The 104,780-nt window shown below is 71.8% G+C and carries 87 protein-coding genes (1 of these 87 running past the window's edge); 59 read left to right on the top strand and 28 right to left on the bottom strand.

Features of this window, described 5'->3' with window-relative positions; genetic code table 11:
• Positions 1-111: 111 nt before the first annotated feature.
• Positions 112-1,422 (bottom strand): 3-phosphoshikimate 1-carboxyvinyltransferase, encoded by a 1,311-nt coding sequence (aroA, locus tag AB0H62_RS18615; RefSeq protein WP_360587078.1) that lies wholly within the window; start codon positions 1,420-1,422, stop codon positions 112-114.
• 96 nt (positions 1,423-1,518) lie between these two features.
• Here aroA and AB0H62_RS18610 point away from each other — a divergent pair, with 96 nt between their 5' ends.
• From AB0H62_RS18610 to AB0H62_RS18555, 12 genes are all read left to right on the top strand, one after another.
• A complete protein-coding gene (locus AB0H62_RS18610) occupies positions 1,519-3,219 on the top strand; it encodes a CTP synthase (RefSeq protein WP_220241927.1) in 1,701 nt (566 codons plus the stop codon).
• A complete protein-coding gene (locus tag AB0H62_RS18605; RefSeq protein ID WP_360587075.1) occupies positions 3,216-3,857 on the top strand; it encodes an NUDIX hydrolase in 642 nt (213 codons plus the stop codon). The genes AB0H62_RS18610 and AB0H62_RS18605 overlap by 4 nt, the downstream gene beginning before the upstream one ends.
• 99 nt (positions 3,858-3,956) lie before the next feature.
• On the top strand, positions 3,957-4,859 hold the full coding sequence (gene xerD, locus AB0H62_RS18600) for a site-specific tyrosine recombinase XerD (protein ID WP_360587093.1): 903 nt from the start codon (positions 3,957-3,959) through the stop codon (positions 4,857-4,859).
• 123 nt (positions 4,860-4,982) lie between these two features.
• Complete coding sequence (locus tag AB0H62_RS18595; RefSeq protein WP_220241925.1) at positions 4,983-5,987, top strand: AAA family ATPase; 1,005 nt, start codon at positions 4,983-4,985, stop codon at positions 5,985-5,987.
• Entirely contained in the window at positions 5,984-6,385 is a 402-nt protein-coding gene (locus AB0H62_RS18590; protein ID WP_220241924.1) for a cobyrinic acid a,c-diamide synthase, read from the top strand. The genes AB0H62_RS18595 and AB0H62_RS18590 overlap by 4 nt, the downstream gene beginning before the upstream one ends.
• On the top strand, positions 6,385-7,419 hold the full coding sequence (locus AB0H62_RS18585) for a segregation/condensation protein A (RefSeq protein ID WP_220241923.1): 1,035 nt from the start codon (positions 6,385-6,387) through the stop codon (positions 7,417-7,419). Before AB0H62_RS18590 ends, AB0H62_RS18585 begins: the two co-directional genes overlap by 1 nt.
• A gap of 263 nt (positions 7,420-7,682) precedes the next feature.
• A complete protein-coding gene (gene scpB / locus AB0H62_RS18580; RefSeq protein ID WP_255638865.1) occupies positions 7,683-8,507 on the top strand; it encodes an SMC-Scp complex subunit ScpB in 825 nt (274 codons plus the stop codon).
• On the top strand, positions 8,497-9,249 hold the full coding sequence (locus AB0H62_RS18575; RefSeq protein ID WP_220241922.1) for a pseudouridine synthase: 753 nt from the start codon (positions 8,497-8,499) through the stop codon (positions 9,247-9,249). Before scpB ends, AB0H62_RS18575 begins: the two co-directional genes overlap by 11 nt.
• 848 nt (positions 9,250-10,097) lie before the next feature.
• Positions 10,098-11,294, top strand: a complete 1,197-nt coding sequence (locus AB0H62_RS18570) for a CoA transferase (RefSeq protein WP_360587072.1) — start codon at positions 10,098-10,100, stop codon at positions 11,292-11,294.
• Positions 11,291-12,103, top strand: coding sequence for a cyclase family protein (locus AB0H62_RS18565; protein ID WP_220241920.1), 813 nt, complete (start codon positions 11,291-11,293; stop codon positions 12,101-12,103). Before AB0H62_RS18570 ends, AB0H62_RS18565 begins: the two co-directional genes overlap by 4 nt.
• A complete protein-coding gene (locus AB0H62_RS18560; protein ID WP_220241919.1) occupies positions 12,100-13,527 on the top strand; it encodes an MmgE/PrpD family protein in 1,428 nt (475 codons plus the stop codon). The genes AB0H62_RS18565 and AB0H62_RS18560 overlap by 4 nt, the downstream gene beginning before the upstream one ends.
• A gap of 26 nt (positions 13,528-13,553) precedes the next feature.
• Positions 13,554-15,023, top strand: coding sequence for a dihydroorotase family protein (locus AB0H62_RS18555; RefSeq protein ID WP_220241918.1), 1,470 nt, complete (start codon positions 13,554-13,556; stop codon positions 15,021-15,023).
• 62 nt (positions 15,024-15,085) lie between these two features.
• On the opposite strand, the gene AB0H62_RS18550 is transcribed toward AB0H62_RS18555, so the two are convergent.
• The 3 genes from AB0H62_RS18550 to AB0H62_RS18540 all read right to left on the bottom strand — a co-directional run bounded on the left by AB0H62_RS18550 (position 15,086) and on the right by AB0H62_RS18540 (position 18,296).
• On the bottom strand, positions 15,086-15,940 hold the full coding sequence (locus tag AB0H62_RS18550; RefSeq protein ID WP_220241917.1) for an aldolase/citrate lyase family protein: 855 nt from the start codon (positions 15,938-15,940) through the stop codon (positions 15,086-15,088).
• A 36-nt stretch (positions 15,941-15,976) separates the two neighbouring features.
• Complete coding sequence (locus AB0H62_RS18545) at positions 15,977-16,744, bottom strand: IclR family transcriptional regulator (RefSeq protein ID WP_220241916.1); 768 nt, start codon at positions 16,742-16,744, stop codon at positions 15,977-15,979.
• Between the two features lie 148 nt (positions 16,745-16,892).
• The gene (locus tag AB0H62_RS18540) at positions 16,893-18,296 is read right to left on the bottom strand and encodes an MmgE/PrpD family protein (protein ID WP_220241915.1); all 1,404 of its coding nucleotides are present in this window, start codon (positions 18,294-18,296) and stop codon (positions 16,893-16,895) included.
• Positions 18,297-18,631: 335 nt separating this feature from the next.
• Here AB0H62_RS18540 and AB0H62_RS18535 point away from each other — a divergent pair, with 335 nt between their 5' ends.
• The 15 genes from AB0H62_RS18535 to AB0H62_RS18465 all read left to right on the top strand — a co-directional run bounded on the left by AB0H62_RS18535 (position 18,632) and on the right by AB0H62_RS18465 (position 33,691).
• The gene (locus AB0H62_RS18535) at positions 18,632-19,870 is read left to right on the top strand and encodes an ABC transporter substrate-binding protein (protein ID WP_220241914.1); all 1,239 of its coding nucleotides are present in this window, start codon (positions 18,632-18,634) and stop codon (positions 19,868-19,870) included.
• Positions 19,867-20,901: a branched-chain amino acid ABC transporter permease gene (locus AB0H62_RS18530; protein ID WP_220241913.1), complete on the top strand. Its 1,035-nt coding sequence runs from the start codon at positions 19,867-19,869 to the stop codon at positions 20,899-20,901. Before AB0H62_RS18535 ends, AB0H62_RS18530 begins: the two co-directional genes overlap by 4 nt.
• Complete coding sequence (locus tag AB0H62_RS18525; RefSeq protein WP_220241912.1) at positions 20,898-21,941, top strand: branched-chain amino acid ABC transporter permease; 1,044 nt, start codon at positions 20,898-20,900, stop codon at positions 21,939-21,941. Before AB0H62_RS18530 ends, AB0H62_RS18525 begins: the two co-directional genes overlap by 4 nt.
• A complete protein-coding gene (locus tag AB0H62_RS18520) occupies positions 21,938-22,669 on the top strand; it encodes an ABC transporter ATP-binding protein (RefSeq protein WP_220241911.1) in 732 nt (243 codons plus the stop codon). The genes AB0H62_RS18525 and AB0H62_RS18520 overlap by 4 nt, the downstream gene beginning before the upstream one ends.
• Positions 22,662-23,363 (top strand): ABC transporter ATP-binding protein, encoded by a 702-nt coding sequence (locus AB0H62_RS18515; RefSeq protein ID WP_360587066.1) that lies wholly within the window; start codon positions 22,662-22,664, stop codon positions 23,361-23,363. The genes AB0H62_RS18520 and AB0H62_RS18515 overlap by 8 nt, the downstream gene beginning before the upstream one ends.
• Positions 23,364-23,380: 17 nt before the next feature.
• The gene (locus tag AB0H62_RS18510; RefSeq protein ID WP_220241909.1) at positions 23,381-24,790 is read left to right on the top strand and encodes an MmgE/PrpD family protein; all 1,410 of its coding nucleotides are present in this window, start codon (positions 23,381-23,383) and stop codon (positions 24,788-24,790) included.
• Positions 24,791-24,837: 47 nt separating this feature from the next.
• Positions 24,838-25,476, top strand: a complete 639-nt coding sequence (locus tag AB0H62_RS18505; RefSeq protein WP_360587063.1) for an aspartate/glutamate racemase family protein — start codon at positions 24,838-24,840, stop codon at positions 25,474-25,476.
• Positions 25,473-26,864 carry an FAD-binding protein gene (locus AB0H62_RS18500; RefSeq protein WP_220241907.1) on the top strand — a complete coding sequence of 464 codons (1,392 nt, stop codon included), beginning with the start codon at positions 25,473-25,475 and terminating at the stop codon, positions 26,862-26,864. The genes AB0H62_RS18505 and AB0H62_RS18500 overlap by 4 nt, the downstream gene beginning before the upstream one ends.
• Entirely contained in the window at positions 26,861-27,391 is a 531-nt protein-coding gene (locus tag AB0H62_RS18495) for a hypothetical protein (protein WP_220241906.1), read from the top strand. The genes AB0H62_RS18500 and AB0H62_RS18495 overlap by 4 nt, the downstream gene beginning before the upstream one ends.
• Positions 27,388-27,747 carry an EthD domain-containing protein gene (locus AB0H62_RS18490; RefSeq protein ID WP_220241905.1) on the top strand — a complete coding sequence of 120 codons (360 nt, stop codon included), beginning with the start codon at positions 27,388-27,390 and terminating at the stop codon, positions 27,745-27,747. Before AB0H62_RS18495 ends, AB0H62_RS18490 begins: the two co-directional genes overlap by 4 nt.
• Complete coding sequence (locus tag AB0H62_RS18485; RefSeq protein WP_220241904.1) at positions 27,744-28,484, top strand: hypothetical protein; 741 nt, start codon at positions 27,744-27,746, stop codon at positions 28,482-28,484. The genes AB0H62_RS18490 and AB0H62_RS18485 overlap by 4 nt, the downstream gene beginning before the upstream one ends.
• Entirely contained in the window at positions 28,481-29,464 is a 984-nt protein-coding gene (locus AB0H62_RS18480; RefSeq protein WP_220241903.1) for an LLM class flavin-dependent oxidoreductase, read from the top strand. Before AB0H62_RS18485 ends, AB0H62_RS18480 begins: the two co-directional genes overlap by 4 nt.
• Before the next feature lie 69 nt (positions 29,465-29,533).
• Positions 29,534-30,898 (top strand): MmgE/PrpD family protein, encoded by a 1,365-nt coding sequence (locus AB0H62_RS18475; RefSeq protein ID WP_220241902.1) that lies wholly within the window; start codon positions 29,534-29,536, stop codon positions 30,896-30,898.
• A gap of 41 nt (positions 30,899-30,939) precedes the next feature.
• Positions 30,940-32,304, top strand: a complete 1,365-nt coding sequence (locus AB0H62_RS18470; protein WP_220241901.1) for an MmgE/PrpD family protein — start codon at positions 30,940-30,942, stop codon at positions 32,302-32,304.
• Positions 32,294-33,691, top strand: a complete 1,398-nt coding sequence (locus tag AB0H62_RS18465) for an MmgE/PrpD family protein (protein WP_360587060.1) — start codon at positions 32,294-32,296, stop codon at positions 33,689-33,691. Before AB0H62_RS18470 ends, AB0H62_RS18465 begins: the two co-directional genes overlap by 11 nt.
• 24 nt (positions 33,692-33,715) lie before the next feature.
• On the opposite strand, the gene AB0H62_RS18460 is transcribed toward AB0H62_RS18465, so the two are convergent.
• Positions 33,716-34,906 (bottom strand): cation:proton antiporter, encoded by a 1,191-nt coding sequence (locus tag AB0H62_RS18460; RefSeq protein ID WP_360587058.1) that lies wholly within the window; start codon positions 34,904-34,906, stop codon positions 33,716-33,718.
• Positions 34,906-35,388: a cation:proton antiporter regulatory subunit gene (locus tag AB0H62_RS18455; protein ID WP_220241898.1), complete on the bottom strand. Its 483-nt coding sequence runs from the start codon at positions 35,386-35,388 to the stop codon at positions 34,906-34,908. Before AB0H62_RS18455 ends, AB0H62_RS18460 begins: the two co-directional genes overlap by 1 nt.
• A 180-nt stretch (positions 35,389-35,568) precedes the next feature.
• Here AB0H62_RS18455 and AB0H62_RS18450 point away from each other — a divergent pair, with 180 nt between their 5' ends.
• A complete protein-coding gene (locus AB0H62_RS18450) occupies positions 35,569-36,465 on the top strand; it encodes an alpha/beta hydrolase (protein WP_220241897.1) in 897 nt (298 codons plus the stop codon).
• A 44-nt stretch (positions 36,466-36,509) separates the two neighbouring features.
• Here the strand turns inward: AB0H62_RS18450 and AB0H62_RS18445 are convergent, their stop codons facing one another.
• A complete protein-coding gene (locus AB0H62_RS18445; protein WP_220241896.1) occupies positions 36,510-36,878 on the bottom strand; it encodes a DUF4267 domain-containing protein in 369 nt (122 codons plus the stop codon).
• A 162-nt stretch (positions 36,879-37,040) separates the two neighbouring features.
• On the opposite strand from AB0H62_RS18445, the gene AB0H62_RS18440 reads away from it, so the two are divergent.
• The 9 genes from AB0H62_RS18440 to AB0H62_RS18400 all read left to right on the top strand — a co-directional run bounded on the left by AB0H62_RS18440 (position 37,041) and on the right by AB0H62_RS18400 (position 48,581).
• The gene (locus AB0H62_RS18440) at positions 37,041-37,199 is read left to right on the top strand and encodes a hypothetical protein (protein WP_360587055.1); all 159 of its coding nucleotides are present in this window, start codon (positions 37,041-37,043) and stop codon (positions 37,197-37,199) included.
• A 172-nt stretch (positions 37,200-37,371) separates the two neighbouring features.
• Entirely contained in the window at positions 37,372-38,088 is a 717-nt protein-coding gene (cmk, locus tag AB0H62_RS18435; protein ID WP_354868412.1) for a (d)CMP kinase, read from the top strand.
• Entirely contained in the window at positions 38,085-38,744 is a 660-nt protein-coding gene (locus AB0H62_RS18430; protein WP_360587054.1) for a lysophospholipid acyltransferase family protein, read from the top strand. Before cmk ends, AB0H62_RS18430 begins: the two co-directional genes overlap by 4 nt.
• A gap of 16 nt (positions 38,745-38,760) precedes the next feature.
• Positions 38,761-40,245, top strand: coding sequence for a ribosome biogenesis GTPase Der (gene der, locus AB0H62_RS18425; RefSeq protein WP_220241894.1), 1,485 nt, complete (start codon positions 38,761-38,763; stop codon positions 40,243-40,245).
• A gap of 355 nt (positions 40,246-40,600) precedes the next feature.
• Positions 40,601-44,482, top strand: coding sequence for a Pls/PosA family non-ribosomal peptide synthetase (locus AB0H62_RS18420; protein ID WP_360587091.1), 3,882 nt, complete (start codon positions 40,601-40,603; stop codon positions 44,480-44,482).
• Between the two features lie 82 nt (positions 44,483-44,564).
• Positions 44,565-45,983, top strand: coding sequence for a M1 family metallopeptidase (locus tag AB0H62_RS18415; protein ID WP_360587052.1), 1,419 nt, complete (start codon positions 44,565-44,567; stop codon positions 45,981-45,983).
• 58 nt (positions 45,984-46,041) lie between these two features.
• Positions 46,042-46,917: a peptidylprolyl isomerase gene (locus AB0H62_RS18410; protein ID WP_360587050.1), complete on the top strand. Its 876-nt coding sequence runs from the start codon at positions 46,042-46,044 to the stop codon at positions 46,915-46,917.
• Between the two features lie 102 nt (positions 46,918-47,019).
• Positions 47,020-47,907, top strand: a complete 888-nt coding sequence (locus AB0H62_RS18405) for a hypothetical protein (protein WP_255638173.1) — start codon at positions 47,020-47,022, stop codon at positions 47,905-47,907.
• Positions 47,826-48,581 carry a hypothetical protein gene (locus AB0H62_RS18400; protein ID WP_360587048.1) on the top strand — a complete coding sequence of 252 codons (756 nt, stop codon included), beginning with the start codon at positions 47,826-47,828 and terminating at the stop codon, positions 48,579-48,581. The genes AB0H62_RS18405 and AB0H62_RS18400 overlap by 82 nt, the downstream gene beginning before the upstream one ends.
• A gap of 58 nt (positions 48,582-48,639) precedes the next feature.
• Here the strand turns inward: AB0H62_RS18400 and AB0H62_RS18395 are convergent, their stop codons facing one another.
• From AB0H62_RS18395 to AB0H62_RS18375, 5 genes are all read right to left on the bottom strand, one after another.
• Positions 48,640-50,400 carry an FAD-dependent monooxygenase gene (locus tag AB0H62_RS18395; RefSeq protein ID WP_360587046.1) on the bottom strand — a complete coding sequence of 587 codons (1,761 nt, stop codon included), beginning with the start codon at positions 50,398-50,400 and terminating at the stop codon, positions 48,640-48,642.
• Between the two features lie 14 nt (positions 50,401-50,414).
• Entirely contained in the window at positions 50,415-52,340 is a 1,926-nt protein-coding gene (locus AB0H62_RS18390; RefSeq protein ID WP_360587044.1) for a maleylacetate reductase and hydroxyquinol 1,2-dioxygenase domain-containing protein, read from the bottom strand.
• Between the two features lie 109 nt (positions 52,341-52,449).
• Positions 52,450-53,334 (bottom strand): AraC family transcriptional regulator, encoded by an 885-nt coding sequence (locus AB0H62_RS18385; protein ID WP_220241889.1) that lies wholly within the window; start codon positions 53,332-53,334, stop codon positions 52,450-52,452.
• 290 nt (positions 53,335-53,624) lie between these two features.
• Entirely contained in the window at positions 53,625-54,449 is an 825-nt protein-coding gene (locus AB0H62_RS18380; protein ID WP_360587042.1) for an NAD(P)-dependent oxidoreductase, read from the bottom strand.
• 43 nt (positions 54,450-54,492) lie between these two features.
• On the bottom strand, positions 54,493-55,302 hold the full coding sequence (locus tag AB0H62_RS18375) for an IclR family transcriptional regulator (RefSeq protein WP_220241887.1): 810 nt from the start codon (positions 55,300-55,302) through the stop codon (positions 54,493-54,495).
• Between the two features lie 217 nt (positions 55,303-55,519).
• On the opposite strand from AB0H62_RS18375, the gene AB0H62_RS18370 reads away from it, so the two are divergent.
• From AB0H62_RS18370 to AB0H62_RS18345, 6 genes are all read left to right on the top strand, one after another.
• Positions 55,520-56,461 carry a 5-dehydro-4-deoxyglucarate dehydratase gene (locus tag AB0H62_RS18370; protein WP_220241886.1) on the top strand — a complete coding sequence of 314 codons (942 nt, stop codon included), beginning with the start codon at positions 55,520-55,522 and terminating at the stop codon, positions 56,459-56,461.
• Entirely contained in the window at positions 56,458-57,714 is a 1,257-nt protein-coding gene (locus AB0H62_RS18365) for a glucarate dehydratase family protein (protein WP_360587039.1), read from the top strand. The genes AB0H62_RS18370 and AB0H62_RS18365 overlap by 4 nt, the downstream gene beginning before the upstream one ends.
• A 4-nt stretch (positions 57,715-57,718) precedes the next feature.
• Positions 57,719-58,867 carry a hypothetical protein gene (locus AB0H62_RS18360; RefSeq protein ID WP_360587037.1) on the top strand — a complete coding sequence of 383 codons (1,149 nt, stop codon included), beginning with the start codon at positions 57,719-57,721 and terminating at the stop codon, positions 58,865-58,867.
• A gap of 3 nt (positions 58,868-58,870) precedes the next feature.
• Positions 58,871-60,367 carry an aldehyde dehydrogenase (NADP(+)) gene (locus tag AB0H62_RS18355; protein WP_360587035.1) on the top strand — a complete coding sequence of 499 codons (1,497 nt, stop codon included), beginning with the start codon at positions 58,871-58,873 and terminating at the stop codon, positions 60,365-60,367.
• Positions 60,368-60,537: 170 nt separating this feature from the next.
• Positions 60,538-62,919 (top strand): polysaccharide lyase 8 family protein, encoded by a 2,382-nt coding sequence (locus AB0H62_RS18350; RefSeq protein WP_360587033.1) that lies wholly within the window; start codon positions 60,538-60,540, stop codon positions 62,917-62,919.
• A 145-nt stretch (positions 62,920-63,064) separates the two neighbouring features.
• Positions 63,065-64,540 carry an NAD(P)/FAD-dependent oxidoreductase gene (locus tag AB0H62_RS18345; protein WP_360587089.1) on the top strand — a complete coding sequence of 492 codons (1,476 nt, stop codon included), beginning with the start codon at positions 63,065-63,067 and terminating at the stop codon, positions 64,538-64,540.
• 68 nt (positions 64,541-64,608) lie between these two features.
• Here the strand turns inward: AB0H62_RS18345 and rpmJ are convergent, their stop codons facing one another.
• The 7 genes from rpmJ to AB0H62_RS18310 all read right to left on the bottom strand — a co-directional run bounded on the left by rpmJ (position 64,609) and on the right by AB0H62_RS18310 (position 74,020).
• Positions 64,609-64,731, bottom strand: a complete 123-nt coding sequence (gene rpmJ / locus AB0H62_RS18340) for a 50S ribosomal protein L36 (RefSeq protein ID WP_220241881.1) — start codon at positions 64,729-64,731, stop codon at positions 64,609-64,611.
• A gap of 73 nt (positions 64,732-64,804) precedes the next feature.
• A complete protein-coding gene (locus tag AB0H62_RS18335) occupies positions 64,805-65,974 on the bottom strand; it encodes a VWA domain-containing protein (RefSeq protein ID WP_354867765.1) in 1,170 nt (389 codons plus the stop codon).
• Positions 65,971-68,151 (bottom strand): DUF5682 family protein, encoded by a 2,181-nt coding sequence (locus AB0H62_RS18330; protein ID WP_220241879.1) that lies wholly within the window; start codon positions 68,149-68,151, stop codon positions 65,971-65,973. Before AB0H62_RS18330 ends, AB0H62_RS18335 begins: the two co-directional genes overlap by 4 nt.
• Positions 68,148-69,233: an AAA family ATPase gene (locus tag AB0H62_RS18325; RefSeq protein ID WP_360587030.1), complete on the bottom strand. Its 1,086-nt coding sequence runs from the start codon at positions 69,231-69,233 to the stop codon at positions 68,148-68,150. Before AB0H62_RS18325 ends, AB0H62_RS18330 begins: the two co-directional genes overlap by 4 nt.
• On the bottom strand, positions 69,230-70,672 hold the full coding sequence (locus AB0H62_RS18320) for a DUF5691 domain-containing protein (RefSeq protein WP_220241877.1): 1,443 nt from the start codon (positions 70,670-70,672) through the stop codon (positions 69,230-69,232). The genes AB0H62_RS18325 and AB0H62_RS18320 overlap by 4 nt, the downstream gene beginning before the upstream one ends.
• Before the next feature lie 676 nt (positions 70,673-71,348).
• Positions 71,349-72,704 carry an SWIM zinc finger family protein gene (locus tag AB0H62_RS18315; protein ID WP_255638170.1) on the bottom strand — a complete coding sequence of 452 codons (1,356 nt, stop codon included), beginning with the start codon at positions 72,702-72,704 and terminating at the stop codon, positions 71,349-71,351.
• Positions 72,705-72,865: 161 nt separating this feature from the next.
• Positions 72,866-74,020 (bottom strand): NAD-dependent epimerase/dehydratase family protein, encoded by a 1,155-nt coding sequence (locus tag AB0H62_RS18310; protein WP_220241876.1) that lies wholly within the window; start codon positions 74,018-74,020, stop codon positions 72,866-72,868.
• A gap of 182 nt (positions 74,021-74,202) precedes the next feature.
• Here AB0H62_RS18310 and AB0H62_RS18305 point away from each other — a divergent pair, with 182 nt between their 5' ends.
• Entirely contained in the window at positions 74,203-74,709 is a 507-nt protein-coding gene (locus tag AB0H62_RS18305; RefSeq protein ID WP_220241875.1) for a GtrA family protein, read from the top strand.
• Here the strand turns inward: AB0H62_RS18305 and AB0H62_RS18300 are convergent.
• Positions 74,639-76,813 carry a glycosyltransferase gene (locus AB0H62_RS18300; RefSeq protein ID WP_220241874.1) on the bottom strand — a complete coding sequence of 725 codons (2,175 nt, stop codon included), beginning with the start codon at positions 76,811-76,813 and terminating at the stop codon, positions 74,639-74,641. The two genes, AB0H62_RS18305 and AB0H62_RS18300, sit on opposite strands and share 71 nt — an antisense overlap.
• Positions 76,810-77,754, bottom strand: a complete 945-nt coding sequence (locus AB0H62_RS18295) for an NAD-dependent epimerase/dehydratase family protein (RefSeq protein WP_360587027.1) — start codon at positions 77,752-77,754, stop codon at positions 76,810-76,812. The genes AB0H62_RS18300 and AB0H62_RS18295 overlap by 4 nt, the downstream gene beginning before the upstream one ends.
• A 257-nt stretch (positions 77,755-78,011) precedes the next feature.
• Here AB0H62_RS18295 and AB0H62_RS18290 point away from each other — a divergent pair, with 257 nt between their 5' ends.
• Genes AB0H62_RS18290 through AB0H62_RS18280 form a run of 3 tightly spaced genes read left to right on the top strand, consistent with a single transcriptional unit; the run spans position 78,012 to position 80,159 of the window.
• Positions 78,012-78,485: a helix-turn-helix transcriptional regulator gene (locus AB0H62_RS18290; protein ID WP_360587025.1), complete on the top strand. Its 474-nt coding sequence runs from the start codon at positions 78,012-78,014 to the stop codon at positions 78,483-78,485.
• Positions 78,486-78,487: 2 nt separating this feature from the next.
• Entirely contained in the window at positions 78,488-79,072 is a 585-nt protein-coding gene (locus AB0H62_RS18285; RefSeq protein WP_220241871.1) for a hypothetical protein, read from the top strand.
• A 7-nt stretch (positions 79,073-79,079) separates the two neighbouring features.
• Complete coding sequence (locus tag AB0H62_RS18280) at positions 79,080-80,159, top strand: hypothetical protein (protein WP_360587024.1); 1,080 nt, start codon at positions 79,080-79,082, stop codon at positions 80,157-80,159.
• On the opposite strand, the gene AB0H62_RS18275 is transcribed toward AB0H62_RS18280, so the two are convergent.
• A complete protein-coding gene (locus AB0H62_RS18275) occupies positions 80,101-80,622 on the bottom strand; it encodes a 2'-5' RNA ligase family protein (RefSeq protein ID WP_360587022.1) in 522 nt (173 codons plus the stop codon). The genes AB0H62_RS18280 and AB0H62_RS18275 overlap by 59 nt on opposite strands.
• 133 nt (positions 80,623-80,755) lie before the next feature.
• Here AB0H62_RS18275 and AB0H62_RS18270 point away from each other — a divergent pair, with 133 nt between their 5' ends.
• Complete coding sequence (locus AB0H62_RS18270) at positions 80,756-80,917, top strand: hypothetical protein (RefSeq protein WP_220241868.1); 162 nt, start codon at positions 80,756-80,758, stop codon at positions 80,915-80,917.
• A gap of 29 nt (positions 80,918-80,946) precedes the next feature.
• Here AB0H62_RS18270 and AB0H62_RS18265 read toward each other — a convergent pair whose 3' ends face one another.
• Both AB0H62_RS18265 and AB0H62_RS18260 read right to left on the bottom strand, forming a co-directional pair.
• Complete coding sequence (locus AB0H62_RS18265) at positions 80,947-81,363, bottom strand: nucleoside deaminase (protein ID WP_220241867.1); 417 nt, start codon at positions 81,361-81,363, stop codon at positions 80,947-80,949.
• On the bottom strand, positions 81,360-82,217 hold the full coding sequence (locus AB0H62_RS18260) for an LLM class flavin-dependent oxidoreductase (RefSeq protein WP_220241866.1): 858 nt from the start codon (positions 82,215-82,217) through the stop codon (positions 81,360-81,362). Before AB0H62_RS18260 ends, AB0H62_RS18265 begins: the two co-directional genes overlap by 4 nt.
• A 93-nt stretch (positions 82,218-82,310) precedes the next feature.
• Here AB0H62_RS18260 and AB0H62_RS18255 point away from each other — a divergent pair, with 93 nt between their 5' ends.
• From AB0H62_RS18255 to AB0H62_RS18215, 9 genes are all read left to right on the top strand, one after another.
• A complete protein-coding gene (locus AB0H62_RS18255) occupies positions 82,311-82,760 on the top strand; it encodes an Lrp/AsnC family transcriptional regulator (protein WP_220241865.1) in 450 nt (149 codons plus the stop codon).
• Between the two features lie 95 nt (positions 82,761-82,855).
• The gene (locus tag AB0H62_RS18250; RefSeq protein WP_220241864.1) at positions 82,856-83,575 is read left to right on the top strand and encodes an SRPBCC domain-containing protein; all 720 of its coding nucleotides are present in this window, start codon (positions 82,856-82,858) and stop codon (positions 83,573-83,575) included.
• Between the two features lie 92 nt (positions 83,576-83,667).
• Entirely contained in the window at positions 83,668-85,191 is a 1,524-nt protein-coding gene (locus tag AB0H62_RS18245; protein WP_360587018.1) for a CehA/McbA family metallohydrolase, read from the top strand.
• Between the two features lie 94 nt (positions 85,192-85,285).
• Positions 85,286-86,116 (top strand): hypothetical protein, encoded by an 831-nt coding sequence (locus tag AB0H62_RS18240; protein ID WP_220241862.1) that lies wholly within the window; start codon positions 85,286-85,288, stop codon positions 86,114-86,116.
• A gap of 90 nt (positions 86,117-86,206) precedes the next feature.
• Positions 86,207-86,341 (top strand): hypothetical protein, encoded by a 135-nt coding sequence (locus AB0H62_RS18235; protein ID WP_360587016.1) that lies wholly within the window; start codon positions 86,207-86,209, stop codon positions 86,339-86,341.
• Between the two features lie 703 nt (positions 86,342-87,044).
• Positions 87,045-90,326, top strand: a complete 3,282-nt coding sequence (locus AB0H62_RS18230; RefSeq protein WP_360587014.1) for a family 78 glycoside hydrolase catalytic domain — start codon at positions 87,045-87,047, stop codon at positions 90,324-90,326.
• A 13-nt stretch (positions 90,327-90,339) separates the two neighbouring features.
• Positions 90,340-93,690: a glycosylhydrolase-like jelly roll fold domain-containing protein gene (locus tag AB0H62_RS18225; protein ID WP_360587012.1), complete on the top strand. Its 3,351-nt coding sequence runs from the start codon at positions 90,340-90,342 to the stop codon at positions 93,688-93,690.
• The gene (locus AB0H62_RS18220) at positions 93,687-96,599 is read left to right on the top strand and encodes a glycosyl hydrolase (protein ID WP_360587010.1); all 2,913 of its coding nucleotides are present in this window, start codon (positions 93,687-93,689) and stop codon (positions 96,597-96,599) included. Before AB0H62_RS18225 ends, AB0H62_RS18220 begins: the two co-directional genes overlap by 4 nt.
• Positions 96,596-99,043 carry a beta-L-arabinofuranosidase domain-containing protein gene (locus tag AB0H62_RS18215; RefSeq protein ID WP_360587008.1) on the top strand — a complete coding sequence of 816 codons (2,448 nt, stop codon included), beginning with the start codon at positions 96,596-96,598 and terminating at the stop codon, positions 99,041-99,043. Before AB0H62_RS18220 ends, AB0H62_RS18215 begins: the two co-directional genes overlap by 4 nt.
• A gap of 55 nt (positions 99,044-99,098) precedes the next feature.
• On the opposite strand, the gene AB0H62_RS18210 is transcribed toward AB0H62_RS18215, so the two are convergent.
• The 4 genes from AB0H62_RS18210 to AB0H62_RS18195 form a co-directional block, all read right to left on the bottom strand.
• On the bottom strand, positions 99,099-100,505 hold the full coding sequence (locus AB0H62_RS18210; protein WP_360587006.1) for an MFS transporter: 1,407 nt from the start codon (positions 100,503-100,505) through the stop codon (positions 99,099-99,101).
• Positions 100,506-100,598: 93 nt separating this feature from the next.
• Positions 100,599-101,387: a trypsin-like peptidase domain-containing protein gene (locus tag AB0H62_RS18205; RefSeq protein ID WP_360587004.1), complete on the bottom strand. Its 789-nt coding sequence runs from the start codon at positions 101,385-101,387 to the stop codon at positions 100,599-100,601.
• 127 nt (positions 101,388-101,514) lie between these two features.
• Positions 101,515-101,901 carry a hypothetical protein gene (locus tag AB0H62_RS18200; RefSeq protein WP_360587002.1) on the bottom strand — a complete coding sequence of 129 codons (387 nt, stop codon included), beginning with the start codon at positions 101,899-101,901 and terminating at the stop codon, positions 101,515-101,517.
• Between the two features lie 114 nt (positions 101,902-102,015).
• The gene (locus tag AB0H62_RS18195) at positions 102,016-102,825 is read right to left on the bottom strand and encodes an alpha/beta hydrolase (RefSeq protein WP_360587000.1); all 810 of its coding nucleotides are present in this window, start codon (positions 102,823-102,825) and stop codon (positions 102,016-102,018) included.
• Between the two features lie 109 nt (positions 102,826-102,934).
• Between AB0H62_RS18195 and AB0H62_RS18190 the strand changes: the two genes are divergently transcribed.
• Both AB0H62_RS18190 and AB0H62_RS18185 read left to right on the top strand, forming a co-directional pair.
• Complete coding sequence (locus AB0H62_RS18190) at positions 102,935-103,615, top strand: GntR family transcriptional regulator (protein ID WP_360586998.1); 681 nt, start codon at positions 102,935-102,937, stop codon at positions 103,613-103,615.
• A gap of 77 nt (positions 103,616-103,692) precedes the next feature.
• Positions 103,693-104,780, top strand: the 5' portion of a protein-coding gene (locus tag AB0H62_RS18185) for an aldehyde dehydrogenase family protein (protein WP_220241850.1). Its footprint extends 331 nt past the window's final position; 1,088 of the gene's 1,419 nt are visible here — the first part of the coding sequence; the start codon lies at positions 103,693-103,695; its stop codon lies beyond the right edge, outside the window.

The raw sequence follows: 104,780 nt of genomic DNA, 5'->3' as shown, positions 1-104,780 counted from the left end.
CTTCCGGATGGGGCGGTGCGATCGGCCCCCGGCCGATCCGACCGCCCCATCCGGAAGCCGGCTCAAAGGCGATCTCGCACGCCCCGGCGGAGCCGGGGCCAACAACACAAGCTACTGGCCCGAGCCGAGCATCCCGGTCCACGTCTCGACGAACGCCGGGAACGTTTTCCCCACCGTGGCGGGGTTTTCGACGCGGATGCCGGGCACGCGCAGGCCCAGCACGGCCGCGGCCATGACGAGGCGGTGGTCGTCGTAGGTGTGGAAGACGCCGCCGTGCAGCGGGGCCGGCGTGATGCGCAGGCCGTCGTCCGTTTCGGACACGTCGCCGCCCAGTGCCGACAGCTCCGTGGCCAGTGCTGTGATCCGGTCGGTCTCGTGGCCACGCAGGTGCGCGACGCCGCTGATCACCGACGGGCCGTCGGCGAAGCACAGCAGCGCGGCGACCACCGGGGTCAGCTCGCCGACCTCGTGCAGGTCGAGCTCGACCCCCGGGATGTGCGAGCCGCCGGTGACGGCGAGGCCGCCGTCCTCGAGCCGGACCGACGCGCCGAGCGCCGGCAGGAAGCTGCGCAGCCAGTCGCCGGGCTGGGTCGTGGTGCTCGGCCAGCCCGCGACGAGCACGGTGCCGCCCGCGGCCACGGCGGCGGCCACGAACGGCGCGGCCGTGGACAGGTCCGGTTCCACGACGTACTCGGGGCACGACAGCTTCGCCGGCGCGACGTGGAACTCCGCGCCTTCGCGCTCCACGGTGGCGCCGAAGCGGTGCAGCATGTCGAGCGTCATCGCGATGTGCGGCTCGCTCGGCGGCGCGTCGCCGACCAGGCGCACGGTCACGCCGCGGTCGAAGGACGGGCCGGCCAGCAGCAGCGCGGAGAGGAACTGGCTCGAGGCCGACGAGTCGAGGTCGACCGTGCCACCACGGACCCCGCCGTCGCCGTGGACCGTGAAGGGCGGGGCGCCGCGGCCGTCGTCGTCGATGCGCACCCCGAGGCGGCGCAGCGCGGCCAGCAGCGGGCCGATCGGGCGACGGCGGATGGCCTCGTCGCCGTCGAAGAGCACGGGGGAGTCGCCGAGCGCGGCGAGCGCGGGCGTGAAGCGGGCGACGGTGCCGGCGTTGCCGAGCGTGACCTCGACCGGCTCGCCGTGGCTGCTGCCGCCTGCGCCGAGGGGGTGGACGAGGAAGCCGTCGGCCGTCTCCTCCGACCGGGCGCCCAGCGAGGCCAGCGCGCCGAGCATGAGCCGCGTGTCGCGCGAGTCGAGCGGCACGCGCACCCGCGTCGGCGCGCCCGCGAGGGCAGCCAGCACGTAGGCGCGGTTCGTGATCGACTTCGAGCCCGGGACGCGCACCCGCGCGTCGGGTGCCGCCGCCGCGACCGGTGCGGCCCAGTGGTCGGCGTGGTCGTCCTTGTGCGCATCCGTCACGCAACGAAGCCTAGCGTGGCGGTCTCCGTCAACGCCGCCGCGCCGGGAACGGGCGCGAACGAGCGGATCGGCGTGCGTGCGATATGCTGGCGGCCCGTGGGACATCAGTCGCGGGCTACCAAGTTTGTCTTTGTCACCGGAGGCGTCGCCTCCTCTCTGGGTAAGGGATTGACGGCCTCGAGCCTCGGCCAGCTCCTTACCGCACGCGGGCTTCGCGTCACGATGCAGAAGCTCGACCCCTATCTCAACGTCGACCCTGGGACGATGAACCCGTTCCAGCACGGTGAGGTGTTCGTCACCGACGATGGTGCGGAGACGGATCTCGACATCGGGCACTACGAGCGGTTCCTCGACCGGGACCTCGACGGCAAGGCCAACGTCACGACCGGCCAGGTCTACTCGGAGGTCATCGCCAAGGAACGCCGCGGCGAGTACCTCGGCGACACGGTGCAGGTCATCCCGCACATCACGGACGAGATCAAGTCGCGCATCACCGCCGCGGCCGGTCCGGATGAGCACGGGAACACCCCGGACGTGGTCATCACCGAGGTCGGCGGCACGGTAGGCGACATCGAGTCTCTGCCGTTCCTCGAGGCGTGCCGTCAGGTGCGTCACGACGTCGGGCGGGATCACTGCTTCTTCCTGCACGTGTCGCTCGTGCCCTACCTCGCGCCGTCGGGTGAGCTCAAGACCAAGCCGACCCAGCACTCCGTTGCCGCGCTGCGCAACATCGGCATCCAGCCCGACGCGCTGGTCTGCCGGGCCGACCGGGAGATCCCCGAGGACCTCAAGCGCAAGATCGGCCTGATGTGCGACGTCGACTCGGAGGCGGTCATCGCCTGCCCGGACGCGCGCTCGATCTACGACATCCCCAAGGTGCTGCACGGCGAGGCGCTCGACGCCTACGTGGTGCGCCGCCTGGGGCTGCCGTTCCGCGATGTCGACTGGACGGTGTGGGGCGACCTGCTCAACCGGGTGCACAACCCGAGCGAGACGGTGCGGATCGCCGTGGTCGGCAAGTACATCGACCTGCCCGACGCGTACCTGTCGGTCACCGAGGCCCTGCGCGCGGGCGGGTTCGCCCACCGCGCCAAGGTCGAGATCGTGTGGGTCGCCTCGGACGACGCGCAGACCGCGTCGGGCGCCGCTTCGGTGCTGTCCGATGTGGACGGCGTGCTGATCCCCGGTGGGTTCGGCATCCGCGGCATCGAGGGCAAGGTCGGCGCCATCGAGTACGCGCGCACGCGCGGCGTGCCGCTGCTCGGGCTGTGCCTCGGCCTGCAGTGCATGGTCATCGAAGGCGCGCGGCACCTGGCGGGCATCGCGGACGCCAACTCGGCGGAGTTCGACGAGGACACCGAGCACGCGGTGATCTCGACGATGGCCGACCAGCGTGACGTGGTCGCGGGCGAGCGGGACATGGGCGGCACGATGCGCCTGGGCGCGTACCCGGCGAAACTCAAGCCGGGCTCGCAGGTCGCGAAGGCGTACGGCAGCACCGAGGTCTCCGAGCGCCACCGTCACCGCTACGAGGTCAACAACGCCTACCGCAAGCAGCTCTCCGACGCCGGGCTCGTGTTCTCCGGCACCTCGCCCGACGACCACCTGGTCGAGTTCGTGGAGCTGCCGGCCGACGTGCACCCGTTCTTCGTCGGCACGCAGGCGCACCCGGAGCTCAAGAGCCGCCCGACGCGGCCGCACCCGCTCTTCAGTGCGTTCGTGAAGGCCGTGGTGGACCGCAAGGTCGCCGAGCGGCTGCCGGTGGAGCTCGCCGAGGCGCCCGTGGCGGCCCGGTGACCGAGCCCGGCACGCACGAGTTCACGGTCGCCGGCACCCGGGTCGTCCACATCGGACGCGTCGTCGGCCTGCGGGTCGACGAGGTGGTGATGCCCGGCGGCGGGACGGCGAATCGCGAGGTCGTGGAGCACCTCGGTGCCGTCGCGATCCTCACGCTCGACGGCAGCGGTGTCGATGCCGCGGTGACGATGGTCCACCAGTACCGGCACCCGCTCGGGCGCCGGCTGTGGGAGCTGCCGGCGGGTCTGATCGACAAGCCGGGGGAGAACCCCGTCGACGCGGCGAAGCGCGAGCTCGTGGAAGAGGTCGGGCTGGCGGCGGACGAGTGGTCGACGCTGGTGGACGTGGCCGCCTCGCCAGGGTTCACCGACGAGGTGGTGCGGGTGTTCCTCGCCCGCGGCCTGTCCGAAGTGGACCGTGAGGTGCTCGGCGAGGAGGAGGCCGACCTCGTGGTGAAGAAGTTCCCGCTCGCCGAAGCCGTCGCCATGGTGCTCTCGGGTGAGGTGGTGAACGGCGCGACCGTCTCGGGTGTGCTGGCCGCCCACGCGGTGGTCACCGGCGCGGCGAAGGCCCGCCCGGCCGACGCGCCGTGGCGGGACCGGCCCACCCGCTTCGCCCGGCGCCGAGCGGAAGGCTGATCTACCCGTCCGTGCCCGCCGCGCGTCGGCGGGCACGGACGGCCCGGCGGCCTAGAGTGTGACCCCGTGACGGGCACGGGCAGGACGGCGGTGGGCGACGTGATCGCCGCGTACCTGGACCACCTCGTGGTCGAGCGCGGCACCGCCCGCAACACGCTCGACAGCTACGCCCGCGACCTGCGGCGGTACGCCGCGCACCTCGCCGCCGCGGACGTCACGCGGTTCCCGGACGTGACGGCGGCGCACGTCACGTCGTTCGGCGCGGCCCTGCGCGAAGGCGACGAGGAGCACCGGCCGCTCGCCGCGTCCTCGGCCGCGCGGGCGCTGGTCGCCGTGCGCGGGCTGCACAAGTTCGCCCACGCCGACGGCATCACCGAGCACGACCCCGCGCGCGAGGTCCGCCCGCCTGCCGCGGCGAAGAGGCTGCCCAAGGCGCTGCCCGTGACCGATGTCCTCAAGTTGCTCGAGACCCCGCCGCCCGACGGCGAGCGCGCGCTGCGCGACCGGGCGCTGCTCGAAATGCTCTACTCCACCGGCGCCCGGATCTCCGAAGCCGTCGGGCTCGACGTGGACGACGTCGACGACGTCGACCGCACCGTGCTGCTCGACGGCAAGGGCGGCAAACAGCGGCTCGTCCCGATCGGCCGGCCCGCGGTCGAGGCGCTGCACGCGTACCTCGTGCGGGCGCGCCCGGTGCTCGCGGCGCACGGGCGCGGCACGTCCGCGATGTTCCTCAACGCCCGCGGCAGCAGGCTGTCCCGCCAGAGCGCGTGGCAGGTCCTCAAGGACACCGCCGAACGCGCGGGGATCACCGCCGACGTCTCGCCGCACACCCTGCGCCACTCGTTCGCCACGCACCTGCTCGAAGGCGGTGCCGACGTGCGCGTCGTGCAGGAGCTGCTGGGCCACGCCTCGGTGACGACGACGCAGGTCTACACGCTCGTCACGGTCAACACGCTGCGCGAGGTCTACGCCACGGCGCACCCGCGCGCGCTGGGCTGAACCGGCCTCAGGGCATCAGCCACCAGTGGTGACTTCGCGCGCCCGGCCCGGCGCGGCGCTTTGCCGGGGCTCCGACTCCGCGCATAGGCTGCCGGGGACGCCGAAACAAGGAGCTTTCCCGCCATGTCGACACCGAACCAGCCGGAGCGCCCGGCCGCGTCCGCCGGTTCGGCCGCGGCTAGCCTCTCCCAGGCGCGAATCGCCACCCCCGCCAACCACGACGGGGACGAGCCGTCCGACGGCCCGCGCCTGAGCCGCGCCGAGAGAGCCCGGCTGCGCGCGAAGGAGCGCGAAGAGAGCGGCATCGGTCCCACGGGCCGGCCGCTGCGCGAGATCCCCGAACCCGCGCCGCTCGACCACCACGGTCCGGCCAAGGTGCTCGCGATGTGCAACCAGAAGGGCGGCGTCGGCAAGACCACGTCGACCATCAACCTGGGTGCGGCGCTCGCCGAGTGCGGGCGCCGCGTGCTGCTCGTGGACTTCGATCCGCAGGGCGCCCTGTCGGTGGGTCTCGGCATCCAGCCGCACGAGCTGGACCAGACGGTCTACAACGTCATCATGGAGCGCTCCGTCGGCATCGAGGACGTGCTCCGCAAAACCCGCGTCGACGGCGTTGACCTGCTGCCGAGCAATATCGACCTGTCCGCGGCCGAGGTCCAGCTCGTCGCAGAGGTAGGGCGCGAACACACGTTGTTACGGGTCCTTCGTCCGGTCATGAACGACTACGACTATGTTCTTGTCGACTGCCAGCCCTCGCTCGGCCTGTTGACGGTGAACGCATTGACCGCTGCGGACGGTGTGATCATCCCCCTGGAGTGCGAGTTCTTCAGTCTGCGAGGCGTCGCGCTCCTGATCGACACGATCGAGAAGGTGCAGGAACGCCTCAACCCCAAACTGGACATCACGGGGATTCTCGCCACGATGTACGACCCGAGAACCCTGCACTCGAAGGAGGTCATGGCTCGCGTGGTGGAGGCATTCGGCGACATCGTGTTCGACACGGTGATCAACCGCACCGTGCGGTTCCCCGAGACGACAGTCGCGGGTGAGCCGATCACGACCTGGGCCCCCAAGTCGGCCGGCGCGGCAGCCTATCGCGCGCTGGCTCGCGAGGTGATCGCTCGGTGAGCAGGCGCGCTTCCCTGCCCGGAGCGTCGGAACTCTTCCGCCTCACCTCCAGCCCTGTCAGCCCGGCACTCGACCGCCCGGCGGCGCCCGCACCGGCCGAACCGCTCCCGAGGAAGAGCGAGGACGCCGACCAGCTCAGCCGCGCCGCGGCGCGCAGCGGCTCCGGCCGCACGAAGCACGACGCGAAGATCACGGTGTACGTCGCGGGCGACGAGCTGCTCGCGATGGAGCAGACCCGGCTGAACCTGCGGGCCAAGCACAACCTCGTGGTCGACCGCGGCCGCCTGGTGCGCGAGGCCGTGGCCGTGCTGATCGCGGACTTCGACCAGCGCGGCGAAGATTCGGTGCTGGTCCAGCGATTGCAGGCGATGGAAGAAGAAGGCGGAACCGAGGGCTGATGGACGAACCGGCATCGGCCGAGCAGCCGGAGCCGGACGCCGCGGCCCCGGGTACCGAGACGCCGATCCAGCAGGAAACCCCCAGCCCGGACGAGACTCCGAGCCAGGACGAGACGGCGGGCCAGGGCGAAACTGCGACGGCGGAGGAAACGCCGGGCCAGGAGGAGAAGCCCGTCGAGCACGAGACCGTGCACGGCGGGACGATCCCGGAGGGCTACGCCGAGGAGCTCAGCACCTCGAAGTTCAAGGTGCGCCTGAAGAACTTCGAGGGGCCGTTCGACCTGCTGCTGCAGCTGATCTCGCAGCACCAGCTCGACGTCACCGAGGTCGCGCTGCACACGGTCACCGACGACTTCATCGCCTACACGCGCGCACTCGGGTCCGACTGGAACCTCGACGAGACCACGGAGTTCCTGGTCATCGCCGCGACCCTGCTGGACCTCAAGGCCGCGCGGCTGCTGCCCTCGGCGGAAGTGGAGAACGAGGACGACCTCGCGCTCCTGGAGGCCCGCGACCTGCTCTTCGCGCGCGTGCTGCAGTACCGCGCGTACAAGCAGGTGGCGGCGCTGTTCGGCGAGCTGGAGCAAGGCGCGCTGCGGCGCTACCCGCGCTCGGTGGCGCTGGAGGAGCGTTATGTCGGGCTGCTGCCCGAGGTGATGCTCGGCGTGACGCCGCCGAAGTTCGCGGACATCGCCGTCACGGTCTTCAAACCGAAGCCGCCGCCGACGGTGTCGCTCGCGCACCTGCACATGGGCCACGTGTCCGTGCGCGAGCACGCGGCGCTGCTGCGGCTGAAGCTCGCGGAGGTGGGGCAGGCCACGTTCAAGGAGCTCGTGGAGGACTGCGAGTACACCGTGGAGATCGTCGCGCGGTTCCTCGCGCTGCTGGAGCTGTACCGCGAGTCGACGGTGCAGTTCGAGCAGCTCGAGGCGCTCGCCGAGCTCCACGTGCGCTGGACCGGCGGCAGCGTCGCGGAGGCCTCGGCCGCCGCGGCCCACGACCGCACGGCGGCCGACGAAGAGGAGTACGGGTGAGCACCGAAGACGACCGCGCCGCGACGCCTGCCGTGGAAGCGATCGACCTCGATGAGGTCGTGACGCCGAACGCGTCGGTGTCCGAGCCGCCCGAACCCGGTGTCGCGCCGGAAGGTTCTCCGCAGGAGGACGTTGCCGCGGCTTCGCCCGGCACGACCGGCGAAGGGGTCGAAAGCGACAGGGCGCCGGAGGAAGCCGAGTCGAGCGCGGACGAGGCGAGCGCGGACGAGGCGAGCGCGGACGAGGCCGAGCCGGAGCCCGGGGTGACCGAGGCCCCGGCGGAACCCGAGCCGGAACCCGAGGCCGTCGAGGCGAGCGAGGTTCGGGCCGACACCGAGGCCGAAGCCGCGGAGGCGGGCGAGGCACACCCGAAGCCCGAGTCCGCCGAGCCGAGCGCCCAGCCGGAAACCGAGTCCGACGCCGAGCGCGCCGAAGCCGAGCGCCCCGAAGCCGAATCGGGCGAGGGCGAGCCGGGGGAGGCGGCCGCCGGAGCCGAGCAGCCGGACTCGGAGGAGGGTGTCGAGCCGGTCAGCGACCTGCCCGACGTGACGTCCGACGAGGCGCTGGAGGCCGCTCTCGAGGCGCTGCTGCTCGTCGTCGACTCACCGGCGGGCGAGCAGATGCTGGCCGAGACCGTGGCGCAGCCGGTGGCGCGGGTCACCGTCGCGCTGCGGACGATGGCGCAGCGGCTCACCGAGCGGGGCAGCGGGATCGACCTGCGGCGCGTCGGCGAAGGGTGGCGGTTCTACACTAGAGACACGTACGCCCCGTTCGTGGAGAAGCTCCTGCTCGACGGCCAGCGGTCGAAGCTGACCCGGGCCGCGCTGGAGAGCCTCGCCGTGATCGCGTACCGGCAGCCGGTGACCAGGGCCAGGGTCGCCGCGGTGCGCGGGGTCAACGTCGACGGCGTGATCCGCACCCTGCTGGCCCGCGGCCTCATCGAAGAGATGGGCACCGACCCCGAGACGACGGGCACGCTGTACGTGACGACCGAGCTGTTCCTGGAGCGACTGGGGCTGTCGTCGCTGAACGACCTGCCCCCGATCGCTCCGCTGCTACCCGAAGTGGACACCATCGATGACATCTGACCAGCACCCCGACGGCGTCCGGCTGCAGAAGGTCCTCTCCCAGGCCGGCATCGCGTCGCGGCGCGCGGCCGAGGACCTGATCGTGGAGGGCCGGGTGGAGGTGGACGGCCAGATCGTCACCGAGCTGGGCCGCCGCGTCGACCCGGTCGAGGCCGTGATCCACGTCGACGGCACGCGCGTGAACCTGCGCGACGACCTCGTGTACCTCGCCTTCAACAAGCCCAAGGGCGTGCACTCGACGATGTCGGACGACCGCGGCCGCCCGTGCGTCGGCGACTACCTGCGCGGCCGCTGGGAGGAGACCCCCGGCGTCGTGCACGTGGGCCGGCTCGACGAGAACACCGAGGGCCTGCTGCTGCTCACCAACGACGGCGACCTCGGCCACCGGCTGATGCACCCGTCGTACAACGTGCTCAAGACCTACTTCGCCGAGGTCGAGGGTCTCGTGCCGCGCGGGCTCGGCAAGGAGCTGCGCGCCGGCTGGGAGCTGCCCGACGGGATCGTGAAGGTCGACCAGTTCCGCGTGAAGGACATGCACTCCGGCCGGAGCATGATTGAGCTCGTGATCCACGAGGGTCGCAAGCACATCGTGCGCCGGCTCATGGCCTCGACCGGCCACCCCGTGCGCAAGCTCGTGCGCACGGCAATCGGCGACGTGCAGCTGGGTGCCCAGCGCCCCGGCACGATCCGCCGGCTCAACCGCGGTGAGGTCGGCTCGCTGTACCGAAACGTGGACCTGTAAACACCGGCTTTCCACCCTGGCGACCTGATCGACGCCCCGGGTTCGCCGGCGGCGTCGAGCCGGTCGGGTCGAAGTTGCGGCGACCGGCCGCATCGGTGGATGGCCGTGGCCTAACGGCGGGCTGAACCGAGGTCGGCACGGACGAGGTCACGCCGCGGCTCGACAGCGGGCTTCGTTCAGGAGCCGCCCGTCCCCGCACCTGCCGCGGCACTCAAGCCCCGGACGGGGGAAGGGTGACTCCCGAGCCCGGCCCCGTCCCGCGAGTGCGGCACACCTTCCGATCGTTTCGCGCGACTCCGGCCGTCGCCGGCGACCAGACGCTGGAGCCCGATCACGTAGCCGGCCTCGCTGCGACACGCGCGAGGCTCGGCGTCGCGCTGCGATCGCCCCGTCATCAGCTCTGCCGGGAGCCATGATCCCGTTGTGAGACAAGGCCGCGCCGACGATTTCGTCCCGTTGGGACACCGGATCGCCGAGGCCCCGGCGCGGCCGTCCTTCTCCTTCCCTCCGGACACCGCCGGACCAGTACGGCTCCGTGGCGCGCCGGCCAGACGAGGCCGGCGCCGTCGAGCCGCCGCACCTCCCGGTCGCCGGCCGCGCAAGTGGTGGGCCTGCCGCTCGATCACCTACCGGCGCCGGGGTGCTCGCCCATCGCCGTTCCGGCAAGCGGAACGTGATCGACAGGGAAGTCATTGATCCGACCACGGGTGATCACAGCGGTCTGGTCGGGCTTGCATGTGGGGATAGCCTCAATGTCCGCAGATTCGACTCGACCTCTTCAGGTGGACGCCCGTTCCGGCTACAGTCGTCGCCAGATGGAGTGTTTCTTCTGACGGAACGAGGTTCGAGTGGCTTCAGCGGCAGCTCTCGACGGACTACGCGTGCTCGACGTGTCCACGATCCTGGCGGGCCCGTTCTGCTGTCAGATCCTCGGTGACTTCGGTGCCGACGTGATCAAGATCGAGCACCCGCGCAACGGCGACAACATGCGCGGCCACGGCCGGAGCAAGAACGGCGTCCCGCTGTGGTGGAAGGAGATCAGCCGCAACAAGCGGACCATCGCCCTCGACCTCAAGGACGAGCGCGGCGGCGAGGTGTTCCGTGCTCTGGCGAAGACGGCGGACGTCGTCGTCGAGAACTTCCGTCCGGGGACCCTCGAGCGGTGGGGCATCGGCCCCGACGCGCTGTTCGCCGAGAACCCCGGGCTGGTGCTCGTGCGGCTCACCGGCTTCGGCCAGACCGGTCCCTACGCCGGCCGGGCCGGCTTCGGCACGCTCGTCGAAGCCATGAGCGGCTTCGCTTCGCTGACCGGGCAGCCCGACGGCCCGCCGACTTTGCCGGCCTTCGGCCTGGCTGACAGCATCTGCGGGATCGCCGCTTCGTCGGCCGTGATGATGGCGCTCCGCCACCGCGACCGGACCGGCGAGGGACAGGTCGTCGACATGAGCCTGCTCGAGCCGATCATGGCAGCCGTCGGGCCCGGTCCGACGATCTACCAGCAGCTCGGCGAGGTCGAGCAGCGCCATGGCAACCGGTCGACCAACAACGCGCCGCGCAACACCTACCGGACCTCGGACGGCGGGTGGGTGGCCGTTTCCACCAGCGCCCAGCGGATCGCCGAACGGGTGCTGGAGCTGGTCGGCCATCCCGAGGTGATCAGCGAACCGTGGTTCGCCACCGGCGGCGGCCGGGCGGCGCACGTCGACCTGCTCGACGACTACGTCGGCAGCTGGATCGCGCAGCGCAGCCGTGACGAGGTCATCAGCGCCTTCACCGAGGCCGGTGCCGCCATCGCCGCCGTCTACGACGCCCGCGACCTGGTCGAGGATCCCCACGTGCGGGAGACGCAGATGCTGCTGGAGGTCGACGACGCCGACTTCGGGCCGCTGCTGCAGCACAACGTGATGTGGCGGATGAGCGCTTCGCCGGGGGCGATCAGGTTCACCGGCCGCGGGCTGGGCGAGAACACCGACGAAGTCTTGACCGAGGCCGGCCTCGAGGCCGGCCGGATCGCCGAGCTCAAGGAGAGTGGGATCATCCGATGACCGATGCATTGCTCAGCGCGGTTCAGGGCGGGCTGGACGTGGTCGACCTGGGACGACAGCTGCGGGTCGGCATGCCCCAGTCCCCGAACCACCCCCAGTTCTGGCACACCCTGCCGCGCCGCCACGGCGACATGACGCGTGCCGACGGGGGCAGCGCCGCCAATGACATGATCACGATGGGCTGCCACGTGGGCACGCACATCGACGCGCTGGCGCACGTCTCGCACGACGGGCTCATGTTCGGCGGCGTCGACGCGATGCAGGCCGGGGTCGGTGGCAAGTACGACGCGCTCGGCGTTCACTCCATCGCGCCGATGATCCGCCGTGGTGTGCTCCTCGACATCGCGGGACTGCACGGAGTCGGCTGCCTCGACGGCGGCTACGAGATCACCGTCGGCGACCTGGAAGCGGCCGCCAAGAACGCGGACGGCGGTGTCGGTGAGGGAGACGTGGTGCTCATCCGCAGCGGCTGGGGCACGAAGTTCGCCGAGGGCGGCGCCTACGTGGGCGGGCCGTCCGGGGTCCCGGGGGTCGGCGAGGCCGGCGCTCAGTGGCTCGCCGAGCGGCGCATCCACGCCGCCGGCGCCGACACCATCGCGTTCGAGCGGCTCGCGCCCGGCGGTGGGCACGCGCTGCTGCCGGCACACCGTGTCCTGCTCGTCGAGAGCGGGATCTACCTCATCGAGGCGCTCGACCTCGAGGAGCTGGCCGGCCGCGGGTGGGCGGAGTTCACGCTCGTGCTGGTGCCGCTCAACATCTACGGCGCGACCGGGTCGCCGGTGCGCCCGCTGGCGGTGCGTACCGCGTGAGCGAGCAGACCCTGGCCCAGCAGCTCGGCGCCTTCGCGGCCGGCACGTCCTACGACGACCTCCCGGCCGAGGTCGTGGAGAGCGTGAAGATGCGGGTGCTCGACATCCTCGGCATCGCCGCCGCCGCCAGCACGCTCGAAACCAGCCGCTCCGCGCGGGAGTGGGCCGGCAGCCAGGGCGGGACGGGCGCCGCCTCGGCCGTCGGTGTGCCCGGCCGGCTGCCCGCCAACATGGCCGCCTTCGTCAACGGGGTCCTCGCTCACTCCCTCGACTATGACGACACCCATCTGCCGTCGGTCCTTCATCCGAGCGCCTCGGTCGTCCCTGCGGCACTGGCCGCCGCCGAGCGTGCCGGCGCGGACGGTCGTGAGCTCATCCGGGCGGTCGCGATCGGGATCGAGATCTGCGTCCGGCTCGGCATGGCCGGTTACGACCAGGCGAGCAACAACTCCGTCTTCTTCGAGCACGGCCAGCACGCCACGTCGATCTGCGGCGCGATGGGTGCCTCGGTCGCGGCGACGCTGCTCGCCGGTGGCGATGAGCAAGCCGTCGTCGATGCGCTCGGCGTCACGGCCTCGCTGGCCTCGGGCATCATCGAGGCCAACCGCACCGGCGGCACGGTCAAGCGGATCCACTGCGGGTGGGCGGCGCACGCGGCTGTCTCCGCGGCGGAGCTGGTCAAGCTCGGCCTGACCGGTCCGCCCACGGTGCTCGAGGGCCGGTTCGGCTTCTTCCAGGCCTGGCTGCACGGCATCTTCGACCCGGCGGCCATCGTCGACGGGCTGGGGACCGAGTGGTCGGTCCCGGGCATCTTCTTCAAGCCCTACCCGGCGAACCATTTCACGCACGCGGCCGTCGACGCCGCCGCGCAGCTGCGCGCGGACGGCGTACGGGTCGAGGACATAGTCTCGCTCCAGCTCGGCGTACCGGCGCAGAACCTGCGCACGGTGGGGGAGCCGATCGAGGTGAAGCGGACGCCGCAGACCGGCTACATGGCCCAGTTCAGCGGTCCCTACGCGGTCGTGCTCGGCCTGCTGGGCGGCTCCGGTCTCGGTGCCGGGCTCGACGACTACACCGACGAACTCGCGCAGGACCCCGAGCGAAGAGCGTTGATGGCGAAGGTGGACGTGACGGCCGACGAGCGGTGCACGGAGATCTTCCCGCACCAGTTCCCCGCGGTGCTCACGGCGCGGCTCAAGGACGGCCGCGAGGTGGTGGCCGAGGTGTTCACGAACCGCGGTGGCCCGCAGCGACCGCTCTCGTTCGAAGAGCTGGCCGCCAAGTTCCACGACAACGCCCGGCGGGTGCTGCCTCCCGATCGGGCCGACGAACTCGCGGCGGCCTGCCGCACGCTCGAGGACTGCACCGACCTCATGGAGCTGCTCGCTTCCCTGACGAAGGTCGACGACCCCGCTCGCACGTAGGACGAACAACCGAAGGATGAGGGAAAATGGCTGAATTCGACTTGGTGATCCGTAACGCCCAGGTGGTGCGCCCCGCGAGCGATGCCCCCGAGCGCCTCGACGTCGCCGTCAAGGACGGCAAGTTCGCCGCCTTCGAGCCGAGCATCGACTCCGAGCGCGCAGCCGAGACGGTCGACGCCGCCGGCAAGCACCTCTTCCCCGGTGTGGTGGACGTCCACCAGCACTGGGGCATCTACAACGAACTCGGCGAGGACACCAGCTCGGAGAGCCAGGCCTCGGCGCAGGGCGGTGTCACGACCGGCATCACCTACATCCGCACCGGTGCCTACTACATGAACCGGACCGGGCCGTACCGCGAAGTGTTCCCCGACGTGCTGGCAGCCGCCGAGGGCCGCTCCTTCATCGACTACGCGTTCCACGTGGCGCCGATCCTCAAGGAGCACATCGACGAGATCCCCGACCTGATCGGGGAGTTCGGGGTGCCCTCGTTCAAGATCTTCATGTTCTACGGCAGCCACGGGCTGCACGGCCGCTCGAGCGACCAGAGCTCGTTCCTCATGATCCCCGAGGACGAGTCCTACGACCTGGCCCACTTCGAGTTCGTGATGCGGGGCATCGAGAAGGCGCGTCGCGACCCCCGGTTCGCTGCCGACCGCGAGAACATCTCGCTGTCGCTGCACTGCGAGACGGCGGAGATCATGCGGGCCTACACCAAGCTGGTCGAGCAGGAGGGCAAGCTGACCGGCCTCGAGGCGTACAGCGCCTCGCGGCCGCCGCACTCGGAGGGCCTGGCGATCACCATCGCTTCCTACCTGGCCCACGAGACCGAGCTGCCCAAGATCAACCTGCTGCACCTGACCTCGCGCAAGGCGATCGAGGCCGCCATGATGATGCAGGAGACCTTCCCGCACATCGACTTCCGCCGCGAGGTGACGGTCGGCCACCTGCTCGCCGACTTCACGACCGCCAACCTCGGCGGCAAGGTCAACCCGCCGCTTCGCTCCCGCGAAGACGTCGAGTCGTTGTGGGAACACCTGCTGGCCGGCCACTTCTCGTGGGTCACCTCGGATCACGCGTGCTGCCGCGACGAGACCAAGTTCGGCGAGCCCCGCGAGGACGTTTTCGTGGCCAAATCCGGCTTCGGCGGCACCGAGTACCTGCTGGCGGGCATGGTCAGTGAAGGCCGCAAGCGTGGTCTGTCCTACCCGCGCATCGCCGAACTCGTCGCCAAGAGCCCGGCCGAGCGGTTCGGGCTGCGCGGCAAGGGTGATCTCGCCGTCGGGTACGACGCCGACTTCTGCCTGCTCGACGACACGGTCGACTACACCGTGCACGCGCAGGACTCGCTCTCCACGCAGGAGTACACCCCGTTCGAGGGCTTCGAGCTGACGGCCAAGGTGACCGACACCTGGGTCCGCGGCACCGAGGTCTTGCGTGCGGAGAAGATCGTCGGCACCCCGACGGGCCGGTTCGTGAAGCGCTCGGGTCAGGCCTGACGCACCGATATCCAAGATCTCCCAGGGGGACCGGTCGGCGCCGTCAGGCGCCGGCCGGACCCTCAGTCATCCCGACGGCGTCCGAGCGTCTCCCGGGCCGATCTGATCACGGCTGCGTCGATCAACCGTCCCGCGGCATCCAGCGTCACTCCGCCCTGGGCCGCGGAGAACCGATCGAGGACGTCACGCGCCGCGGCCACCGCCTCGGCGGTGGGGGCCAGCACCTCGTGAATCACGGGGACCTGGGCGGGATGGATGGCGGTTCGTGAGCGGAAGCCGAGGTCGGCCAGCTCCCGGGTCGTTCGCCGGAAGGCGTCGAGGTCGCGAAAGTCGACCGACGTGGGCGCCACCGGTGCGGCGAGGCCCGCGGCGGCGCAGTGGAGCACGACCTGGAGTCTGAGCTGGGTGATCGCGTCGGCGGTCGCGGTGGTGCGGGCGATCCGGAGGGCGGCGAGCAGGTCCACCTCGCCCAGGCCGAGTGTCGTGAGGCGGGGATGGGCGGCGAGCTCGCCGAGGGCGAGCACCGAAGCCGCGTCCTCGACCAGCCCGACGACGGGCACCGGGGGCAGGTCCTGCTCGGCTTCGGCTCCGTCGAGCCGCGCGGCGAGCTCGCTCATGGACTTGGGGGAGCACTTGGCCAGCACGATGCCGTCGAGGCCAGGACGGACGACGGCTTCGAGATCATCGGCGAGCCGATCCGCGTCGACCCGGACCCAGGTCTGGGCGCCGGCCTCGGCTCCCGGGGCCTGGCGGTCCCGGCCCAGCCAGGCGGCGACCGCGCCGCGGGCCGCGCTCTTCTCGGCGACCGGCACCGCGTCCTCGAGGTCGAGGATGACGGCGTCGGCCGCCCCGGTCGAGGCCTTGGCGAACAGCGACGGGCGTGAGGCGGGAACGTAGAGGAACGAGCGGGGCAGCACGGTGTCTCCTGCTGGGCTGTCGGGTCGGGGGCTGGGTCAGCCGCGCAGACGCTGGGTGATGGCGTGCGACGCCTCGACCACAAGCGCCGCGTGCTCCTCGTGGTCCTCGATCGCGTAGCGGAAGGCCGGACCGGAGGAGCTGATGGAGCCCATCACGTTGCCGGCCGAGTCGAAGAACGGTGCGGCGATGGAGGCGGCGCCGGTGTTGCGCTCGTTGATGGACGTGGCATATCCGTGCTCGCGAACCCGGTCCAGGCCGTCGCGGTAGGCGTTCTCGTCCAGACCGGCGCGCCGCGCGCGCAGCTGGCGGACCGCCTCGTCGATGAGGGAGAGCGAGAGGAAGGCGAGGATCGCGCGACTCGAAGCACCGGAGTGCAGGGGGTAACGCGGCCCGATCTCGATGACCATCTTCACCTCCTCGGGAGATTCGAACTGGTCGAGGTAGATCCGCTCGTTGCCGACGAGCACCGAGAGGGTCGTGGTCTCCCGGGTGGTGTCTCGCAGCCGACGAAGGATCGGCGAGGCGATGCTGCGCACGTCGATCTGGCTCCACGCCCGCGCCGAGAGACCCAGCGCCGCCGGTCCGAGCACATAGGACGACCCACCGGGCGCCACCTTGGCCAGTGAGCGGGAAACCAGGGACTGCAGGATCCGGTGGACGACGGCCTTGCTGAGGGACAGGTCACGGGCGATCTGGGATACCCCGAGCGGACTGTCGGACCGCGCGAAGAGGAGGAGGACGTCGGCGACCCGGTCCGCGGCCTCGGTACCTCCCGGAGTCTCGACCGTCCGTTCGCGAACCACAGGATCCCCTTTTCTTCCGGACAAGTTCGGCCTCACGAAACGAGGCAAGGTCGGCGCGGATCACGTTCGCCCGTCAGATCCGCGGATCGCGCTCCCGGCGCGATACCCGAGGGGCCCGGGGGGCGGCCGGTGCGGCCGGTGCCGATTTTCACGACGGCCGTCGTACGTCGAGCGTGCGCAGCACGAGGCCGAACGGGATCGGGCCGTCCTGGCCGAGAGAGGCCACGGCAGCGAGCACTGCCCGCGCCCCGCTCTCACCGACGGCGTCGGTCAGCAGCGTCGCGGCCTTTTGACCGACCACCGGGTCGTCGACCGCGTCAGGCCCGTCACCGCGGGGGGCGCCGTCGCGTGACGCGGTGAGCTGGGTGCCGTCGGTGAACCGCACGGTGACCGTGGCCGGGCGCCCCGCCGGATACCCGGCGTCGAGGGTCCGGTCGTGTTCCACCCGCACCCGAGCCGCCAGATCCCGCACCGCGGTGACGCGGAGGGTGCCGGACTCGAACGCGTGGGTCCGCAGTGTGCCCAGGACCAGACCGGCGGCCACGCTCCACGGGATGCTGAACCGGGCGGCCATTTCACTGCGGGGCCGCACGTTGTCGAACGCGGCCGCCGCGGCGTAGGTGCGGACCGTGACCGCGGCGATCTCTTCGGGCCGGTAAGGACGGGTCGCGAGGTCCTCGACGGCGTCGTTGACGCCGTGCAGCAGGGCGCAGGTGGGGTGGCGCTTGAGGTACCCCTGGGTGATGGTCCAGTCGCCGGCGGCGACCAGTGCGATCAGCCGCTCGGAGAATCCGCCCTGGTCGGCCGCGACCCAGCGGGCGAAGTGGCGTTCCAGTGTTCCCGGCTGCGCCCGGAGGCCCGCCGCGGCCGCCTGGCCGTGGATGACCGCGGTCTGTGCCGCGCAGGCGAGGTAGAGGTTCTGGCTGGTCCAGCCGTCGAAGACCCCCGGCGCGTCGGGCACCGTGGTCAGCGCGGCACACGAGTCGATGGCCCCGGCAATGGTCTCCGCGTCGCCACCGCTGAGCACGTGGGCAACGCCGGCCGCGGCCCCGAGCGTCGCCCAGGTCCCGATGTCGTGGACCCCGGCCGGGGTCCCGCCCATCGCGAGGCCGATCCGCACGCCCGTCTCGTAGCCGGCCAGCACGGCCGACAGCGTCGCCGGGCCATCGGCGCCGCAGGCCTCGGCGGCAGCGAGAACGGCCGGCACCACGTGGGACGCCGGATGGCCGCGAGCGCGCCGGTGCCCGTCCTGGAGCTGCTCGCGCGCGACCGGCATCGCGTTGAGGAATGCCGCCTGGGCCGGTGGGAAACCCGTCCGGTGGCCCAGCACGCTGCTGGGGCCGGCACCGATCGCGTAGGTGGCCTGGAGAACCGCGATGTCGGGCCGGGCCAGACCGGCGGCCGCCGTGGCCACCACGTCGGCGACGAGCGCCCGTACCCGGTGCCGTACCGCGTCCGGGGCCGCGGGCTCGCGGATACTTGCCGCGAAGGTGCCCAGGCGCGCGGCGAGGCCGGCGCCGGCTGTCGGCACGGGCGGTGACGCGCTCTCCACGGGGATCTCCTCGATAGCCGGGGCACAGGACCGCGGGGGGCGCCGCGCACGGGACGCGCGCGGCCGGCCGCCACCGCCGGAAGCCACTGTAACAACTGCGTTTCTGTAGACGGAACAAGTCTGGCTGCCGTCCCGTCGGGAGTCAATGCCCAGGCGAAACCTGCGCTCTGCCTGGAGTCCGGCTCTGCGGTCGCGAAGTGCACGTGACCTCAATCATCGATGTACCACTTGACGTGAGTACGACCACATGCCACAGTCAGCGGAACTTGATCGGGGCGTTCCGATTAGCGGAACGATCACAGCGCCACTCTTCATCAAGATCAGGAGTCATCAGGATGCGTACAAGATCCTTCGTGAAGCTGGTCGCCGCGGTCGGCTCCGGGGCCGTACTCCTCGCCGGCTGTGCGGGCGGCGGCAGCGGCGGTTCGAGCGGGGACGCCAAGGTCATCAAGATCGGCACCCTGCACCCCCTCTCGGGTGCCAACGCGGGCGACGGAACCCAGCTCGAGAACGGCGTGAAGCTCGGCATCAAGGCCATCAACGACGCCGGCGGCATCAAAGCGCTCGGTGGCGCCAAGCTCGAGCTGGACGGGGGCGACACCAAGGGCACGCCGGACACCGGCCAGAGCGAGGCCCAGCGCCTCGTCGGTGACGGCGTCGTCGCCCTGGTCGGCACCTACCAGAGCGCCGTGAGCGCCAATGTCGCCGCCGTCGCCGAGCGCAACAAGGTCCCCTTCGTCATGGACGTCTCGGGCGACGACGCGATCCTCTCGCACGGCTACAAGTACTCGTTCCGCATGCAGCCGCAGAACTCGCGGTTCGGCACGACTGCGGCCCAGTACGTCAAGGCCATCTCCGCGGCGGCGAATCGCCCGGTCACCAAGGTTGCCTACCTGCACGAGGCCACGGCGTTCGGCACCGGGGTCTATCAGGCGTTCAAGGCCGAGGCCCAGAAGAGCGGCCTCCAGATGGGTCCGGAGATCACCTATGACGCGGCCAGCGTCTCCGATCTGACCACCCAGATCGCCCAGGTCAAGGCGAGCGGCGCGAACGTCCTCGTCGTCTCGGGCTACTACCGCGACGGCGTCCTCGCCGCGAAGGCGATCCAGACGGTCAAGCCGGCCCTCGACGCCGTGGTCGGCGCAGCCGACGGTGCGTTCGACCAGCCGCAGTTCCCGACCGACGCCGGTTCGGCTTCCCAGGGGTACTTCGACGTGAACTACCACTTCGACGACAAGAGCGCTGACGCGAAGGCGTTCAGCGCCCTTTACAAGACGACTTACAAAGACGAGGCGCGCACCGGCGCGGCCCTCGCCTACGACTCGGTTCGTGTCATCGCGGCAGCGCTCGAGAAGGCCGGCTCGACCGACGCGTCGAAGGTTCGCGACGCCATCGCACAGACCAACCTGACGCCGCTGACTCTCTCCGACGGCCCGATCAAGTTCAGCGACAAGGGCGAGAACTCCACCTCGCTGCCCGTGCTGACCCAGGTCCAGAACGGTGCTCCGGTCGTGGTCTATCCGCAGTCCGCTGCGGTCAAGAGCCCCGTCTACCCCGCGAACCCGGGCCAGTGACCGGCCCGACGAACGCCGGAGGGGCGGTTCCGTCGAAGGACGGGACCGCCCTCCGGGGCGGTAGCCGCGCCACGTCGCGGCTGAGCCTGCGCCATTCGACGCCGCTGATCGTGACGGGCGCCTTGCTGGTCGTTCTCTTCATCGCCGCGCTGCTGCGCTCGGGCAGCATGGGCATCACCGGCCAGGCGCTGCTCACCGGCATCATTTCCGGCGGTGTCTACAGCCTGCTCGCGATGGGCCTCACCCTCGTCTTCGGCGTGCTCGACATCGTCAACTTCGCGCACGGTGCCTTCCTCGCCGTTGGTCTCTACATCACTTACGAGGTGGCGCACCAGGCCGGGCTGAACCCCTACATCGCCCTCCCGGTCGCGATCCTCGGGCTCTTCGTGCTCGGCCTCCTGATCCAGCTCCTGCTCCTCAACCGCACGATGGGCGGCACGCTCGAGCGCCAGCTGCTGATCACCCTCGGCCTGTCGCTGCTGATCAGCAATGTCCTACTGCTGGTCTTCGGCGGCGACCCGCTGTCGGCGAACCTGAAGAGCGACCCCGGCGTGCACGTGTTCGGCGCCGTCGCCAACCTCTCCCGGGTCATCGCCCTCGGCGGCGCCCTGGTACTGGCCGTGCTGGTCTTCCTGCTGCTGGAGCGCACCTCGTTCGGCCGGGCGATCCGCGCTGTCGCCGCCAGCCGGCAGGGGGCGGGACTGGTCGGCATCGACGTGCGGCTCGTCTACGCGGTCACCTTCGGCCTGGGCACCGCCTGTGCCGGGGCGGCCGGCATGCTCATCGCGCCGTTCACCACGATCACCCCGACCGCCGGCGACCAGTTCAACATCCTCGCCTTCGTCGTCGTCGTGATGGGCGGGCTGGGCAACGTGATGGGCGCCGTCATCAGCGGTGTGATCGTCGGCCTGGTCGAGCAGCTGGGCGGTGTCGCGATCGCCGGTCAGAGCCCCCTGCTGGGCGTTTTCATCCTGTTCCTGCTCATCCTGCTGATCCGTCCGCAGGGCATCTTCGGAGCCACGTCATCATGACCATCACCACCGAGACGCGACCGGGATCAGCGGCGATCCAGAATCGCCGCCAGTCGATCCAGCGGTCCCTGATCATCCTGGTCGTCATCACCGTCCTGGCCGCTTTCGCTCCCGCACTCCTGCCCGAGTCGAGCCAGACCATCGCGGTCCGGGTGCTGATCTTCGCGATCATGGCGATCGGCTGGAACCTGATGAGCGGCTACGGTGGCATGTTCAGCTTCGGGCACGCGGCGTTCTTCGGCATCGGCGCGTACACCGACGTCTACCTCCTGGAGCACTTCGGCTGGTCGCCGTGGATCTCGCTGGTCGTCGGAGCGATGCTGGCGGCACTCGTGGCCATCTGCATCGGCTACCTCGCCTTCCGCTACAAGCTGCGCAGTGCCTACTTCGCGCTCGCCACGTTCGCCTTCGCCGAGATGCTGCGGTTGCTCGCGACCAACACCAGCTGGGTCAACGGCACCACCGGGTTCCACGTCCCGCTGCTGCCCGACAACTCGTGGTCGATGCTGCAGTTCGCCGCCAACGCGCCGCAGTACTACTACATCGGCCTCGCGCTGGTCGTGATCTGCCTGCTGATCACGATGTTCTACCTTCGGTCGCGCACCGGCATCCACACGGTCGCCGTGCGCGACAACGAGGACGCGGCCGACGCGCTGGGCGTCAACGTCATGCGGGTCAAGCTGACCACGATGGCGCTCTCCGCGGCGATCACGTCCGTCGCCGGCATGTTCTACGCGCAGTACTTCATGTTCGTCGATCCCGACATCGCGTTCGGCCAGGCCCAGTCGGTCCAGGCCATCGCCCCGGCGGTCATCGGCGGCGTCGCCACCCTGTGGGGCCCGCTCGTCGGCGCACTGATCCTCGGCCCGCTCTCGGACCTGACGGCCGGCTGGCTGCGCAACCCGCCCACTTTCCTGGAATTCCTCTCGGGCCGGGGCGGGCTGGACGTGGTGCTCTACTCGATCCTGCTGATCGTGATCGCCCTCGTCCTGCCCAAAGGCATCGTCGGATCGATCCGCGATTGGTGGAAGCGTCGATGAGCACCGCTCTCGAAGTACGCGACGTGAGCAAGTCCTTCCGTGGCGTCCATGCACTCAGCGAGGTCGAGATCGACGTCGCCGAAGGTTCGATCGTCGGCATCATCGGGCCGAACGGCGCGGGCAAGACGACGTTCTTCAACGTCATCGCCGGCGCACTGCGGCCGGACACCGGCCATGTGAAGCTCTTCGGCAAGGACGTGAGCGGGATGTCGCCGCACCGGATCTCGCGGCTCGGCATGGCGCGAACGTTCCAGCTGATGCGTCCGTTCGGCTCCATGACGGTCCGGGAGAACGTCGTCGCGGCAGCACTGTCGCGGGGCGGCAATCACCGCAGCGCCCATCACCACGCGCACGAGGTCATCGAAGCGACCGGCATGGCGGCCTGGGCGGACGTGGTGTCCGACTCGCTGCACACAGCTGCGCTGAAGCGGCTCGAGCTGGCCCGGGTGCTCGCCACCCGTCCGCGGTTGCTGCTGCTCGACGAGGTCCTGGCCGGCCTCGTGCCCGCCGAACGGGCGCCCGTCGTCGACCTGCTCGCCCGCCTGCGTGAGTCGGAGGGCCTGACGCTCGTGTTCGTCGAACACATCATGCAGGCCGTCATGCAGCTCTCCGACTCTGTCGTCGTCTTCGACCGCGGACGGGTGATCGCCTCGGGCGAGCCCGCGGAAGTGGTCGCGGACCCGACGGTCGTGGAGGCCTATCTCGGACAGGAGCTGCCCGGTGCTTGAGCTCGACAACATCGCTGCCGGCTACGGCAAGCTGCAGATCCTCCACGACATGAGCCTGCGGGTCAGGCCGGGGGAACTGGTCTCCGTCGTCGGCGCCAACGGTGCCGGCAAGACCACCACGCTCCGCGTGATCAGCGGACTGATCAGTGCGCTCTCCGGTGCGGTCACCTACGACGGCGAGCCGCTGACCGGGCTGCGGCCGCACCAGATCGTGCGGCGCGGGATCGTGCAGGTGTCCGAGGATCGCGACCTCTTCGGCCCCATGAGCGTCGAGGAGAACCTCGTCCTGGGCGCGTGGACGCGCCGCGGCGTGCGGATGGCGCAGGAGCTGGAGCGGATCTTCGAGCTGTTCCCGATCCTGGCCGAGCGCCGCAAGCAGGCGGCCCAGAGCATGAGCGGCGGCCAGCAGCAGATGCTCGCCATCGGCCGGGCCCTCATGGCGAAGCCGCGGCTGCTGATGCTCGACGAACCGTCGACCGGCCTCTCGCCGAAGCTGACCTGGGACGTGCTGAAGGCCGTCGCGGCCATCCGCGACACGGGTGTCTCGGTTCTCCTGATCGAGCAGAACGCCGCTCAGGCGCTCTCGATCTCCGACCGGGCCTACGTGCTCGAGAGCGGCACCATCGCGCTCGAAGGCCCGGGCAAGGAGCTGGCCGGCGACGAGCGGGTCAAGAAGGCCTACCTCGGCCTGTGAACGAAACGACGGAGAAGGTGGGGAAGACGGTTACCGTTGATCCCGGTACGGATCAAGCGAACGAAGTCGGGCTCGACCCGGATCAGCAGGCGGCGCTCGAGGCCCTCGACCGGCTCGCCGGCTGGGCCGGCGCGCTGAGGTGGGACGCCGTACCCGAGAACGTGCGAGAGCGGCTGCGTCTGGTCCTGCTCGACACCTTCGGAGTCACGGTCCTGGGTGCTCGGCTTCCCGAGCGCGCCGCACTCGTGGACGCCTGGGCGCCCTCACCCGGACCGGTACCGGTCTTCGGGACCGGGGTCGAGACCACGGTCGAGGCCGCGGCCTGGCTCAACGCCACGGCGCTGGTGAGCCTGGAGATGGACGAGGGCAACAAGTTCGCGGCCGGCCACCCCGCCGCGCACGGCTTCCCGGCGGTCCTGGCACTCGCCTGCGCGCTCGACACGGACGGTCCGGCCACCGCGACGGCCCTGCTCGTCGCCTACGAGGTCGCCGCGCGGTACGGCCGCGCCAGCCGCGGCGCGCCGGGTCTGCACCCGCACGGCAACTGGGGCGTCACCGGCGCAGCCGCGGGCTGCGCCAAGCTCCTCGGTCTCGACACCGCGGGGATCGCCGCCGCCGTCGACACCGCGAGCGGCATGCCGATCGCCGGGCCCTTCTCCGCGGCACTCGACGGCAACGCGGTGCGCAACGAGTGGATGGGCGCCAGCAACGTGGCTGGGCTCGCCGCCGCGCGACTGGCCAAGGCCGGGATCGCGCACGCCACCGGCATCGCCGCCCACAGCCTGGGCGGGTTGCTCGGCACGTTCGACCCGGTCGCCCTGGTCGAGCAGCTCGGCCTGCGCTGGGACATCGGGCTCGGCTACTTCAAACGGCACGCCTCGTGCGCCTTCACCCACCCCAGCGCGGATGCCACCCTCGTGTTGCGAGCACGACTGCACCAGGACGGGCTCGCCGACAGCGACATCACCCGGGTGCGGGTCACGACGTACTCGATGGCGGCAGCGCTCGGCCGCACCCGATGGAGCAACCGGCTGGCCGCCATGTTCTCGATTCCCTACGTGGTGACGACCGCCCTGCTCGATGGCCGCGTCGCTCCCGACGGCTTCGACCGCTCGCGGGAGGACCGGTTCGCCGCACTGGCCGAGCGGGTCGAGGTCGTCTCGGGCACCGAGTTCGACGCCCGCCTGCCCGACGCCCGCGGCGCGGCCGTCGAGCTGACGCTGACCGACGGCCGGGTCCTGCGGCACGAGGTCGCCAACCCAGTCGGCGACGCCGCCCACGAGCCCTTCGACCACGAGCGGACTCTCGTGCTGCTGCGTGACCTGCTGGGCGATGAGGCGGCGCTCCAGCGGGCGGTCGACTGCGCCGCCGCACTGCCCGAGGCGAGGGGCGTGCGAGATGTCCTGCGCGTGCTCGCCACTCCGTGATCCTCACCTGCCGCACCCTGCCCGTCCTCGAGGAGGAGCCACCACCCATGCGGATCTTCGCGACCACACCCCTGCACGTCGGCGTCGAGGAACTGGCGCGGCGACAACAACGTTACGACGCCATCAGCCCGGCCGGCGTGATCGTCGAACTGCACGATCTCGCGCAGGGTGCGCCCGAGCAGCTCGACCACGCCGAGGACATCGCACGTTCGGACGACTACGTCCACCGGGCCCTCGCCGCCGCCCCCGCGGGGTACGACGTCCTGATGGCCGACTGCGTGCTCGACCCCGCGGTCGCCCGGCTGCAAGAGGAGACCGACCGTCCGGTGGTCGGCATCCTCAAGCTCAACCTGGCCCTCGCGGCCGCGCTCGCGGCGCCGATGGGCGCGGTGGTCCGCAACGAGGCCATCGCCGCCGAGATGCGCCGGGTTGCGGCCGCTTACGGCTGGGAGCGGTGGCTCGGGCAGATCGAGATCCTCGACCTGCCCTTCGACTCGATCAGTGAAGGGCCGGGGTGGCAGCAGCGCCTCGACGAGTCGGCCGAGGTGCTGGCCGCGAAGGGGGCCCGCACGCTGCTCAACGGCTGCTCCGCCGTCGACGTCGATCCAACGCACCCCTCGGCGGTGCCGGTGTTCGACCCCGTGCTGCGCGCCCTCGAACTGGTCGCGGCGGGAGCGGGCCGATGAGCGCACAGGGACCCGACCTCGTCGTCGCGGGTGCCGGCGGTGGGCTCATCGCTGCCCTTCGCGCCGCCCAGCTCGGCCTCGACGTCCTCGTGGTCGAGGCGAGCGAGCACTTCCTTCGCGGCAACAACACGTCGATGTGCACGGCGATGGTGCCGGGCGTGAACAGCCGCTGGCAGCGGGAGCAGGGGATCGAGGACTCGGTCGAGGTGTTCGCCGGCGACGTCGACCGCAAGACCAAGGGCAGCGGCGACCAGCGGCTCGCCCGGGCGCTGGCCGCCGTCAGCGGCGAGCTGGTCGAGTGGCTGGCCGACGAGGTCGGCCTAGACATCTCGCTGATGACCGACATGCACTACCCGGGGCATTCCGTGGACCGCTGCCACACCATCCCCGAGCGGCACGGCACCGTGCTCATCGACCACCTGGCCCGGCAGGCGCGGGCCCACCCGCGGATCGATTTCCTGGTGCCGGCCCGGCTCACCGAGGTCGAGCTGGACGCCGAGGGCCGGGTCGCCGCGGTCGTGGTCACCGACCCGAACGCCGATGTGGAGCGCATCGAGACCCCGGCCGTCCTGCTCGCCACCAACGGTTACGGTGCCGATCACGAGCTGGTCGCCGAGCACATGCCGGAGATCGCCACGGCCACATACCACGGCAGCGAAACGTCGCGCGGCGATGCGCTCCGGATCGGCTCCCGGCTGGGCGCCGCGACCGAGTTCCTGGACGCCTATCAGGGCCACGGAGCGCTGGCGGCGAAGTCCTCGACGCTGCTGGGCTGGGCCACGATCATGCACGGCGCCGTCATGCTGGACACCACGGGCCGCCGCTTCGCCAAGGAGACCACCGGCTACTCCGAATTCGGCCCCTCCCTGGCGGCCCGGCCGGAGGCGACCGGCTGGGTCGTGTTCGACCGCCGGGTGCACGAACTGTGCATGCCGTTCACGGACTTCCGGCAGACCGTCGAGTCCGGCGCCGAAGTGTGGGCCGACGACGCGCGGGCGCTCGCCGTCGCGACGGGCCTACCCGAAGATGCCGTCACCGCCGAGCTCGACGAGTCCGGGCGGGCGGCGCGAGGCGAGATCCCCGACCGGTTCGGCCGCGACTACGAGGCACCGCTCGAGCCGCCGTACGCCGCGGTGAAGGTGGTGCCGGCTCTCTTCCACACCCAGGGCGGCCTGGTCGTGGACGGGTCGGCGCGTGTCGTCGACGGCGACGACCGGCCCATTCCCGGCCTCTACGCCTCAGGTGGCGCGGCCGCCGGGATTTCGGGGCACGGCGCCTCGGGCTACCTGGCCGGCAACGGCCTCCTGCCCGCCTTCGGACTGGCCTACCTCGCCGCCACGGCCGTGGCGGCGGAACACCGCGCTGCGGGCTCGGACACCACGGCATGACCGACGAGGCGGCCGCCCGGTCCCGGGCACTGGACTTCGTGCGGCACGAGGCCGGATTCGCCCAGCTGGTCACCCACGGCGCGGGCGGCGCCCTGGTCGGACGGACCACCAGCGCGTTCCTGACCGACGACTGGGCCGTCGAACTGGTGCAGCGCCGGACCCACCGCAGAGTCGAGCAGCTCCGCCACGACGACCGGGTGCTGGCGATCTGGGGTGGCACGCCGGCCGACGACTCGGTCAACGACTCGCCGTGGACCTTCGACCTGGGCCTGACGATCCCGCGGGTGGTCTTCGTCCGCGGCGTCGCGCGGCCGCTGGACGCGAAGGCCACCTGGGAGGTCTACGACCGGCACACGACGCGGCTGCGAGCCGCGGGCCACACGAAGGCGCCGTTGCGGGACCGGGCCGACCTCGACGCCAACTTCGCCGGAGTGCGGATCGAACCACGCCGGGTCCGGCTCGAGGGCTTCGGGACGGGCGCGCAGGCGTTCAGCTGGACCATCACACCACGGAGGACGGACACGTGATCAAGGCAATCCTGGGGTACGACATCGTCGAGGGCGTGAGCGAGCAGGAGTACGAGCGCTGGCTTTTCGACGTGCACGCGCCCGACCTGCTCGCCAACCCGAACCTCGACCGGATCGTGTTCAACAAGGTGCTTCGTCCGGTGACGACGGCGTCGGGAGGGACCGCCGCGGTTCCGCCGAGCATGATGTTCTACCGGATCGCGGAGATGCACTTCGCGGACGAGGCGGCGTATCAGGCCTACCGCGACTGGTTCGCGGACAACCCGCTGCCCGCCGAGCGGGGACCGGGCGGTCGGACGGACTTCCGGTTCTACCTCATCACCGACAGCGTCACCGTGGACAGGAACCGGTCGTGACCCAGGCGGGCATCCTCACCCCACCGGCGCCAGGGCTCACCGGTGAGCTCGCGCGGGCCGCGCACGCGGTCTACGCGCTGGAGGCCGCGGCGCCGATCGCAGTCGGCGAGCTGCGCACGCTCTCCGCCGGAGCACCCGAGGGCGTGCTGGCGTCCTGGGCCGAGGAGATCGCGACGGCCGGCGGCTTCCCTCTGCTCGGCACCGGCCTCGTCGCGCCCGCCTATCCGGCCTTGCTGTGGAACGGAGCCCGGCTCGACGGTGCGCGCCCCGACCTCGACTGGGCTCCGCTGCTGGCCGCCCTGGCGGCCGCGGACGCGGCCTCGGCCGGCCTCGACCGCGTCGCGCGCGCGGTCGCCGCCGGCAGCTGCGTGCGCAGCCTCGCCGCGGGTCTCCTGACCGACGACTCTCCGGCGGCCGCCTTACCGACCCTCGCGACGCTCTGCGCCGCGACGGCGGCGGCGTTCGCCGGACCTGCGGAGGGAGAGGGGCTGGAACGGGTTCTGGACCTGGCGGCCAGTCTCACCGTGCTCACTCCCGGCCCGGAGCGGCGTGCGTCCTCGCCCCTGTGGGCAGGGCACGGCGCAGCTTCGGGCTGGCTCGCCGCCACCCTCCCCGCCGAGGTGGCCACGCCGATGTCGGGCAGCGTCGCGCATACGTTGTCGGTGGCGGCCGGTCACGCGGTACCGGCAGCCGGCGTCACCGGCACGGTCGCGGACCTGCTGGAGTCGATCCGGTGAGCGGCGCAGAGCCGAGGCTCCTGCTGAACCTCGCCCGGCCGCACGGCGTGCTCGACCATCTCGCCGCGGCGAGAACCGCGCTGGGCGACGGCGTCGACGGTGTCGGGTTCGCGGACAGCCCACGGCTGTTCCCGGACCCGTTCCTGACGGCCGGACAGGTGCTGACCCGCACCACGGCCGCCTTGTCCGGGCCGTGCGTGATGGGGCTCGGGCTGCACCATCCGAGCGTGGTCGCCCAAGCCCTCGCGACGCTTGCGGGCCAGCACCCCGGCCGGACGTTGCTGGCGGTCGCACGGGGCGAGAGTTCACTGCGCAACGAGGGGCTCCCGATCCCGTCGCTCTCTTCCTATCGCGTCCTGCTGGAGCAGCTTCGCGCTCGACTCGACGAGCTGTCGGCCCAGCTGCCCGGCGGGTTCGGGCCGGTGCTCGGTGCCGCGTCGGGCCCACGGACCATCGAGCAGACCAGCGCGATCCTCGGTGGGGTACTGCTCGACGTGGGCGTCGAGCCTGCCGTGATCGAACGCGCCGTCGGTATCGCGCGGGCCCGGCGCCCCGACGTCCGCTGCTGGCTGTTCCTGCGCGCGGTGGTGACCGACACCGACGACGAAGCGGCAGCAGGCGCAGCCCCGATCTTGGGCTCCTGCGCGGCACGGATCACCAACTCGCCCGACTGGTACGGCATCGCGCCGGAGCTCGTCGCCCGGGTCGCCGCGGTGGCCTCGGCCCACGACTACCGCCGCCACGGCACCTCGGAGTCGGCGGGCGCCCGCGACGCCGACCCGGAGATCGACTCGCTGATCCGTGACCGATTCGTGCTGACCGGCGACCCCGCGGCCCTCGCCGCCCGGCTGCGGCCCCTTGCCACTCTGGGCATCGAGGGGGTCGTCATCGCCGGTGCCACTGCGGGCGTCGAGCGCCGGTTGGCGCAGACGGCCGGCGCGCTGCGGGCCGGGCTGGGGACGGCCCAGCCGGCGAGCTGACGTGCGCCGGTGGGTCTCGTACCGGCACCGCGGACCGACCGCGAGCAACCCGAGCAAGAAGGAGCGAAGATGCAGACCTTGGACCTGGATGTCGATGCGCTCGGCGAGTTCGCCTCGACGCCCGCGGCAGCGATTCCCGCGCAGATCTGGGATTTCGGCCGGCTGTTGCTGCTGGACTCGCTGGGCGCCCTGCTCGGCGGACTGCGTTACCCGGCCGTGCACGGTCTCGGTGCCCTGCTCGGCGCCGAAGCCGCCGACGAGTCCGCCCCGTTCGGGCGGCTGACGACGCTCGGCGCGGCGGCCACCTGGCTCGACGCCGACTCGGGTGGGTCGTTCCACCCGGCCGGCGGCCGCATCCCGCCGGTACCGACCGCACACCCGGCGCCCCACGTGCTGCCGGCGCTGCTGCACGCACTGAGCCGCCAGGGTGTGGACGACGTGGCCGCCGTCCGCGCGTTCGTGCTGGGCTGCGAGGTGGGGCTGCGCTTCGGCGCCGGCACTTCACTGCGCCCCGGTCTGCACCCGCACGGTATCCACGGCCCCATCGGGGCTGCGGTCGCGGCGTCGGCGCTGACCGGCGCCGACGCGCCCACCACCGCCCGGGCCATCGAGCTGGCCGGCTCACTGCCACTCGCCGCCACGCTGGCCGTGCCGATGCAGGGCGGCACGGTGCGCAACGTCTGGACCGGGCTCGGCTCCTACTACGGCGCGCTCGCCGCCCGGCTGGCCGCCGCCGGCCACGAGGCCGACCCGGGGCTGCTCGCCACGCTCTACGGGGGCGTGGTCACCACCGACGCGGATGCCGAGGAGATCGGCGGCGGGCTCGGCCAACGCTGGCGGGTCGCGGACAGCTATCTCAAGCCCTACGCCTGCGCCCGCTGGGTCCACCCGGCACTGGACGCGCTGCGGGAGGCACTCGTGCGCGCCGGCTCGCCGAAGCCGGCCTCCATCACCGAGATCGTGATCGAGACGTTCGCCTTCGCCGCCTCACTCGACAGCCTCGGCAGCGAGTCCGACCTGCACGCACGGTTTTCGGTGCCGCGCTGCGCGGCGTCCGTCGTCGTCGACGGGCACCTGGACGCCGGCGGCTTCCTGCCCGGGCAGTTCGAGCGGCCCGACGTCGTGGACCTGGCCGCCAAGGTCCGGCTGGTCGAGGTGGCGGAGTACACCGGCGCTCTCCCGGCCGAGCGGCCGGCGCGGGTCACCGTCGTCACCGCGGACTCTTCGGGGACCGCGCAGGTGCGCAACGCGCGGGGCAACCCGAGCGATCCGCTCTCCGTCGACGAGATCGTGGCGAAGTTCCGTGGCAACGTCGGGCCGTTCCTTCCCGGCGACGTGCTCGACCCGGTGGTGCAGGCCCTGACGACCGCGGACCTGCTCCCGGACGGCAGGAGCCTGCAGGCCCTCGCCGACGCGATCGCCCACCGGCTCTGATCCGTCCCGGCCGTTTCCGATCGACCGAAGGAGATGTTGCGATGACACTGGAGAGAGCGGCCGAGTGGGTCGGCGGGCTCCGCTACGAGGACCTTCCGGAGGAAGTCGTCGAGCAGGCCGTCCGCATCGTCTCGGACACCGTCGCAGCAGGCCTCGGCGCCGGCGCCGAGAAAGAGGTGGCCGGTGCGGCGCAGGCAGCGCTGGCCATCGGAGGCCCTGGCGCCGCAACGGTGCTGGCGACCGGGGAGGGCACGACGTCCTATGCGGCCGCGCTGCTCAACGGCCAGGCGTTCGTCACCTACGAGCTCGACGAAGGCAACCAGTGGGCGACGAACCACCCCTCGGCGCATGTGCTGCCCGCGGTCCTCGCCACCGCCGAGGAGCTGGGCAGCAGCGGCCGGGAGTTCCTGGTGGCCTTCGTCGCTGCCTACGAGACGGCTGTGCGGGCCGGGCTTGCGCTGACGCTCCGAGCCCCGGTCCACCCCTTCGGCACCGCCATGGTCGTCGGAGCCGCCGCCGGCGTCGCCCGGCTGCGGGGGTTCTCGGTCGCCGAGATCATCGAGACCGTTCGCGTGGCGGCGGCGATGACCCCCGCTTCGACGCAGCGGGCGGCCAACATGGGAGCCACCGTGCGCAATCTGCTGACCGGCGTGTCGTCGGCCGCGGGTGTGCTGGGCGCGCACGCCGCCCGCGGCGGCGTCACCGGTGAGACGCAGGCCTTGGAAACCGTCTACGGCCAGGTACTCGGCGAGCACTTCGAGCCCTCCGTGCTCGGCGATGGTCTCGGACAGCGGTGGCTGATCCTGGAGAACTACTTCAAGCTGCATGCCTGCAGCCGCTGGAACCACGCTCCCATCGAGGCCATGGGCAAGCTCGTGGCCCGCACCGGCGTGACGAGCGCCGACATCGAGCAGGTCACCGTGTTCACTTACGCCCCCGCGACGCGCCTCGACGAGACGGCCCCGGCGAACGGGTTCGCCGGCAAGCACTCCATTCCCTACAACGTGGCCGTGCAGGCCGTGCTCGGCCACAACGGGCTGGAGGCCTACCGGGGAGACGTCGTGGCGGATGACGAGGTTCGCGCCCTGGCCTCACGGATCCGGGTCGTCGAGGACCCGGACTACACCCGGGTGCAGCCGGCCGTCCGCACCGCACGCGTGGAAGTGCTCACCACCGACGGGCGACGTCTGTCCGAAGTGGAGGATCGTGCCCCGGGCGGCTTCGACAACCCCTATCCAGAGGCGGTCATCGACGAGAAGTTCGACCAGCTGGTGACCCACGGCAGGTCGGCCGAACTCGTGCACCCGCTGCGAGAGTGGCTGGGTGCGCTCCCGGCCCACTCGAACCTCGGCGGCCTCGCCCGCCTGCTCCGGCCGACAGGAGGGACGGACTCCGATGGTGAGTGACGGTTCGACGAACGGCGGGCCGACCGAGGCGTCTGCGGACGTCGTCGGACAGCTGGCTCGGGCGGTGGCCACCACGAGCTGGGACACCGTTCCGGCGGCCGCGCAGGTCAGTGCGCTCGACCTCCTGCTCGACTCGGTCGCCGTCATGGCCGCCGGCTCCGCCCATCCGGACATGCGGGCGCTGCGCGGCTCCGTCGCGCCGGCCGCGGGACCGAGCACCGTGTTCGGGGAGAGCCGTGGCGCAGGCGTCCAGGACGCCGTGCTGCTGAACGGTGCCACGATCTCGGTGCTCCAGCGGCAGGACGGCTACTCGAGGATGAAGGGGCACCCCGCCATCCAGGTCGCCGCCGTCCTGCTGGGTCTCGGCGAGGAGCGACAGGTGGGAGCTCGGGAGTTCCTCAACGCGTTCGTCGGTGGTTACGAGCTGGCGGCTCGCATCGGGCTCGGCATCGGGGGCGTGCCCGGCCACCTCCACGACATCGGCAACTGGGTGACCGTCGGCGCCGCCGGAGCGGCGACCTCGCTGGTGAGCGGGGCCGATGACCGAGCGGTCGCGGCCGGCATCGACGGCGCCGCCTCGCTCGGTCTCCATTTCGACCGCTGGACCACCACGTCCGGCGCCACGCTCCACCATCTCTACCCCGCGACGGCCTGCACGACAGCGCTCAACGTGGCCCGCGGAGCCGCGGCCGGTCTCACGGCGCGGCGCGGGGCCTTGAGCTCGTTCTACGGGCCGTTCCTGGCCGAGGACTTCCACGCCGAGGCGATGCTCGACGGTGTCGCGGACGGGACCTGGGCGAGCTATGAGATCGTGAACGGCTACTTTAAACTCCACCCCTCGTGTGCGCACTTGCACGGCGTGAACGACGCGGTGTCCGCCCTGCTGGCGGAGGAGCGCTTCGGCGAGGACGACGTACGCCGGGTCGACGTGCGGATCTTCGACGAGGGGATGGCGATCGACTGCGCCGAGCCGAAGAACGACCTGGATGCCCGGTTCAGCGCTCGGGCGACGGTGGCCGCGGCCATCCGGTTCGGCGCGCTCGATGACGAAGGTTTGCTGGACCTCGGCACCCTCCGGCCACTGATGGACCGGATCAGCGTCTCGCACGACCCCGAGCTCGACGTGCACAAGCCCACCGGTCGGGCCGGCACAGTGCGCGTCGAGCTCGGCAACGGCCGTGTCGTCTCCCGCACGGTCATCCACCCGCGTGGTACGCCCGAAGTCCCTGTGACCGATGAGGAGCGGCTGGCCAAGGCAACGAGCCTTCTGAGCCGCGTCTACGGTGCCGCCGGGGCCGAGCGGGTCAGGGAAGAGATCTACGCACTGCCCCGCACCAAGTCCCTGCACGCGCTGACCGAGAGCCTGCGTACGACACAGACGCCGTAAGGCGTCATAGGTGCTGAGCGCGGCTCACGCGGGTGCTTCGCTGTGCTGGGTCCGGGGTTTCCGTTGCACAGCCTTGGCGATCGGCTCGACGATGCGGGCCGCGGTGGGGCCGAGGATGGCCATGAGGAGCACGTAGGCCGTGGCCAGTGCGGCGAGTTCGCCGTCGACCGCGCCCGCGGTGACGGCCAGGCCGGCGATGACGATGGAGAATTCGCCGCGCGCCACCAGTGCCGCGCCGGCGCGGGCGCGGCCCAGGCGGCCGATGCCCTGTCTTCGCGCGGCCCACCAGCCGGTGGCGACCTTCGTGAGCGTGGTCACCACGGCCAGCACAACGGCCCAGCCGAGCACCGGCGGGATCGACGCCGGGTCGGTGTTGAGGCCGAACACCACGAAGAACACCGCCGCGAACAGGTCACGCAGGGGTTCGAGCAGGCGCGTGGCGTTGTGGGCCGTCGAGCCGGAGACGGCGATGCCGAGCAGGAACGCGCCGACGGCGGCCGAGACCTGCATCGCCGACGCGAGGCCCGCCACGAGCAGCGCGGCGCCGAGGATCTTGAGCAGGAACACCTCGCGGTCGTCGCTGTCCACGATCGCGGAGACGTAGCGGCCGAACTTCAGCGCGATCACCAGCACCACGGTGATCACCATGAGCGAGATGCCGACCGCTTCGAGGCCGCCGAGGAAGCTGACGCCGCCGAGGATCGCCGTGAGGATCGGCAGGTACAGGGCCATCACGAGGTCCTCGAACACCAGGATCGACAGCACCACCGGCGTTTCGCGGTTACCGAGGCGGCCGAGGTCGCCGAGAACCTTCGCGACGATCCCGGACGACGAAATGTAGGTGACACCCGCCATCACGAACGCGCCGATCGGGCCCCAGCCCAGCAGCAGCGCCACGGCCGCGCCGGGCAGCCCGTTGAGCACGATGTCGAGCACGCCCGCCGTCCACGAGCGGCGCAGGCCCGTGAACAGCTCCGCCGCCGAGTACTCCAGCCCCAGTAGCAGGAGCAGCAGCACCACGCCGATCTCGCTGGCCAGGTGCGTGAAGTCGCCGATGTCGGTGAGCGGGATCAGGCCGCCGGAGCCGAAGCACAGGCCGCCGAGCAGATACAGCGGGATGGGGGAGAGCCCGATCCGGCCGGCGAGCCTGCCCAGCACACCGAGCACGAAGAAGACCCCGCCGAGTTCGATCAGGGACAGCGCGGTGTGGTCCATCAGCCTTGCTTGAGGATCTTGGCGGCGGCGTCCAGACCTTCGGACGTCCCGACCGCGACGAGCAGGTCGCCCGCGGTGAAGGTGAAGTCGGGCGTCGGCGACGGGTGGACCTGGCCCGCGCGCGCCACCGCGACCACCGACACGCTGGTGCGGGTGCGCATCGCCGTGTCGCCGAGCGTGCGGCCGTCGAACGGCCCGTCCTCGGTGATCGGCAGCTGGCGCGTGTGGATGCCGGGCAGCTCGCGGTGCTCTTCGGTCAGCTGTGCCACGAGCTGCGGCGCGCCGAGCAGGTTGGCCAGCGCGCCGGCCTCGTCCGCGGTGAGCGGCAGCGAGGCGAGGCAGGCGTCGAGGTCGTCGGCTTTGGACACGATGAGCTCGATCTTGCCGTCCCGCTGGGTCACGACACCGATGCGCCGTCCCGCACGCGTGGCGAAGTCCTTCCGGACACCGATTCCGGGCAGAGGGGTCACTTCCACGTTCACACCGGCCACGGTAACCCATTGTCCGATTCGCGAGGCTCAGGCGAGCTCCGGCAGCCGAGTGGTCACGACCACCGCGCGCGTCGCCGACCGCGGCGACCCGGTGAAATTCCTGCCCCGCAGGAGGTCTGGAGCACCACGGTCGTGCTCGCCTAGGGTTCCCCGTGGTGGGAGGAGGCCACGATGGCCGAGTTCGCACGGGACCGCGTCACCGCCAACGGGATCACGTTCGAGTACCTCGAGGCAGGCGAGGGCCCGCTCGCGTTGTGCATGCACGGGTTCCCGGACACGCCGTTCACCTACCGGCACCTGCTGCCCGCGCTCGCCGCGGCCGGGTTCCACGCGGTCGCGCCGTTCGTGCGCGGGTTCGCGCCGACGGAACTGCCGCCGCTGCGCCACTTCGTGCACTCCAGCGTGATGGTCGCCGACCAGATCGCGCTCACGCGGGCGCTCGGCGGCGGACCGGACGCGCTGCTGGTGGCGCACGACTGGGGCGCGGTCGGGGCGTGGGGCGCGCTCGGGCGGGCTCCCGAGCTGTGGGGGCGCGCGGTGATCCTCAACATCCCGCCCTTCGAGATCTTCGGCGAGAACCTGGGCACCTACGCGCAGATCAAGCGCAGCTTCTACTTCTGGTACTTCCAGATGCAGCGGGTGATCGAGGACCGGATCCGCCAGGACGACTTCGCCTTCATCCGCGACATCTGGGGCGACTGGTCTCCCGGCTACTCGGCCGACGAGGACCTGGGTTACCTGCGTGCCGCGCTCGCCGATCCCGACCACCTGCACGCCGCGCTGGGTTACTACTGGGGCCAGTTCGACCCGACGCGCTTCGGCACGCCCGAGTGGGTGGCCGAGCAGGCCGCCGCGTGGGGTGGCAGCGCGCCCCAGCCGCTGCTCTACCTGCACGGCACCACCGACGGCTGCCACGGGATGACCGCGGCCCAGGTCGAGCGGGTGAAGGAGTTCGGCGGGCCCGGCTCCGAGTCGGAGCTGATCGAGGGTGTCGGCCACTTCATGCTCGTCGAGCGGCCGAAGGAGCTCAACGACCGCATCAGCGGCTGGCTGAACCGCACCGGCTGACCGGCCGCGCCACGTGCGGTGGCGCAGCCCCCCGGTGCCGCCGGTCAGGAGAGCTCGAGCAGGAGCGTCGCCACGACCATCACGGCCGCCGTCGCGCCGTGGACGGAGAACGCGATCGCCCGGCTTCCCTTGTGGCGCAGGATGATCAGCATGTCGCCCACGGGGATGAACGCCTCGGCGAGCAGGATCCAGCCGAGGACGTGCGGGCCGCCCGCGAGCATCGCCGCGCCCACCACCAGCCCGGACGCGATGTCGCGCACGCCCTTGATGTGGAAGAACGCCGTCGTGCCGGTCGGGATCGTGGCGAGGCCGAAGCCGGCGGCGGTCTTCTCCGGAGCCAGCAGGTAACTCAGTCCCACGTAGATGATGCCGATCGCGACGATTCCGGCGATGACGTAGGCGGTGACGATCACAGGGCCCTCCGGTGAATCTAGCGGTGCTAGGAACACTTACAACGCTAACTTGTGGACGCTAGTTTGTCTAGCAGCGCTAGAGTCTCTGCTCATGAACCAGCGACTGCGCAAGGAGCGCGATCGAGCGGACCGGGAACGGACGCCCTCGCGAAGCTGCTCGCGGTGATCGAACCGGTGGTGGGGGATCAGCACCGGGGAACGCTGACCGAGGTGCTCTGGGGAGCCCTGCACGGCCTGGTCACCGTCGGCCGCGGGCGCCGGCTGAGCCCGGGTCACCGCGAAGAGCGGCTGGCCGTGCTGGTGTCGCGCTTCGGTGGCTGAGCCGCCCGCCGGGCGCACCGCCGGAACCGTTGCCGGACCCACTGCCGGCCCCGCACGAACAGCGCGGCAGAGCCGCCTCACCGGCCGTGCCGGGCGGCGGGCAGAATGAACGCCGATCACGCAGAGCAGGACGAACGCGAGGAGAGTTTCGGTGACGGGAGCCCTACGTGGTGTGGTCGCGCTGGACGGCCCGTCGGGAACCGGCAAGACCACGGTCGCGCGCAAGCTCGCCGACCGGCTCGGTGCGGGCTACCTCGACACGGGCGCGATGTACCGGCTCGTGACGCTCGCCGTGCTGCGCGCGGGCACCGACCCGGCCGACACCGACGCCGTCGGCCACCTCGCCCACGACGTGCACTTCAGCATCGGCACCAGCCCCGAGCGTCCCGAGGTCCGCCTCGGCGACGAGGACGTGGCCGCCGACATCCGCGGGCCCGAGGTCACGCAGGCCGTGTCGGCCGTCTCCGCGGTGCCGCAGGTGCGCGAGCTGCTCGTGTCGCGGCAGCGCCGGATCATCGCCGACGTGCTCGCCGACACCGGCGGCATCGTCGTGGAAGGCCGCGACATCGGCACGGTCGTGGCGCCCGAGTCGCCGCTCAAGGTCTACCTCACTGCGTCGGCCGACGTCCGCGCCGCGCGCCGCAGCGGGCAGGACAGCGCCGCCGGGCGCGACACGAGCGTCGAGGCGGCGCGCGAGTCCGTCGAACGCCGGGACCGCCTCGACTCCACGCGGGCGACGTCGCCGCTGCGCGCGGCCGAGGACGCCGTGCCGGTCGATACCTCGGAGCTGTCCATCGACCAGGTGATCGTGGCGCTCGCCGAGCTGGCCTGCCGCCGCGGCCTGCTCGACGACTGCCCCGCCGAAGCCGAGGTCGAGGCGCGGGCATGACCGGTGGCGCTCTCCCCGAGGGTGCGATCGGCCTCCTGCACGACGCCGGTCGTGTCTTCGGGCGGTACCATCTGCGATCGGTCTTCCGGATCCGCGTGCACGGGCGCGACCGGATGCCCGACGCCGGCCCGGTCGTGGTGATCGCCAACCACAGCTCCATGATCGAGCCGCAGCTGATTTTCGGAATGCTGCCGCGGCGTTCGGCGTTCCTGGTCAAGGCCGAGATGTTCAAGGGTGCGGCGGGGTGGTTCCTGCGGGCGATCGGCCAGATCCCGGTCAAGCGGGGCGAGATCGACCGCACACCGCTGATGACGGCGGTCGGCGTGCTGAAGGCCGGCGGGGTCGTCGGCATCTTCCCCGAGGGCACCCGGGGCGCCGGCGACGTCGGCGTGGCCGAGAAGGGTGCGGCGTGGCTGGTCCGCGCCGCCGGGGCGACCGTGCTGCCGGTCGCGACGCGGGGCACGCTGAAGCCCGTGGACGGGAAGCGGCGCTGGCGCCCGCGCGTGGACATCCTCGTGGGGGAGCCGTTCCTGCCGAAGGTGGGCCCGGGCCGGACCGGCCTGGAAGAGGGCACCGAGGAGCTGCGCCTGCAGCTCGCGGGGCTCGTGAAGACTTTGGACGATTGGCGCGCCGAGAACCGAATCGGCTCGCCGTAGGTGAAGTGGGAACACGATGACAGGGTTTGACGGCGCCGCTGACGCCGGGTTCGAAGGTGCCGGAGAGATCGACGGCACCTGGTCCGACGAGACCGAGTTCGCCGCGCTCGACGCGCAGATCGAGGCGGAGGGCGCCGCCGAGCAGGCGAACCTCGCGCAGCCGGTGCTGGCCGTGGTGGGCAGGCCCAACGTGGGCAAGTCCACGCTGGTCAACCGCATCCTCGGCCGGCGCGAGGCCGTGGTGCAGGACGTGCCGGGCGTGACGCGCGACCGCGTCGCCTACGACGCCTACTGGGGCGGCCGGCGGTTCACGCTCGTCGACACCGGCGGCTGGGAGCCCGACGCGACCGGCCTGCAGGCCTCCGTGGCCGCGCAGGCGGAGATCGCGATGCAGACGGCCGACGCCGTGCTGCTCGTGCTCGACGCGTCCGTGGGCGCCACGACCACCGACGAGGCCGTGGCGCGCGTGCTGCGGCGCTCGAAGAAGCCGGTGCTGCTGGCCGCCAACAAGGTGGACGACGACCGGCTGCTCGCCGACACCGCGTCGCTGTGGCGCCTCGGCCTCGGCGAACCGTACCCGGTCAGCGCCCTGCACGGGCGCAGCTCGGGCGACCTGCTCGACGCGATCATCGAGGCCCTGCCCACCGCGCCGCGCGAAGCCGGCACCGTGAGCACCGGCCCGCGCCGCGTCGCGCTCGTCGGCAAGCCGAACGTGGGCAAGTCGAGCCTGCTCAACAAGCTCTCGGGCGAGCAGCGCTCGGTGGTCGACTCGGTCGCCGGCACCACCGTCGACCCGGTCGACTCACTGGTCGACCTCGACGGCGAGATCTGGCGGTTCGTGGACACGGCGGGCCTGCGCAAGCGCGTGAACTCCGCCAACGGCGCCGAGTACTACGCCTCCCTGCGCACCAAGACGGCGATCGACGCGGCCGAGGTCGCGATCGTGATGCTCGACGCCGGCGAGCCGTTGTCCGAACAGGACCTGCGGGTGCTCACGATGGTCGTCGAGGCGGGCCGCTCGCTCGTGCTCGCCTTCAACAAGTGGGACCTCGTGGACGAGGACCGCCGCCACGCGATGGTGCGCGAGCTCGACCGCGGCCTGGTCCGCGTGCCGTGGGCGGAGAAGGTGAACATCTCCGCGCTCACCGGCCGGTCCGTGCGCAAGCTCGCGCCGGCGCTGCGGACGGCGCTGAAGTCGTGGGACCAGCGCGTGCCCACCGGCCAGCTCAACGGGTGGCTGTCGGACCTCATCGCCGCCACGCCGCCGCCGGTGCGCAGCGGTAAGCAGCCGAAGGTGCTCTTCGCCACGCAGGCCGGCATCCGCCCGCCGACGCTCGTCCTTTTCACCACCGGTTTCCTCGAGGCCGGTTACCGACGGTTCATCGAACGGAAGTTCCGCGAGCGGTTCGGCTTCGAGGGCAGTCCCGTCCGGGTGAACGTCCGCGTGCGCGAGAAGAAGGCGAAACCCAAGGTCGGGGGCAAAGCCGCGAAGACCCGTTGACCTCGTCGGACGCGGTTCGGACGCGCCGGGGAGATCGCTTCCCCGGCGCGTTTTCGCGCTCTGTCATCAAGTGCGGAACCGGTGACGTCCGACACTCGACCGTGACCCTTGCGCTATCTGACGTTCACCTCCGCGTATGGTGGATGGCTGCACCCGGGCGCCTCATTCGGAGAGCCAGCCCGAATGACGCTCGCGGAAGGTGAGTGATGGGCTTGCGCGCCCACGGTACGACCCCTTACGGCCTTTTTTCGAAACCCGCGACTACGCGGCGTGACGGGGTGGTCCGGTGACCCTCACCGCCGACCACGCCCCCACCACCGAACTCGCCCTCGCCGCCGACGAGGCAACCACCGCACTGGCCTGTGTCGCCGAGGTGACCCACGCTCCCTCCGACACCCCGATCGCCGACCGCGCCCTGTTCTGGTCCGGCCTCGGCGCCAGCGAGCGCACGCTGCTCCAGATCCTCACGGAGACGGCCGAGCAGCACCCCAACGCCGCCGCCATCGACGACGGCACCACCACCCTGACCTACCGCCGGCTGCTCGAGGAGATCGAGACCTACGGCCGCCGCCTGCGGGCACACGGCGTCGGCCTCGGAGACCGCGTCGGCGTCCGCGTCTCGTCCGGCACGGCCGAGCTCTACGTCGCGATCCTCGCCACCCTGTCCGTCGGCGCCGCCTACGTGCCGGTCGACGCGGACGACCCCGAAGAGCGCGCGGAGCTCGTGTTCGGCGAAGCCGGCGTGGCCGCGATCGTCACCGACGGCACCATCACCGTCGCCGGCACCTCGGGCGGCCGTGACGGCCGCCCCGGCCCGGCCGACGACGCGTGGATCATCTTCACCTCCGGGTCCACCGGCAAGCCCAAGGGCGTCGCGGTCACGCACGCCTCCGCCGCGGCCTTCGTGGACGCCGAGGCCGAGCTGTTCCTCACCGAGGAGCCCATCGGCCCCGGCGACCGCGTGCTCGCGGGCCTGAGCGTCGCGTTCGACGCCTCCTGCGAGGAGATGTGGCTCGCGTGGCGCCACGGCGCCTGCCTGGTGCCCGCGCCGCGCGCGCTGGTGCGCACCGGTGTGGACCTCGGCCCGTGGCTGGTCGCGCAGCGCATCACCGTCGTCTCCACCGTGCCGACGCTGGCCGCGCTGTGGCCCGCCGACGCCCTCGAGGACGTGCGCCTGCTCATCTTCGGCGGCGAAGCGTGCCCGCCGGAGCTGGCCGAGCGCGTGGCCGTGGAAGGGCGCGAAGTCTGGAACACCTACGGCCCCACCGAGGCCACCGTCGTCGCCTGCGCCGCGCAGATGACCGGCGAAGGGCCGGTGCGCATCGGCCTGCCCCTCGTGGGCTGGCAGCTGGCCGTGGTCAACGAGGCGGGCGACCCGGTCGCCATGGGCGAGACCGGTGAGCTCGTGATCGGCGGCGTCGGTCTCGCGCGCTACCTCGACGCGGAGAAGGACGCCCAGAAGTTCGCGCCGCTGCCCTCGCTGGGCTGGCAGCGCGCCTACCGCAGCGGGGACATGGTCCGCGCCGAGCACGAGGGCCTGCTGTTCCTCGGCCGGCTCGACGAGCAGGTGAAGCTCGGCGGCCGCCGCATCGAGCTGGGTGAGGTCGACGCCGCGCTGCAGTCGCTGCCCGGCGTGCAGGGCGCGGCCGCCGCGGTCCGCCGCACCAAGGCCGGCAACCAGGTCCTCGTCGGGTACGTCGTGCCGAGCGCCGGCGCCACCTTCGATTCGGACGACGCCGCCACCCGGCTGCGCGAGCAGCTGCCGGCCGCGCTGGTGCCGCTGCTCGCGGTCGTCGACGACCTGCCCACGCGCACCTCGGGCAAGGTCGACCGCGCCGCGCTGCCGTGGCCGCTGTCCACTGTGGACGCCGGGGCCGCCGGCCTGTCCGCCACCGAGGCGTGGCTGGCCGAGGGCTGGTCGGAGATCCTCGGTGTGTCCGTGACGGACCCGAAGGCCGACTTCTTCACCCACGGCGGCGGCAGCCTCACCGCCGCGCAGCTCATCGCGCGCATCCGCACCCGCCACCCCGAGGTGTCGGTCAACGACATCTACCAGCACCCGAGGCTCGGGTCACTGGCCACGATGCTCGACAAGCTCAGCGGCCAGGAGACCGAACGCCGCGACATCGCGCCGACGCCGCGCCGCGCGGGCGTGGTCCAGACGCTGCTGATGCTCCCGCTCATGGGTCTGGTCGGCCTGCGCTGGGCGTCGCTCGCCGCGGTGGCCTCCAACGTGCTGTCGCTGCTCGGGTTCTCCTGGGCGCCGACGCTGAACTGGGCGTGGCTCGTGCTGGCGTGGCTGGTGCTGTTCAGCCCTGCCGGCCGCATCGCGATCGCCGCGGGCGGTGCGCGCGTGCTGCTGTCAGGCGTGCGCCCGGGCAGCTACCCGCGCGGCGGCAGCGTGCACCTGCGCCTGTGGACGGCCGAGAAGCTCGCGGAGTTCAGCGGCGCGGACAGCGTCGCCGGTGCTTCGTGGATGACGACGTACGCCAAGGCGCTCGGTGCCCGGGTCGCCAAGGACGTGGACCTGCACTCGCCGCCGCCGGTCACCGGCTTCCTGAAGCTGGGCCGCGGCGCCGCCGTGGAGCCCGAGGTGGACCTGACCGGCCACTGGGTCGACGGCGACCTCGTGCACATCGGCAAGATCCGGATCGGCGCGGAGGCCCGCGTCGGTTCGCGCAGCACGCTGTTCCCGGGCGCCCGCATCGGCAAGGGCGCGGAGATCGCCGCTGGTTCGACCGTGCGTGGTGCCGTGCCGGCCGGGCAGCGCTGGGCGGGTTCACCCGCGGTCCGCTCGGGCAAGGACGCCAAGGACGCGCTGAAGTGGCCGGCCAGCCGTCCGCCGCGGTCGCGGTTCTGGGCGACCGTGTACGGCATGACGTCGGTCGTGCTCGGCTTCCTGCCGGGCATCGCGGCGCTGCCGGGCGTGGCCGTGGTGGGCGCCGCGCTGTGGGGCGCGCCGACGCTGGGCGCCGCCGTGACCCAGGCCCTGATCTTCACCCCGGTCGCCACCGTCGCCTACTTCCTCACCTACGCGCTGCTGGTGCTGTTCGGCGTGCGCCTGCTGGGCGTCGGCATGGTCGAGGGCTACCACCCGGTCCACGGCCGCGTCGCGTGGCAGGTGTGGGCCACCGAGCGCCTCATGGGGATGGCCCGCGAAGGCCTGTTCCCCTTGTACGCCAGCCTGTTCACGCCGGTGTGGCTGCGGCTGCTCGGCGCGAAGGTCGGCCGCAACGTCGAGGCGTCGACCGTGCTCGCGCTGCCGAAGATGACCAAGGTCGACAGCGGCGCGTTCCTCGCCGACGACACGATGGTCGCGACCTACGAGCTGGGGCACGGCTGGCTGCACGTCGCCCCGGCGCGCATCGGCAAGCAGGCGTTCCTCGGCAACTCCGGCATGACCGCGGCGGGCCGTTCGGTCCCGAAGCGCGGCCTCGTGGGCGTGCTGTCCTCGACGCCGCTGAAGGCCAAGAAGGGCTCGTCCTACCTCGGCATGCCGCCGCTCCCGGTCCGCCGGGCGGTCGGCGACGCCGACACCAGCCGCACCTACACCCCGGCGCTGCACCTCAAGGCCGCGCGGGCGTTCGTGGAACTGCTGCGGATCGTGCCGGTGATGTGCGGGGTCGCCCTCACCGTGGGCGTCGCGTTCTCGCTGCTGGCGATCGCGTCGCTCTGGGGGTTCGGCATCGCCGCGCTGCTGGCCGGACCGGTGCTGCTGGCCGCCGGTGTCGTCGCCGCGCTCACCGCCACCGTGGTGAAGTGGCTGCTGGTCGGGAAGTTCCGCGCGATCGAGCACCCGTTGTGGAGCTCCTTCGTGTGGCGCAACGAGCTGGCCGACACCTTCGTCGAGACGCTCGCGGTGCCGTGGCTGATCGGTTCGGTCGGCGGCACGCCGCTGCTCACCGCCTGGCTGCGGACCATGGGCGTGAAGATCGGGCGCGGCGTGTGGCTGGAGACGTACTGGCTGCCGGAGTCGGACCTCGTCCGCCTCGGCGACGGCGCGACGATCAACCGCGGCTGCGTGGTGCAGACACACCTGTTCCACGACCGGATCATGAGCATGTCCCGGGTGGAGCTGGACGAGGGCGCCACGCTCGGCCCGCACGGCATCGTGCTGCCGGGCGCGAGCATCGGCGCGCGCACCACCGTGGGCCCGGGTTCGCTCGTCACGCGCGGCGACGCGGTGCCGGCCGACACGCGCTGGCTCGGCAACCCGATCTCGACCTGGCGTCGGTGAGCCCGGGACCGTTGCGGCGCGCCAAGATCCGCGCGATCCTGCTGGAAGACGACCACCTGACGGAAAGCGGGGTTCTGCTCGCGTGACCTCGAAGGCTGCCGCGCCGGCACCCGGCGCGGAAACCTCCGCAGATTCGTACCTCCCCGGTCACGGCAACGGCGGCTACCACGTCAGCCACTATGACCTGGACCTCGACTACCGCGTCGGGCCCAACCGGCTCAGCGGTACCGCGGTGCTCACCTGCGTGGCGACGCAGGCTCTGTCGCGGCTGACGCTCGACCTCGGCGAGTTCCGCGTCTCGCGGGTATTCGTCGACGGCCGGCCGGCGAAGTTCGTCCGGCGCGGGCTGAAGCTCCAGGTGAAGCCCGTCCGGTCGATGGCGGCCGACGCGGAGTTCCGTGTCGAGGTCCGCTACGTCGGCAACCCGCGGCCGGTGCCGAGCCGATGGGGCGACATCGGGTGGGACGAACTCACCGACGGCGCGCTCGTCGCGAGCCAGCCGATCGGCGCTCCGTCGTGGTTCCCGTGCAACGACCACCCGGCCGACAAGGCGACCTACCGCGTCACGGTGACGACCTCGTCGTTGTACCTGGTCGCGGTGACGGGGAACCTCGTGTCGCGCTACCAGTCGGCGAGCACCGCGACCTGGGTGTTCGAGCGGCCGGAGCCGACGGCGACGTACCTGATGAGCGTGCAGGTCGGGCGCTACGACGACATCGAGCTCGTGGCCGGGGCCGGCTCAGGCTGGTTCTCGCACCCCGAGGCGCGGGCGTTCCGGCTGCGCCTCGGGTTCGGGCGCGCCAGCAGCGTCGAGTCCGTGGTGTCGACCGTGCCGCAGCGGGCCGCGGTGCCGCCGCGGCTGCGCAAGGCGTTCGGGCGCGACTTCGGCCGCCAGGGCCGGATGATGGACGTGCTGCAGCGCCTCTTCGGGCCGTACCCGTTCGGCGAGTACGTGGTGGTCGTGACCGACGACGAGCTCGACGACCCGATCGAGGCGCAGGGGATGTCCATCTTCGGCGCCAACCACGTCGACGGCCGGCGTACCTACGAGCGCCTGGTCGTGCACGAGCTCGCGCACCAGTGGTTCGGCAACAGCCTCACCGTCGCCGACTGGCGCCACATCTGGCTCAACGAGGGCTTCGCGACATACGCGGAGTGGCTGTGGTCGGAGGAATCCGGCGGTCAGTCGGCGGAGTCGCTGGCGCGGATGTGGCACGCGCGCATGAAGACCAGGCCGGCCGACGTGCGCATCAGCGACCCGGGTGTGGGACGGATGTTCGACGAGCGCGTGTACAAACGCGGCGCGCTCACGCTGCACGCCCTGCGCGGCGAGATCGGCGACCCGGCGTTCTTCGCGCTCGTCAAGGCGTGGACCTCGGAACACCGCCACGCCACGGTGAGCACCGAGGAGTTCGTCGCGTCCGCCGAGGCCTACGCCGCTCGCTCCCTGCGGCCGTTCTTCACAGCTTGGCTGGAGACACCCGCGCTGCCGGAGCTGTAACCCGTTCCCCCGCGCGAGCCGGGGCGGGCAGAATAGCGGCCTGACGAAGGGGGCGTCCATGACGTGGCCGCAGCAGCCCGGTCCGCCACGGCGAAGTGGCACCGGCGCGTGGGTGGTGTTCGGCGCGGTGGTGGTGGTCGTGGTCGCTTTCGGAGTGACCGCGTTCGTCGCCCCGGGGTTCCTCCGCCCGACGCGCACGCTGTCGGGCGTGGGACAGGTCGTGCCGGGCGCTTCCGTGGCGGCTCCGCCGTCTTCGGACGCCGTTGCGCCGTCGGCGGGCGACGCGCCGCCGGTCTCCATCCCGACCGCGCGCACGGCGGAACCGCATCGCCCGCAACCGCTGGCCGACCCGTCGAGCTGCAGCTACCCGGCCGACCCGAACGGGCCCGCTGCCAAGCCCGCGACGCCGCCCGCCGACGGGCCGGAGCCCGCGAGTGGCACCGTCGGCGCGACGCTGGCCACCACGGCCGGGGACATCGGGCTGACGCTGGACCGCGCGCTCGCGCCGTGCACGGTGGCGAGTTTCGTGACGCTGGCCAAGGAGGGCTTCTACACGGGGACCAGCTGCCACCGGCTCGGCACGACCGATCTGCAGATGCTGCAGTGCGGCGACCCGGCCGGCGACGGCACGGGCGGGCCGGGGTACACGGTGCCGGACGAGTTCTTCCCGCAGCTGGCCTACGGCCGCGGCCTGGTCGCGTTGGCCAACACAGGCCAGCCCACGTCCGGCGGCAGCCAGTTCTTCCTGATGTTCGGCGACACGCCGATCTCGCCGACGTACACGGTGTTCGGCACCGTCTCCGACGCCGGGCTCACCGTTCTGGACAAGGTCGCGCGTGGTGGTGTGGACACGTCGTCGGCGGGCGCGTACGGCGACGGCACAGGACGGCCGCGGATCCCCGTCACCTTCACGGCGGTGTCGGTCCAAGGCTGAGCAGCGCGGGGTTGGCGGTCCGGAGCCGAGCACCCGGCGTCACCCCGGCCAGCACGCGGACGGCGGCTGCGGCCCCGCTCGCCGGGACGGCAGGCTCTCCCGATGGCTTCCGTCAGGCGGCAACGGCATCTGAACCAGGCGCTCATGGGCATCCCGCGACGGGCGGAGTCGTCGGACCGGGCCACGCTGACGCGGACTTTCGTGGCGGCCGGGTCGTTTTCGGCGATGCTGCACTCGACCGACCACCAGGTGCTCTACGGCCGCCGCGGCGCGGGCAAGACGTACGCGTTGCTGTACCTCAGTGATCTCGTGGACCGCACCGGCGACGTCGCGGTCTATGCCGACCTGCGCACGCTCGGCGGTGCCGGCGGGTTGTACTCGGACGGCGGAACGTCGGCGGCTGTCCGGGGGACGCAGCTGCTCGTGGACACGATCGAGGCGGTGCACGAGGAACTGCTGACCGTGGCCGTGGAGCGCGAGCTGGGCAACCCGGACACGCTGTTGCCGGCACTCGACGCGCTCGCCGAGGCGGCCACGGCGGTCGAGGTGGTGGGGGAGGTGGAGCGCGAGACGCGGGCGAGCGCGTCGGAGGAAGCGGCCCTCGGCGTCGAGGTCGGCCTGCCGCCCACGGCGTGGATCTCGCTGGGGCACAAGCGTTCCGCCGGCCGCGAGAGTCGGCTACGGCGCACCGGTACGGAGCGCCACCACGTGGTGTTCGGCCCGCTGGGGCGCGCACTGCGCGCGGTGATCCGGGCGCTGGAAGGCCGCCGGCTGTGGCTGCTGCTCGACGAGTGGAGCGCGCTTCCCTTGCAGCTGCAGCCGTTGCTGGCCGATCTGCTGCGCCGTACGTTCCTGCCGACGGCGGGGGTCACCGTGAAGATCGCCGCCATCGAACGGCGTGAGCATGCATGGGAAAACACTGTCGTGAACGGCTCGCCGACGGCGACCACCTCGGCATCGAGGTCGGCGCCGACGCCGCCTCGGCCGTGAGCCTCGACGACATCATGATCCTCGATGACGCCCGCACCCGCGCGCTGGAGTTCTTCGCGCAGCTGTTCCACAACCACGCCGCCGTCCGGCTGGTCGCCACACTCCCGGCGCCGCCGCCCGACGCTGAGGCGTTCGTCGCGGAAACCTTCCGCGGCACCGCGTTCGCCGAGTTCGTGCGCGCGGCCGAAGGCGTGCCGCGCGACGCGATCAACATCGCGGCCCTGGCGGCCCAGCACGCGCAGGACCAGCCCCTCGGGCTGCGCGAGGTCCGCCTCGCCGCCCGCGACTGGTACCTGCGCGACAAGCACAGCGCCATCAGCGCCGACGAGGCGGCCACGACATTGCTGCGCCTGCTCGTCGACGAGGTCGTCGGCCGGCGCCGCTCGCGCACCTTCCTGCTCGACCGCTCGCCGGGCCCGCGCCACGCCGTGATCGCCGACCTCTACGACGCGCGGCTGCTGCACGTCCTGCGCCGCGGGCTCGCCGATCCGCACCGGCCCGGCACGCTGTACGACGGCTTCGCCATCGACTACGGCTGTTACGTGGCTCTGCTGCTGGGCAAGGACGCCGCCCGCCGCCCGCACGCGCGCGGTTCGTGGCTCACGCTGCCGAAGGGCGTGCCGCCCAACGGGTTCAACCTCGCGCACGAAGCCGTGGATCTCGAGGCCCTGTAACGCGGTCCGCCCGCGGAGCCACCGAAGTGACCCGCGGGCGGACAGTGCGCACTGGACCTCAGGCGCGGGACAGCACCGTCTTCAACGCAGAAAGCAGCGCCGTCGTCGCTTCGGGTTCCGCGGCGCCGGTCGAGTGGCGCCAGGCCACGTAGCCGTCCGGGCGGACCACCAGCGCGCCGGCTTCGTCGATCTCGCTCGCGCGGGTCCAGTCGCCGTAGGAGTCGCGGGCGCCCTCGGCGCCGACGGTCACCACGCGCAGGTCCAGGCCGAGCTCCGCGGCCGCCTTCTCCGCGGCGACGCGCCAGGACTCGCCCGACAGACCCGTGACGACGCTCCAGCGGCCGTGGCCGACGAGGTCCAAAGTGGACACCCGGCGGCCGTGCGAGCCGACGAGCCACACGTGCGGGATCTTCGCGCCCGGCGTGGTCGTGGCCTGGTGGAACAGCTCCGGGTCGCGGCCGGACACCGAGGCTGTGTCGCCCGAGCCGTCCGGGATCACGGCGGTCGAGTCGTAGCGCTGGTCCAGCTCCACGCCGTGGGCGTTGAACTCGTAGTGCTTGAGCTCGATGGCCTTCTCCAGCTGGCGGCGCTTGAGCGCCCCGTCCTCGGTCGGCGCCTCGCACGCGGCCAGGCCGGCGGCGATGGCGTCGGCGTCGGTGTCGCCGGTGATGCCGAGCGTCTCGAAGATCGGGCCGAACTGGTCGCGGGAGAGGTTCGCGCGGTCCACGATCTGCTTGCCGACCGGCGCGCGCTCGGCCGAGTAGCTCTCCAGCAGCTCCTCGCCCGCCTCGCCGCGCACGACCATCGCGAGTTTCCACGCGAGGTTGTACGAGTCCTGGACGGACGTGTTCGAGCCGAGGCCGTTGGACGGCGGGTGCCGGTGCACGGCGTCGCCGGCGCAGAACACGCGGCCGCTGGAGTACTGCGTGGCGTAGCTGTGGTTGACCGTCCACAGTGAGGTCGAGGTGATCTCGACTTCCAGCTCCGGGTCGCCGATGAGGTCGCGCACGATCCGCGTCGCCTCTTCCGGGTCGACCTCCGGCGGCGCCTGCGCGATGTCGTAGCCCCACACGAGCAGCCACTTGTTCCACGGCCGCACCATGCGGACCAGGCCCATGCCGATGCCGCCCAGGTGCGCGCCCGGCCGCATGACCCAGTAGAGCACGCTCGGGCGGTGGGCCACGTACTTGCCGAGGTCGGCGGTGAACGTGATGTTCATGCTGCCGGCCTTGCCCGTCTCGCCGGCGATCGGCAGCCCCGCCTGCTCCGCGACCCGGCTGCGCGCGCCGTCGGCGCCGATGAGGTACCGGGCCCGCAGCGTGAACTCGTCGCCGCGCACGCGGTCGAGGAAGCGCGCGGTGACACCGTCGGCGTCCTGGGTGAAGTCGAGGAACTCCGTGTCCAGGCGCAGTTTCGCGCCGCGCTCGGCGGCGTTGGTCGCGAGGATCGGCTCCAGGTAGGTCTGGGGCAGGTCGATCATGTGGCACGGGCTCGCCGCGCCGTACTCGGTCGCCGAGCGGTCGCCGGTACCCCAGCTCGCGATGCGGCCGATCTCGTTGCCGGCCAGCGACGTGCACAGCACGGTGTCGCCCATCAGCTCCGGCGGCGTGCCCTGCGCCAGGGCCTGCTCCTCGATGCCGAGGTCGCGCAGGACCTCCATGGCCCGCTGGTTGGTGATGTGGGCGCGCGGCGTGTTCGCCGTCCAGCCGTACTTGGTGGCCAGCACCGTGCGCACGCCGTAGGTAGCGAGCAGCAAGGCCGCGGTTCCCCCGGCCGGCCCGCTGCCGACCACGATGACGTCGGTGTCGTACTCGTTCATGGTGGGAGTCCTCGTCAGTGCGCGGGGGCGGGGGAGATGCGGAACGTGAAGTCGAGGCGGCGCCAGCCGTTCGCGGGCTCGCGGCCGTCGGGCGCGGGGCCGGACTGCTCGGCGAAGTCGACGATCAGCCCGTCCTTGACACCGAACACCGTATCGGAGTCGAGGTAGTCGCCGCCCCGGACGAACAGCTGCGTCACGAGCGTGCGGAAGCCCGGCTTGGCGATCATGAAGTGCACGTGAGGCGCGCGGAACGGGTGGCGCTCGACCGCGTCGAGCATGTGCCCGACCGGGCCGTCGGCCGGGATCGGGTAGGCCGAGGGCACGATGGTCCAGAACTTGAGCTGGCCTTCGGCGTCGGTGCGGAAGCGGGCGCGCAGTACCGGGCCGTCGACGTCGGGGAGCTGCACGTCGTAGAAGCCGTCCTCATTGGACTGCCAGACGTCGACGATGGCGTCGGCGACGGGGGTGCCGTGGGTGTCGGTGACGGTGACGTCGGTCCACAGGGGAGTGCCGGGCAGGCCGTCGGCGAGGTCGGCGCCTTGGGCGGTCTCGGGCGGGCCCTGCACGTAGAACGGCCCGAGTACCGCCGACGGGGTGGTGTCGGGGGTGCGGGAGTTGGTGAGGACGTCGACCACGCTGGACACGCCGAGGGTGTCGGACAGGAGGATGAACTCCTGGCGCTTGTCGTCGGAGATCTGGCCGGTGCGGGTCAGGAACCCGATGGCGTACTCCCACTCCTGCTGGGTGAGGTCGGTGCGGACCACATAGGAGTGCAGGGTCCGGACGAGTTCCTGGAGGAGTTCGCGCAGGCGGGTGTCCGGAGTGGCGGCGAAGCTCTCCACGACCTCGCTGGTGAGGCTGCGCAGGTCCGGTTTGGTGCCTTCGGCGGGTGCGGGGCGGGTGCCGGCCCAGGCTTGGCGCAGCAGGTCTTCGATGCCGTCGCGGGTGACTTCGCGCGGGTTCGGATACGGCTTGGCCGTGGCGATCTCGGCGGCCGTGGCGATGTCGTTCTCGGTGAACCCGAGCTCGCCCAGCGAGTGCGGGACGGGCAGGCTCGCGATGAGGTCGTAGACGCCGGTCGCGGCGTCGGGTGTGCCGAGCACGTCGGCGATGCGGCGCAGGGCGTCGGGGGCGCCGGTGGTGTTGTAGGCCATGGCGTAGGGCAGGACCACGGTGTGGGTCTCGGAGTGGGGCAGGTCGAAGCTGCCGCCGAGGGTGTGGCAGAGCTTGTGGTGCAGGGCCATGCCGACCGAGCCCAGGCAGGTCCCGGCCAGCCACGCGGCGCGCAGGGCTTCGCTGCGGGCGTCCACATCGGACGGATCGGCGGCGATGCGGGGGAGGGCGGAGGCGAGCAGCCGGATCGCTTCGAGGGCGAACTGGTCGACGATCGGGTTGGCGTCGGGCGAGTAGAGGGCCTCGACGGCGTGGGCCATGGCGTTGATGCCGCTGGTGAGCGACACCTGCACGGGCAGTTTCAGGGTGAGGTCCACGTCGTAGACGACGACTTCGGGCTGCACCTTGGGTGTGGTCTGCGTGGTCTTGCGCCCGTCGGCCGTCTCGCCGAGCACCGGGGTCATCTCCGAGCCGGCGTAGGTCGTGGGCACGATGATCTGCGGCAGATCCGTACGCAACGCGATCGCCTTCGCCAGACCGGTCGTCGAGCCGCCGCCGATGGCGAGGACGCAGTCGACGTCGTTCTCGGTCACGACCTTGAGCGCGCGCTCGGTCACGTCCACGGGTGTGTGCATCGCGGCTTCGTCGAAGCGGGCGGCGAGCAGCGGGCCGAGCGACTCGGCGACGCGGTCCGCAGGCCCGGCCAGCGGCGGGCTGCCCAGCAGCAGGACGCGGGTCGCGCCGAGGCGGCGCACCTCGTCGGGCAGCGAGGCGAGGGTGCCGCTGCCGAAGACGACCCGGGCCGGGTTCGCGGTGTAGCTGAACATCGTTGGTCCTTCCACGCGGGTGCCTCGAGTATCCGGATGTCGCCGCCCGGTTTCCTGCACGTTCCTGCCGCGCAGGCAGCACGAAACGCGCGCGTCACCCGGAGGGCGCTTATCCCTCGCGCCGCAGGGCCGCCGGAGTGGTGCCGAGCTGCGTGCGCAGCACCCGCGTGAGGTGCTCCTGGTGCGAGAAGCCGCAGCCGGCCGCGATGTCGGCGATCGGGTCGCTGGAGGTGCGCAGCAACAGCCGGGCCTGCTCGACGCGCAGCTTCAGCAGGTACTGGTGCGGCGGCAGGCCGGTGCGGGCCTTGAAGCGGCGGGCGAACCGGCTCACGCTCAGCCCGGTCACGGCCGCCAGCTCGGGCAGGCCCAGCGGTTCCGCGAGCCGCTCGCACATCAGGTCGCGCACGCGGTCGAACTGCCGGTCCGACAGCGCGGCGGGCGCCGCCGGGACCGGCTCGGCGGTGGTGCCCCCGGCACGGTGGCGGCGGGCGAGGTGGGTGGCCACGAGGGCGCACAGCTGGTCGGCGTACGTGCGAGCGCTCGGCTCCCAGTCGCGGACCACGCCGTCGAGGGAGAGCAGGAGCTGCTCCAGCAGCGGGTCGACGGTGCCGAGCTCCTCCGAGAGCCGGATCGGCGTGTCGGTACCCGCGGCCTCCTGCACGGCCGAGTCGGCGACGTACACGTGCAGCGTGTCGAGCTCCCCGCCCAGCTCCACGGACAGGTCCGCGTGCGAAGGCTGCAGGAACAGGCCGCCGGCCGGCACACGCCGGCTCTGCTCTCCCGGCGTGCCGACCCGGCGGCGGACCGTCACGGGCCCGGCTAGGTGCAGGATGAGCTGGTGGGTCGGGGCCGCGGCGAACAGGCCGCGGTGGGGCCGTTCGTGCTGCTTCGACAGGTAGAGGTGCTCCCAGCCGAGACCGGCGCTGGTGCGTTCGGGCCGGATCCAGGGCAGCGCGAGGATGCCGTTGGTGTCGGCGGCCGAAAGCTCACCCACCCGCGTCCTCCTCGTCACGCCGTCTCCGAACACCACGAGTGTAGGCGCCTGCGCGGCTGCACCGGACGCGCGAAGGCCCGCCGGGCAGCTCGGGTTCCCGGAGTGGTCGCGACACCCGGTTCAGGGGATGCGATGAGCGTTCGTCGCCAGGCGGCCGTCCTCGCAAAACGCTCGGCTGGGGCACCCCAGCCGAGCGCTTGGCCTGGCTTCTGACCGAAGCCAGTGGACAAGTTGCCCCGACCCCTCGAATCGGTCCAGGTCGGCGGGCCCTCACGGCAAGCGGGGGCGGCTCAGAGCGGGTTGAACTGCCCGAGCGGAGCGGTGCAGAACGGCCCGCCGACGAACTCCGCGGCCGCGCCCGTCGGGGCGGGCTTGTCGGCGAGCTGCCCGGCGTAGACCTCGGCGTTGTCGAGGGACTTGTAGCCCAGCGCCTCGGCCTCGGCGAGCGAGTAGACGCGCCGGGTGTTGTCCGAGACGCCCCAGACCAGCCGGTAGCCGGGCGAAGGCGCGCTCAGGCAGGCCTCGAACAGGCGCGCGCCGTCGTCGGGGGAGAGCCACGTGGTCAGCCCGCGCGGGCCGAGCGGCAGCGGCGTCTCGAAGCACGAGCCGATGCGGATCACGATCACGTCCATGTCGAACCGCGACGCGTACAGGCTGCCCAGCGACTCGATGGCCGCCTTGCTCACGCCGTAGTAGGTGTCCGGCCGCGGGCTCGAGTCGGCGGGCAGGCCGGCGGCACCGGCGTCGGCGTTGCGGCGGAAGCCCACCGCGTGGTTGCTCGACGCGAGGACCACTCGCTTGACCCCGGCTTGGCGGGCGGCCTCGAGCACGGTGTGGGTGCCGTTGATGTTGACGTCGAGCGTGGCTTCCCACGTGTTCTCGCGGCTGTGGCCGCCGAGGTGGATCAGGGCGTCGGCACCGGAGCAGGCCGCCGCCATCGCCTCGCGGTCGGTGACCGAGCCGGTCACGATCTCGACGGCTTCGCCCGTCTCGGCCGGAGCCTGCTCGGCCAGGTCGAGCAGCCGCAGCACCCGGCCGGGCTTGCGCAGCCGCGGGCGCATCAGGGTGCCGACGATGCCGGCCGATCCGGTGATCAGCACGCGCTGGTCTGCCATGGGGTTCCTCTCGAAACGCTTCGCAACAGGGGAATGGCGGCGGTCAGCGGATGCCGGCCCGGCGCAGCTGCTGCCCGAGCTCGGCGGTCGTCTCGGCCAGGAGCTCGCCGACGCGCTGGACGTCGGCGTCGGTGACCTGGCCGACCGGCATCGAGCAGCTCATCGCGTCGGTGCCCGGGATGCGGTACGGGATCACGGCGGCGACGCACCGGACCCCGAGCGTGCCTTCCTCGATCTCGGCGGCGTAGCCGACCTCGCGGGTGCGCGCGAGGTCGGCGTGCAGCTGCTCGCGAGTGGTGATCGTGTGCGGCGTGAGCGGCGGGAGCTTCGCCGGCATCAGCTCTTCGATCTCGTCGTGCGTCAGCTCGGCGAGCAGCGCCTTGCCCAGCGCCGTGGCGTGGGTGGGCAGCGTGCGGCCGACGCGCGAGACGAGGTGCGTCGAGTGCTGCGACTCGCGGGTCTCGAGGTACACGACCTCGGTGCCGTTGCGGCGCGCGAAGTGCGCGGTGAACCCGGTCTTCTCGCGGATGCGCTCCAGCGCCTCGGTGGCGAACGGGACGATCGCGTCGCGATCGAGGTAGGCGGTGCCGCAGATCAGCGCGCGCACGCCGAGGCGGTAGCGCGCGGTGTTCGCGTCGGCTTCGAGCCAGCCGGCTTCCAGCAGCGTGCGCAGCAGGCCGTGGAGGCTGGAACGCGGGAAGCCGGTGCGCGCGTGCAGGTCGGACAGCGACAACCACACGTCGTTGGCCGCGAACGTCTCGATGAGGTCGATGGCGCGCCGCGCGGACTTCACGCCCGCGCTCTCCGCACCGGGCGTCGCGATCCGCTCCGCGGTGGCCGGCTTCTGCGCCATGTGCGTCCTCCAACCGGGCCGTTGACTTGTGACTCCGGCCATATTAGCGTCCCGAACAGCATTCTTATGGATGAACATAATCAGCATAACAGACTCCATTCAAGAGTGTGAACACCGGGGCGGTCTCAAGCGAGGAGACGGCGGCGGTGGGATCGTCGAACCCGTGGCCGGGCACGCCACCCGGACGCCCCGACGAGGACGGAAAGAGCAGAAACTGATGGCACAGCCCAAGATCGAGCTGGACGGCCTGCTGGCGTTCCCGCTGACGCCGTTCACCGAGGACCTCGAGGTGAACCTCGACGGGTTCGCGGAGAACGTGGAGGGCCACGTGGCCGCCGGCGCGGGCGCGTTGTTCGTCGCGTGCGGCACGGGCGAGTTCTCCTCGCTCTCGCCCGACGAGGTCGCGGCGCTGCTGGCGCGGGCGCGCGAAGTCGTGGCCGGGCGCGTGCCCGTGTGGATCGGGGCCGGTGGCGGTGCGGCCGCCGCGCGCGCGGGTGTGGCCGCGGCTCAGGCCGGTGGCGCCGACGGTGTGCTGTTGCTGCCGCCGTACCTGGTTTCCGGGCCGCAGGCGGGGCTGGTCGATTTCGTGCGGTTCGCCGTGGGCGACACGTCGGTGCCGGTGATCGTGTACCACCGCGGCACGGGGGTGTTCACGGCTCCGTCGGCCGCACGGCTGCTCGACATCCCGTCGATCGTCGGGCTCAAGGACGGGTACGGCGACGCGGAAGTGATGACGCGCATCGTCACCACGATCCGTTCGCTGGGCACGCAGCGATCCGAGGACTTCTTGTTCTTCAACGGGTTGCCGACGGCGGAGGTGTCGGCGAAGGCGTACGCGGCGATCGGCGTGGCGCGGTATTCCTCGGCGGTGCACTGTTTCGCGCCGGAGATCGCGCACCGGTTCCACCGCGCGCTGGCCGAGGGCGACACGGACGTGATGGACACGTTGCTGGCCGGGTTCTACTTGCCGCTGGTGGCGTTGCGAGATGAGACGCCGGGGTTCGCGGTGTCGCTGGTCAAGGCCGCCGCCCGGCTGCGCGGTGACAAGGTCGGCCCTGTCCGGCCGCCGCTGGTGGAGCCGACGACCGAGCAGGTCGACCGGCTCGGCGGAATCGTGGAACGCGGGTTCGAGGTGCTCAAGGGGATCGAGGGCCGATGAACATCCGGGATGTGGTGCTCACGCCCGTCGCGTTCGCGGATCCTCCGTTGTTGAACGTGATGGGGGTGCACGAGACTTTCGCGTTGCGCAGCGTGGTGCAGGTGGTGTGCGACGACGGTGTGGTCGGGCTCGGTGAGTCCTACGGTGACGCGGCGTTTCTGGGTGAGGTGCGCAAGGTCGTGCCGGAGCTGGCCGGGCACGATGTGTTCGATCTGCCGGGGTTGAAGCGGATCGTGACGCGGGTGCTGGCCGGGACGGTGCTGAGCGACGAGCACGGGTTGATCGGCGGGTTCTCCATCCGCAAGACGATCGCCAGCGTGTATTCGCTGTTCGAGGTCGCGTGCCTGGACGCGCAGGGCCAGGTGCTCGGTCGTCCGGTCGTCGATCTGCTGGGCGGCAAGGCCCGTGATGCGGTGGATTTCTCGGCGTACCTGTTCTACAAGTTCGGCGCTCACGTCGGAGCCGAGGTGGATTCCTGGGGCGAGGTGATCACGCCGGAGGCGCTCGTGGGCGAGGCCCGGCGGATGATCGAGCAGTACGGGTTCCGGTCGATCAAGCTGAAGGGCGGCGTGTTCAAGCCTGAGGAAGAGGTCGAGGGCATCCGGGCGTTGGCGGAGGCGTTCCCGGGTCACCCGTTGCGGATCGACCCGAACGCCGCGTGGACCGTCGAGACGAGCATCCGGGTCGCGGCCGAGCTCGACGGTGTCCTGGAGTACCTCGAAGACCCGACGCCGGGCATCGAGGGCATGGCGCGGGTCGCGGCCGAGGCGAGCATGCCGTTGGCGACCAACATGTGCGTGGTCAACTTCGGCGACATCGAGCCCGCGTTCCGGGCCCGGGCGATCGGGGTGCTGTTGTCCGATCACCACTTCTGGGGCGGGATGCGCGACACCCAGGCGTTGTCGGTGCTGTGCGAGAGTTTCGGGGTCGGGCTGTCGATGCACTCCAACAGCCACCTCGGCATCAGCCTGGCCGCGATGGTCCACGTCGCCGCCGCGACGCCGCACCTGACGTATGCGTGCGACACGCACTGGCCGTGGAAGACGGCCGATGTGATCGTGCCCGGGGTGCTGGAGTTCGTCGAGGGCGCGGTGGCGGTGCCGGACAAGCCGGGGCTGGGCATCGAACTGGACCAGGACGCGCTGTCCCGCGCGCACGAGGACTACGTCCGTTGTGGACTGACGAAACGGGACGACGTGACCTACATGCGCTCCTACGTGCCGGACTTCGAACCCAACACGGCCCGGTGGTGACCCCGTGAAGGTGACCGGATACGCCTACTCCTGGGACGTCCTCGGCGACCCCGGTTTCGTGGAGCGCGTGCAGGACCTGGAAGTGGACGAGGTCGCCGTGGCGCTGACCTACCACAGCGCCCGGGCCGCCACGCCGTACTCCGCCGAGCGCACCTCGGTGATCGCTCGCACGGCGGCGAGCTACCGGCCCGTGCGTGAAGAAGCGTGGCAGGGCCGGGAACTGCGTCCGTCCACTCCGGACTGGGTCGCGCAGCCCGACAGCGGTGGCGATGCCGTGCGCCTGCTCAACGCCGCGGGGATTCCGGCCGCCGCCTGGATCGTGCTCACGCACAATTCCCGGCTGGGCACGGCTTTCCCGCAGTACACCGTGCGCAACTGCTTCGGCGAGTCCTACCCGTGGGCACTGTGCCCGGCCCAGCCTGCCGTGCGCGAGTACGCGGCCACGCTGACCGCCGAGGCCGTGGCGGGGCTGGAGGTCTCGTCGGTGATCCTCGAGGCGTGCGGCCCGCTCGGCGCGGTGCACCAGCACCAGCACGAGAAGACCGACGGAGTGTGGGCGCCCGCCGTGGCGCGCCTGCTGTCGATCTGCTGCTGCGATGCCTGCGCCGAAGGCTGGACCGGCCTCGCCGCCGCCGAGGTGCGCGAGACGCTGCGCACGGAGGTCCGCCGGCTGCTCGACACGGCCGACCTCACCGTCACCGAGGACCGGCTGCCCGTCGCGCTCAAGGACACCGTGCTCGCCGGGCGCCACCGCGCCACCGACGCGTTGCGGGCCGCGGTGCTCGCCGAGCTGGAACCGGGCATGCGGATCGTGCTGCACGGCGCGCTCGACCCGTGGGTCACCGGTGCGCTGCCGGGCCTTACGCCGACCGCGGCCGAGGACGCCTCCGCGGTCGTGCTGCAGAACTGGGCGCCGGGCCAGGGCAGCGTCGACGGCGTGGCCGCGGCCCGGCGGGCGCTGCCGGAGGACGTGGCGGTGGGCAGCTACATCACCGCCGTCGCCGCGAGCCCCGTGCCCGACATCAAGGCGTACGTCACCGAGCTCGGCAAGGCCGGCGCGGCCGAGCTGCACCTCTACCATCTGGGCTTGGCGGGTCCCGGCCGATGGCCGGACCTGCACGCGGCCACGGCGGCCGCACGCAGCCTGCCCTGAACCGTGCTTGAACCTGAGCGATTCACCGAGGAGACACGTTCCACCATGAGCCGAGAAACCTCCGAACCGGAGCTCGAGCGCACCCTCGCCGCCGCGGCCGCGGCCGCCCGCCCGTTCGCGGCGAGCACGCCCGCCGAGCGCGCCGGCTGGCTCGAAGCCGCCGCCGACGCTCTTGACGCTGAAGCCGAGGAGCTGATCGCCCTCGCCCACACCGAGACCCACCTGCCCGCCGCGCCGCGCCTGAAGGGCGAGCTCGCCCGCACCACGTTCCAGCTGCGCCTGTTCGGCCAGGTCCTGCGCGACGGCGCGTTCCTCGGGGCCACCGTCGACCACGCCGACGCCGAGTGGCCCATGGGCCCGCGCCCCGACATCCGCCGGGTGCTCGTGCCGATCGGCCCGACGCTGGTGTTCGCGGCCAGCAACTTCCCGTTCGCGTTCAGCGTCGCGGGTGGCGACACCGCCTCCGCGCTGGCCGCGGGGTGCCCGGTGATCCTCAAGGCGCACCCGGGCCACGAGGAGCTGTCCACGCGCACGGGCGAGATCGTCGTCGGCGCGCTCGCCGCCGCCGGTGCGCCCGCGGGCGCGTTCGCCGTGATCCACGGGTTCGAGCAGGGCGTGACTGCGCTCAAGGACCCGCGCGTCCAGGCCGCGTCGTTCACCGGCTCCGTGCCGGGCGGGCGCGCGCTGTTCGACATCGCCGTCTCGCGGCCCACGCCGATCCCGTTCTACGGCGAGCTCGGCAGCGTGAACCCGGTCGTCGTGACGCCGGGCGCGGTCGCCCAGCGCGGCGAGGCCGTGGCCAGGGCGTACGCGGGGTCGTTCAGCCTCGGTGCCGGCCAGTTCTGCACGAAGCCGGGCCTGCTGTTCCTGCCCGAGGGCCACGGTCTCGACGGCGTGCTGCGCGAGGCCGTCGGCGCCGTCGCGGGCCAGCCGATGCTCAACGAGCGCATCGCGCAGGGCTTCGCGCACAAGCTCTCCGAGCTGCGCCAGGCCCCGGGTGTGACCACGGTCGTCGACGGCACGCACCAGGGCGAGTCGTTCACCCCGAGCCTGCTCTCGACCACGGCCAAGGAGTTCCTGGCCGGCGGGGAAGCGGTGCGGGAGGAGCACTTCGGTCCCGCGTCGCTGATCGTCACCTACAGCGACGCCGACGAGCTCATCGGCGTGCTCGACACGCTGGAGCCGGGCCTGACCGCGACGGTGCAGGGCGAGGCCGACGAGGCCGACTACGTCCGCCCGCTGCTGCCTTCGCTGACCCGCCTCGCCGGGCGGCTGCTGTGGAACGACTGGCCCACCGGCGTCACGGTGAGCTGGGCGCAGCAGCACGGCGGCCCGTACCCGGCCACCACCGCGCCCACCACCACGTCGGTCGGCACCGCTGCCATCGAGCGGTTCCTGCGCCCGGTCGCGTGGCAGGGCTTCCCCGACGCGCTGCTGCCCGAGCCGCTGCAGGAGCAGAACCCGTGGCAGCTGCCGAGGCGCACGGACGGAGCGCGCTGACTTTCCGCCTGAATTTTCCGCGCTGAACAACCACAACTGAATTCTCCTTTTGCCGATCCGGCCAAAAGTAGGCCGACCCCCACACGGCACGTAACCGTTGCCAACGATCGGCACAGCGGTCCCCGAAAACCCCGCAAGCCAAGGACGTCTTGATCCTGGGAGGCATTGTCATGCCCGTAAACCGGAGAACTGCCCTGCGCGGCGGCGCCGTCGCGGCCGCCTCGGTGGCCCTGACCGCCGCCGCGCACCCGGCATTCGCGGCGGGTTCCGCGCCCGCCGCGACGGTGTCCGCCGCCAACGGCGCGGCCGCCGATCCCTTTAACGCGATCGTGGCCGGCTACCGCGAGATGCAGACCGGGATCAACCGGCCGTCGGCCGAGCGCACGGCCGCGCTGAAGAACCTCGGCCGCGTCGCGAAGGCCTACAACGACACGATGACCGTCACCGGTGGTCCACTGTGGACCGACCTGCCGCTGGGGCCGGGCAGCGACTACACCACGTCGATGTACGCGCGGCTGCGGGCCATCGCGGTCGACTGGGGCACGCCGGGCGGCACGCTCTCGGGCGACCCGCAGGTGCTCGACCGCATCAAGAAGGCGCTCGAGCTGATCTACGCGAGCCAGTACAACCCGCAGGTCGGCGAGATCGGCAACTGGTACACCTACGAGATCGGCGTGCCGTACTACGTGCTGCACACGCTCGTCACGGTCGCCGACGAGCTGACGGCCGACGAGCTCGCGCGCTACGTCAGCCCGATCAAGCGGTTCGTGGGCAACCCCAACGTGCGGGCGAACAGCCCGAGCACCGTCGAGACCGGCGCCAACCGGGCCGACAAGGCCCTGATCTCGATCGTCTCCGGCGCGCTCATCGGCGACACCGCGTGGATCAAGACGGGCATCGACGCGCTCACCGACGTTGCCGGCGGCGGCGCGGCGAGCCTCGTGGCCAAGCTGGACAAGGCGGGCAGCGACGGCTTCCACGTGGACGGCTCGTTCATCCAGCACGACACCATCCCGTACCCCGGTCACTACGGCATCGTGCTGCTGACCGCGCTCTCCGGCGCGATCCACGTGACCGAAGGCACCGAGTACGCGCTGCCCGAGGACCTCAAGCAGAAGATCTACGCGCTGGTGCCCGACACGTTCGCCCCGTTCGTCTACGCGGGCGCGCTGATGGAGCCGGTGCGCGGGCGAATGCTCTCGCGCCAAGGCGAAACCGGCCACGACATCGGCCACCAGCTCACTGTCGCCACGCTCGTGCTGGCGCGCGCGGCCACCGGCGCCGCCAAGGCCGAGCTGTCGGGTCTCGCGGCGAAGTGGATCTCCGAAGGCACGTACGCGCCGTTCCTGGAGATCCCCGACCCGGAGCGGTTCGCGCCGGGCCCGGACCTCGTGGCGACGCCGGGCATCGAGTTCGCGCAGGAGATGCTCGCGACCCACGTGCGGCCGACGCCGATCACGGCCACGCACCGGATCTTCGGCCAGCAGGACCGGATGCTGCACGTGACCGAGGGCTGGTCGAGCTCGCTCGCCGTGGGGTCCACGCGGATCTCGCGCTACGAGTCGATCAACGGCATGAACCAGCACGGCTGGTACGTCGGCGATGGCGTGCTGTACCTGTTCCTGCCGAAGGCCAAGGGGCACTACTCCGACGCGTACTGGCCGACCGTCGACCCGCTGCTGCTGCCCGGTGCCACCACGAAAGCCGGCCCGACGGGTGCGCTGCAGTCCACGCCGATGTCGACCAAGGCCCACGTCGGCGGCGTCCGGTGGGACGCGCGCCACGGTGCGTACGCTTTTGACTTCGTGTCGCTGGACGGCACGCTGACCGCGAAGAAGTCGTGGTTCTTCACGCCGGCGGGCGTCGTCTGCCTCGGCGCGGGGATCACCGACACGTCGGGGCAGCAGGTGCGGACCACGATCGAGAACCGCAACCTGGGGGAGAACGGCCGGGGCACGCTGCTGGCCGACGGGCGGCTCGTCTCGTCCGCGCCGGGCCGCACGACGTCGCTGCGCAACCCGCACTGGCTGCACCTCGACGACGTCGCCGGCTACGTGCTGCTCGACAAGGCCGACGTGACCGCGCTGCGCGAGGACCGCACCGGCGCGTGGCGCGACATCGACACAGGCGCGAACACCAAGGGCACGACCGATCCGTACACGCGGCGTTACCAGAAGCTCGTGATCGAGCACGGAGTGAAGCCTTCGGACGCGAAATACGCGTACGCGGTGTTGCCCGCGGCCTCGGTGGTGAGCACCGTCGCTTCGGTGCTCGCGTGGCGAGTGCGGGCGAACACAGCCGCCGTTCAGGCGATCCGGCTGTGGGACAACACACTCCTCGCAAACTTCTACAAGGCGGATACTGTAGATGAGGTAACTGTCTCAGGTCCGGCTTCCGTGGCTCTGGGGCGCAGCGGCTCGGGCTGGCAGCTCGCCGTCTCGGATCCGACGCAGTCGCAGGACAGCGTGCGGGTGACGGTGCGGCGCCAGACCGTGGAGGTCCCGCTGAAGGGCACCTTCGGCGCGACGCAGGTCGTGAACCTGCCGCGCTGACCCTCGGTTTCCCTGCCGGGCCGGTGATTCCCCGCCCGGCCCGGCAGGGCCCCACGTCCGAACCTCGTTCGGCCCGGGCCCCGCCGAAAGGCCATTCCGACGGTACGATCTCGGGAACACGCTCGAGCCGGGGAGAGTGATCACGATCGCCACGCACGTCGACGTCCTCGTGGTGGGTGCGGGGTTGTCCGGGATCGGGGCGGCGTGCCGCCTCCAGCTTCGGACTCCCGGCAAGACGTACGCCATCCTGGAAGCTCGCGACTCGATCGGCGGGACCTGGGACCTCTTCCGCTACCCGGGCATCCGGTCCGACTCGGACATGTTCACGCTCGGTTACCCGTTCCGGCCGTGGAAGGACCCGAAGGCCATCGCCGACGGTCCCTCGATCCTCAGCTACATCCGCGCCACGGCCGAGGCCCACGGCGTCGAGCGCCACATCCGCTTCGGGCACCGCGTGGTGTCCGCTTCGTGGTCCTCGGCCGAAGCGCGCTGGACGGTCGAGGCCGAGCACGACGGCGAGCCGGCCACGTTTACCTGCTCGTTCCTGTACCTGTGCAGCGGCTACTACAGCTACGACAGCGGCCACGTCGTCGACTTCCCGGGCCGAGAGGACTTCGTCGGCGAGATCGTGCACCCGCAGCACTGGCCCGCGGACCTGGACTACGCGGGCAAGAACGTCGTGGTGATCGGCAGCGGCGCCACCGCCGTGACGCTGGTGCCGGCGATGGCGCCCGAAGCGGCTTCGGTGACCATGCTGCAGCGCTCGCCGAGCTACGTTGTCGCGCGCCCCGGGGCCGACGCGCTCGCCGACCGCCTGCGGGCCGTGCTGCCGGAGAACCTGGCGCACCGGCTGGTGCGCGGCAAGAACGTGGTGATGGGCACGCTGTTCTTCCAGCTCATGCGCCGCCTGCCCGAGCGCGCGGCCGCGGTGCTGCGCGACGGCGTGGCGAAGCAGCTGCCGCCGTCGATTCCCGTCGACCCGCACTTCGTGCCCGCCTACAACCCGTGGGACCAGCGCCTGTGCCTGGTGCCCGACGCCGACCTGTTCCGCGCACTGCGCAGCGGCAAGGCCGACGTGGTCACCGACCACATCACCCGCTTCACCCCGGGCGGCATCCAGCTGGAGTCGGGGCGTGAGCTGCCCGCCGACGTCATCGTCACCGCGACCGGCCTGCGCATGGTCGCGTTCGGCCAGGTCGCGTTGACCGTCGACGGCCGGGCCATCAACCCGGGCGAGCAGCTCGTCTACAAGGGCATGATGTTCGGCGGCATCCCCAACCTGGCGTGGTGCGTGGGCTACACCAACAACTCGTGGACCCTGCGCGCCGACCTCGCCTCGCAGTACGTCTGCCGGCTGATCTCGCACATGGACCGCCACGGCTACGTCGCCTGCGCCCCCGACCCGGGCCGCGCCCCGACCACGGGCCTGCGCCCGGTCGTCGACCTGATGTCGGGCTACATCAAACGCGCCACCTCGGCCCTGCCGAAACAAGGCGACCGCCGCCCGTGGGTGATGCGCCAGAACTACCTGCTGGACCTGGCCGACATGCGTCTCAACCGCCTCGACGACGGTGTCATGGCCTTCCGCCGGGCGGACGAACGCATCCCGACGCCGGCCTGAGCACACACTGAGCACACAAAAAAAGGGCGCCACCCACCTGAGGTGGATGGCGCCCGACGCAGTGCAGCTCAGCCCTGGCGAGCCTTGTTCCGCGGGTTGTCGCGGTTGATCACGAGGATCTTGCCGTGCCTGCGGATGACCTGGGCCCCCTGCTGGCGAGCCAGCGACCTGACCGACGCGCGAACCTTCATGGTTACCCGTCCTCTCTTCGAAGTCTCGTTCTGTCTTCTTCAACCAGATGACCGGTCGGTTTAATCCCGAGCCTCAATCCACGGTCGCGGTGGCGGCGCTCACCCAGCGGCCGAGGTCCTCGCGGCGCAGCGCCGCGGCCATCAGCTCGGGGAACAGGTCCGGGGTGCACGCGAAGGCCGGCACGCCGAGCTCGGCCAGCGCGGCGGCGTTCTCGTGGTCGTAGAACGGCGCGCCGGAGTCCGACAGTGCCAGCAGGGTCACGACCTGCACGCCCGAACCGACCAGTTCGCCGACGCGGCGCAGCAGCTCGTCTCGCACGCCGCCCTCGTAGAGGTCGCTGATGAGCACCAGCAGCGTCTGCTCGGGGCGTTCGACGAGGCCTTGGCAGTAGGTGATGGCGCGGTTGATGTCGGTGCCGCCGCCGAGCTGGGTGCCGAAGAGGAGCTCGACGGGGTCGTCGAGGTGCTCGGTGAGGTCCACCACGGCCGTGTCGAAGGCGACGAACTTCGTGCTCAGCGCCCGCATCGACGCCAGCACGGCACCGAACAGGCCCGAGTACACCACCGACTCCGCCATCGACCCCGACTGGTCCACTGCGAGGATCACTTCGCGCTGCACGCTGAGCTGGCGCCGGCCGAAGCCGACCAGCCGCTCGGGCACGATGGTTTTCAGCTCGGGGGAGTAGTGCTTCAGGTTCGTGCGCACGGTGCGGGCCCAGTCGATGTCCGCGGCGCGCGGGCGCTGCGTGCGGGCGGCGCGGTCGAGCGCGCCCCGGATCGCCGCGCGCGTGGGTTCGGCCAGCCGCTCCTCGAGTTGGGCCACCACGGTGCGCACGACCGAGCGCGCCGTCTCCTTCGTCTCCTCGGGCAGCACGCCGTTGAGCGACAGCAGTGTGCCGACCAGGTGCACGTCGGGCTCGACCGCGCTCAGCAGCTCCGGCTCCATCAGCATGCGGGTGAGGCCGAGCCGGTCGACGGCGTCGCGCTGCATCACCTGCACGACCGAACCCGGGAAGTACCGCCGGATGTCGCCGAGCCAGCGGGCGACGCGCGGCGCCGAGGAGTTGAGGGTCGCGCCGCGGCGGTCGCCCGAGCGGACGGGCTCGTCGCGCCGGTCGTAGAGGGCCGCGAGAACGGCGTCGAGGCCGCTGTCCTCTTCGGACAGTGAGCGGCCGGTGCCGTCCTCGCCGCCGCCGAGCACGAGGCGCCAGCGGCGCAGACGATCGGGGTCCGGGGTGGTCATGACGCTGCTCCGAGAAGGGTCGCGAGCACGGGCAGGGCACTGCGGGCGCGGATCTCGTCCAGCTCGTCGGCGGCGAGGCGAGCCGCGGGGGCGCCGCCGGAGAGGGTGGCGGCGCGTTGGCCGATGGCGCGTTTCTCCGGTCCCGCGAAGGCGCCGAAAGTGCGGCGCAGCAAGGGAAGCACCTCGGTGAACACGTCGGACGGGATGGTGCCCAGCCAGGTGTCGACGACCCGCAGCATGCGCTCGTCGTGGACCAGCAGGAGCGCGCCGCCGGCGAAGAAGCCCTCGACGTAGGCCGCACCCGCGGCCGGCTCGACACCCGGGGTGAGCGCGCGGCCGAGGCGCAGCTCGACCTCCGCGCTGTCGAACAGGTCGGCATCGTGCAGCAACCGCACGATGCGGCCGGCCAGCAGTGGCGGCAGGGAGTCGCGGCCGGCGAGCTTGCGCAGCGCGGTGAGCCAGCGTTCGCGCGCCGCGTCGCCCAGGAGGGTGGTGGCTTCGTGGACGTTGTCGACCAGGTCGCAGAACTTCCGGGCCGCGTCGTCGTCGATGCCATGGACGGCCGGCGGCAGCCCGGCGCACACGCGGGTGAGCAGGCGGTCCGCGACCTCCCGCAGCTGCGCGGTGTCGGTTCCACGCACATCGCCGTAGCGGGTGGACCGGGCCAGCGGAGGCAGCGAGGTCATGAGGTCGGCGACGTCGGTGTCGGCCGCCGCGCGGACGTCGAGTGCGGTGAGCACCTCCGGCAGCGCGTCGCCGAGACCGCCGAGCAGGCAGCCCTCGACGGCCGTGGTTATGTCGGCGAGCGGCGGCTTGCCGCCCATGGCCTCGCGCACGCGGGCGGACGCCGCCGAGGCGACGGTGGTGCCGTGCACGGCGGCCGCGACCAGGTCGACCTCGAAGCCCGGCTCCCAGCACAGCGTCCACGTCTCGCGGAAGGTGCCCTTGCTGCGCGTCGCCGAGATTTCCGGGCTGCCCCAAGGGATGTCGAGCAGCCTCAACCGGTGGAGCAGCCGCGAGCGGTCGAGGCCGCCGGGCGTGCGCAGGTCGAGATCCAGCTCGCGCGCGGTCGGCTCGCGTTTGAGCCGCAGCCGGCGCGCGGTCGCGATCAGGTCGGCCGCCAGCGGAGCCTGCGGCACGCTTTCGGGGACTTCGCCGAGGCGTTCGCCGACCACGAGCTTGCGCGTGACGAGGTCCGCCTGCACGTCGTCGCCCGAGCACAGCACCGAGCGCGTGGCGGCGTCGACTTCCGCCAGCCCCGCCGAGGACCGGCCGCGCAGCACCGCCAGCGTTTCGGCCAGCCGCACCGCCTCGATCACGTGCGCCGTCGAGACCGGCAGGTCCTCCTCGCGCAGCACCCCGGCCACGGCGGTGAGCCAGCGGGCGGTGACGTCGTCGGCCGTGGTGAACAGGTGGTGGTACCAGCCGGGCGAGTGCACGCCCGCGCCGTAGCCGCTTGCCGTGGCGAGCCGGCCGTGGGTCCACGGCACCCACGTGCACACGACCTTGCGCTTCGGCAGTCCTTTGAGGACGGTCTGGTCGTGGCTCGCCGGCGGCAGCGGATCGGCCAGCGCCGGCACGTGCCACGCGCCGCACACCACGGCGATGCGCTCGAAGCCTTCCTTGCGCGTCTTGCGCAGCACGCCGCGCATGTACGCCTCGCGGCGCTGTTCGTGGAGGTCCGCAGGGCGTTCGTCCTCCCGCAGCGCGGTCATCGCCTCCGCGATCACCTCGAACGGCGACTCCCCGCCGCGGCGCGACTCCACGACGTCGTCCCACCACCGCTCGGGGTCGTCGTACCCGCCTGCGGCCGCCAGCTCGGCGAGCGGGTCGGTGCGTGGCACGCGGTCCTCGTCGCCGAGCGCGAACTGGTGCGCGGCCGGCAGGTCGCAGAACCGCACCGGCACCCCGGCTTCCGCGGCGTAGCGCAGCGCCTGCCACTCGGGGCTGAACACCGCGAACGGCCAGAACGCCGCGCGCGACACGTCGTCGGCCGCGTACGCGAGCAACGCGACGGGCGGCCGCATGTCCTCGTCGGCCGCCAGGTCCACGAGTTGGTCGGCTTCGGGCGGGCCCTCGATGAGCACCACGTCGGGCTCCAGCTCGGCGAGCCTCGCGGCCACCGCCCGAGCCGAACCCGGCCCGTGGTGCCGGATCCCGAGCAGGTGCGTGGTCATCCGCTGATCTCCTGCCCCGCGCGGTAGAAGTCGCCCCAGCCGTCGCGTTCGCGGACCACGGTCTCGAGGTACTCGATCCAGATCGCGCGGTCGGCGACCGGGTCCTTGACCACGGCGCCGTGAATGCCGGCCGCGACGTCCTGCGCCCGCAGCACGCCGTCGCCGAAGTGCGCGGCGAGCGCGAGCCCGCCGGTGAGCACGCTGATCGCCTCGGCCGTCGACAGCGTGCCCGACGGGGTCTTGACCGCGGTGCGCCCGTCTTCGGTGCGGCCGGCGCGCAGCTCACGGAACACCGTTACGACACGGCGGATCTCGGTCAGCTCGGCGGCTTCGGCCGGCAGCGCGAGCGAGGCGCCCAGCTGCGCGACCCGGCGGCTGACGATCTCCACCTCGGCTTCGGCGGTGTCGGGCAGCGGCAGCACCACCGTGTTGAACCGGCGGCGCAACGCGCTCGAGAGCTCGTTCACGCCCTTGTCGCGGTTGTTCGCGGTCGCGACGAGCGTGAAGCCGGGGCGTGCCTGCACTTCGGTGCCGAGTTCGGGCACGGGCAGGGTTTTCTCCGACAGGACGGTGATCAGCGAGTCCTGCACGTCGGCCGGGATGCGGGTGAGCTCCTCGAGGCGGGCCACCTTGCCGTCGCGCATCGCGCGCAGGATGGGGCTCTCCACGAGCGCGTGCTCGCTCGGGCCCTCGGCGATCAGGCGCGCGTAGTTCCAGCCGTAGCGGATCTGCTCTTCGGCTGTGCCCGCCGTGCCCTGCACGAGCAGCGTGGAGTCGCCGCTGACGGCGGCGGCGAGGTGCTCCGACACCCAGGTCTTGGCGGTGCCCGGCACGCCGAGCAGCAGCAACGCGCGGTCGGTGGCGAGCGTGGCGACGGCGACCTCGATCAGACGGCGCGGGCCGACGTACTTCGGGCTGATCTCGGTGCCGTCGGGCAGGGTGCCGCCCAGCAGGTATGTGACCACGGCCCACGGCGAGAGCAGCCACGACGGCGGCTTCGTGCGGTCGTCGGCCGCGGCCAGCGCGGCCAGTTCACCGGCGTACTCCTGCTCGGCGTGGGGCCGGAGGACTGCGGACGTCATGAGAGCTCCTCGTGCATTTCGCGGCGGAAAGTCAGGGTTTCGGCCACAGCGCGCTGCCACGGGGCGGCTTCGCCGGGCTGGAGGATCAGGGACAGGCGGTGGCGCAGGCAAGCCGGCGGCACGGCCTTGGCGATGAGGGCGGCGGCGTGGGCCACGAGCCGGTGGTCCTGCTGCGCGGCGACCCAGTCGAGCAGCACCCGGCCCAGCTCCTCGGGCCACGGTTGCGGCAGGTCGAGGATCAGCCGCGTGAGCGCTTCGACCTTCAGGCCGCGCGCCAGCTTCGCTATGGTCGCGGCCTGCTTCTCCGGCGCGAGTACGCCGACGAGCGCCGCCGTGGCCCGGCCGCCGGGTTCGGCTTCGACGAGCGCCTGCGCCCATGCTTCGTCAAGCTGCCGGATCGCGGCCGTGGCCCAGCTTTCGCGCACCACGGCGAGCGGGCAGCCCTCCACGAGCATGCCCACGAGGTCACCCGGCGTGCCGAACTCCGCCCAGAACGCCAGGGGAGTGGCGGCGATGATCGCCCTCAGCCGCGCAGTGTCCTGCCCGGGCCCGTGGGGCACGCGGACGCCGTCGCGTACCAGCGAGTCGTCCGGCCTCGGCAGCGTGACCTGCAGGACGTCGGCCCGCAGCGACCGGCTGCGCACGGTGACGCACTCCTGCAGCCGCGCCGCCATCCGTTTGCCGAGCCCGGTGTCGGGCAGCCCGCCGAGCAGCCGTACGGCCGTGTCGCGCACCGCCGCCGCGCGGTCGGAGAGGGCCGCGTCGAGAAACGGCTCGTCGTCCTGGGTGAGGTGGCGGCCCAGCACCGTGAGGAACACCGAGCGCAGGTCGGCCGGCTCGGTGCGCCACGTTGTCGTGAGCGCCGCGCGCGCCGCCGCGGGATCCTGCGTGAGCGCCCGTTCGAACCACGCCTGGCGTCGCGCGGGAGTGCCGAACTGCCAGGCGTCGTCGCTGTCGTCCTCGACCTCGGCGACCAGGAACGCCCAGTCGGTGTTGCGCTCGCCCAGCCACGCCCCGACGGGCCCCGCCACCTCCGCGAGCGGCGCCCGCAACGACACCCGCGCCCGCGCCGCGTCCGCCAGCGCCGGCAGCAGCTCCGGCCCCACCCGCAACCCCCGCCCGGCCGCCGTGTGCAGCCACTCCTCGAGCAGCTCGGGCCGGTTCGCGTGCAGCAACCGCGCCAGCCGCTCCCGCGCGAGCGGCGAGACGAACCGCCGCCCGTCGGGCTTGGCCGGCTCTTCGCGGCGCGCGTCGGCCACGGGAAGGCGGCCCGCACGGCGGTAGTTGGTGAGCAACGCCGCGGCGGCGAGGACGGCGTCGGCCTGATCTTCGGCCTTGCCCGCGACCTCCCGCACCTCGGCCGGCAGCCCGCTCACGTCGAGACTCCGGCGGCGCGTGCCCAGCAGCGCCGTGCCGACGAGGTCTTCCCACGCCTTCACCGGCCCACCACCGCCTCGGTTTTTCCGCCGGCACACAACGGCAGACGACCCGCACCCCGCCCCGCTGCGACGGTGGGCGCTGAGGAAACGCCGGTCGCCGCTGCGGAGCGCGGGTGCGGCTGCGGGAGGTGCGTTCCCGAGCCGGTGGCCGGCCGGGTTGGCCGGACTGGGCGGGCCGGGAATCGTTGTCGGGCCGCGCTTGCCGGACGGTTCCTGGGCTCGGTCGGGCAGGTGTTTGCGAGGAACATTGCCGGCCTGCGTTGTGTGGGGTGTGCTGCTGGCCTGGGCCGGTTGGTCGGGCGCGCCGGGAATTGTTGCCCGGCGGCGCCTGCTGGACGGCTCCCGGCCTCGGTCGAGTACGTGGCTGCGAGGTGCGCTGCTGGCCTGGGCTGATTGGTCGGGCGCGCCGGCAATTGCTGCCCGGCCGTGCCTGCCGGACGGCTCCCGGCCTCGGGCGGGCACGTGGTTGCGAGGTGTGCTGCCGGCCTGGGCCGGCTGGTCGGGCGCATCGGCAGCAGCCCGCCGGTCGGGGCCTTCGGGCGAAGCCTTGGCGCGGCGGGGTTCGCGTGGTGCGAAGGCCGCGCCGCCGGCACAGCGGGGCGGCGAGGATGCCGTCGTGGCGCGGGCTGATGTGCTTGCGGTGCCAAGGTTTTCGGTCTCTCCCACAGTGTCGTAGTCACAGGCGCACCACGCCGTTCGGGTGCCAGCACGTCAGGGGGCGCAGGCCGGCCGGGGTCAGTTCGGCCGCGAGGGTCACCGGGTGTTCCGCGGCGAGGGCCAGCAGGGGCCACGGGTCGATGCCCGGCAGCAGGGGCAGGGCGGCACCGTCCACATCGGACAGGGCCCAGCCGCCGTCGTGGCGGGCGGGGGTGAGGTCGGACAGGAGCACGGGCCAGCGGTCGAGCCACGGGTCCACGGCGAGGGCTTCGGCGAACGCCGCCAAGGCGTCGGCGACGGTGTCGCCGCGGGGGACCGGGGTCGGGACGGCCTCGGTGCGGTCGGCGACGAGCGCGCGCAAAGGCAGCGCGCCCGGGTGGAAGGCGAGCTCGCCGGGGACGACGTAGCCCGGGGGCAGCGAGCTGTCCAACGGGCGCCCGGGCGGGGCGAAGGACAGGACCAGCGCCACGCGCCCCGAATGGCGGCCGCGCAGCCAGGTGCGGCGGGTGCGGAGGTTGTCCTGTTCGTCGTCGACCGCGCCGGTCACGAGCCACTGGTCGGCGAGGCGTTCGCCCGACTCCAGCACCTGCGCGGTGCCCGCCGAGAACCCCAGGCGCGTGCGCACGGTTTCGGCTAGCGCCGAAGGCAGCTCGTCCAGGCGAAGCGCAGCGCCCGCCAGCACGTACAGCAGCGACAGCTCGGCCAGCAGGTCACCCGGCCAGTCGCGGCCGCGCCCGACCAGCCCGGCCGCGCGCCGCAGGCCGCCGGCCAGGCCCGGTGCCTGGGCGTCGATCATCCGCGCGGCCACCGCGCGCAGCTGCTCAGCACCGCCTCCGAAGCCACCGCCGCCTTCGAAACCGCCGCCCTCGAACGCACTGCGTTCGAAACTCGCGAAGCCGGCACCAACACGGTCGGTCAGCCAGCCACGTAGCTCCGCCGCGCCCGCGGTGACCCGCGCGAGCCGCTCCTGCGCCCGTTTGGCGGCGGCTTCCAGGTCCTTCGGCGCGTCCGGTTTGCGTTCCGCGCGCGACGCCCGCGCCTCTCGTTCGGCAAGCCACCTGGCGACATCGGGTTCCTCGGCAGCAGACGGCACCTGCTCCGCCGACCACAGCAGCAGCAACCCCAGCGCGTGCTTGCACGGGAACTTCCGCGACGGGCACGTGCACTTGAACGCCGGCCCCGCCAGCTCGACCACCGTGCGGTACGGCTTCTCGCCACTGCCCTTGCACGAACCCCACACAGCGCGCGCCGAAGCGCCCGCACCCGACCACTTCGCCGGCACCGCGAGCCCGCGCCCGGCCTTGGCCGACGCCGGGTCCGGCGCGAGTCCGGCGACTTGCTCGGGACTCCAGCGCGCTGCCACCTGTTCGGCCACGTTTCCCTTGCCGCTCCGTGTTTCCGACCCCCGTGAGGGGCTGACCGGAGAAGCATCTCATCCGCCACCGACAGTTTCCGACACCTGCCGGGCCGCGATGAAAAACGCCGGACCGCACAACGGCGATCCGGCGTTTCAGCGTGCCAAACGAGCAAGCAGGGTCAGGACTTGACCGCACCCCGCCAGCGCACGGTCGGGCGCAGCCGCTCGGAGTTCACGCGGTGCTTGTTCGTGCCGACGATGTCGAACATCGACTCGATCAGCGTGTCCGACAGCAGGTGCGGCTGCAGGCCGAGCTCGACGAGCCCGGTGTGCTTCACGTTGTAGTAGTGCTCGGGCTGCTCGACGCGCGGGTTCTCGAGGTTCTCGATCTGCACCGGGCCGGGGAAGCAGTTCGCGACGATGTCGGCGATCTGCGCCACCGAGTAGCTCTCGGTCATCTGGTTGAACACGCGGAACTCACCGCGGTCGGCCGGGTTCTCCACGGCCAGGCGGATGCACTCCACGGTGTCGCGCACGTCGATCAGGCCGCGGGTCTGGCCGCCCTTGCCGTAGACGGTCAGCGGCTGGCCCAGCACCGCCTGGATCACGAAGCGGTTCAGCACGGTGCCGAACACCGCGTCGTAGTCGAACCGGGTCGCCAGGCGCGGGTCGAGCGTGGTCTGCGCCGTCTGCTGGCCGTACACGACACCCTGGTTGAGGTCGGTGGCGCGCAGGTCCCAGATGCGGCAAGCGAACTCGATGTTGTGGGAGTCGTGCACCTTCGACAGGTGGTAGAAGGAGCCCGGCTTCTTCGGGTAGAGCATGCGGTCCTTGCGGCCGTTGTGCTCGACCTCGAGCCAGCCCTCTTCGATGTCGATGTTGGGCGTGCCGTACTCGCCCATCGTGCCGAGCTTCACCAGGTGGATGTCCGGGTTGATCTCGGCGATCGCGTAGAGCAGGTTCAGGTTGCCGACGACGTTGTTCTGCTGCGTGTAGACGGCGTGTTCGCGGTCGATCATCGAGTACGGCGCGGACCGCTGCTCGGCGAAGTGGACGATCGAATCGGGAGCGAAGTCGCGCACGGCCGAATAGGTGAACTCGGCGTCGCACAGGTCGCCTTCGAACAGGGCGATCTTTTTGCCCGAAACCTCCTCCCACGCCGCGATGCGCGTGGGCAGGTCTTCGATCGAGACGAGACTGTCGGCTTCGAGCTCCACGTCGTACTTGCGCCGGGCGTAGTTGTCCAGAACAGCCACTTCGTGGCCTTTGTCCGACAAGTGCAATGCCGTGGGCCAGCCGAGATAGCCGTCGCCGCCGAGAACCAGCACTCGCATTGAAGAAGCCTTTCCGTATCGTTTACGCGACAAGCACGCTGATTCCTCTTTGTACATGACGCCTTGAACACGTCCGAACCTATCGACCGGGTGCTGATGATCACCTGGCAGACAGCTGTGAATCTACTGTGCGTCGGGGGGCCGGACGGCAGGCGGATCGGCCCGAGGGGAGACTGGGGGACATGACGACGGTAACCAACCCGGTGGAGCCTCGCACGACAGAGGATTCACCTCGGCCCCGGCGTCGCCTTGCCGGAAGGTTCTTCCGCGCGGCCACCAGTTCGGTCGCGGCGACTTTGCTCAGCCAGGCGGCGTTGCTCACGGTGCTCGCGATCGGCGGTGCTCCGTGGCTGGCCAGCGCGTTCGCGTTCGCCGCGGGCGCGGTGCTGAACTTCTTCCTCACCCGCCGCTGGGTCTGGGGCCGCCGCGGCAAGCCGGCCCTCGGGCACGAGCTGCTGCCCTACGTCGTCGTCATCTCGCTCGGCGGGTTCGCCTCCGTGGGGCTCACCACGCTCACCGGTCACCTGCTCGCGCCGCTGAACCTGCCGCACGCCTGGTGGGTCGTTTTCATCGACGGTGCGTACGTGCTCAGTTACGCACTGGTTTTCGTGGTGAAGTTCACGATGCTCGACCGCTTCGTGTTCGCCCGCGGCGCAGCACGTACCCCCGCCACCACGTCCCCGTCATGACCCGCGCGTAGTTCGCGCCGTAGACGACGCTGCCGCCCTTCTTGCTCTTGCCGGCCTTGCGCAGCCGCATGCTCATCGGCCGTTCGAGCACCCGGGCGTCGCGCGCGGTGACTCCCAGCAACAGTTCCGAAGACTGGTACTGCGGCTCGTTGAGCGGAACAGCGCACGCGAGCTCCGCGCGCATGGACCGGAAACCGAAGGACGTGTCGGTGATCTTCCGCCACGTCAGCGCCGAAGCCAGCCACGCGAACACGCGCACGCCGAGCCAGCGCATGCGGCTGTCGGCCTCTTCGTGGCCCAGCCGCCGCGATCCCGTGACGAAGTCGGCGGTGTCGTCGAGCAGTGGTGCGACCAGTTCCGCCATTTCGCTGTTGTCGTACTGGCCGTCGCCGTCGGTCGTCACCACGTAGCGCGCGCCGCGTTCGGCCGCGAGGTGGTAACCGAGGCGCAAAGCCGCGCCCTGGCCCCGGTTCGTCGGCGCGACGCATACGTAGGCGCCGTGTTCCTCGGCGATGGCGGCGGTGTCGTCGCTGCCGCCGTCGACGACCACGAGCACGTCGACCGGCAGGCCGAGGCACTCGTCGGGCATCTTCTCGAGCACCTGGCCGATTCCGCCGGCCTCGTTGTACGCGGCGATCACCACGGTCAGCTCCGAAAGCTTCGCGCCCGGGTGCCGGTCGTCGAAATCCTTGACCGCGCCCACATCCACTGCGTCCGGGTACGCGGCGAGGCGTCGCCGGCTCGCGGCCGTGAGCGTGGTGAAGCCCAATGCGCCCGCGACGGGCAGCAGCACGAGCGCCGGCAGCTGGTAGCGCCAGGAGAACTCGAACACGGCCGACGCGAACAGGAGGAACAGCCCGGACCCCGCGGCGAGCAGCGCGCCGCTGCGGGCCTTGTCGCGCGGTTTCTTGCGGCGCAGCAAGGTGAGCAGGCCGAGTAGGGCGAAGAACCCGAGCACGGCGCCGGGCACGAAGCCGCCGTTGATCTGGTAGTCGCGCAGGAAAGTCGCGATCGGCTCGTTCACGCTCGGGTTCACGCCGTCGTACTGCTGCGTGATCATCGCGATGTCGGCTGGTTCGTTCCACTCCGGGTACGTCTGCTGGAACTGCCAGCGGTCGATCGGCACGTCGTTGATCGCCGTGCTGCGCGTGAACCGGAAGCTCTTCGAGAAGTCGCTCAGGATCGCCTTCGTGACGTCCCACCACTGGGCCTTGAGCACGTCGATCGAGAACTCGTGCGCCAGCACGGTGCGGTCGGCGCCCGGGGGCAGCGGGCCCGGCCACGCCGGGTCGAGGTCGGCGTGTGTGTAGTTGTCCACCAGGCGGGTGGACACGTCTTCGGTGGGGCAGAACACCTGGATCTCGGGCGCCAGGTGCAGGTTCGCGCAGTCGGCGACGGCGGCGGTGCGCCCGTAGAGCATGCTGCCCGAAGGTCCGGTCAGTCCCCACTTTCCGGTCTGCGCCTTGACTTCCGCGGCGTAGGGCACGATCACGACGAGCATCGCCAGCACGCCGATGCCGGCGTTGCGCCAGCCGCGCCACGTCCGCCACGCGCTTCCGGCGCTGAGCACGTACAGCAGGAACGGCACCGCGAGCGCGACGCCGATCAGCCGCACCAGCACGGCGAACCCGACCACGAGACCCGCGAGCGCGATCCGCCGCCAGTTCGGCGCGCCCTTCGCCAGCAGGAGCCACAACAGCCCCAGCAGCAACGCTTCGAAGAGCACCTCGGACATGATGTTCTGCTCGATCTGCAGCTGGTAAGCGTCCAGCAGCAGCGGGGCCATCGCGAGCGCCGAGACCCAGCGGCGCGCGCCGAGCCGGCGGGCCAGCGCGTAGATCCCCACCGCGATCGCCAGTCCGCCCACGTGCTGCACGGCCGCGACCCACGACAGCCCGCCGACCGCCAGCAGCGGCCGCAGAATCAGGTCGTAGCCGATCGGGTTGAGCTGGTCGGCGCGCAGCGCGTGCAGGTTGTCCAGGTACCGGTACGAGTCGATGTACAGCAGCGCCGGCCGGTAGGCCACCCACGTGAGCACGCGCAGGACCGTGCCCGCGACGAGCAGAAGGAGCAGGAAGGCGTGGCGGCGGAGGAACAGGCTCACGGGGTCGCTTTCAGGTCCAGTTCCGAGAAGTACTTCCAAGCGGTGGCGAGACCGTCGGCGAGCGAGATCGCCGGGGTGAAGCCGATCGTCCCGGCGCTGGCGGACACGTCGACGACGACCGCGGGCATCTCGCCCTTCGGCGCGGCCACGTGTTCCACGGGCAGCTCGGCACCCGTCACGTCGCGCACGGTCTGCACCATCTCCAGCACCGACACGGAGTGCCCGGCGCCGACGATCGCCCGTCCGGAGTAACCGCTTTCGAGCGCGAACGCGATGGCGCGCACCACGTCGTCCACGTGCACGAGGTCGCGGCGCTGCTCGCCCGTGCCGTACACGCGCACGCCCTCGCCCGCCATCGCAGCGCGCATCATGCGCGGCACGAAGCTGTCCTTGTGCGACATGCCGGGGCCGTAGACGTTGGTGAACCGCAAGGCGCACGTCGTCATGCCGTACGCGCCGGAGTAGCCCGACAGCAGCATCTCGCACGCGGCTTTCGTGGCGCCGTAGGGCGTGAGCGGCCGCGTGGGCAGGTCCACGGTGATGGTCGAGGTGCCGACGTCGCCGATCACGGCGTTGGTGGAGGCGAGCACGAAGGTCTGCACCCCGCGTTCGCGCGCGAGCTCCAGCAGTCCGTGGGTCACGGCGACGTTCTCGGTGAACGTGTCGTCGGGCAGCTCCACCGACTTCAGCACCGACGTGAGCGCCGCGAGGTGGACGATGGCGCCCGTACCCGCGGTGACGGCGGCTTCGCGGGTCTCCGCGTCGCGAAGATCGCCGGTGACCACGCGCACGCCCTCGTCTTCGGTGACGTACGGGACTCGGTCCACGACGGTGACGGGGTAGCCGCGATCACGCAGCTCGCGCACGGCCGCGCGGCCGATGAAGCCGCTGCCACCGGTGACGACGACGGGTGTCCTTTCAGGACCGTTCTCCAGCACCATGGCGCACAACCTACCTCCGCAGCCTGTGAGCCAGGACAGCGGACGAGCGCGCCCGGGCCGATCGGTCCCGGATGTCCGGTAGGTCCGCCCGCTCCTGGCGTCCGCGTGTGGCCACCCCCAGTGACCACACACGGACGCCCGTCTCGTTTTCGCGACATCCCGTGCGTCGGAGTGTAGCGTTGACAGGACGGTTGATGTCAAGTTTTCGTGACAGCTATGCTTCAGGTCGTCACGAGCGGAGGACGGTTGGGGGACTGATGACCGGGACGCCGGACACCGGGGACGCGGCGAGCGGTCCCGACGAGGAGACCAGCTTCGCCGAACGGCTCGCGCACTTGATCTCGACGGTGCACCCGCCGGACCGCAAGCCCTACTCCTACCGCGAGATCGCGCAGGGGGTCGCCGAGCTCACCGGGGTGAGCATGTCGGCCACCCACGTGCAGCAGCTCGCCGTCGGGGCGCGGCGCGACCCGAAGCGCTCGCACATCCAGGCGCTGGCGCGGTTCTTCGGCGTGCCCGTCACCTACTTCTTCGACGACGCCGTGGCCGAGCGCGTCGACGGGCAGATCGCCGACGTCGTCGCGTGGCGCGACACCGGCGCCCGCGACCTCGCGCAGCGCGCGATGCGCCTCTCCGAACGCGACCGCGACACCGTGTCGGCGCTCGTGGACCAGCTCAACAGCTACGACGCCGGGCGCGAGCGCTCCCGCCGCGGGCGCAAACCCGAGTAGCTATGCTGATCATCGCCGGGGCGCCGCGGTGCTCCCGGCTGGTCCAGCCGCCGAGCGCACCGGGAGGGGTCATCGACCCGAGCCTGAGGGCACGCGCTCGCACCCGAGTGCGTGAGCTGCTGCGCGACGTGCCGCCGCCTCGCCCGTGGTCGATGAACGCGTGGGTCGACGAGCTGGAACGCGGCCGTGGTCGCGACATCGACCTGGTGGCGGTCGAGTACGAGCCGGGCCGGCCCTCGGGCGCCTGGCAGCGGCGCGCGGACTACGACCTCATCGCCTACACCGCCGGCACCTCGCCGTTGCACCAGGACCACATCATCGCCCACGAGCTCGCACACCTGCTGTGCGAGCACCGCGGGTCCTGCGTGATGTCCGACGCCGAGGCCGTGACGCTGGCGCCCGACCTCAGCGCCCACACGCTGTCGCACCTGCTCACACGCGTGACGACCGACGTCGACGAGTACGAGGCCGAGCTCATCGCCGTGCTGCTGATGAGCGCGGCGACGGCCGAGGACGAACCGCTCAGGCCGGGTGCGTCCGGGCGCTCGGCCGATCGCGCGCGGCGGCTCGCGTCGCTGCTCGGGTAGCGGCCGGATGATCGACGCGCTGTTCTTCGGGGTCGGGCTCGTCGCCGTGGCCGCCGGGATCTGGCGCGCCGTGCGGGCGCGGCGCACCGGCGCGGGCGCCGGGCTGGCCACGAGCCTGATCGCACTCGGTCTCGCGTTGTTCTTGCTGGCCGACAGCGCGCAGGCGATCGAAAGCCGGATCTACCCGAGCCTCGGGCGGCTGCTGTCGAACCTCGCGACGATGGTGGCCGCGTACGGCATCGAGGTCACCGTCGCCGAGATCGGTGGTGTGGCAGGGAAACGGCGCCGCAGCCGGCTCGCCGCGCTCGTGGTCGCGCTGGTCGTGCTCGTGGTGGCGTTCTTCTCGACCCGCGGCCTGCCGGTGGGCATCGGCCTGTTCGACGAGCTGTACCGGACCAATCCGACGCTGGTCGCCTACATCGTGGTCTACACGCTCTACCTCGGGTTCGCGGTGGTGGACATCGCGATCGTGTCGGCGGGCGCGGTCCGCGCGGGCGCCGGCGCGTTGCGGGCCGGACTCGGGCTGATGCTCGTGGCGTGCGTGTTCGCGCTGGCCTACCTCGCGGGCAAGATCGTCGATCTCGTCGCCGACGTGACCGCCGAGCACCCGGTCGCGGTGGTCTGCCGGGGCGCGTTCTCGACGGTCGACTGCGCGCTGGCCGTGGGCTTCCCGGCGATCTCGGTGCTGCTCATCGTGGTCGGCCTGACCGTGCCGGCGATCCCCGCGGCCGGGCGCGCGGTGCGCGACGCGCGGACGCGGGCCGAGCTGCGCCTGCTGCGCGAGCACCTCGCCGAGCGGTTCCCCGACGTCGTGCGCCTCGGCCGCGCGGGCGCGACCGGGCGCGAGCGGCTGCTGACGGTGCTGAGCGAGATCAACGACGGCCTGCTGCTCGCCGGCATCCCACCGTCGGCTCCGCCCGAGGTGGCGGCCGACCTGCTGCGTGAGGGCGGCGGCGACGCCGTGGCGGGTCCGGCGGGCGACGTCGAGGGCGACACCGCGTTCGCCGCCGACGTGGCGCGGCTGCGGGCTATCGCGCGGGCGCTGCGAGCGGAGCGGTCAGCCGGAGCTGCCAGCCCTGTGCGGTGAGCACGACCAGGTGCAGCGCCTCGGCGCGAGCGGTCACCGGCAGGAGCTGCTCCACGCGCCGCGTCACCTCGGTGTTCTGCTCGTCGCTGCCGCCCATCGCGACCGTGAGGTGGGCCGGCGGGCGCGGGCCGAAGCGGCCGCCGTACGGCTCGACGCCAGGCCAGCGGTCGCACACGGCGTCGGCGAGCGGCTGCAGCGCCGGGGCCGCCGCGGCGACGAACCCGGGCGCGACCACCACCTCGCCCAGTGCGACGTCCATCGCCTCGTGGGCGGCCGCCAGCGCGGTCACGGCGGCGTCGACCTCGTCCGTGAGCTTGGTGGCGCGCAGGAACGGGTAGAGCGCCGTGACGTGCGGGGGCAGGCCGGGCCGCACGAGCGTGGGGCTGACCGCGACGGCGGCCTCGAGCAGGCCGGCCGCGGCGGGGAGCTCGACGACGAGGGCACTGGTTCCGGGAGCGGGCACGAGGTGATCTTCCCGCACCCGCGCCCTATCGAGAAATTGAGGCTTACCCACGTTCTCGGGCGTACCCGAATGGGAACCCTAAGTCTTCCCCAAGTTTTCCGCTGCATTGTGGGCCGGGCCCTACACTCGGTGAATGAAGATCGTCCTATGGACCGCATTGTGCGGATTGTGTGCCCTCGCCGGCCACGTGCTCCTGGGCGTCGTGGCTGTTTCCCTGCTCCTGGCCTGTGTTCCCGTGCGCCGGGAAGTCGGCCGGGGAGCCGAAGAAAGAGAATTGATCACCACCCGCGGCTGATATTCGCCGAGTCGCCCTGCAATTGCAATTCAGCGGTAATAACCGTCCACGGGCAGGCGGGCTTCGTCGAACAACGCGGGGCCCTGCAGTTCGAAACTCGCGCCGGGCGCGGGCGGTTTGAGGGTGGCCAGCTGCTGCGTGGACAGCGCGAAGACCACCCGGCCGAGTCCTGATCGTTCGATGGCGCCCGTGCACATCCCGCACGGCTGGCAGCTCGTGTACATCGTCGTCAGCGCGGCCGCCTCGGGGCTGAGCTCGCGCGCGGCCCAGCGCGCGAGCTTCAGCTCGGGGTGCGCGGTGATGTCCCGGTCCGTGAGCGACGTGTTCCACTCCTCGACGAGCACCTTGCCGTCGGCGGTGGCGAGCAGCGAGCCGAACGGCGGATTCCCACTGGCCCGCGCCGTGGCAGCAAGCTCGATCGCATGGCGGAGCAGGGCCTCGGTCATCGTGGTCCCCTTTCGCGGGAGTGCTGCTTCCAGGCGTCCGCGACGGCCGCGAGCGCCCGCCAGGCCGCCGAGGGCCGCCGGGTCTCTTCAGGGTCGCCCGAGAACGGGTCGAACACCACGTCTTCGGCGCCGAGTCGCCGAAGTTCCTCCAGATCGCCCACGACCTGCTCCAGCGTGCCCTCGCCCGCGAGCCGGTCGGCAGGCGGCGCGTCGGTGAGCCGCAGGACGATCCGCGGCGCGAACCCGGGCACCGGTCTGCCCTCGGCGCCGGCGAGGTCCCGCAGCCGGCCGAGCGCGTCGCGCACCCACGGCAGCCGGAAGCGCAGCGGGTGCCACGCGTCGCCGAAGCGCACCGAACGGCGCAGGGCGGCGTCACTGCCACCGCCGATCCACAGGGGCACCCGGCCGGCGCGGTAGTCGTCCTCGTCGGCCCACGCGGCGCGGATGGTCGCCAGGTGCGCGTCGGTCAGCGCGCCGCGACGTTCGAACGGCACGCCGAGCGCCGCGTACTCCTCGCGCGCCCAGCCGACGCCCACGCCGAGCACGAACCGGCCGCCGCTGAGATCCGCCAGGTTCGCGACCATGCGCGCGGTGAGCAGCGGGTGCCGGTAGGGGAGGATCAGCACGGTGGTGCCCAGCCGCACGTTCGCCGTCGCGCCCGCCAGCCACGACAACGTCGTGAACGGCTCGTAGAACGGCGCGGGGTACTGGGCCGCGACGTCGGGCGTGATGGCGACGTGGTCGGACACCATCAGCAGGTCGTAGCCGAGCCCTTCGCCGGTCTGCGCCCACGCGCGCAGCACACCGGGGTCGGCGCCGGGGCCGAAGTTCGGGATGTTCACACCGAGTCGCACGCCACCAACGCTATCGGCGCGGACCCGACCGGTGAAGGGAATCCGTCCGGCATATCGGCCCGATGGCCGTGGATCTGCCGGTAGATTGCGGGAATGGCCGAGACTCTCGACGACACCGACTGGGCGATTCTCGCCGAGCTGCAGCAGGACGGCCGGCTCGCGCTCACCGAGCTGGGCAAACGCGTGAGCCTCAGCGCCTCGGCGGCCACCGAACGGGTGCGGCGGCTCGAGGCGCTCGGCGTGATCACCGGCTACCGCGCCGAGGTCGACCTCGGCAAGGTCGGGTTCGGCGTGCTGGCCGTGGTGCGGCTGAAGTTCCCCGGCAACCGCCACGAGCCGCTGCACCGGCTGCTGGCCGACCGCGCCGAGCTGCTCGAGTGCCTGCGCACGACCGGCGACGACTGCTACACGCTCAAGGTCGCCGCCACGTCCATGGCGCATCTCGAGCAGCTCATGGGGGAGCTGGCTCGGTTCGGCAGCACGACCACGAACGTCGTCTACAGCCAGACGCTGCCGTACCGGGGGCCGCGCAAACCCGCCTGAGGAAATTTCCCGCCGATTTGTCGAAGCGCGCCCGCCCCCTCCGACGCGTCCGTGAAGGGGCGCACCGAGCGTCCCCTCCGAGCGAAGGAGACGACATGGGCACGGAGATCGACGTCCGGTGGGAAGGCGTGCTGGCGGGGACGCCGGAGCAGGTGTGGGACGCGTTCACCGCGCACACCGGCGGCTGGCTGTGGGAGATCGCCTACGAGCCGCGCCCCGGCGGGGCCGAGCGCGGCCTGACGCCGACCGGCGGCACTGTCGTCGAGTGGGACCCGGCGCGGCGGTTCGTGACGCGCGCCGACTCCGCCGACGGGTGGTTCAACCAGCTCGACTACGACCTCGAGCCCCGCGGCGCCGGCTCGCTGCTGCGCTACCGGCACCGCTCGGTGCTCGGCGAGGACCACGACGTGCAGCTCGACTCGTGCCTGCACCACACGAAGTTCTACTACCACTCGCTCACCGAGTACGTCCGCCACTTCGCGGGCCGCGACGCGACGTACGTGTCGGCAGGCGCGCCGGAGTCCTCGGCCGACGGCGGGTTCGCGGCGGTGTGCGACGCGCTCGGCGTGGGTGACGCGGCTGTCGGCGACCGGGTCGTGGCCGCGGGACCGACGCGGATCGACGGCGTCGTCGACTACCGCACCGACCGCTTCCTCGGCATCCGGACGTCCGGCGCGCTCTACCGCGTCTACGGCCGCGACGCGTGGGGCTGGCCGGTCGCCGTCGGGGCCCACGTCTTCGGCGGCCCGGCGGACCCGGAAGTGGCCTGGACCACTTGGCTGGCCAGTGTTTTCCCCGCGGGAACGGACGAATAGCCCGGGTCGCCGAGTGTTCACCCGCGCGTCGTTGATGGCGGCGCACGGCCTCGCCTAGCGTCGTGCCGTCTTCGACCTATGCGGAGGAACGCATGTCCACTGGGGATCTCAGCCGGCGTAACTTGTTGCGTGTGAGTGGTGTCGTGGCGGCCGGAGCGGCGATGGGCATGCTGCCCGGCGTCGCGTTCGCGGCTCCCGCCCCGGGCACGGCGCAGCAGACCAAGACGGTCACGGGCACGTTCAAGCCCGACGTGCCGGACTGGTACTACCTGCCCGTCGACGTGCCCCGCGGGGTCAAGCAGATCGATGTCGTCTACTCCTACGACCGGCCGACCGTGCCCGCCGGCGTGCGCGGAAACGCCTGTGACATCGGCATGTTCGGCCCCGAGGGCCACGACCTCGGCAACACCCGCGGCTTCCGCGGCTGGTCCGGCGGGTTCCGCGACCGCTTCTCGATCAGCGCTTCCGACGCCACGCCCGGTTACGTTGCCGGCCCGATCAAGCAGGGCCGCTGGCACGTGATCCTCGGCCCGTACACCGTGGCGCCGCAGGGCATGAACTACCGCGTGGACATCACGCTGACGTTCGGCGCGGACGACAAGCCGTTCAAGCCGAACCCCGCGCCGGAGACGGCTCCGGCGCGCCAGCGCGGCAAGTCCTGGTACCGCGGCGACTGCCACCTGCACACCGTCCACTCCGACGGCAGGCGCACGCCGGACCAGCTCGTCGCCGACGCCCGCGCGGCCGGGCTCGACTTCATCGTCTCCACCGACCACAACACCAAGAGCTCGCAGCTGATCTGGGGCGACTACGCCACCGACGACCTGCTGATCCTCAACGGCGAAGAGGTCACGACGCGCTCGGGCCACTGGCCCGCGATCGGCCTGCCCGCCGGCACGTGGATCGACTGGCGCTACCGCGCGTCCGACGCGGCGGACTTCCGGCACTTCACCGACCAGGTGCACCGCGCGGGCGGCCTGGTCACCGCGGCGCACCCGTTCGCGAACTGCTTCGGCTGCACGTACGAGTTCGCCTACGAGATCGCCGACCTCGTCGAGGTCTGGAACGGGCCCTGGACGGCCGACGACGAGGCCAGCGTCACGCACTGGGACGGCCTGCTGCGCGGCGGCCGCTGGATCCCCGCGATCGGCGACTCCGACGCGCACAACCCGGACCAGATCGTGGCCCTGCCGCACACCGTGGTGAAGGCGAACAGCCTCCGCCGCGCCGACCTGCTGGCCGGCCTCAAGGCGGGCCAGACGTGGCTGGCCGAGTCGAAAGACGTGAACCTGGAGTTCGGCGTGTCCGGAGGCGGGCGCAGCGCGGGCATCGGCGAGCGGCTCACGGCCGGCACCGGCACCGCGGTCACGGCGAGCGCGACGGTGACCGGCGCGCCGGGCACCACCGTCACGTTCCTCGACCAGCTCGGCCCCGAGCACGTCGAGACGGTGCCCGCCGGCGGCACCGCCACCGTGACGTGGACCACCTACCCGCGCTACAGCCGGTGGGTGCGCGTCGAGGTGCGGCGTCCGTCGGGCGGCCCGAACACCACCACACCGAACGCGATGGTCGCCATGTCCAACCCGATCTTCCTGGGTGCCGCCGACGGCAAGTGATCCCGGCCCGTCCTCCTTCACCCACACACGGGCCCTACCGGTCCTCCGGGCAGAATTGTCCGAACAGGTCTCGGCGAAGGGTGGGGGAGGACGGGTGCGCGGGTGCGGGGTCAAGGCGGCGATCGCTGCGGTCGTCGTGGTCCTCGTGGCCGTGGTCGTCGTGGTGGTGGTGCTGTCGCGGGGCAGCGTCGCGACACCCGGGTGCACGGTCACTTTGCCGCAGGAGCCGGGTCAGCAGGATCCGACGCAGTACACGCTGCAGCCCGAGCAGATGAGCAACGCGGCGACGATCGCGGCGGTGGCCTCGAAGGAGGGGCTGCCGTCGCACGCCGTCACGGTCGCGCTGGCCACCGCGTTGCAGGAGTCGAAGCTGCGCAACCTCAGCGGCGGTGACCGCGACTCGGTCGGCCTGTTCCAGCAGCGCCCGAGCCAGGGCTGGGGCACACCGGCGCAGCTGCAGGACCCGGTCTACGCGGCCACGGCGTTCTACGAGAAGTTGGCCAAGCTCTCGGGCTGGGAGTCGATGCCCATCACCGAGGCGGCGCAGGCGGTGCAGCGCTCCGCCGCACCCAACGCCTACGCCCAGTGGGAACCCGTCGCGCGCGCCGCGGCGAGCGCGCTGACCGGCCAGATCCCGGCCGCGCTGACCTGCCGCAACATCACCGTCGGCCCCGCCACCGCCGACCTCGTGAAGACCGCCAGCGCCGAGCTGGGCACGGCCCGCCTCAGCGGCGCCCACCCGGCCGCCCAGGGCTGGGCGATCAGCACCTGGCTGGTCGCCCGCGCCGCCACGGTGGGCGTCGACAAGGTCACCTTCGCCGGCCAAGCCTGGACGGCCGAGTCGGGTGCGTGGACGGCCGACCCGTCCGTCGGGCAGAACCTGACGTTGCACCAGGTGCCGGCCACGCCGCCCAGCTCGCGCTGACCGTCGGAGGGGGACGTCCTCCGCGCGGCGAGGGTCGCTGCCGGGCTGGTCCGCGGCAGTGGGGGAGGAGACCGGCGCAGGCCGCCTTGCGTGAAGCCCGAACGCGCACACCGGCCGCGAGGCCGGCGGCGTGATCAGGATGCCCGCCACGTGCTGCTGGTGCCGCCGGTCGGGCTGGGCGGCATCGCGCGCGAGGAGATCGGCGCTGCCGCAGAGGAAAAGTGACAGGGCCGGGTGTTCGGCGGTGTCCTCACCGTCCGGGGCCAAGTCGATGGCGGGCGGGTTGCGATCGTCGTGCATCCCGGGCACCTTGTCGTGCCCGGCCAAGCGCCGGGCCGGGCACGGCGCGCACGAACCGCAGCTCGGGCGTCGCCGCCTCGGCCTTCGCGGCCGTTCCCCAGGACTGATGCGCGGTCCGGTCTGCCGAGCACGGTGGAAACCATGGGGTTAAAACGTAACAAGAGAAGCTTCGGGGCTGGAAGTATCGCTTCGTCTCAGGGATTGCTGGTCATTGACTCCGCCTTCAAAGACATAGTAGCGTCAGCGCCCACGGCTTATGAAACCTTTCAACTCGGAGGTCGCGATGATGCGGCAGGGGTGGGGTCGCGTGCCCGTTGCGGAGCGCCCGCGAGGTGAGCTCGAGCGAGCAGGTCGAACCAGGCGAAGTGAGTCGGGCATCGCAAGGCAGGGCACGACAAGGTGAACGTGGGCGCGCCCGTCGAGACGCGGTAAGGCCGCGCGAGCAGTAGCACCCCGATCTCGTAGTAGCACCCTGGTTCCAGGGCGGCTTTCCTCTGGTCGGCACCGTCCCGTCCGAGTCAGGACACTTTCCTTGTCTCCCTGTCGAAAATCCTCGAGTCTTCCTCGAATTGAAACGATTCATCGTCGAATCCAGGCCGCTCACCGCCGGCCGTCCTCAGGAGCTGCTGTGCGCCACAGATCCCGCCGTATGCTCGGTTCCCGCCGTCTCCTCACCCTCGCTTCCCTGGCCTCCCTTGCCATGGCCGGCGCCGCCGTGCCCGCCGACGCCGCCGCGAGCCGGCACTTCACTGCCACCGATCTCCGTTCGAACCACCTCGACCGTCCACTGGGGACGGACGACACCGCACCGGCGCTGAGCTGGCAGACCGTCGTCCGGGACCAGACCTCGTACGAGGTCCAGGCCGCCACCTCGGAAGCGAGATTGGCCCACCCCGACCTCTGGGACACCGGCCGCGTCGCCGGCTCCACGACCGAACTCGACTACGCCGGGCGAGCCCTCGGCAGCCGCCAGCGCGTCTACTGGCGGGTCCGCGTCTGGTCCGGCCGCACGCCGTCGGCGTGGAGCACCCCCACCTGGTTCGAAACCGGCCTCACGAAACAGAGTGACTGGTCCGCCGGCTGGGTGGCGAACAGCCAGTGGAAGCTCAGTACCAAGCCCACGCAGCCGGTGGTCGTCACCCTTCCGGCGCAGACTGCCCGGTACGTGAAGCTCGACGTCACGAAGCTCGGCCTGCCGCTCGCCGAACAGCCGCTGGACAGCCAGAACCGCATGGTCACCACCGGCACCACCCGTCGCTTCCCCGACCTGACCTACCGGCTGCAGCTGGCCGAGCTCCAGGTGCGCGACTCGGCGGACCCGGGCGTGAACTTCGCCGACGGACGCCAGAAGTACGTCACCGCGTCGGAGACCGAGACCGTGCGCAAGGAGTGGGAGCCCGGCCTGATCGCCGACGGCCTCACCACGTCCAACCCCGAGGATGCCGGGAACGCCGGGTACCAGAGCGCGGCGCACACCAGTGCGGACGCGGACGTCTGGCTCACCGTCGACCTCGGTGCCGCGCACACCTTCGACCAGGTCGTGCTGTACCCGCGCACGGACACCCTCACCGCCGACGGCAAGACGCCGAACTTCCCGGTCGACTACACCGTGCAGACCGCCACCGACACGGCCGGGCCGTTCACCGTCGCCAAATCCGTGACGAACCAGCCCACGCCCGCCACCTGGCTGCCGCCCGCGTTACCGGTGTTCGCCACGGACTTTTCCGTGCACGGCCGCGTCACCAGCGCCCGGCTGTACGTCAGCGGCCTCGGGGTCTACGTGCCCAGCCTCAACGGCGCCCGCGTCGGTGACGCCGTGCTGGAGCCCGGCAACAGCGACTACGCCGATCGCGTCACCTACGCCGCCTACGACGTCACGAAGCAGGTGCGCGACGGCGCGAACACGGTCGGCATCACGGTCGGCAACGGCACTGCGGACTCGCTCCACACCTCCGGCCGCTACCGGAAGTTCGCGCGCACCGTGAGCGACCCGCAGGTGATCGCGCAGCTGGAGGTCACCATGGCCGACGGCACCGTGCAGCGGATCGGCACCGACTCCAGCTGGCGCACCACGCTCGGCGCCACCACCGCGTCGTACTGGTACGGCGGCGAGGACTACGACGCCCGCCGTGAGATTCCCGGCTGGGACAAGCCCGGCGCCGACCGCGGGGGCTGGTCCCCGGTGGTGCCCGCGACGAGCACGGCGAAACTGACCGCCCGCCAGAGCGAACCCGTCCGCGTGGTGGAACAGCTGCCCGGCAAGGAGATCTCGCGCCCGGCACCCGGCGTGCGCGTCTACGACGTCGGCCGCAACATCGCCGGCCTGCCTCAGGTGACGCTCACCGCGCCGGCGGGCACCAGCGTGCGGGTTTACCCGGCCGAAGCGTTGCGCGACGGGCAGGTGGACCAGTCCATCAGCAACGTCGGCGCGCCGATCTGGGACAGCTTCACGAGCAAGGGCGGCCAACAGACCTGGCACCCCGACTTCACCTACCACGGCTTCCGCTACCTCGAGGTGGTCGGCGTGCCGGACGACGCGAAGCTCTCGGTCACCGGCCTGCGCGTGATGGCGGACAACAGCTCCGCCGGCGACTTCGACTCCTCGAACGCGACCCTCGACGGCATCCACCGGCTCACGCGGGCCGCCCTCGAGAACAACATGCAGAGCATCCTCACCGACTGCCCGAGCCGCGAGAAGCTCGGCTGGCTGGAGCAGGACCATCTCGCCTTCGACACAATCGCCCGCAACTACGACGTCGAGGCCTACCTCGGCAAGATCGTTCAGGACATGGCCGACGGGCAGGAGGCGAGCGGCCTGGTGCCCAGCACCGTGCCCGACTACGTGACGCTCGCCGGTGCCTACCGCGACGACCCGAACTGGGGCGGCGCACTGGTCCAGGTGCCGCTCAAGGCCTACCAGACCTACGGCGACAAGGAACCGCTCGCGCAGTACTACCCCGCGATGCAGAGTTACCTCGGCTACCTGCAAGGTCAGTCCGCTCGGTGGGTCGATGGCGTGTACGACTACGGCCTCGGCGACTGGATCACCACCGAGTCACCGGCGATGCCGCGCCCGATCGTCGGCACCTTCGGCGTCTGGGCGGTCGCGGACGGGCTCGCGCAGGTCGCGACGGCGCTCGGCCACAGCACCGACGCCGCGACCTACCGCGCTCAAGCCGACGCGATGGCCAAGGCCGTGTGGGCGAAGTACTACGACACCGCGACCGGCCTGTTCGGTGGCGGCGGTCAGGGCGCGACCGCCCTCGCGCTCGACATGGGCGCGGTGCCTGCCGCGCTGCGGGCCGGTCAGACCCAGCACCTGGTGGACACCATCGAGGCCGCCGGCTGGCACCTGGTGATGGGAGAGATCTCCTTCCCGTCCGTGCTGCGGGTGCTCTCGCAGGCCGGCCGCGACGACGTCGTGTACCGGATCGCCACGCAGACCACCAGTCCCAGCCTGGGCCACCAGGTTCAGGCGGGGCTGACCGCGCTCGGCGAAACCTGGGACGGCGGCAGCGGCCAGTCGCAGGACCACTTCATGCTCGGCGCGATGGACGGGTGGCTCACCACCCGGCTGACCGGGATCGGCCAGGCCACGGGCTCGACCGGCTTCCGGGACCTGGTGATCGACCCGGCGGTGGTCGGTGACCTGAAGTCCGCGGCCGGCAGCTATGAGAGCACTCACGGCCGCATCAGCACGGCGTGGACGAAGTCGGACCGCGAGTACCGGCTGGCCGTGACGGTTCCGCCGGGCAGCACGGCCGAGGTGCACGTGCCGCTGTTCCGCGACGCCCGTGGACACTACGCGCTGCCCACCGGCGCCCGGCTCACGCGGATCGACGGGGACGACGCGGTCTTCCGGGTCGGCTCGGGCTCCTGGACCTTCCGATCCTCCATCCCGCGCGGCTGAGAAGGGGAATCCCATGCACAGGACATTGATGTCGCTCGTGCTCGCGGCGGCCACGGCACTCGGCGTGGTCACCGCGGCAGCCCCCGCCACGGCCGGGCGCGACCCCGGCCCGGCCGCTACGACGAACCTGGCCCGGTTCGACCCCGCCGCCTTCGCGAACCCGCCGAAGGACAGCACCCCGTCGATCTACTGGTACTGGAACAACACCATCACCAGCGACATCACCGACCGGCAGATGGCCGAAATGCGAGCCAAGGGCGTGTACGAGGCGGTGATCTTCCCGCTCGGCGGCGACACGATGAAACCGGTCTTCCTCAGTGAGGACTGGTTCACGCTCGTCGGCCACGTGCTGCGCGAGGCACAGCGCACCGGCATGAAGATGTGGCTGTTCAACGACAACAACTTCCCGAGCGGCCGCGGCGCGAACTACGTGGTCGACGGCGGCACGCTCGGCAACCGCACCATCGCCGCGCGCCCGGACCTGCGGCTGAAGGGCCTGCTGCGCTCGACCCGGATCGTCACCGGGCCGTCGACGCTGCAGCTCGCGGAGACCTCGGGGCTCAGCGTGGACACCGGCAAGCTGGTCGTCGACCCCGCCACCAGACCAGGTGCCGCGCCGATCACGGCCGGCGCCGGCTGGAGCGACTACACCGTGAGCGGCAAGGTCACGCTGACCACCGGTGGGGTCCAGCTGGCGGTGCGCTCGGACGGTACCCACGGCTACCTGGTGGACGTGGACTCCAAGGGCGCGGCCAGCGTGTACAAAGTGGACGGTGCGAACCGGACGCGGCTGACCACCGGCGTCAACACCCCGGGCTTCACCCCGACCCACGTGCAGACGGTGAGCGTCACCGTTTCCGGGAGCACGATCACCCCGAAGATCAACAACACCGTGCAGCCCGCGGCCACCGACGCGAGCTACCCGACCGGCGCCGCGGCGGTGTCGGCCGAGGGCACGCAGCGTTCGCTGTGGGACGACCTGACCGTCACCGCGCCGGACGGCACCAAGTTGTGGTCCTCGACCTTCGACGACGCCACCGCGCTCGCGGACTTCCCGCAGGACCGGGCGGACCTCGATGGCGTCACCGCGGCGGCCGCGCGGCCGGTGGGCACGAACGCCGCCGTGGAGCTGAAAGGCAGCACCTGGCAGGTGCCCGCGGGCCGCTGGCAGGTCGACGTGTACTCGCAGGTCCTTCTGCAGGACGACTCCAGCGGCTACACCCGCGGGTACCTCGACCTGCTCGACCCGAACGCGACGGACGCCTTCCTGAGCATCGCGCCCGAGGAGTACGTGCGCCGCTTCCCGTGGGCGATGGGCACGGTCGTGCCCGGGTTCTGGGACGACGAGCCGTTCATCGCGTCGGCGCAACCACACCCCTTCAAGCGCCTGCCTTCCTCACCCGGGCTCGCCGATGCCGTGCGCGCGGCCGGCGGTACCCCCGGCGTCGCGTACACCGCGGCGGCCGACGGCCTCGACCCGGTCGCGGACCAGGCCGCCGGCGCGTACTGGCGAGCCGTGGACAACCTGTTCTCCACCAGCTACTACAAGCGTGAAGCCGACTGGATGGCCCAGCACCACCTGAAGCTGATCTCCAACCCGCTGCTCGACGAACAGGGCCCGCAGCAGCGGATGAACTCGACGGGCGACCTGTCGAAGGACAACCAGTGGGCGCAGGTGCCCGGCAGTGACATGATCACCACCGACTACACCGCCGGTCAGCAGACCACCCTGGCGCGCAACGCTTCCTCGGCCGCCCACCAGAGCGGGGCACCGCGGTCGCTGATGGAGACCTTCGGCAACGCGGGCTGGCAGGTGGCGCCGGACTACATGCACGCCACCGTCGGCGCGCTGGCCACCCGCGGCGACAACCTCACCTTCCTGCACGCGATGTACACCGACGAGACCTCAGTGACCTTCGCGCCGCCGTTCGGGCCGCGCAGCACGTTTTGGGAAGACATGCCCGACGTGGACGCGTGGATCGGCCGGGTGATGGAGCTCGGCCGCGGCAAGAACCTCGCCCGGACAGCTCTCGTGCAGCCGCAGCGGGCCGCCGAGCAGACCCGGGTGTCCGACGCTTCGCACCAGTTGGACGCCGACTTCTCGGGCACGGCGTACGCGCTGGAACGAGGGCTGGTCGACTTCGACCTGTTGAGCGATTCGTCGCTCTCGGGTGATCCGGCCGCACGCTTCCAGGCCGTCCCGCGCGGCGGGACCCTGCAGGTCGGCCAGGCGGACTACCGGCTCGCGGTGCTGCCGCGCACGCCGGTCCTCGATCTCGCGACCGCCCGCTCGCTGGCGAAGTTCGTGCAGACCGGCGGCCACCTCGTCGCGGTCGGCCCGCTACCGGCCCGGGAGGCGACCGGTCGTGACACCGACCTGACGCGTGAGCTGCGGAACCTGTTCGGCGACGCGGGCGCTTCGTGGGCCCGCCGCGGTGCCGGCGCGGTCGCGCTCGTGACCGACGTGAACGCGATCGCGGGCCTGGCGCAGAACGCCGGGTTCGGCGCGGCGCGGCTGCAGCCCGCGGCGGATGCCGTGCGGGTGCAGCGCACCGGCCGCGGCGCCGACACGGCGTTCCTGCTGAACAACGAGAGCGACGCGGCGGTCACCACCACCGTGACGTTCCCGGTAGACGGCACGCCGGAGATCTGGGACCCCCGCACCGGCACGGCGAAGGTCGCCACGGCGTACTCGAGCGGCCGGGCCACCACCGGCGTCCCGGTCACGCTCCAGCCGTACGAGACGCTCGGTGTGGTGTTCCGCAAGGGCGTCCACGACACCGCGCACCTGACCGACGGCACCCTGCCCGCCGGCTCGGTTTCCGTGACCGGGCGCGACATGCAGGCCGCGGTGACCGCGACGGCACCCGGCACATACGCGCTCACCGGCCAGGCGAACGGCCGTGCCTACCGGGGCACCGTGCGCGTCACCGACCCGCTGGCGCCGATCGCGCTCAACGGGCCGTGGACCGTCCGGCTGGACCAGGACGGCGCCGTCGCCACAGAGCGGCCGCTGGGCTCCTGGACCGATTTCGCGCCGACGTTCTCGGGCAGCGCCGTCTACACCACGACGGTGACGCTCACGGCCGCGGACCTCGCGCGGCGCAAGCTGGTGCTGGACCTGGGCGAGGTGCACGACCTCGCCACGGCAACGGTGAACGGCACCACGCTGCCCACCGCGCTCTGGCACCCGTACACGGTGGACGCCACGAAGGCGCTGCACCCGGGCGTCAACACGATCAGCGTCCGCGTCACCAACACCCTGGCCAACGTGCGCAACAAGATCCTGCCGTCGGGTCTCGTCGGCCCGGTCGCGCTGCGCCCGCAGGCCGCCGTCACCGCCAGGCTGGAGGCCACCCGATGACCGTCACCAGACGTACCGTGCTCACGATCGGCGCGGCGCTCGGCGTGGGCGCCACCCTCTCGTGGGCCCCGCCCGCCCTCGCCGCACCGGGGAAGTCCTTCGCCCGCCAGTTCGCGAAGCCGGACGCCTCGACGGCCGCCAAGTTCCGCTGGTGGTGGCCGCACGGGCTGGTCGACCTCGCCGAGATCGCCCGCGAGGTGGACCAGATCGCCGACGCCGGGTTCGGCGGCGTCGAGATCCAGGACGTGCACCACAGCGTGCAGACCGTCATGGACCCGGAGCACCACGGCTGGGGCACCCCCGCGTGGCTCGCGGCCGTGGAGGCGGCCCTGCGGCGGGCGAAGGCCCGCGGCCTGACCGTCGACCTCGCGATGGGCCCGTGCTGGCCGACCGCGGTGCCGACCATCACGCCGGACGACGGCGCGGCGAGCAAGGAGCTGGCCCACGGTGTCGTCACCGTCGAGGGCAGTTACACCGGGCCGCCGCCGGCCGCGCTGGTGCCCGCCGAAGCCGGCGTGGGCAAGCAAGAGCTGGTCGCCGTCCAGGCCGCACAGGTGGTCGGCTCGGCCACCGCGGCCACGGTGACGCTGGACCCGGCGTCGGTGCGGACCGTGGAAGTCCACAACGGACAGATCAGCTGGACCGCGCCGGAGGGCACCTGGATGCTGCTCGCGTACTGGGCCCGCGGCTCGGCGCAGCAGCCGGAGGCGGGTCCCCACACCACGCCGCTCGCCTACGTCGTCGACCACTTCAGTGCGGCGGGCACGAAGGTGGTGCTCGACGAGTGGAACTCGACGATCCTCACCCCCAACATCCGGAGCTTGCTGAAGGACGTCGGGGGCGACCTGTTCGAGGATTCGCTGGAGATCGAGACCGACGCGACGATCTGGACACCGGCCTTCCTCTCCGAGTTCCGCAAGCGAGCCGGGTACGACCTCCTGCCGTACTTGCCGGTGGTCGTGCAGAAGTCCGGCAAGTTCCCGTTCGCCTTCGACGCCGACACCTCGAACCACGTGCGTGACGACTACAACCAGGTGCTTTCGGACCTGTACCACGAGAACCACCTCATCCCGGTGCGGGACTTCGCGCACGGGCTCGGCATGACCATGCGCGTGCAGCCCTACGGTCTGCAGACCGACGCCCTCCGCAGCGCGGCGCTGCTGGACGTGCCGGAGAGCGAGTCGCTGGGGTTCAAGAACCTCGACGACTACCGGGTCCTCGCGTCCGGCCGGGACATGGGCGGGCGCCGGCTGCTCTCGTGCGAGTCCGCGGCCTACGCCAACGGCGCGTACAACACCACCTGGGACAAGGTGCTGCAGACGATGGGCAGCGTGTTCGCGGGCGGGGTGAACCAGGCCGTGCTGCACGGGTTCGCCTACGCCATGGCGCCCGGCGCGCAATGGCCCGGGTTCGCGGCTTTCTCGCCGTACAACGGCACCGGCATCGGCTACGCCGAGGCGTGGGGCCCGCGGCAGCCGACCTGGGGGCACGTGCCGGACATCGCCGGTTGGTTCGCCCGTACGCAGCTGGTGCTGCGCACCGGACGGCCGCAGGTGGACCTCGCCTTCTTCCGGCAGAAGGGCTGGACCTCCACCGGCATCGGCGCACCGTGGGCGACCAACGACGGCATCCCGGCCGGCTGGACCCACGGCTTTCTCAGCGAGGCGGTGCTGGAGCTGCCCAGCGCTGTCGTCCGGCACGGCCGGCTGGCGCCCGACGGACCGGCGTACAAGGCGATGATCCTCGGCGGTGACCAGTTCCACGGCAGCGAGCACACGCTGTCCGTGCCCGCGGCGCAGCGGCTGCTGGACTTCGCCAAGGCGGGCCTGCCGACGATCGTCATCGGCACCTGGTCCGACGTGCGTGCCGAGGGTATCGTGCTGACGGGGGAGAACGACCGGCTGAAGTCCCTGGTCACGGTGTTGCTCGCGCAGCGCACGGTCCGCGTGGTCGCCGACGCGACCGGTATCCCGGCCGCGCTGGCCGAGCTGGGCGTCACGCGCGATGTGGAGCACGACCCGTCCACCGTGATGAGCGTGCACCGCATCGACGGCGACACCGACTACTACTACCTCTGCAACGCCCGGCACGCGGAGAACCGCAAGATCACCGCGGTCACGCAGGACGTCTGGCTGACCGCGCAGGACCGCGACGCCCAGCCGACCGTGCTGAACGCCTGGACCGGCGAAGCCGAGCGCCTCGGCGTGTTCTCCCGCTCGGGGGACAAGGTGCGGGTCTCGGTGTCGCTGAACCCGGGCCAGTCGGTGATCATCGCGCTCGGGCGAGCCGATCGCGGCCCACACGCCGAGTCGAGCGACGCGGCCGAGGTGCGTTACCTCGACGGCGAGCTCGTGGTGCGGGAATCGGCCGCGGGCACGTACTCGACGACGCTGTCGAACGGACGCGTCGCCCGCACCGCCGTCGCAGCCCCACCCGCGCCGATCGGTCTGTCCACTTGGGGCCTCGAAGTGGAGGACTGGCAACCGGGCGCGACGCCGACGCAGACGATCAAGCCGAAGCGGCGGTTCTCCTTGACGGCGCTCGCGGCCTGGCCGTCGATCCCCGGGCTGGAGGACGTCTCCGGCATCGGCCGGTACCGCACCACCGTCGACCTGGGCCGGTGGGAGCGCGGGCTGGGCGCGTATCTGGACCTCGGGGAGGTGTTCGACACCTACGGGGTGCGGGTGAACGGCACGGCGCTGCCACCGTCGGACGTGCTCGACACTGTGGTCGACATCGGGCCGTGGCTGCGGTCCGGGCGCAACAGCATCGAGGTGGAGATCGCCACCACACTCAACAACCGGCTCCGGGTGAGCCGTCCCGAGGTGTTCGCGATCGCGGCACGGCAGGCCTACGGGCTGGTCGGACCGGTGCGCCTGCTGCCCTACCGACAGGTGGAAGTCCGATGAACGTCACCCGGCGCACCGCGCTCGGCCTCGGTGCCGCGCTCGGCCTGGCGGCCGTGGTTCCTCGGACCGCTTCGGCTGCCGGCGGGGTTTCGGTGCGGCCGGTCGCGCTCGGCGGGGTCCGGTTGCTGGAGAGCCGGTACCTGGCGAACATGCGCCGGACCGTGGCGTACCTGAGGTTCGTCGACCTCGACCGGCTGCTGCACACGTTCCGGCTGAACGTCGGCCTGCCGACCTCGGCCGAACCGTGCGGTGGCTGGGAGGCCCCTGATATCCAGCTGCGCGGGCACACCACGGGGCACCTGCTGTCCGGGCTGGCGCTGGCGGCCGCGAACACGGGTGACGCCGAGCTGGCCGCGAAGGGCGCGACGCTGGTGGCCGCCCTGGCCGCGTGCCAGGCGGCGGCGCCGGCCGCGGGGTACAACGAGGGTTACCTGTCGGCGTTCCCGGAGTCGGATTTCGCCAACCTCGAAGCCGGGAAGTCCGTGTGGGCGCCGTACTACACGATCCACAAGATCCTCGCCGGGCTGCTGGACCAGCACCGGCTGCTCGGCACCGCCGGCGCTTTGGACGTCGCCCGGGGCATCGCGCGCTGGATCGACGCGCGCACGGCGCCGCTTTCGCACGAGGCCATGCAGAAGGTGCTGCACACCGAGTTCGGCGGGATGAACGAGGCGCTGGCCAACCTGTACGCGATCACGCGGGACCCGCTGCACCTCACGCTGGCCCGGCGGTTCGACCACGACGAGATCTTCACGCCGCTCTCGGCGGGTCAGGACACGCTGGCCGGGCGGCACGCGAACACCGACATCGCGAAGATCGTCGGCGCGGCGGCGGAGTACGACGTGACGGGCGAGCAGCGCTACCGCACGATCGCGACGTACTTCTGGGGCCAGGTCGTGCACCACCACAGCTACGTGATCGGCGGCAACGCCAACGCGGAGTTCTTCGGGCCGCCGGACCAGGTCGTCAGCCAGCTCGGCGAGAACACCTGCGAGAACTGCAACAGCTACAACATGCTCAAGCTCGGCCGGCTGCTGTTCCTGCAGGATCCGGACCGCACCGAGTACGTCGACCACTACGAGTGGACGCTGCTCAACCAGCTGCTCGGCGAGCAGGACCCGGACTCGGCGCACGGGTTCGTCACCTACTACACCGGGCTGACGCCGGGGACCGAGCGCAAGCCGAAGGAAGGCGTCACCTCCGATCCCGGCACGTACAGCAGTGACTACGGCAACTTCACCTGCGACCACGGCACCGGCCTCGAGACGCACGTGAAGTACGCGGAGAACATCTACTTCACCTCGGACGACACGTTGTACGTCAACCTGTTCATCCCGTCCACAGTGGACTTCCATGGTGCCTCGGTGCGGATGGAGACGGAGTACCCGTACGACGAGACGGTGCGATTGCGCGTCGACGGCTCCGGCTCGTTCGCACTTCGTGTGCGGATCCCTTCGTGGGTCTCGTATCCCCTGCTCACGGTCAACGGCTCCTCGGTTCCTGCTCAGCCGGGCCGGTTCGCGACCATCCGGCGCCGGTGGCGCGCGGGAGACGTCGTCGAGCTGCACCTGCCGATGGCCGCGCGGTGGCTGCCCGCGCCGGACAATCCCGCGGTGCGGGCGCTCACCTACGGCCCGCTGGTGCTGGCCGCCCGGCACGGCTCGGAGGTGCCGCCGGTGATCCCGACGGTGGACCCGCGCACGCTGCGGCGTGAGCCGGGGCGGGCGGAGTTCGGCGTGCTGGCGGGGGAGCGACGGCTGCGGCTGAGCCCGTTCCTGGACGTGCAGCACGAGCACTACAGCGTCTACTTCGCCTCGCCACCGGACCGGCCGGCGCGGAAGACCGTGGCGCTGTACCCGCTCGGTGCGGACCTGTCGGAACAGACGCATCGCTGGCCGGCCGCGGTGCTGGCCGGCGGCGCGGCGGTCGGGGAGCGGGGCATCGAGCTCGACGGGGTCGACGGCCACGTGCGGCTGGCCCCGGGCCTGCCGGCGAACCTGACCGAGCTGACGGTGTCGATGTGGGTCCGCCCGGACACGATCGTCAATTCGGCGCGGGTGTTCGACCTCGGGTTCAACGCGCAGTCGTATCTGTTCCTGACCCCGCGCAACGGCAACGGCGTCGCCCGTTGCGCCATGAAATTGGGCGGCATGGAGGCGGAGGACTTCGTGGACGCCGCCGTCGCCCTCCCGGCCGGCGTCTGGACCCACGTCGCGGTCACCGCGGGAGCCGGCTTGCGGCTGTACTTCAACGGGGAGCTGACCGGGATGAACCCGGCACCGCTGATGAGCCCGCTCCTGCTGGGCGCCACTCAGCTGAACTACCTCGGCCGTTCGCAGAACCCGAAACACCCGTACCTCCGCGGCGCGGTCGCGGATTTCCGGCTGTACGGCCGAGCGTTGGGGGAGGAGCAGGTGCGGGCACTGGCCGCGGGGCAGCGCTGAGACCGTTCGCAGTCCGGACAACGGCGGCGGCCCGGCCCGGTCGGCGCGCTCCAGATCAAGTTCGCGTGGCGAGAGTGGGCTCCGCCGCGCCCTCGGGTACGTGGTCCGTGCGTCGGCGGGTGGCGATCGCGAGGCCCGCCAAGGACGTCGCGACGCCGGTGCCGAGGATCAGCAGCCAGCCGCGCCGGAAGGCCGCGAGGTCCTGTGTGCCGGCGTAGATCGCGACGAGCACGGCGGTGCCGAGCACCGTGCCGATCTGGCGGCTGGTGTTGATCATCGAGGAACCCGCGCCCCAGCGGGCCGCGGGCAGGACCGTGGCGACGATGCCGGAGACGCTCGGCATGGTGAGGCCCACGCCGGCGCCGGTCAGGAGCTGCCCGGGCAGCATCGCCGTCAGGTAGGCCGGTTCGGATCCCATGCGCAGCAGCCACACCGTCACGCCGAGCGCCATGGCCAGGCCACCGGCCGCGATCACCGGCCCGGGGCCCGTGCGGTGCGCGAGGCGGCCCGCGAGCTGCGACATCGGCACGACCACGAGCGGGCCGGGCGCCAGCGACAAGCCCGCCACGAGGATCGAGTCGTGCCACTGCGACGTCAGGAACAGCACGTTGCCGAACAGCATCGCGCCGAAGCCCGCCGAGTACACGGCGACCGCGAGGCACGCCAGCCACAGCGTCGGCACGCGCAGCGCCGGCAGGTCGAGCACCGGCACGGCGTGGCGCGCGGAGCGCCACGGGACCCACGCCAGCGCCACCGCGGCGACGACGAACGCGATCAGCACGGCCGGCGAACCCCAGCCCCGGTCGGGCGCCTCGACCAGTGCGTACGCGAGCGCCCCGACGCCGACGAGCAGGCCGAGCGCGCCGAGGAAGTCGGGCACTCCGGTGGTGCCGTCGCGAGTTTCGCGCAGCACCCGCGGGCCGAACAGGAGCGTGAGCACCCCGATCGGCAGGTTCACCAGGAACACCCAGCGCCAAGACGCTTCCACCAGCAGGCCGCCGACCGGCGGACCGAGCGCCGCGGCCACCGCGCCGATCGACGCCCACACCCCGACCGCCATCGAGCGCCGGTGGGGTGGGAACGCGGTGAGCAGCAGGGCCAGCGCGGTCGGCATCACCAGCGCCGCGCCCACCGCCTGTAGCGCGCGGAACGCCACGAGCAGCTCGATCGACGTCGCCGCCGCGCACGCGGCCGAGGCAAGGGTGAACACCGCGACGCCCAGCAGGAACAGCCGCCGGCGGCCGTAGCGGTCGGCCAGCCGGCCCGCCGGGGCGAGGAAGGCGGCGAAGAGCACGGTGTAGCCGTTGAGCACCCACGACGTCGTCGCGAGGTCGGCGCCGGTGAAGGCCGTGCGGATGGCCGGGAACGCGACCGTGACGATGAACAGGTCGAGGCTCGCCAGGAACGTCGCGGCCGAGACCACGAGCAGGACCGCGCCGGGACGGACCGGGGCTGGGGACATGGACGGGCTCCCGTCGAGCTCGGTTGGCAAAGGCAACCTAGCTGGCGGGAGTCGGTCCTCACAAGAGACTGTGCTGGTTGTTACCTGCTGGACTCAGCCGGCGACGGAGTCGTAGAGCCGCTGGATGTCGTCGTCGAAGTACGCGCTGTAGGACACGTCGGGGGTGTCGCCGCCCTGCTCGTAGCCGCCGATCACGCCGACCACCGTGCCGAGCCCGGTCGCCGGGTCGGCCGCCGTGACCCACGGGCCGCCACTGGTGCCGTCGGGGAAGCCGGGGCATTCCACGCGCTGCTGGTAGGTGTCGGACTGCGTCGTGGTGTTCGCGCAAACGACCGGGGCGTCGGCCGTGTCCGGGTAGCCGGTGAGCGTGATGGGGTTCGTGAAGCCCCGGTCGACGCCGAGCTGGTTCGCTCCGGTCAGGCTTTCCAGCGACGCGGCGGTGCCGGGCTGGGCGACGGTGAGGAACGCGAAGTCGAGGTCCTGGTCGGCCGAGGCCGTCCAGCCCGCCGGCACGGCCGCGGCGGTCACCGTCCAGCTGCCGTAGGGGGCGACGCCGTCGTGGTAACCGGGCTCGAACGTCAGGCCCTCGGTACCGCCGCCGAGGCAGTGCGCGGCGGTGAGGACGAGGTCGCCGGCGGGGCTGTGGACCACGCTGGCGGAGCAGAAGTGCTTGCCCCCGGAGAACAACGCGCCGACCGCGTCGGTGGCCGCGGTCGCAGGTGCAGGCGCGGGCGACGAGGGCACGGCCGCACTCGCGACGGTGTCGCTGCCGAGCAGCCCGCCGGAGTCCGCGACCGAGGCGGACACCGCCGCGCCGCCCGTCAGCACCAGCACCGCGGCGGCCGACACCGCCAGCGCCGCCCGGGAAACGTTGATCACCACCCGTCCAGGTCAGCACGCTTTCAGGCGCAAAGCACGCCGAGCGTCCGGATGCACAGCAACCTCACAGCGGTGCCGAACGGTGGTGCCGGCCCGGGGGATCCCACCGCCGGGATCCCCCGGGTCCGGCTCAGAAGCGCGTCACCAGCACTGTCACGCCCGCTTCGCCGCCGCAGTCGACCAGGACCGGCCCGACCCCCGAGCCGATCAGGTCCGACACGCGGGCGGTGGCCCGGTAGTGCGCCGGGTTCGGGTCGGCGACGCGGATGTCGACGAGCGCCGGATGGTCCGGCAGCCCGCCCAGCACGGACTTCAGCCCGGTGCCGCCACCGCAGTTCCCGGTGATCGTGACTTCCTGGCCCCGCGCGGTGGCCGGGTTGGGGCTCACGTACACGGTGGCCCGCGCGCCCTCCGGCGGCTGGTCGCCGCTCGCCGACGCGGTGGTGATCCCGATCGTGCCCGCCGCCGCCAGCGTCACGGCCACGGCCGCCACCAGCACCGCTTTCCTGTTCCCCACAGCGTTCTCCCTCCTCGGGTGTCCACTTCGGACACCAGTCGGACGGCCCCACGGCGTGGGACCTGTCGGGCCAGACGCCCGGGGTGACGGCGGACGTTCTCCGTGTGATCCGGATCACCGAAGATCGTCGAGGAACGCAGTGAGCACGGCCTCGTACGCCTCCGGGGTCTCGTCCTGCGGGGTGTGGCCGGCGCCGGGCAGCACCTGCACTTCGCCGCGCCACAACCGGGGCGAGGTGACGGTGCGCAGGTACTCGAGGTTCACCAGCTGCTCCTCGGCGCCGTGCAGGATCGCCACCGGCACGCGGGAGCCGGCGACGATCGCGCGCTCGTCGGCGTTCTCGACGCTCTGCAGGCTGCGGCCGAGCGCCGCGCGCGCCTCGGGGTCGGTGGCGAGGATGTGGGCGACCGCCGCGTCGACCGGCAGGGGCGAGCCGAGCGCGAGCTGGCTGCGGGCGTACGCCGTCGCGTCCTCTCGGGACACTTCGCCGGTGAACCCGGTGGCCACGGCCGGGTTCGGCAGGAACGCCGTGGCGAGGTCGGCCGGCGACGCGACCGGCGGTGTGCCGTGCACGACGATCCCGCGCGCACCGGGCAGCCGCGTCGAGGCGGAGAGCGCGATGTGCCCGCCGAGGCTCCAGCCGACGAGCACGGCGTCGCCGGCGCCCGCCGCTTCGGAGAAGTCCGCGACCACGCGGGCGTAACCGGGGATCGAGTAGGTGGCCGGGTCCTGGGCGCGCGCGGACTCTCCGTGGCCCGGCAGGTCGAGCGCGAGCACGCGGAACCGCCGTCCGAAAGGGCCGTCGAGCACCCGCGCCCACGCCGCCGAGGACGAGGAGTTGCCGTGCACGAACACCACGGCGGGGCCGGAACCGGGGCTGGTGCGATAGGCGATCCGCTGCCCGCCCGCGTCGAGGGTTTCCATGCGGCGAACGCTAGGCCGGGTGGCGTCCGCGCGGTAGCGGCCGCACGGCGGATCGTCCGGCGCTACGATGGCGTGAATCATCGCCGGAGCCCCGCAGGGTGGTCGTTTCGTGGCAGAAGCCGGACAGACGCGGCAGCCCGGGGAGCGCCTGAGCCCGCGAGTGGCCAAGCAGGTTCGCGACCTCATCATGAGTGGCGCCGTGCGCGGCGGCGAACGGCTGCGCACCGAGCACCTCGCCGAACAGCTCGGTGTGAGCGCCACTCCGGTGCGCGAAGCGCTGATGTCGCTCACCGGCGAGGGCATGGTCGACTTCCGGCCCGGCCGCGGCTTCAGCGTGGTGCCGGTGACGCGCCAGGACGTGACCGACCTCTACGACACGCAGGCCTACCTCTCCGGCGAGCTCGCGGCCCGCGCGGCGGGGCGGCTCACCGCCGCGGACCTCGCCGGCCTGGCCGAGCTGCAGGACGAGCTGGAACGCGCCGTGGCCGCCGGAGATCTCGACGCCACCGAACGCGCCGACTTCGAGCTGCACCGCCGCGTGAACCACGCCGCGGCCGCACCGAAGCTCACCTGGATGCTGTCGCTGACGCTGCGGTATGTGCCGTTCACCGCCTACGCCGACATCCCCGGTTGGCCGCTCGCCGCGCGTGACGGCCACGAGCCGATCCTCGCCGCGCTGCGCGAAGGGGCCACCGCGCCGGCGCGCGCCGCGATGAGCGCGCACATTCGGCTCGCCGGCGATCTGCTCGTCGACTTCCTCGCGGCGCAGGGCGTGCTGGCGGGCGAGTGACGAATCCGCACTGGGCACACCGCCGGAGTTTTCTATAGAATCCGCCGCGAAGGCGGTTCCCGGTCGAAGGAGACTCGGTGCAAGAGCGCAACGTGCTGTACATCGGCGGCGAGTGGGTCCCGGCGGCGGGAGCCGCCACGATCGCCGTCGAGAACCCGGCCACCGAACAGGTGCAGGCGCAGATCCCGGAAGGCTCGGCCGACGACGTCGACCGAGCGGTGCGGGCGGCGCGTGAGGCCTTCCCGGCGTGGTCGGCCACCACGCGGGCCGAGCGCGCGGAGCTGCTGCGCAAGCTCCACGAAGGACTCGCCAAGCGCGCCGAGGAGATCGGCGAGACGATCGCGCGCGACGTCGGCACGCCGCTGCGCATCGCCACGCGCATCCAGGCCGCGCTGCCGCAGACCGACGTGCAGACGTACGTGGACCTGCTCGGCGAAGACGCGCCGGAGGAGAAGGTCGGCAACTCGCTGATCGTGCGCGAGGCCGCCGGGGTCGTCGCGGCGATCACGCCGTGGAACTACCCGCTGCACCAGATCACCTGCAAGATCGCGCCCGCGCTGGCCGCGGGCTGCACCGTGGTCGTCAAGCCCAGCGAGGTCGCGCCGCTGAGCGCCTACCAGCTGTTCGACGCGATCCACGAGGCTGGCTTCCCGGCCGGCGTGGTCAACCTGGTCACCGGCTTCGGCCCGGTGGTCGGCGAGGCGCTCGCGACGCACCCGGAGGTCGACGTCGTGTCGTTCACCGGTTCCGTGCGCGCCGGCACGCGCGTGGCCGAGGTCGCCGCGCGCTCGGTCAAGCGCGTGACGCTGGAGCTGGGTGGCAAGTCCGCCAACGTGATCCTCGACGACGCCGACCTGGCCACGGCCGTGAAGGTGGGTGTCTCCAACGCTTTCCTCAACGCCGGCCAGACCTGCACCGCGTGGACGCGCATGCTCGTGCCGCGCGAGAAGCACGAGGAAGCCGTTGCGCTGGCGAAGAAGTTCGCCGAGGGCTTCACCCCCGGCGACCCGCTGGACGCGAAGACGAAGCTCGGCCCGCTGGTGTCGGCCGCGCAACGCGAGCGCGTGCGGGAGTTCATCGCGAAGGGCGTCTCCGAAGGCGCGACGCTGGTGACCGGCGGCGCCGAGACCCCCGAAGGGCTCGACACCGGCTACTTCGTGCGGCC

It is taken from the genome of Amycolatopsis sp. NPDC050768 (genome assembly GCF_040654155.1).
GTDB lineage: Bacteria > Actinomycetota > Actinomycetes > Mycobacteriales > Pseudonocardiaceae > Amycolatopsis.
The sequence above is the reverse complement of the archived record's forward strand: the minus strand, read 5'-3'. Positions and strand labels throughout refer to the sequence as shown.

Bases quoted from the DNA above. Each gene is read 5' to 3' on its own strand.
- AB0H62_RS18595 (WP_220241925.1), top strand. From the start codon at position 4,983: ATGTCGACACCGAACCAGCCGGAGCGCCCGGCCGCGTCCGCCGGTTCG.
- AB0H62_RS18585 (WP_220241923.1), top strand. From the start codon at position 6,385: ATGGACGAACCGGCATCGGCCGAGCAGCCGGAGCCGGACGCCGCGGCC.
- AB0H62_RS18575 (WP_220241922.1), top strand. From the start codon at position 8,497: ATGACATCTGACCAGCACCCCGACGGCGTCCGGCTGCAGAAGGTCCTC.
- AB0H62_RS18565 (WP_220241920.1), top strand. From the start codon at position 11,291: ATGACCGATGCATTGCTCAGCGCGGTTCAGGGCGGGCTGGACGTGGTC.
- AB0H62_RS18555 (WP_220241918.1), top strand. From the start codon at position 13,554: ATGGCTGAATTCGACTTGGTGATCCGTAACGCCCAGGTGGTGCGCCCC.
- AB0H62_RS18535 (WP_220241914.1), top strand. From the start codon at position 18,632: ATGCGTACAAGATCCTTCGTGAAGCTGGTCGCCGCGGTCGGCTCCGGG.
- AB0H62_RS18525 (WP_220241912.1), top strand. From the start codon at position 20,898: ATGACCATCACCACCGAGACGCGACCGGGATCAGCGGCGATCCAGAAT.
- AB0H62_RS18520 (WP_220241911.1), top strand. From the start codon at position 21,938: ATGAGCACCGCTCTCGAAGTACGCGACGTGAGCAAGTCCTTCCGTGGC.
- AB0H62_RS18505 (WP_360587063.1), top strand. From the start codon at position 24,838: ATGCGGATCTTCGCGACCACACCCCTGCACGTCGGCGTCGAGGAACTG.
- AB0H62_RS18500 (WP_220241907.1), top strand. From the start codon at position 25,473: ATGAGCGCACAGGGACCCGACCTCGTCGTCGCGGGTGCCGGCGGTGGG.
- AB0H62_RS18495 (WP_220241906.1), top strand. From the start codon at position 26,861: ATGACCGACGAGGCGGCCGCCCGGTCCCGGGCACTGGACTTCGTGCGG.
- AB0H62_RS18475 (WP_220241902.1), top strand. From the start codon at position 29,534: ATGCAGACCTTGGACCTGGATGTCGATGCGCTCGGCGAGTTCGCCTCG.
- AB0H62_RS18470 (WP_220241901.1), top strand. From the start codon at position 30,940: ATGACACTGGAGAGAGCGGCCGAGTGGGTCGGCGGGCTCCGCTACGAG.
- AB0H62_RS18465 (WP_360587060.1), top strand. From the start codon at position 32,294: ATGGTGAGTGACGGTTCGACGAACGGCGGGCCGACCGAGGCGTCTGCG.
- AB0H62_RS18460 (WP_360587058.1), bottom strand. From the start codon at position 34,906: ATGGACCACACCGCGCTGTCCCTGATCGAACTCGGCGGGGTCTTCTTC.
- AB0H62_RS18450 (WP_220241897.1), top strand. From the start codon at position 35,569: ATGGCCGAGTTCGCACGGGACCGCGTCACCGCCAACGGGATCACGTTC.
- AB0H62_RS18430 (WP_360587054.1), top strand. From the start codon at position 38,085: ATGACCGGTGGCGCTCTCCCCGAGGGTGCGATCGGCCTCCTGCACGAC.
- der (WP_220241894.1), top strand. From the start codon at position 38,761: ATGACAGGGTTTGACGGCGCCGCTGACGCCGGGTTCGAAGGTGCCGGA.
- AB0H62_RS18410 (WP_360587050.1), top strand. From the start codon at position 46,042: ATGACGTGGCCGCAGCAGCCCGGTCCGCCACGGCGAAGTGGCACCGGC.
- AB0H62_RS18405 (WP_255638173.1), top strand. From the start codon at position 47,020: ATGGCTTCCGTCAGGCGGCAACGGCATCTGAACCAGGCGCTCATGGGC.
- AB0H62_RS18400 (WP_360587048.1), top strand. From the start codon at position 47,826: ATGGGAAAACACTGTCGTGAACGGCTCGCCGACGGCGACCACCTCGGC.
- AB0H62_RS18395 (WP_360587046.1), bottom strand. From the start codon at position 50,400: ATGAACGAGTACGACACCGACGTCATCGTGGTCGGCAGCGGGCCGGCC.
- AB0H62_RS18390 (WP_360587044.1), bottom strand. From the start codon at position 52,340: ATGTTCAGCTACACCGCGAACCCGGCCCGGGTCGTCTTCGGCAGCGGC.
- AB0H62_RS18380 (WP_360587042.1), bottom strand. From the start codon at position 54,449: ATGGCAGACCAGCGCGTGCTGATCACCGGATCGGCCGGCATCGTCGGC.
- AB0H62_RS18375 (WP_220241887.1), bottom strand. From the start codon at position 55,302: ATGGCGCAGAAGCCGGCCACCGCGGAGCGGATCGCGACGCCCGGTGCG.
- AB0H62_RS18370 (WP_220241886.1), top strand. From the start codon at position 55,520: ATGGCACAGCCCAAGATCGAGCTGGACGGCCTGCTGGCGTTCCCGCTG.
- AB0H62_RS18365 (WP_360587039.1), top strand. From the start codon at position 56,458: ATGAACATCCGGGATGTGGTGCTCACGCCCGTCGCGTTCGCGGATCCT.
- AB0H62_RS18350 (WP_360587033.1), top strand. From the start codon at position 60,538: ATGCCCGTAAACCGGAGAACTGCCCTGCGCGGCGGCGCCGTCGCGGCC.
- rpmJ (WP_220241881.1), bottom strand. From the start codon at position 64,731: ATGAAGGTTCGCGCGTCGGTCAGGTCGCTGGCTCGCCAGCAGGGGGCC.
- AB0H62_RS18335 (WP_354867765.1), bottom strand. From the start codon at position 65,974: ATGACCACCCCGGACCCCGATCGTCTGCGCCGCTGGCGCCTCGTGCTC.
- AB0H62_RS18330 (WP_220241879.1), bottom strand. From the start codon at position 68,151: ATGACCACGCACCTGCTCGGGATCCGGCACCACGGGCCGGGTTCGGCT.
- AB0H62_RS18325 (WP_360587030.1), bottom strand. From the start codon at position 69,233: ATGACGTCCGCAGTCCTCCGGCCCCACGCCGAGCAGGAGTACGCCGGT.
- AB0H62_RS18310 (WP_220241876.1), bottom strand. From the start codon at position 74,020: ATGCGAGTGCTGGTTCTCGGCGGCGACGGCTATCTCGGCTGGCCCACG.
- AB0H62_RS18305 (WP_220241875.1), top strand. From the start codon at position 74,203: ATGACGACGGTAACCAACCCGGTGGAGCCTCGCACGACAGAGGATTCA.
- AB0H62_RS18295 (WP_360587027.1), bottom strand. From the start codon at position 77,754: ATGGTGCTGGAGAACGGTCCTGAAAGGACACCCGTCGTCGTCACCGGT.
- AB0H62_RS18290 (WP_360587025.1), top strand. From the start codon at position 78,012: ATGACCGGGACGCCGGACACCGGGGACGCGGCGAGCGGTCCCGACGAG.
- AB0H62_RS18285 (WP_220241871.1), top strand. From the start codon at position 78,488: ATGCTGATCATCGCCGGGGCGCCGCGGTGCTCCCGGCTGGTCCAGCCG.
- AB0H62_RS18280 (WP_360587024.1), top strand. From the start codon at position 79,080: ATGATCGACGCGCTGTTCTTCGGGGTCGGGCTCGTCGCCGTGGCCGCC.
- AB0H62_RS18270 (WP_220241868.1), top strand. From the start codon at position 80,756: ATGAAGATCGTCCTATGGACCGCATTGTGCGGATTGTGTGCCCTCGCC.
- AB0H62_RS18265 (WP_220241867.1), bottom strand. From the start codon at position 81,363: ATGACCGAGGCCCTGCTCCGCCATGCGATCGAGCTTGCTGCCACGGCG.
- AB0H62_RS18255 (WP_220241865.1), top strand. From the start codon at position 82,311: ATGGCCGAGACTCTCGACGACACCGACTGGGCGATTCTCGCCGAGCTG.
- AB0H62_RS18250 (WP_220241864.1), top strand. From the start codon at position 82,856: ATGGGCACGGAGATCGACGTCCGGTGGGAAGGCGTGCTGGCGGGGACG.
- AB0H62_RS18245 (WP_360587018.1), top strand. From the start codon at position 83,668: ATGTCCACTGGGGATCTCAGCCGGCGTAACTTGTTGCGTGTGAGTGGT.
- AB0H62_RS18225 (WP_360587012.1), top strand. From the start codon at position 90,340: ATGCACAGGACATTGATGTCGCTCGTGCTCGCGGCGGCCACGGCACTC.
- AB0H62_RS18220 (WP_360587010.1), top strand. From the start codon at position 93,687: ATGACCGTCACCAGACGTACCGTGCTCACGATCGGCGCGGCGCTCGGC.
- AB0H62_RS18215 (WP_360587008.1), top strand. From the start codon at position 96,596: ATGAACGTCACCCGGCGCACCGCGCTCGGCCTCGGTGCCGCGCTCGGC.
- AB0H62_RS18210 (WP_360587006.1), bottom strand. From the start codon at position 100,505: ATGTCCCCAGCCCCGGTCCGTCCCGGCGCGGTCCTGCTCGTGGTCTCG.
- AB0H62_RS18195 (WP_360587000.1), bottom strand. From the start codon at position 102,825: ATGGAAACCCTCGACGCGGGCGGGCAGCGGATCGCCTATCGCACCAGC.